98 protein-coding genes, 1 pseudogene and 1 riboswitch (2 of these 100 running past the window's edge) are annotated in these 114926 nt (G+C 73.5%); of the genes and pseudogenes, 55 read left to right on the plus strand and 44 right to left on the minus strand.

Annotated elements, in window-relative coordinates:
• Positions 1 to 948: the 3' portion of a lipopolysaccharide biosynthesis protein gene (locus FHX31_RS20175; protein WP_013285296.1), read on the plus strand. It extends 345 nt beyond the left edge of the window; 948 of the gene's 1293 nt are visible here — the last part of the coding sequence; its start codon lies beyond the left edge, outside the window; it ends in the stop codon at positions 946 to 948.
• On the opposite strand, the gene FHX31_RS20180 is transcribed toward FHX31_RS20175, so the two are convergent.
• Both FHX31_RS20180 and FHX31_RS20185 read right to left on the minus strand, forming a co-directional pair.
• On the minus strand, positions 902 to 1873 hold the full coding sequence (locus tag FHX31_RS20180; protein ID WP_184977000.1) for an NAD-dependent epimerase/dehydratase family protein: 972 nt from the start codon (positions 1871 to 1873) through the stop codon (positions 902 to 904). The genes FHX31_RS20175 and FHX31_RS20180 overlap by 47 nt on opposite strands.
• A gap of 21 nt (positions 1874 to 1894) precedes the next feature.
• Positions 1895 to 2860 (minus strand): NAD-dependent epimerase/dehydratase family protein, encoded by a 966-nt coding sequence (locus FHX31_RS20185; protein ID WP_145822715.1) that lies wholly within the window; start codon positions 2858 to 2860, stop codon positions 1895 to 1897.
• A 134-nt stretch (positions 2861 to 2994) separates the two neighbouring features.
• Between FHX31_RS20185 and FHX31_RS20190 the strand changes: the two genes are divergently transcribed.
• Positions 2995 to 4281 (plus strand): glycosyltransferase, encoded by a 1287-nt coding sequence (locus tag FHX31_RS20190; protein WP_184977001.1) that lies wholly within the window; start codon positions 2995 to 2997, stop codon positions 4279 to 4281.
• The gene (locus tag FHX31_RS20195) at positions 4278 to 4919 is read left to right on the plus strand and encodes a sugar transferase (RefSeq protein ID WP_071095874.1); all 642 of its coding nucleotides are present in this window, start codon (positions 4278 to 4280) and stop codon (positions 4917 to 4919) included. The genes FHX31_RS20190 and FHX31_RS20195 overlap by 4 nt, the downstream gene beginning before the upstream one ends.
• A gap of 44 nt (positions 4920 to 4963) precedes the next feature.
• Here FHX31_RS20195 and FHX31_RS20200 read toward each other — a convergent pair whose 3' ends face one another.
• Together FHX31_RS20200 and FHX31_RS20205 are read right to left on the minus strand one after the other, a co-directional pair.
• Complete coding sequence (locus tag FHX31_RS20200; RefSeq protein ID WP_013285291.1) at positions 4964 to 6022, minus strand: DegT/DnrJ/EryC1/StrS family aminotransferase; 1059 nt, start codon at positions 6020 to 6022, stop codon at positions 4964 to 4966.
• On the minus strand, positions 6019 to 6885 hold the full coding sequence (locus tag FHX31_RS20205) for a GNAT family N-acetyltransferase (protein WP_184977002.1): 867 nt from the start codon (positions 6883 to 6885) through the stop codon (positions 6019 to 6021). The genes FHX31_RS20200 and FHX31_RS20205 overlap by 4 nt, the downstream gene beginning before the upstream one ends.
• Positions 6886 to 7006: 121 nt before the next feature.
• On the opposite strand from FHX31_RS20205, the gene FHX31_RS20210 reads away from it, so the two are divergent.
• On the plus strand, positions 7007 to 7936 hold the full coding sequence (locus FHX31_RS20210; protein ID WP_184977003.1) for an NAD(+)/NADH kinase: 930 nt from the start codon (positions 7007 to 7009) through the stop codon (positions 7934 to 7936).
• A gap of 6 nt (positions 7937 to 7942) precedes the next feature.
• On the opposite strand, the gene pgm is transcribed toward FHX31_RS20210, so the two are convergent.
• Entirely contained in the window at positions 7943 to 9586 is a 1644-nt protein-coding gene (gene pgm / locus FHX31_RS20215; protein WP_184977004.1) for a phosphoglucomutase (alpha-D-glucose-1,6-bisphosphate-dependent), read from the minus strand.
• A gap of 34 nt (positions 9587 to 9620) precedes the next feature.
• Positions 9621 to 10853: a glucose-1-phosphate adenylyltransferase gene (gene glgC / locus FHX31_RS20220; RefSeq protein WP_013285287.1), complete on the minus strand. Its 1233-nt coding sequence runs from the start codon at positions 10851 to 10853 to the stop codon at positions 9621 to 9623.
• A 94-nt stretch (positions 10854 to 10947) separates the two neighbouring features.
• Here glgC and glgA point away from each other — a divergent pair, with 94 nt between their 5' ends.
• The 4 genes from glgA (at position 10948) to glgB (ending at position 17238) form a co-directional block, all read left to right on the plus strand.
• Complete coding sequence (glgA, locus tag FHX31_RS20225; RefSeq protein ID WP_402881288.1) at positions 10948 to 12141, plus strand: glycogen synthase; 1194 nt, start codon at positions 10948 to 10950, stop codon at positions 12139 to 12141.
• A 90-nt stretch (positions 12142 to 12231) separates the two neighbouring features.
• Positions 12232 to 13023 (plus strand): class I SAM-dependent methyltransferase, encoded by a 792-nt coding sequence (locus FHX31_RS20230; RefSeq protein WP_402881286.1) that lies wholly within the window; start codon positions 12232 to 12234, stop codon positions 13021 to 13023.
• Between the two features lie 4 nt (positions 13024 to 13027).
• Entirely contained in the window at positions 13028 to 15148 is a 2121-nt protein-coding gene (locus tag FHX31_RS20235; protein ID WP_013474744.1) for an alpha-1,4-glucan--maltose-1-phosphate maltosyltransferase, read from the plus strand.
• Positions 15136 to 17238 carry a 1,4-alpha-glucan branching protein GlgB gene (gene glgB, locus FHX31_RS20240; protein WP_071095893.1) on the plus strand — a complete coding sequence of 701 codons (2103 nt, stop codon included), beginning with the start codon at positions 15136 to 15138 and terminating at the stop codon, positions 17236 to 17238. Before FHX31_RS20235 ends, glgB begins: the two co-directional genes overlap by 13 nt.
• A gap of 344 nt (positions 17239 to 17582) precedes the next feature.
• On the opposite strand, the gene FHX31_RS20245 is transcribed toward glgB, so the two are convergent.
• Positions 17583 to 18659: an App1 family protein phosphatidate phosphatase gene (locus tag FHX31_RS20245; protein WP_013285282.1), complete on the minus strand. Its 1077-nt coding sequence runs from the start codon at positions 18657 to 18659 to the stop codon at positions 17583 to 17585.
• Positions 18660 to 18741: 82 nt separating this feature from the next.
• On the opposite strand from FHX31_RS20245, the gene FHX31_RS20250 reads away from it, so the two are divergent.
• The 4 genes from FHX31_RS20250 to FHX31_RS20265 all read left to right on the plus strand — a co-directional run bounded on the left by FHX31_RS20250 (position 18742) and on the right by FHX31_RS20265 (position 22955).
• Entirely contained in the window at positions 18742 to 20346 is a 1605-nt protein-coding gene (locus FHX31_RS20250; protein ID WP_114919917.1) for a hypothetical protein, read from the plus strand.
• Between the two features lie 16 nt (positions 20347 to 20362).
• The gene (yaaA, locus tag FHX31_RS20255) at positions 20363 to 21166 is read left to right on the plus strand and encodes a peroxide stress protein YaaA (protein WP_114921236.1); all 804 of its coding nucleotides are present in this window, start codon (positions 20363 to 20365) and stop codon (positions 21164 to 21166) included.
• Positions 21167 to 21272: 106 nt separating this feature from the next.
• Positions 21273 to 21917, plus strand: a complete 645-nt coding sequence (locus tag FHX31_RS20260) for a hypothetical protein (RefSeq protein WP_114919916.1) — start codon at positions 21273 to 21275, stop codon at positions 21915 to 21917.
• Positions 21918 to 22013: 96 nt separating this feature from the next.
• Entirely contained in the window at positions 22014 to 22955 is a 942-nt protein-coding gene (locus FHX31_RS20265; protein ID WP_013474739.1) for a TAXI family TRAP transporter solute-binding subunit, read from the plus strand.
• A gap of 6 nt (positions 22956 to 22961) precedes the next feature.
• Here FHX31_RS20265 and FHX31_RS20270 read toward each other — a convergent pair whose 3' ends face one another.
• On the minus strand, positions 22962 to 24350 hold the full coding sequence (locus FHX31_RS20270) for a sensor histidine kinase (RefSeq protein ID WP_030270477.1): 1389 nt from the start codon (positions 24348 to 24350) through the stop codon (positions 22962 to 22964).
• A 10-nt stretch (positions 24351 to 24360) separates the two neighbouring features.
• Positions 24361 to 25017, minus strand: a complete 657-nt coding sequence (locus FHX31_RS20275; protein ID WP_013285276.1) for a response regulator transcription factor — start codon at positions 25015 to 25017, stop codon at positions 24361 to 24363.
• A gap of 84 nt (positions 25018 to 25101) precedes the next feature.
• Here FHX31_RS20275 and FHX31_RS20280 point away from each other — a divergent pair, with 84 nt between their 5' ends.
• Positions 25102 to 25440: a DUF952 domain-containing protein gene (locus FHX31_RS20280; RefSeq protein ID WP_184977005.1), complete on the plus strand. Its 339-nt coding sequence runs from the start codon at positions 25102 to 25104 to the stop codon at positions 25438 to 25440.
• 67 nt (positions 25441 to 25507) lie between these two features.
• On the plus strand, positions 25508 to 26050 hold the full coding sequence (locus FHX31_RS20285) for an acyltransferase (RefSeq protein WP_013285274.1): 543 nt from the start codon (positions 25508 to 25510) through the stop codon (positions 26048 to 26050).
• 58 nt (positions 26051 to 26108) lie between these two features.
• On the opposite strand, the gene FHX31_RS20290 is transcribed toward FHX31_RS20285, so the two are convergent.
• The 4 genes from FHX31_RS20290 to FHX31_RS20305 all read right to left on the minus strand — a co-directional run bounded on the left by FHX31_RS20290 (position 26109) and on the right by FHX31_RS20305 (position 32479).
• Positions 26109 to 27857 carry a CDP-glycerol glycerophosphotransferase family protein gene (locus FHX31_RS20290; RefSeq protein ID WP_184977006.1) on the minus strand — a complete coding sequence of 583 codons (1749 nt, stop codon included), beginning with the start codon at positions 27855 to 27857 and terminating at the stop codon, positions 26109 to 26111.
• A gap of 201 nt (positions 27858 to 28058) precedes the next feature.
• Entirely contained in the window at positions 28059 to 29342 is a 1284-nt protein-coding gene (locus FHX31_RS20295; protein WP_013285272.1) for a nucleotide sugar dehydrogenase, read from the minus strand.
• A 3-nt stretch (positions 29343 to 29345) separates the two neighbouring features.
• The gene (locus tag FHX31_RS20300; RefSeq protein ID WP_013285271.1) at positions 29346 to 30914 is read right to left on the minus strand and encodes a glycosyltransferase family 2 protein; all 1569 of its coding nucleotides are present in this window, start codon (positions 30912 to 30914) and stop codon (positions 29346 to 29348) included.
• Positions 30911 to 32479, minus strand: coding sequence for a glycosyltransferase family 4 protein (locus tag FHX31_RS20305; RefSeq protein WP_013285270.1), 1569 nt, complete (start codon positions 32477 to 32479; stop codon positions 30911 to 30913). Before FHX31_RS20305 ends, FHX31_RS20300 begins: the two co-directional genes overlap by 4 nt.
• 281 nt (positions 32480 to 32760) lie before the next feature.
• On the opposite strand from FHX31_RS20305, the gene FHX31_RS20310 reads away from it, so the two are divergent.
• Positions 32761 to 33951 carry a glycosyltransferase family 39 protein gene (locus tag FHX31_RS20310; protein ID WP_184977007.1) on the plus strand — a complete coding sequence of 397 codons (1191 nt, stop codon included), beginning with the start codon at positions 32761 to 32763 and terminating at the stop codon, positions 33949 to 33951.
• Between the two features lie 4 nt (positions 33952 to 33955).
• Here the strand turns inward: FHX31_RS20310 and FHX31_RS20315 are convergent, their stop codons facing one another.
• Positions 33956 to 35866, minus strand: coding sequence for a DUF6311 domain-containing protein (locus FHX31_RS20315; protein ID WP_221488109.1), 1911 nt, complete (start codon positions 35864 to 35866; stop codon positions 33956 to 33958).
• A gap of 280 nt (positions 35867 to 36146) precedes the next feature.
• Between FHX31_RS20315 and FHX31_RS20320 the strand changes: the two genes are divergently transcribed.
• Entirely contained in the window at positions 36147 to 37589 is a 1443-nt protein-coding gene (locus FHX31_RS20320) for a glycosyltransferase family protein (protein WP_013474735.1), read from the plus strand.
• Positions 37586 to 39736 (plus strand): glycosyltransferase family protein, encoded by a 2151-nt coding sequence (locus FHX31_RS20325; protein ID WP_071095902.1) that lies wholly within the window; start codon positions 37586 to 37588, stop codon positions 39734 to 39736. Before FHX31_RS20320 ends, FHX31_RS20325 begins: the two co-directional genes overlap by 4 nt.
• Before the next feature lie 67 nt (positions 39737 to 39803).
• Here the strand turns inward: FHX31_RS20325 and FHX31_RS20330 are convergent, their stop codons facing one another.
• The 5 genes from FHX31_RS20330 to FHX31_RS20350 all read right to left on the minus strand — a co-directional run bounded on the left by FHX31_RS20330 (position 39804) and on the right by FHX31_RS20350 (position 46068).
• Positions 39804 to 41423, minus strand: coding sequence for a glycosyltransferase family 4 protein (locus tag FHX31_RS20330; RefSeq protein WP_184977836.1), 1620 nt, complete (start codon positions 41421 to 41423; stop codon positions 39804 to 39806).
• 50 nt (positions 41424 to 41473) lie between these two features.
• Positions 41474 to 43156: a glycosyltransferase family protein gene (locus FHX31_RS20335; RefSeq protein ID WP_184977009.1), complete on the minus strand. Its 1683-nt coding sequence runs from the start codon at positions 43154 to 43156 to the stop codon at positions 41474 to 41476.
• Positions 43153 to 44178 carry a Gfo/Idh/MocA family protein gene (locus tag FHX31_RS20340; protein WP_013285263.1) on the minus strand — a complete coding sequence of 342 codons (1026 nt, stop codon included), beginning with the start codon at positions 44176 to 44178 and terminating at the stop codon, positions 43153 to 43155. The genes FHX31_RS20335 and FHX31_RS20340 overlap by 4 nt, the downstream gene beginning before the upstream one ends.
• Positions 44175 to 45284 (minus strand): DegT/DnrJ/EryC1/StrS family aminotransferase, encoded by a 1110-nt coding sequence (locus FHX31_RS20345; RefSeq protein WP_013474731.1) that lies wholly within the window; start codon positions 45282 to 45284, stop codon positions 44175 to 44177. Before FHX31_RS20345 ends, FHX31_RS20340 begins: the two co-directional genes overlap by 4 nt.
• Before the next feature lie 151 nt (positions 45285 to 45435).
• Positions 45436 to 46068, minus strand: coding sequence for a TetR/AcrR family transcriptional regulator (locus FHX31_RS20350; RefSeq protein ID WP_184977010.1), 633 nt, complete (start codon positions 46066 to 46068; stop codon positions 45436 to 45438).
• A 155-nt stretch (positions 46069 to 46223) separates the two neighbouring features.
• On the opposite strand from FHX31_RS20350, the gene FHX31_RS20355 reads away from it, so the two are divergent.
• From FHX31_RS20355 to FHX31_RS20370, 4 genes are all read left to right on the plus strand, one after another.
• Positions 46224 to 47126: an ABC transporter permease gene (locus tag FHX31_RS20355; protein ID WP_013285260.1), complete on the plus strand. Its 903-nt coding sequence runs from the start codon at positions 46224 to 46226 to the stop codon at positions 47124 to 47126.
• Positions 47119 to 47919, plus strand: a complete 801-nt coding sequence (locus FHX31_RS20360; protein WP_013285259.1) for an ABC transporter ATP-binding protein — start codon at positions 47119 to 47121, stop codon at positions 47917 to 47919. Before FHX31_RS20355 ends, FHX31_RS20360 begins: the two co-directional genes overlap by 8 nt.
• Before the next feature lie 104 nt (positions 47920 to 48023).
• A complete protein-coding gene (locus tag FHX31_RS20365) occupies positions 48024 to 49526 on the plus strand; it encodes a bifunctional cytidylyltransferase/SDR family oxidoreductase (protein WP_013285258.1) in 1503 nt (500 codons plus the stop codon).
• A gap of 19 nt (positions 49527 to 49545) precedes the next feature.
• Complete coding sequence (locus FHX31_RS20370) at positions 49546 to 51222, plus strand: CDP-glycerol glycerophosphotransferase family protein (protein WP_184977011.1); 1677 nt, start codon at positions 49546 to 49548, stop codon at positions 51220 to 51222.
• 39 nt (positions 51223 to 51261) lie between these two features.
• Here the strand turns inward: FHX31_RS20370 and FHX31_RS20375 are convergent, their stop codons facing one another.
• The 5 genes from FHX31_RS20375 to FHX31_RS20395 all read right to left on the minus strand — a co-directional run bounded on the left by FHX31_RS20375 (position 51262) and on the right by FHX31_RS20395 (position 56436).
• On the minus strand, positions 51262 to 52008 hold the full coding sequence (locus FHX31_RS20375) for an alpha/beta fold hydrolase (RefSeq protein ID WP_184977012.1): 747 nt from the start codon (positions 52006 to 52008) through the stop codon (positions 51262 to 51264).
• Between the two features lie 384 nt (positions 52009 to 52392).
• Positions 52393 to 53235 (minus strand): C39 family peptidase, encoded by an 843-nt coding sequence (locus FHX31_RS20380; protein ID WP_123109595.1) that lies wholly within the window; start codon positions 53233 to 53235, stop codon positions 52393 to 52395.
• A gap of 204 nt (positions 53236 to 53439) precedes the next feature.
• Positions 53440 to 53582: riboswitch (cyclic di-AMP (ydaO/yuaA leader) on the minus strand.
• Between the two features lie 308 nt (positions 53583 to 53890).
• Complete coding sequence (locus FHX31_RS20385; protein ID WP_184977014.1) at positions 53891 to 54655, minus strand: hypothetical protein; 765 nt, start codon at positions 54653 to 54655, stop codon at positions 53891 to 53893.
• A gap of 135 nt (positions 54656 to 54790) precedes the next feature.
• Complete coding sequence (locus FHX31_RS20390) at positions 54791 to 55135, minus strand: hypothetical protein (protein WP_013285254.1); 345 nt, start codon at positions 55133 to 55135, stop codon at positions 54791 to 54793.
• An 80-nt stretch (positions 55136 to 55215) separates the two neighbouring features.
• Positions 55216 to 56436 (minus strand): acyltransferase family protein, encoded by a 1221-nt coding sequence (locus FHX31_RS20395; RefSeq protein WP_184977015.1) that lies wholly within the window; start codon positions 56434 to 56436, stop codon positions 55216 to 55218.
• A gap of 155 nt (positions 56437 to 56591) precedes the next feature.
• Here FHX31_RS20395 and FHX31_RS20400 point away from each other — a divergent pair, with 155 nt between their 5' ends.
• The 3 genes from FHX31_RS20400 to FHX31_RS20410 all read left to right on the plus strand — a co-directional run bounded on the left by FHX31_RS20400 (position 56592) and on the right by FHX31_RS20410 (position 60025).
• Positions 56592 to 57917 carry a polysaccharide pyruvyl transferase family protein gene (locus FHX31_RS20400; RefSeq protein ID WP_184977016.1) on the plus strand — a complete coding sequence of 442 codons (1326 nt, stop codon included), beginning with the start codon at positions 56592 to 56594 and terminating at the stop codon, positions 57915 to 57917.
• A gap of 40 nt (positions 57918 to 57957) precedes the next feature.
• Complete coding sequence (locus FHX31_RS20405) at positions 57958 to 58593, plus strand: alpha-ketoglutarate-dependent dioxygenase AlkB (RefSeq protein WP_013285251.1); 636 nt, start codon at positions 57958 to 57960, stop codon at positions 58591 to 58593.
• 94 nt (positions 58594 to 58687) lie between these two features.
• Positions 58688 to 60025 carry a uracil-xanthine permease family protein gene (locus FHX31_RS20410; RefSeq protein WP_123109591.1) on the plus strand — a complete coding sequence of 446 codons (1338 nt, stop codon included), beginning with the start codon at positions 58688 to 58690 and terminating at the stop codon, positions 60023 to 60025.
• 505 nt (positions 60026 to 60530) lie between these two features.
• On the opposite strand, the gene FHX31_RS20415 is transcribed toward FHX31_RS20410, so the two are convergent.
• A complete protein-coding gene (locus tag FHX31_RS20415) occupies positions 60531 to 63020 on the minus strand; it encodes a DNA gyrase/topoisomerase IV subunit A (RefSeq protein WP_184977017.1) in 2490 nt (829 codons plus the stop codon).
• A 32-nt stretch (positions 63021 to 63052) separates the two neighbouring features.
• Positions 63053 to 65110 (minus strand): DNA topoisomerase IV subunit B, encoded by a 2058-nt coding sequence (locus tag FHX31_RS20420; RefSeq protein ID WP_221488111.1) that lies wholly within the window; start codon positions 65108 to 65110, stop codon positions 63053 to 63055.
• 347 nt (positions 65111 to 65457) lie between these two features.
• Here FHX31_RS20420 and FHX31_RS20425 point away from each other — a divergent pair, with 347 nt between their 5' ends.
• Positions 65458 to 66714 carry an SGNH/GDSL hydrolase family protein gene (locus FHX31_RS20425; RefSeq protein ID WP_013474719.1) on the plus strand — a complete coding sequence of 419 codons (1257 nt, stop codon included), beginning with the start codon at positions 65458 to 65460 and terminating at the stop codon, positions 66712 to 66714.
• Positions 66715 to 66754: 40 nt separating this feature from the next.
• On the opposite strand, the gene FHX31_RS20430 is transcribed toward FHX31_RS20425, so the two are convergent.
• Both FHX31_RS20430 and FHX31_RS20435 read right to left on the minus strand, forming a co-directional pair.
• Positions 66755 to 67387 (minus strand): class I SAM-dependent methyltransferase, encoded by a 633-nt coding sequence (locus FHX31_RS20430; RefSeq protein ID WP_013474718.1) that lies wholly within the window; start codon positions 67385 to 67387, stop codon positions 66755 to 66757.
• A complete protein-coding gene (locus FHX31_RS20435) occupies positions 67387 to 67824 on the minus strand; it encodes an RrF2 family transcriptional regulator (protein ID WP_013474717.1) in 438 nt (145 codons plus the stop codon). The genes FHX31_RS20430 and FHX31_RS20435 overlap by 1 nt, the downstream gene beginning before the upstream one ends.
• Positions 67825 to 67979: 155 nt before the next feature.
• On the opposite strand from FHX31_RS20435, the gene FHX31_RS20440 reads away from it, so the two are divergent.
• The 4 genes from FHX31_RS20440 (at position 67980) to FHX31_RS20455 (ending at position 71469) form a co-directional block, all read left to right on the plus strand.
• Positions 67980 to 69191, plus strand: coding sequence for a globin domain-containing protein (locus FHX31_RS20440; RefSeq protein ID WP_047893805.1), 1212 nt, complete (start codon positions 67980 to 67982; stop codon positions 69189 to 69191).
• A 213-nt stretch (positions 69192 to 69404) separates the two neighbouring features.
• On the plus strand, positions 69405 to 70262 hold the full coding sequence (locus FHX31_RS20445; protein ID WP_013474715.1) for an alpha/beta hydrolase family protein: 858 nt from the start codon (positions 69405 to 69407) through the stop codon (positions 70260 to 70262).
• Positions 70263 to 70343: 81 nt separating this feature from the next.
• Positions 70344 to 70973, plus strand: coding sequence for a hypothetical protein (locus FHX31_RS20450; protein WP_013285242.1), 630 nt, complete (start codon positions 70344 to 70346; stop codon positions 70971 to 70973).
• Positions 70974 to 71085: 112 nt separating this feature from the next.
• Positions 71086 to 71469: a hypothetical protein gene (locus FHX31_RS20455; RefSeq protein ID WP_184977019.1), complete on the plus strand. Its 384-nt coding sequence runs from the start codon at positions 71086 to 71088 to the stop codon at positions 71467 to 71469.
• Positions 71470 to 71473: 4 nt separating this feature from the next.
• Here FHX31_RS20455 and FHX31_RS20460 read toward each other — a convergent pair whose 3' ends face one another.
• Together FHX31_RS20460 and FHX31_RS20465 are read right to left on the minus strand one after the other, a co-directional pair.
• Positions 71474 to 71683: a hypothetical protein gene (locus tag FHX31_RS20460; RefSeq protein ID WP_013285240.1), complete on the minus strand. Its 210-nt coding sequence runs from the start codon at positions 71681 to 71683 to the stop codon at positions 71474 to 71476.
• A gap of 36 nt (positions 71684 to 71719) precedes the next feature.
• A complete protein-coding gene (locus tag FHX31_RS20465) occupies positions 71720 to 72610 on the minus strand; it encodes a DUF72 domain-containing protein (protein WP_013285239.1) in 891 nt (296 codons plus the stop codon).
• 143 nt (positions 72611 to 72753) lie between these two features.
• On the opposite strand from FHX31_RS20465, the gene FHX31_RS20470 reads away from it, so the two are divergent.
• Together FHX31_RS20470 and FHX31_RS20475 are read left to right on the plus strand one after the other, a co-directional pair.
• Entirely contained in the window at positions 72754 to 73440 is a 687-nt protein-coding gene (locus FHX31_RS20470) for a hypothetical protein (RefSeq protein ID WP_013474712.1), read from the plus strand.
• 24 nt (positions 73441 to 73464) lie between these two features.
• Positions 73465 to 74202 (plus strand): Pr6Pr family membrane protein, encoded by a 738-nt coding sequence (locus FHX31_RS20475; protein ID WP_184977020.1) that lies wholly within the window; start codon positions 73465 to 73467, stop codon positions 74200 to 74202.
• A gap of 36 nt (positions 74203 to 74238) precedes the next feature.
• Here FHX31_RS20475 and FHX31_RS20480 read toward each other — a convergent pair whose 3' ends face one another.
• Both FHX31_RS20480 and FHX31_RS20485 read right to left on the minus strand, forming a co-directional pair.
• Positions 74239 to 76317, minus strand: a complete 2079-nt coding sequence (locus FHX31_RS20480) for an amylo-alpha-1,6-glucosidase (protein WP_091329110.1) — start codon at positions 76315 to 76317, stop codon at positions 74239 to 74241.
• Positions 76314 to 76691 (minus strand): SCP2 sterol-binding domain-containing protein, encoded by a 378-nt coding sequence (locus tag FHX31_RS20485; protein ID WP_091329111.1) that lies wholly within the window; start codon positions 76689 to 76691, stop codon positions 76314 to 76316. The genes FHX31_RS20480 and FHX31_RS20485 overlap by 4 nt, the downstream gene beginning before the upstream one ends.
• 133 nt (positions 76692 to 76824) lie before the next feature.
• On the opposite strand from FHX31_RS20485, the gene FHX31_RS20490 reads away from it, so the two are divergent.
• Positions 76825 to 77802 (plus strand): glycoside hydrolase family 88 protein, encoded by a 978-nt coding sequence (locus FHX31_RS20490; RefSeq protein ID WP_091329113.1) that lies wholly within the window; start codon positions 76825 to 76827, stop codon positions 77800 to 77802.
• Here the strand turns inward: FHX31_RS20490 and FHX31_RS20495 are convergent.
• Entirely contained in the window at positions 77789 to 78295 is a 507-nt protein-coding gene (locus tag FHX31_RS20495; RefSeq protein ID WP_030274816.1) for a mycothiol transferase, read from the minus strand. The genes FHX31_RS20490 and FHX31_RS20495 overlap by 14 nt on opposite strands.
• Positions 78296 to 78394: 99 nt before the next feature.
• Here FHX31_RS20495 and FHX31_RS20500 point away from each other — a divergent pair, with 99 nt between their 5' ends.
• Positions 78395 to 78910: a 2'-5' RNA ligase family protein gene (locus FHX31_RS20500; RefSeq protein WP_184977021.1), complete on the plus strand. Its 516-nt coding sequence runs from the start codon at positions 78395 to 78397 to the stop codon at positions 78908 to 78910.
• Between the two features lie 256 nt (positions 78911 to 79166).
• Here the strand turns inward: FHX31_RS20500 and FHX31_RS20505 are convergent, their stop codons facing one another.
• A complete protein-coding gene (locus FHX31_RS20505) occupies positions 79167 to 79628 on the minus strand; it encodes a GNAT family N-acetyltransferase (protein ID WP_262420996.1) in 462 nt (153 codons plus the stop codon).
• Between the two features lie 175 nt (positions 79629 to 79803).
• Here FHX31_RS20505 and FHX31_RS20510 point away from each other — a divergent pair, with 175 nt between their 5' ends.
• The 10 genes from FHX31_RS20510 to FHX31_RS20555 all read left to right on the plus strand — a co-directional run bounded on the left by FHX31_RS20510 (position 79804) and on the right by FHX31_RS20555 (position 91285).
• Complete coding sequence (locus FHX31_RS20510; RefSeq protein WP_047893813.1) at positions 79804 to 80913, plus strand: hypothetical protein; 1110 nt, start codon at positions 79804 to 79806, stop codon at positions 80911 to 80913.
• A gap of 23 nt (positions 80914 to 80936) precedes the next feature.
• On the plus strand, positions 80937 to 81764 hold the full coding sequence (locus FHX31_RS20515) for an MEDS domain-containing protein (protein ID WP_184977022.1): 828 nt from the start codon (positions 80937 to 80939) through the stop codon (positions 81762 to 81764).
• Complete coding sequence (locus tag FHX31_RS20520) at positions 81761 to 82723, plus strand: anti-sigma factor RsbA family regulatory protein (protein ID WP_184977023.1); 963 nt, start codon at positions 81761 to 81763, stop codon at positions 82721 to 82723. The genes FHX31_RS20515 and FHX31_RS20520 overlap by 4 nt, the downstream gene beginning before the upstream one ends.
• Before the next feature lie 136 nt (positions 82724 to 82859).
• On the plus strand, positions 82860 to 84329 hold the full coding sequence (locus tag FHX31_RS20525; RefSeq protein WP_184977024.1) for a hypothetical protein: 1470 nt from the start codon (positions 82860 to 82862) through the stop codon (positions 84327 to 84329).
• Between the two features lie 124 nt (positions 84330 to 84453).
• A complete protein-coding gene (locus FHX31_RS20530) occupies positions 84454 to 84828 on the plus strand; it encodes an SH3 domain-containing protein (RefSeq protein WP_013285226.1) in 375 nt (124 codons plus the stop codon).
• A gap of 43 nt (positions 84829 to 84871) precedes the next feature.
• Complete coding sequence (pip, locus tag FHX31_RS20535) at positions 84872 to 85822, plus strand: prolyl aminopeptidase (RefSeq protein WP_114919899.1); 951 nt, start codon at positions 84872 to 84874, stop codon at positions 85820 to 85822.
• 75 nt (positions 85823 to 85897) lie between these two features.
• Positions 85898 to 86722, plus strand: coding sequence for a metallophosphoesterase family protein (locus tag FHX31_RS20540; RefSeq protein WP_184977025.1), 825 nt, complete (start codon positions 85898 to 85900; stop codon positions 86720 to 86722).
• On the plus strand, positions 86719 to 87381 hold the full coding sequence (locus tag FHX31_RS20545) for a 4'-phosphopantetheinyl transferase family protein (protein ID WP_071095938.1): 663 nt from the start codon (positions 86719 to 86721) through the stop codon (positions 87379 to 87381). Before FHX31_RS20540 ends, FHX31_RS20545 begins: the two co-directional genes overlap by 4 nt.
• A 92-nt stretch (positions 87382 to 87473) precedes the next feature.
• Positions 87474 to 89735, plus strand: a complete 2262-nt coding sequence (locus FHX31_RS20550; protein ID WP_123109583.1) for a catalase — start codon at positions 87474 to 87476, stop codon at positions 89733 to 89735.
• 176 nt (positions 89736 to 89911) lie between these two features.
• On the plus strand, positions 89912 to 91285 hold the full coding sequence (locus FHX31_RS20555) for a glycosyl hydrolase family 18 protein (protein WP_184977026.1): 1374 nt from the start codon (positions 89912 to 89914) through the stop codon (positions 91283 to 91285).
• A 43-nt stretch (positions 91286 to 91328) separates the two neighbouring features.
• On the opposite strand, the gene FHX31_RS20560 is transcribed toward FHX31_RS20555, so the two are convergent.
• Both FHX31_RS20560 and FHX31_RS20565 read right to left on the minus strand, forming a co-directional pair.
• Entirely contained in the window at positions 91329 to 92306 is a 978-nt protein-coding gene (locus FHX31_RS20560) for a DUF2804 domain-containing protein (RefSeq protein WP_184977027.1), read from the minus strand.
• Between the two features lie 70 nt (positions 92307 to 92376).
• The gene (locus FHX31_RS20565) at positions 92377 to 93135 is read right to left on the minus strand and encodes a peptidylprolyl isomerase (protein ID WP_013474698.1); all 759 of its coding nucleotides are present in this window, start codon (positions 93133 to 93135) and stop codon (positions 92377 to 92379) included.
• A 226-nt stretch (positions 93136 to 93361) separates the two neighbouring features.
• Between FHX31_RS20565 and FHX31_RS20570 the strand changes: the two genes are divergently transcribed.
• The 4 genes from FHX31_RS20570 to FHX31_RS20585 all read left to right on the plus strand — a co-directional run bounded on the left by FHX31_RS20570 (position 93362) and on the right by FHX31_RS20585 (position 96325).
• On the plus strand, positions 93362 to 94516 hold the full coding sequence (locus FHX31_RS20570; protein WP_013474697.1) for an RNA ligase RtcB family protein: 1155 nt from the start codon (positions 93362 to 93364) through the stop codon (positions 94514 to 94516).
• On the plus strand, positions 94513 to 95118 hold the full coding sequence (prfH, locus tag FHX31_RS20575; protein WP_071095946.1) for a peptide chain release factor H: 606 nt from the start codon (positions 94513 to 94515) through the stop codon (positions 95116 to 95118). The genes FHX31_RS20570 and prfH overlap by 4 nt, the downstream gene beginning before the upstream one ends.
• Before the next feature lie 182 nt (positions 95119 to 95300).
• Complete coding sequence (locus FHX31_RS20580; protein WP_184977028.1) at positions 95301 to 95468, plus strand: hypothetical protein; 168 nt, start codon at positions 95301 to 95303, stop codon at positions 95466 to 95468.
• A 29-nt stretch (positions 95469 to 95497) separates the two neighbouring features.
• Complete coding sequence (locus FHX31_RS20585; RefSeq protein ID WP_201766736.1) at positions 95498 to 96325, plus strand: DUF72 domain-containing protein; 828 nt, start codon at positions 95498 to 95500, stop codon at positions 96323 to 96325.
• Positions 96326 to 96353: 28 nt separating this feature from the next.
• Here FHX31_RS20585 and FHX31_RS20590 read toward each other — a convergent pair whose 3' ends face one another.
• Positions 96354 to 97148, minus strand: a complete 795-nt coding sequence (locus FHX31_RS20590) for a DUF3152 domain-containing protein (protein WP_184977029.1) — start codon at positions 97146 to 97148, stop codon at positions 96354 to 96356.
• A 136-nt stretch (positions 97149 to 97284) separates the two neighbouring features.
• Between FHX31_RS20590 and FHX31_RS20595 the strand changes: the two genes are divergently transcribed.
• From FHX31_RS20595 to FHX31_RS20605, 3 genes are all read left to right on the plus strand, one after another.
• Positions 97285 to 97791 (plus strand): SigE family RNA polymerase sigma factor, encoded by a 507-nt coding sequence (locus tag FHX31_RS20595; protein ID WP_091329133.1) that lies wholly within the window; start codon positions 97285 to 97287, stop codon positions 97789 to 97791.
• Positions 97792 to 97796: 5 nt separating this feature from the next.
• Positions 97797 to 98516, plus strand: coding sequence for a hypothetical protein (locus FHX31_RS20600; RefSeq protein ID WP_221489132.1), 720 nt, complete (start codon positions 97797 to 97799; stop codon positions 98514 to 98516).
• A gap of 338 nt (positions 98517 to 98854) precedes the next feature.
• On the plus strand, positions 98855 to 99901 hold the full coding sequence (locus FHX31_RS20605) for a zinc-dependent alcohol dehydrogenase family protein (protein WP_184977030.1): 1047 nt from the start codon (positions 98855 to 98857) through the stop codon (positions 99899 to 99901).
• A gap of 63 nt (positions 99902 to 99964) precedes the next feature.
• Here the strand turns inward: FHX31_RS20605 and FHX31_RS20610 are convergent, their stop codons facing one another.
• Positions 99965 to 103195: an Ig-like domain-containing protein gene (locus tag FHX31_RS20610; RefSeq protein WP_184977031.1), complete on the minus strand. Its 3231-nt coding sequence runs from the start codon at positions 103193 to 103195 to the stop codon at positions 99965 to 99967.
• A gap of 255 nt (positions 103196 to 103450) precedes the next feature.
• Positions 103451 to 104020 carry a winged helix-turn-helix domain-containing protein gene (locus tag FHX31_RS20615; protein ID WP_013285208.1) on the minus strand — a complete coding sequence of 190 codons (570 nt, stop codon included), beginning with the start codon at positions 104018 to 104020 and terminating at the stop codon, positions 103451 to 103453.
• 259 nt (positions 104021 to 104279) lie between these two features.
• On the opposite strand from FHX31_RS20615, the gene FHX31_RS20620 reads away from it, so the two are divergent.
• On the plus strand, positions 104280 to 108677 hold the full coding sequence (locus FHX31_RS20620) for a S8 family serine peptidase (RefSeq protein ID WP_184977032.1): 4398 nt from the start codon (positions 104280 to 104282) through the stop codon (positions 108675 to 108677).
• A gap of 160 nt (positions 108678 to 108837) precedes the next feature.
• Here the strand turns inward: FHX31_RS20620 and FHX31_RS20625 are convergent, their stop codons facing one another.
• Positions 108838 to 109329, minus strand: a complete 492-nt coding sequence (locus FHX31_RS20625) for a winged helix-turn-helix domain-containing protein (protein ID WP_013285206.1) — start codon at positions 109327 to 109329, stop codon at positions 108838 to 108840.
• Positions 109330 to 109615: 286 nt separating this feature from the next.
• Here FHX31_RS20625 and FHX31_RS32785 point away from each other — a divergent pair.
• A pseudogene (locus FHX31_RS32785) lies at positions 109616 to 109804 on the plus strand (hypothetical protein); the annotation flags it as partial.
• Between the two features lie 30 nt (positions 109805 to 109834).
• Here FHX31_RS32785 and FHX31_RS20635 read toward each other — a convergent pair.
• Positions 109835 to 110869, minus strand: a complete 1035-nt coding sequence (locus tag FHX31_RS20635; protein ID WP_091329139.1) for a sigma-70 family RNA polymerase sigma factor — start codon at positions 110867 to 110869, stop codon at positions 109835 to 109837.
• 96 nt (positions 110870 to 110965) lie between these two features.
• Here FHX31_RS20635 and FHX31_RS20640 point away from each other — a divergent pair, with 96 nt between their 5' ends.
• The gene (locus FHX31_RS20640) at positions 110966 to 111793 is read left to right on the plus strand and encodes an alpha/beta fold hydrolase (RefSeq protein ID WP_013285204.1); all 828 of its coding nucleotides are present in this window, start codon (positions 110966 to 110968) and stop codon (positions 111791 to 111793) included.
• 68 nt (positions 111794 to 111861) lie between these two features.
• Positions 111862 to 112089, plus strand: a complete 228-nt coding sequence (locus FHX31_RS20645; RefSeq protein WP_030270782.1) for a hypothetical protein — start codon at positions 111862 to 111864, stop codon at positions 112087 to 112089.
• A gap of 48 nt (positions 112090 to 112137) precedes the next feature.
• Here FHX31_RS20645 and surE read toward each other — a convergent pair whose 3' ends face one another.
• From surE to FHX31_RS20660, 3 genes are read right to left on the minus strand one after another with little or no spacing between them, the layout of a single operon-like run.
• Positions 112138 to 112968, minus strand: coding sequence for a 5'/3'-nucleotidase SurE (surE, locus tag FHX31_RS20650; protein ID WP_071095956.1), 831 nt, complete (start codon positions 112966 to 112968; stop codon positions 112138 to 112140).
• On the minus strand, positions 112958 to 113899 hold the full coding sequence (locus FHX31_RS20655) for a 1-phosphofructokinase family hexose kinase (RefSeq protein ID WP_030270785.1): 942 nt from the start codon (positions 113897 to 113899) through the stop codon (positions 112958 to 112960). Before FHX31_RS20655 ends, surE begins: the two co-directional genes overlap by 11 nt.
• A gap of 42 nt (positions 113900 to 113941) precedes the next feature.
• A complete protein-coding gene (locus FHX31_RS20660; RefSeq protein ID WP_013285200.1) occupies positions 113942 to 114154 on the minus strand; it encodes a hypothetical protein in 213 nt (70 codons plus the stop codon).
• 165 nt (positions 114155 to 114319) lie between these two features.
• Between FHX31_RS20660 and FHX31_RS20665 the strand changes: the two genes are divergently transcribed.
• A protein-coding gene (locus FHX31_RS20665; RefSeq protein ID WP_091329141.1) for a hypothetical protein crosses the window boundary here: on the plus strand, positions 114320 to 114926 show its 5' portion. 98 nt of this gene lie beyond the right edge of the window; 607 of the gene's 705 nt are visible here — the first part of the coding sequence; it begins with the start codon at positions 114320 to 114322; the stop codon falls past the right edge of the window.

The raw sequence follows: 114926 nt of genomic DNA on the forward strand, positions 1-114926 counted from the left end.
GATGTACGGCTGCTCGCCGCGGTCGCGCTCGGCGGCGCCGCCAACATCGCGCTCGACCAGCTCACCGATCTCCGGTTCGCGGACGGGGACTTTCGCCGGGGCGCGGTGTGGAACATCGCCGCCACCACCGCCGGCCTGATCGGGATCGCCATCGCGGTCGTCGTCTCGGCGCAGGTGTGGCTCCTCCTGATGTGCCAGGCCACCGCGCTGCTCGCGGTGGCGGTGACGCAGTGGACGCTGGTACGCGGCCAAGGGCTGGCGCGGTTCGCACGGGCGCGACGGCGGGACGTCACCGGGCTGATCCGGATGGGCGCCCCGTCTCTGGGGTTCTCCCTCGGGACGAGCTTCCTCCAGCGGGCCGACCGCTACCTGCTCGGTGTCCTCGTCGGTCCCGGCGCGGTGGGCATCTACGCCCTGGCCGCGACGCTGAGCAGTGTGGTCGGCCTCCTTCCGGCCGCCATCGGACAGTTGTCGCAGCGGCAGGCCGCGCAGCGCGACGGCGATCCCTGGCCCGTCCGTGCGATCGGCTACACGCTGCTGGCAACGCTCGTCAGCGGCGCCGTCGTCGCGGCCGGCGGCTGGCTGTTGGTGGTGCCGGTCTTCGGCGCGGAGTTCGGGTCCGCCCGCCCGTTGATCGTGCCGCTCCTGCTCGCCGAGTTGTGCCTGGCGCCCTTCGGCATCGCAAGCCGAGCCCTGCTCGGCACCGGGGGCACGAAACAGGCCGCCGGGGTCGGTCTGCTCGCCGCCGTGGCGTCGGTCGCCTGCTACGGCCTCGCCATCTCCCGCTGGGGAACGATGGGCGCGGCGACCGCCTCGATCGCGCTGTATGCGCTGCTCTCCGTCGTCGTTCTGGTCGTCCTGCGCGTACGGCTCAACCGGCGGGCCCGCGTGGCGGCACCTCTCACCGCACCGGCGCCGACGGCGGAACTGGTGCCGGACGCGCGCTGACCGTCACGTCGTGGCGGGTGCCGGAGCCGGCCGTGACGTGGGAGCGGGCTGCCCACAGCGCGGCCAGGGACTCGCTCAGCGGGTATCTCGGCGCCCAGCCGAGAGCGTCGGTGATCCGGCTGATGTCGGCGCACATCCACGGCACCGCCGCGGACCGGTCCGCAGTCGGCGAGCGGAGCCCGTCGACGAAGCGTCCGGTGAACCCGGCATGGCGGGCCAGCATCTCGACTGCCTCCCGGGTGGCGACCGCCTGTCCGCTGCCCACGTTGTAGATCGACTCCGGCAGCCGTCGGGCGTTGAGCGCCGCCAGCACCGCCTCGGCCACGTCCCGGACGTCGACGAAGTCGCGGTAGGAGTCGTTGAGCCCCAGTTCGATCCGCCGGTCCCCCCGGGCCAACGCCGCCTGGAGCAGCTCGGCTGCCCGTCCCAGCACGTTGCCACTGGTCGAGCCGGGCCCGACGGGGTTGAAGACCCGCAGCACCACCGCGTCGACCCGGCCACTGGCGGCGGCCAGCCGCACGAGGTCGGTCGCGGCCAGCTGGCTGATCCCGTAGTCGCTCACCGGCCGGGCCGGGTCGGTCTCGGTCGCGACGGCGCCGTGCGGGACGACCCCGTACTCGGCCGCCGAGCCGATCCGGACCAGCCGCACGCCGGGCGAGACCTCGGCCACGCAGTCGATCAGCTTGGCGGTGATCAGAGTGTGCGACTCGACGAACTGCGCGCTCGTCCCGGCGATCCGGCCGGCGCAGTTGACCACCCCGTCGGGTCGTGCCCGGCGCAGGAACGCGGCGAGCCGCGACCGGTCCGCGGCGACGAGATCGCATTCCCGGCGACTGGGCGCGACGACGGTGAAGTGCTCCGCGAGGACCGCTTCGACCGCCCGGCCGAGGAAGCCGGACGCGCCGAACAGCAGGATCCTGGCCATGAGGCTCCGATCGGGTCGGGATCAGCCGGACGTGCCGGACCCGACGGGCTCGTCGACCCGAAGCGACCGGAACCACTCGACCGTAGCCCGCAGCCCTTCGGCGAAGGGCGTCGGCGACGCGGCCGGGAACAGCTCGCGCAGTCGCGTGTGGTCGGCCTGGGACTCGCGGACGTCACCGGGCCGCGCCGGCACGTGCACGACGTCCAGCGGCCGCCCCAGCACGGTCTCCAGTTCGGCGATGAGGTCGAGCAGGGAGATGCGCGCGCCGAACGCGAGGTTCACCACGTCCGGGGCCGCCACCTGCCGCAGCACGGCGTCCACGATCACCGAGGTCACGCTGCCCACGTAGGTGAAGTCCCGGGACTGCCGCCCGTCGCCGTGCACCTGCAACGGCCGGTTCTCCAGGGCGGCGGTGACGAACCGCGGGACCACCGCGGCGTACACGTGGTTCGCCGCCTGCCTCGGTCCGAAGACGTTGAAGAAGCGGAACGGCAGGACCGCCATGCCGTAGCAGTTGGCGAACGCGATCCCGTACGCCTCGGTGGCCAGCTTCGACACCGCGTACGGGCTGACCGGCATGGGCCGCAGGCCCTCCTGGCGTGGCAGTACCGGGTTGGCGCCGTACACCGAGGACGAGGAGGCCAGCACGCACTGCGGGACGCCGTTGCGGTGGGCGGCGTCGAGGACGGTCAGGGTGCCGGTGGCGTTCGCGTGGTGGCTGCGCAGCGGGTCGTCGATGGAGCGGGGCACCGAGCCGAGGGCTCCGAGGTGGACCACGCTGGAGGCGCCGACCATCGCGCGGTCGAGCAGCGCGGGGTCCAGGACGGTCCCGATCAGCAACTCCACCGGAAGCCCGCGCAGGTTCTCCACCGACCCGGTGGAGAGGTCGTCGACGACGACGATCTCGGCGACCCGGCCCGTTTCCGACAGGGCCCGCACCAGGTTGGAACCGATGAAACCGGCGCCCCCCGTGACGACGACTCTCACGTGCGCTCCTACCGCTCGCCGGTGCTCTCCGCAGGGCCAACGAGAGAATCCGACGTTGGTTACTAAACACCACAAAGCTCGTTGCCCTGGGTGGAGCGGCGAACGACGTCGCGCCGACTGTTGGAGGCGAACACGTGAGGCACGATCCCCGGTCCGGCGTCGCCGGCGACCCGCCCGGGCGCCGGTCATTGCGCGTCGCCGTCATCGTCAAGACGAACTACGGCGGGCTCTGGACCATCCCGCAGGCGTGCGCCCTGCGGGATCGCGGCCACGAGGTGGTGGTGATCTGCCCACCCGGCGGGCGCCTGAACGACCGCCTGGCCGAGGCCGGGATCCGGACGGTGGCGTCGCCGTTCTCGTTCCGCTTTCGGCCCAGCCTGAGCACGCTGTCCGAGCTGTGGCGGCTGCGCCGCCTCGTCCGCCGCCTACGCCCCCAGGTGCTCTACCACCACCTGTACGCGGCCACGCTGGGCGCGCGGCTCGCGACCGTCGGCCTGCCCCTGGCCCGGGTGCAGTTCGTCGCCGGCCCCGCCTTCCTGGAGTCACGGGCGGTCCGGATGGTCGAGCGGCTGCTCTGGCGCCTGGACCGCACGATCATCTGCGGCACCCGCTACACCTCCCGCCTCTACGGCGAGCTGGGCGTACCGGCGTCGCGTCGCCCGGCTGTCACCAGCGGACTCAACCTGGCCTGGGCGACCGCGGACCTGCCGGACGACACGGCGGCGACGCGGGCGGAGGCCCGGGCGAAGTGCCGCGCGGATCTCGGGCTGAGCCCGGACCAGTTCGTCGTGATCATGGTGGCGTACGTCTATCCCCCACGAAAGCTCGCCGCCCACCGGGACCGCGCGTTCAAGGGCCACGACGTCCTGCTCGCCGCGTGGCAGGAGATCCGGTCCCGGCACCCCGAGGCGGTGCTGATGCTCGTCGGTGGCGGCTCGGACCAGGCCGGCGAGGACCACCGGCAGGAGCTGATCCGCCGGTTCGGGGTCGCCGACGACCACTCCGTCCGCTGGATCGACACCGCCGACGACGTGCGGCCCTACTACCGGGCGGCGGACCTCAGCGTCAGCCCGTCACTGAGCGAGGGCCACGGCGCGCCGCCCGAGGCGGCGCTGCTGGACGTTCCCAGCATCGTCAGCGACGCCGGCGGGCTGCCGGAGACGGTGGACGAGAGCTGCGGGTGGGTGGTCCCCCGGGACGATCCGGCCGCCCTGGCGCAGGCCATCGAGCACGCGTACGCCGAGTTCCGGTCCGGGCGTCTCGCCGAGCGCGGCGTACGCGCCCGCGAACGGTCGCACCGGCACTTCGACAACCGGATCTCCGCGGTGCGGATGGCCGAGGTCATCGAGCACGCCGCGGGCGTCGGCGGACCACCCGGGGAGTACGCGCCGCCGGCCGCCGGGAAGGCGCACTCCCGGTGAGCCCCGCCCGGCGGACGATCGAGCTGCGGCTCAAGCGGCTCGTCGACATCACAGTGGCGCTCGTCGTGCTCGTGGTGACCGCGCCGGTGGTGGCCGTCGCGGCGCTGCTGGTCCTGGCCCAGTTCGGCAGCCCGGTCTTCTTCCGGCAGGAACGCACCGGCCGGTACGAGCGCCGCATCCGGGTCCTCAAGCTCAGGACGATGTCCGACGACCGCGACGCGGAGGGCCGGCTGCTGCCCGACGGGGTCCGCTGCCGGGGCGTCGGCCGGACGCTGCGGCGGCTGAGCATCGACGAGCTGCCGCAGATGGTCAACGTGCTCCGGGGCGACCTCAGCCTGGTCGGTCCCCGGCCGCTGCTGCTGCGCTACGACCCCTGGTACACCGACCGGGAGCGCAAGCGTTTCGAGGTCCGGCCGGGCATCACCGGGCTCGCGCAGGTCAACGGCCGCAACGACCTGGCCTGGACCGAGCGCCTGGAACTCGACGTCCGCTACGTTCTCGACTGGTCCCTCTGGCTCGACCTGCGCATCCTCGCGCGGACGGCGGGCAAGGTCCTGCGCGCCTCGGGCGTGGCGGTCGACCCGTCGGCGCAGATGCTCGACCTCGACCAGGAACGGCGCCTCACCGGCGTCCGCTGAGCCCGTCGGTGCCCCGCCCGCGCCGGGCGGGGCACCGACCGTATTCAGGCCGAGCCGGTGGGCACGCCGGACGGTCGCGGCGCCGAGGCGCCGCTCTGGGCCGGTGCCGCCGGACGTCCGGCAGGCGCGAGCGCGCCGCGCTCGGGGAGTGTGCCCAGCGCCCGCTGGAAGCTCGCGACCAGCGCCGGGTAGTCGGCCGGCGCGACGTCCTGGTGTACGGGGAAGTTGATGATCTGCCGGGACAGCCGTGCCATCGACGGATGGTCCCGCAACTGCGCGATGAGCGTGTGGTAGAGGCTGACCATGCCGAAGCCCTCGCGGTTCATCTCGGCATAGACATGGTCGCGGTTCTCCCGGCCGGTCCCGAGGATCCGCACCGGCAGCGTCTGCGGGGCGTCGTCCGGTGCCAGCTCGGGCCACATCAGCTCGAACGCGACGCCGAGTTCGGGCAGGTCGCGCAGCAGCGCGGTGAGGGCGCGGAAGTTCTCCTGCCGCCGCGCGGCGATGCCCAGCGTGTCGTGGTCGAGCACGTGCCGGGACAGGTCCGGCTCGGTCTCCCGCTGCCCGGTGAGCCGGCCCGGGTCGCGGTAGGTGATCATCCCGCCGCGTGCGCCGGGCATCGGCAGCATCTTGTGCAGGGAGTAGAGCGAGACCTCCCCGGTGCGGCCGGCCGGCCCGCCGAGCGCGTGGGTGAACCACGCGTGTGCGAGGTCTTCGAGCAGCAGCGCGCCGTGCCTGTCGGTCAGCTCCCGGATCCGGCCGATCGCCCGTTCGGTACGGCCGAAGTAGTGGATGACCACCACGACGTCGTAGGGACGCTCCGCGAGCCGTGCCTCCAGCGAGGACACGTCCACCGCGAGGTCCTCGGTCAGGTCGTAGAAGCCGGGGTCGAGCCCGAGTTCGGTCACCGGGTCGAAGACGCCGCTGCCCTCGTTGGCGGACCAGCCGATGAACGACGGCAGCAGGATGTCGCGCCGGTCGCCGCGCCAGACCTCGGGCTGGGCGAGCAGGTCGCGCATGCCCTCCCGGGCCGCCCGGTAGAACAGGCTCGGCGTGCGGAAGGCACCCGGGTCGGTGGCGGTCTTGGGGATCGTCTGCGTCACGGAAGCTCCAGTCTGGCGCGGATCTCGGTGGTGGACATCCTGAGCGAGCGGTTGACGGCCCGCAGCGGGCCGACCGCGCTGGGCGGCGCGTCCTCGCCGGGTGTCATGACCAGGACGCGGTCGATGCCGGGGAAGGCCCGGACCACGGCGGCGACCACCGCCGGCCGTCGCAGCGTCGCCGGGTCGAAGCACCGCAGCACCCCCGGGCTCGGCCGCCCCAGCACGTGGGTGGCGTCTCCGGCGACGACGGTGAGCTCACCGAAGCCGTACGTGTCGAGCCAGGCCCGGGCGGCGTGCAGCCCGTCGAAGCGGACGTCGGCGGCGGGCGCGACCCCACCGAGCGCGAGGTCGGCGACCCACCACGTGGTCGTGGAGTCGCCGGCGAACCCGAGCCGGTCGTAGAGCGCACGGGCCGGGGCGTTGTCGGCGAACACGTCCAGCCGCATCGACCGGAGGTCGGGGTGGGCGCGAGCGTAGGCGCGCAGCAGCTCCCGGGCGACGCCGCGGCCGCGGGCGGCCTCCACCACGCAGATGTAGGACAGGTGCGCCAGGCCCGGCTCGACCCGGGTCAGGTCGGCGAAGCCCAGCCGCCGGCCGTCCTGGTCATCGGCCACCAGGAAACACCGGCCGGGGAACGACTCCGGGTGTGCGAGCACGACCTCCCAGAACCGGCCGACGCCGGGCTGGGCCGAGGTCAGGTAGTCGTGCAGATGCCGCGCGAACGACGCCCGGCTGACCTCGGCCAGCCATTCCGCGTCCGCGACGGTGGCCGGGCGCACCCGGAGACCCGGCGCGTCCGCACGGGACGGCCCTCCCACGTCGGCGGCGGGGACGATCGACTGGACACCATACGGGACCGGCATGTTCACACCATAGTGGCCACTACCACCCCAAAGGGGGATTTCGGATCACGGCAGCCGGATCCCGGCGTGGTCCGGTTCCGGTAACCGCTGCCGTGCGCCGCCGGTGTGATGAGCTGTAGCGGTGGCGGGTGACGTGCTGGGTCTGGTGCTGCACCCCACCCGGGACGTCTCCGAGGTGGTGGGGATCGTCGCGGACTGGTCCGCCCGGCACCGGATCACCCTCGCAGTACGCGCCGAGGACCGCGCCCGCGTACCGGCAGCGGTGGAGGCGATCGCGGCGGACGAGCTGGCCGACCGCTGCGCCGCGCTGATCAGCATCGGTGGTGACGGCACCATGCTCGGCGCACTGCGGATGGCCGTCCGCGACCCGAAGCCGGTGCTCGGCGTGCACCTGGGCCGGGTCGGCTTCCTGGTCGAGGTGGAGCCGCCGGACCTGCCCCGGGCGCTGGAGCGGCTGGTGGAGCACGACTTCACCGTCGAGTCGCACGCCTGCCTGGCCTGCGACGTCTGCGGCGACGACGTGGTGGCGTTCAACGACATCGCCCTGGTCCGGCAGCCCGGCGCCGGCTTCGTCACGGCCACCCTCGCGGTGGACGGCCAGCGGTACGGCTACTACCGATGCGACGCGCTCGTGGTGAGCACGCCGACCGGCTCGACCGCGTACAGCTACGCCGCCGGCGGGCCGCTGATCTCACCGGCCACGGAGGCGATGGTGGTGACGCCGTCCGCGCCGATGGCCGGGATCTCCCGCTCGGTGCTGCTCTCCGCGCACGAGACGGTGCACCTGGAGCTGCGTGCGGACTCGGCGCCGGTCGCGGTGGAGATGGACGGCCTGCTGATCCGGCAGGCGGCGACCGAGGGTTCGGTGCACATCCGGTACGTCAAGGACGCCGGCCGGGTGGTCCGTCTCGACCCGCGCCGCTACCAGGAGCGCAACCAGCTCAAACTGAGCCTGCTGGACCTGCCGCTGCTGCCCGACCAGTTGCGGGAGCTGTTGCCGGACGGGTTGCGGGAGCAGCTCAGCCGCCGGGAGCTGCCCCCGCCCCGCTGAGCCGGTTCACGCGGTGGCGAGCACGCCGTCGACCAGCGCCTTGGCCTCCTCCTGGATCCGGGCCAGATGCTCCGGGCCCTGGAACGACTCGGCGTAGATCTTGTAGACGTCCTCGGTGCCGGACGGGCGGGCGGCGAACCAGCCCGACCCGGTGGTCACCTTGAGGCCGCCGATCGCGGCGCCGTTGCCGGGTGCGGTGGTGAGGATCGCGGCGATCGGCTCGCCGGCCAGCTCGGTGGCGGTGACCTGCTCCGGCGACAGCTTCGCCAGGACGGCCTTCTGCGTCCGGTCGGCCGGGGCGTCGATCCGGGCGTACGCGGGCGCGCCGAAGCGGTCGGCCAGCTCGGCCCAGTGCTCACTCGGCGTACGGCCGGTGGTGGCGATGATCTCGGCGGCGAGCAGGCAGAGCAGGATGCCGTCCTTGTCGGTGGTCCAGGTGCCGCCGTCGCGGCGCAGGAAGGACGCGCCGGCGCTCTCCTCGCCGCCGAAGCCGACGGTGCCGTCGAGCAGGCCGGGCACGAACCACTTGAACCCGACCGGCACCTCCAGCAGCGGACGGCCGAGGTCGGCCGCGACCCGGTCGATCATCGAGGAGGAGACGAGCGTCTTGCCCACCGCCGCGGCCGGGCCCCACTGCTCCCGGGTACGGAACAGGTGGCCGATCGCCACGGCCAGGTAGTGGTTGGGGTTCATCAGGCCGCCGTCGGGCGTGACGATGCCGTGCCGGTCGGCGTCGGCGTCGTTGCCGGTGGAGACCGCGTAGTCGTCCCGGGCGGCGATCAGTGAGGCCATCGCATTCGGCGAGGAGCAGTCCATCCGGATCTTGCCGTCGCCGTCGAGCGTCATGAACCGCCAGGTCGGGTCCACGAGCGGGTTGATCACGGTCAGGTCGAGGCGGAGTCGTTCGGCGATCTCGCCCCAGTACGCCACGCTCGCCCCGCCCATCGGGTCCGCGCCGATGCGCACCCCGGCGTCGCGGATCGCGTCGATGTCCAGCGCGGCGGGCAGGTCGTCCACGTACCGGGCGAGGAAGTCGTACTCCCCGGTGGTGGCGGCGGCGCGCGCCCGCGCGTACGGGATGCGTTTCACCTCCTTGAGCCCGGCGGCGAGGATGGCGTTCGCGCGGTCCTGGATCCACTTCGTGGCGTCGGTGTCGGCGGGCCCGCCGTGGGTGGGGTTGTACTTGAACCCGCCGTCGGACGGCGGATTGTGCGACGGGGTGATCACGATGCCGTCGGCGAGGCCGCTGGTGCGCCCCCGGTTGTGGGTGAGGATGGCGTGCGAGACGGCGGGGGTCGGGGTGTAGCCGTCGCGGCTGTCGCGCAGCACCGTCACGTCGTTGGCGGCGAGCACCTCCAGCGCGTCGGCCTCGGCGGGCGCGGAGAGCGCGTGGGTGTCCCGGCCGAGGAACAGCGGCCCGGAAAGGCCCTGCTCGCGCCGGTAGTCGCAGAGCGCCTGGGTGACGGCGAGGATGTGGTCGGAGTTGAACGCGTGGCGCAGGCTGGATCCGCGGTGCCCGGAGGTGCCGAAGGAGACCTGCTGCGCCGGGTCGTCCGGGTCCGGGTGCTCGGCGTAGTAGGCGGTGACCAGCCGGGGCACGTCGACCAGGTCGTCGGGCTGTGCGGGCTGGCCGGCACGGGGGTGGGCCACTGCGGGATCCTCCTCGGGGATGCGGCGGGAATGCTCAGGGCTCGACGCGCTGGCCCTTGCCGATGACGACGATGCCGTTGTCGGACACGGTGTAGCGCTGGCGGTCCTTCTCCAGGTCGACGCCGATCTCGGCGCCCTCCGGGACGTGGACGTTCTTGTCCAGGATCGCGCGCCGGACGACCGCGTGGCGGCCGATCTGGACACCCTCCATCAGCACGGCGCCGTCGACGTGCGCCCACGAGTGGACCTTCACCTTCGGCGCCACGATCGAGTTCTCCACCAGCGAGCCGGAGATCACCGAGCCGGGCGACACCATCGAGCTGACCGCGCGGCCCACGCGCTCGCCCCAGGCGTGCACGAACTTGGCCGGCGGGTACGGCGGCTGCTCGGTGTAGATGGGCCAGTCGAAGTTGTAGAGGTTGAACACCGGGTGCACGTTGATCAGGTCCATGTGCGCGTCGTAGAACGAGTCGAGCGTCCCCACGTCCCGCCAGTAGCCGCGGTCGCGGTCGGTGCTGCCGGGTACCTCGTTGTCCTTGAAGTCGTAGACGTTGGCCTCGCCGCGCTCGACGAGCATCGGGATGATGCTGCCGCCCATGTCGTGCTTGCTGGTCTTGTCCGCCGCGTCGCGCTCGACCGCCTCGCACAGCGCCTTGGTGGTGAACACGTAGTTGCCCATCGAGGCGTAGATCTCGTCCGGCGCGTCGGGCAGCCCTACCGCGTCGGTGGGCTTCTCCCGGAACGCGCGGATGCGCTTGCCGTCCTCGCCGACCTCGATCACGCCGAACTGGTCGGCCGTCGACAGCGGCTGCCGGATTCCGGCCACCGTGACCCCGGCGCCGGAGGCGATGTGGTCGTCGACCATCTGCCGGGGGTCCATCCGGTAGATGTGGTCCGCGCCGAAGACGATCACGTAGTCGGGCTGCTCGTCGTTGATCAGGTTGAAGCTCTGGTAGATCGCGTCGGCCGAGCCGGCGAACCACCACGGGCCGCGGCGCTGCTGCGCGGGCACCGGCGTGACGTAGTTGCCCAGCAGCGTCGACATCCGCCAGGTCTTGGTGATGTGGCGGTCCAGCGAGTGGGACTTGTACTGGGTCAGCACGACGATCTTGAGGAAGCCGGCGTTCGCCAGGTTGGACAGGACGAAGTCGACCATGCGGTACATCCCGCCGAAGGGGACGGCGGGCTTCGCCCGGTCGGTGGTCAGGGGCATCAGGCGCTTGCCCTCCCCGCCGGCCAGGACGATCGCGAGCACCTTGGCAGCCATGCTCAGACGCTAACGACCCGGAACCGACTTCACCACTCGGACGCCCACACTTGCGCACCGCGTGGGACACCCGGCTCTGCACTAGGGTGCGGGCATGGCACCGATGCGCGTCGACCTGCTCACCCGCGAGTACCCGCCGGAGGTCTACGGCGGCGCCGGGGTGCACGTGGAATACCTCGCCCGTGAGCTGCGCCGGCTCGCCGACGTGCGGGTGCACTGCTTCGGCGCGCCCCGCGACGAGCAGGGTGTCATCGCGTACGCCGAACCGGCCGCGCTCGCCGGCGCGAACGCCGCGCTGCGCGTCATGGGCGTCGACCTGGAGATGGCCGCCGGGACGGCCGGCACCGACGTGGTGCACAGCCACACCTGGTACGCCAACCTGGCCGGGCACACCGCGAAGCTGCTGCACGGGGTGCCGCACGTGGTCACCGCGCACAGCCTGGAGCCGCTGCGCCCGTGGAAGGCCGAGCAGCTCGGCGGCGGGTACGCGCTCTCCTCCTGGTGCGAGCGGACCGCGTTCGAGGCGGCCGACGCGATCATCGCGGTGAGCGCGGGCATGCGGCGCGACGTGCTCACCGCGTACCCGGCGGTGAACCCCGACCGGGTACGCGTGGTCTACAACGGCATCGACACCGCGCAGTACGCCCCGGACCCGGGCACCGACGTGCTCGACCGGCTCGGCATCGACCCGGCCCGGCCCAGCGTGGTCTACGTCGGGCGGATCACCCGGCAGAAGGGCCTGCCGTACCTGCTGCGGGCGGCCCGGGAACTGCCCGCCGACACCCAGCTGGTGCTGCTCGCCGGCGCGCCGGACACCCCGGAGATCGCCGCCGAGGTGGAGGGTCTCGTGGCGGAGCTGCGGGCCACCCGGTCCGGGGTGATCTGGGTGGCGGCGATGCTGCCCAAGCACGAGGTGATCCAGGTGCTCACCCACGCCACGGTCTTCGCCTGCCCGTCCGTCTACGAGCCGATGGGCATCGTCAACCTGGAGGCGATGGCCTGCGAGACCGCCGTGGTGGCGACCGCCACCGGCGGCATCCCCGAGGTGGTGGCCGACGGCGAGACCGGGCTGCTGGTGCCGATCGAGCAGGCCGGCGACGGCTCCGGCACCCCGCTGGACCCGGAGCGCTTCGTGGCCGACCTGGCCGCGCGCATGAACGAGCTGCTGGGAGACCCGGAGCGGATCGCGGCGTTCGGGGCGGCGGGGCGGCGGCGGGCGGTGGAGCACTTCTCCTGGGACGCGATCGCCCGCCAGACGATCGAGGTGTACCGCTCGGTGGGCGTGTAAGGAAGGGCACCTTCTTAACGCCTCCGGTAGAGGAAGGGCCCCTTCTTAACAGCCCGCCCGGTCGCGGTCGGCGGCGGATACAGTCCCCGGATGCCGGATGCGATCTTCGCCCATCCTCGGCTCGCGCCGGTCTACGACGCATTCGACGGCGACCGGGACGACCTGGACGCGTACCTCGCGATCGCCGACGAGCTGGACGCGCGCGTGGTGCTCGACCTCGGCTGCGGCACCGGGAACCTGGCCCTGCTGCTCGCCCCGCACGGCCGTACCGTCGTGGGGGTCGACCCGGCCGGGGCGTCCCTCGCCGTCGCCCGGTCGAAGGACCGCGAAGGCCGCGTGCGCTGGGTGCACGGCGACGCCACGACGCTGCCACCGCTGCGCGCCGACCTGGCCGTGATGACCGGCAACGTGGCTCAGGTCTTCCGCACCGACGACGACTGGGCGCGAACGCTGCGGGGCGTGCACGGCGCGCTGCGGCCGGGCGGGCACCTCGTGTTCGAGACGCGGCGTCCCGAGCGCCGCGCGTGGGAGGAGTGGGCGGCGGACACCGCGCCGGTGACCCGGGACGTGCCGGGCGTCGGGCCGGTGGAACGACGTCTCGAGGTCACCGCTGTGGACCTGCCGTTCGTGACCTTCCGGTTCACGTACCGGTTCCCGGCCGACGGCGCCGTCCTCACGTCGGACTCGACGCTGCGGTTCCGCGACCGGGACGAGGTCGAGGCGAGCCTGGCGGCTGCCGGCTACCGGGTGCTCGACGTGCGGGACGCGCCCGACCGCCCCGGCCGGGAGTTCGTCTTCGTCGCACGCCGCGCCGACGAGCCGCGCGGAGAGGGTGCATCCGGGTCGCAGCCGAGCGCGAGAGGATCTCGCGCAGTAGGTTGAGCGGGTGACTGGACGGTTCCCGATCGAAGACGTCTCCCCCGTCGTCTCCTGCGGTCGCTACCCGGCCAAGGCAGTGGTCGGCGAGGTCGTACCGGTGTCGGCGCGGGCCTACCGCGAGGGCCACGACGCGCTCGGGTGCAACGTGGTCTGGCTCGGCCCGGACGGCGCGGCCCGCCCGTTCACCCGGATGCGCCCGGGTGAACCCGGCCAGGACCGATGGCACGCCACCATCCGCCCGGACGCGGTGGGCCTGTGGCGCTTCGCCGTGGAGGCGTTCGGAGACCCGTACCTCACGTGGCAGAACGCGGTCACCAAGAAGCTCGCCGCCGGCCAGGGCGCGGCCGAGCTGGCGAACGATCTGGCCGAGGGCGTACGGGTGCTCACCGCCGCGCTCGACCTGGTGCCGAGGGCCGACCGTGATCGCGTACGCGAAGCCGTGCGGGCGCTGGCCGACGACGACCTGGACCTGCCGCGGCGGGTGAGCGCGGCGCTGGACCTGGCCGACCTGCTGTGGGAGCACCCGGTGCGCGAGCTGGTCACCACCGGCGAGGAGCGCACGCTGTGGGTGGACCGGCCGCGGGCGCTCTTCTCCGCCTGGTACGAGTTCTTCCCCCGCTCCGAGGGCGCGGTCCCGGCCACTGTCGACGCGCCCGCGCGTTCGGGCACGTTCGCCACCGCGATGGAACGGCTGCCTGGTGTCGCGGCGATGGGTTTCGACGTGCTCTACCTGCCGCCGATCCACCCGATCGGCCGGGTCAACCGCAAGGGCCGCAACAACGCGCTCACCGCCGGGCCGGACGACGTGGGCTCGCCGTGGGCGATCGGCGCGGCCGAGGGCGGCCACGACGCCATCCACCCCGATCTGGGTACGCCTGAGGACTTCCGCGACTTCGTCGCGGCCGCCGCCGAGCAGGGACTGGAGGTGGCGATGGACCTGGCGTTGCAGTGCGCGCCGGATCACCCGTGGGTCACCGAGCACCCGGAGTGGTTCACCACCCGGGCCGACGGCAGCATCGCGTACGCGGAGAACCCGCCGAAGAAGTACCAGGACATCTATCCGCTGAACTTCGACAACGACCCGGAGGGCATCCGGGCCGAGGTGCTGCGGGTGGTGCTGCACTGGGTCGGCGAGGGCATCCGGATCTTCCGTGTCGACAACCCGCACACCAAGCCGTTCGACTTCTGGCACTGGCTGATCGCCGAGGTCAAGAAGGTCGACCCGGACGTGCTGTTCCTGGCCGAGGCGTTCACCCGGCCGGCGATCATGCACGGGCTCGGCAAGATCGGCTTCACCCAGTCGTACACCTATTTCACCTGGCGCACGACGGCGGCCGAGATGCGGGAGTACTGCGAGGAGCTGGTCGCCTCGGTCGACTGGATGCGGCCGAACTTCTGGCCGAACACGCCTGACATCCTGCACTCGTCGTTGCAGCACGGCGGCCCGCCGATGTTCAAGATCCGGGCGGTGCTGGCGGCGCTGCTGTCCCCCTCGTGGGGCATGTACGCGGGATTCGAGCTGTTCGAGCACGTCGCGCGGCCGGGCGCCGAGGAGTACCTGGACAACGAGAAGTACGAGCTGCGGCCCCGGGACTGGGACGCCGCGCTGGCGCAGGGCCGGTCGCTGGCGCCGTTCGTCACCACCCTGAACCGGGTACGCCGGGACAACCCCGCCCTGCACCGGCTGCGCAACCTGCGGTTCCACGACATCGACAACCCGGCGCTGCTGTGCTGGTCGAAGCACGACCCGGAGACCGGCAACACGGTGATCGTGGTCTGCTCGTTCGACTCACGCGAGGTGCAGTGGGGCAACACCACGCTCGACATGCCGGCGCTCGGCCTGGACTGGCACGAGCGGTTCACCGTGCGCGACGAGCTGACCGGCGCCGAGTACGACTGGGGGCAGCGCAACGCGGTACGCCTCGACCCGTACCTGCAACCGGCGCACGTGCTCACCGTGCGCCGCCCGGCCGCACCCGAGCCCCCGCAGCCGGCCGCGCCGACCGCTGCCGAGCCGGAGCAGCCGGCCGCGCCCGACCTGACAGTGGAAGACGTGCCCGCCGACCTCTCCGGCGGCACCGCCCCGACCGCACCGGCCGACAAGGACGACGCCCGATGGACCAGCTGATCGCCGGCGAGGTACACGACCCGCACGCCGTGCTCGGCGCGCACCCGGCCGACGGGAGCACCACGATCCGGACGCTGCGCCGGGGCGCGGGCGAGGTGGCGGTGCTCGCCGACGGCGAACGGCACCCGATGAAGCGGGTCCACGACGCCGGTGTCTTCGAGGCTGTCCTCCCCGGTGAGGTGCTCGACTACCGGGTCGAGGTGGACGGCACGACGCACGACGACCCGTACCGTTATCCGCCCACGCTCGGCGACCTCGACCTGCACCTGATCGGCGAGGGGCGGCACGAGCGGCTCTGGGCGGCGCTCGGCGCCCGGGTGTTCGACGAGGGCGTCGCGTTCACCGTCTGGGCGCCGAACGCACGGGCCGTGCGGCTGATCGGCGACGTCACCGGCTGGGCGCCGGACGACGGGTGGCCGATGCGCTCGCTCGGCTCCAGCGGCGTGTGGGAGATCTTCGTGCCGGGCATGCCGGTGGGCAGCCGCTACAAGTACCGCGTCCTCGGCGCGGACGGCCGGTGGCGGGACAAGGCCGACCCGATGGCCGCGCGCACCGAGGTGCCGCCGGCCACCGCGTCGGTGGTGCACGAGTCACGGTACGAGTGGGGCGACGCGGACTGGCTCGCGCGCCGGTCCCGGCAGGCGCCGCACCAGGAGCCGATGAGCGTGTACGAGGTGCACCTGGGCTCCTGGCGACCCGGCCTCGGCTACCGGGAGCTGGCCGAGCAGCTCACCGCGTACGTGCTGGAGATGGGCTTCACCCACGTGGAGTTCCTGCCGGTGATGGAGCACCCGTTCGGCGGCTCGTGGGGCTACCAGGTCACCGGCTACTACGCGCCGACGGCCCGGTTCGGCGACCCGGACGACTTCCGCCACCTGGTGGACCGGCTGCACGCCGCCGGCATCGGCGTGCTCCTGGACTGGGTGCCGGCGCACTTCCCGAAGGACGAGTGGGCCCTCGCCCGTTTCGACGGCACCCCGCTGTACGAGCACCCCGACCCGCGTCGCGGCGAGCACCCCGACTGGGGCACGTACGTCTTCGACTTCGGCCGCAACGAGGTGCGCAACTTCCTGGTCGCCAACGCGCTGTACTGGCTCGACGAGTTCCACATCGACGGGCTGCGGGTGGACGCGGTCGCCTCGATGCTCTACCTGGACTATTCCCGGCAGGACGGGCAGTGGGCGCCGAACGTGCACGGCGGCCGGGAGAACCTGGAGGCCATCGCGTTCCTCCAGGAGGTCAACGCCACCGTCTACCGGCACCACCCGGGCGTACTGATGATCGCCGAGGAGTCCACCGCCTGGCCCGGCGTCACCCGGCCCACCTCGGAGGGCGGGCTCGGGTTCGGGTTCAAGTGGAACATGGGCTGGATGCACGACACCCTGCTCTACACCTCGAAGGACCCGATCTACCGGCAGCACCACCACCATCAGCTCACGTTCTCGCTGGCGTACGCGTGGAGCGAGAACTACGTGCTGCCGATCAGCCACGACGAGGTGGTGCACGGCAAGGGCTCGCTCGCCGGCAAGATGCCCGGCGACACCTGGCAGCGGCTGGCCACCGTGCGGGCGCTGCTGGCGTACATGTGGGCGCACCCGGGCAAGCAGTTGCTCTTCATGGGCTGCGAGCTGGCCGACGACAGGGAGTGGAGCGAGGAGCGCGGCCTCGACTGGTACCTGACCCACGATCCGGCCCGCGCGGGCGTGCAGCGGCTGGTCGCCGACCTGAACCGGGTCTACCGGGAGAGCCCGGCCCTCTGGGCGCAGGACACCGACCCGGCCGGCTTCCGCTGGATCGCCGGGGACGACGTGGCCAACAACGCGGTGTCGTTCATCCGGATCGCCCCGGACGGGCAGACGCTCGTGTGCGTGGCGAACTTCTCCGCGCTGCCGCTGGAGGACTACCGGATCGGCCTGCCGGCCGGCGGGACGTGGACCGAGGCGCTGAACACCGACGCCCACCACTACGGCGGGTCGGGGGTGGGCAACCTGGGCGAGGTGCACGCCGAGAACGTGCCGTGGCACGGCCTGCCCGCGTCGGTCGCCCTGCGCGTGCCGCCGCTGGGCGTCCTCTGGCTCCGCCCGGCCTGACGGCACAGCCCAGCCGGCCGGGCGGCCCACGGCGGCGGCAGGCCACCCCGGACGGCGGCCAACCCCCGGACGGCGGCCAACCCCCGGACGGCGGGCCAAGGGGACGCACGGGTCACGGGGAAGGCGGCCAACCGGGCCGAGCGGCCGTCTGAAGGTTTCGTCTTGAGCCCGTTATGACTCAGAGGCATATTTATGCCTCTGAGTCATATCCGTATCAGAGAGTCGCTTCCCGGTCAGCACTACGTTCTGTGATATCTCGGCGTCGGAATGACCGCGATCTGGCGGTCGCTCTCCACACCCAGGCTGTCGGCGCGTGACCGCCCGTCGCCGGGCGGCCGCAGGAGTCAGACCAGGTCGGCTTCGCGGAGGAGCTTCCAGAGGCCGGCGCCGTCGGGGGCGCTCAGCCACTTCTGGCCGATCGGGCCCGACGACGACCGCCCTGCGGGCGCGGGGAGGCTACCGGCCAGCACCGACTGGGTCGGGGACAGTCGCCGGATCGCCACCCCCGCGACGTTGTCCGGGTGCGCGGCGGCGAACTCCCGGTAGATCTCCGGGTCGTGCTGCCCGTCGTCGCCGATCAGCAGCCACCGCACCTCGGGGAACTCCCGGGACAGCCGGGCCAGCGTGGCCCGCTTGTGCTCCCGGCCGCTGCGGAACCACCTGTCGGCGGTCGGTCCCCAGTCGGTGAGCAGCAGCGGCCCGGCCGGGTAGAGGTGCCGGGACAGGAACCGGGTGAGCGTCGGCGCGACGTTCCACGCGCCGGTGGACAGGTAGAAGACCGGCGCGCCCGGGTGGGCGGTGGCCAGCCGCTCGTACAGCACGGCCATGCCCGGCACGGCGGTGCGGGCGTGCTCGTCGAGCACGAACGTGTTCCACGCGGCCAGCAGCGGCCGGGGCAGCGCGGTCACCATGACGGTGTCGTCGATGTCGGAGAGGATGCCGAAGCGGACGGCCGGGTCGAGGATGCGTACCAGCGCCTCCACCGGTTCGGCGTCGGCGACGCTGAGGCGTACGCAGCCCCAGCCGGGGGTGAAGTCGGCCTCGATCACGGTGTCGACGAAGCCGCTGCGGTCGGCGGTCACCTCCTGGCGCACGCCGTCGGCCTCGATGGTCACCGTGATGTGCTTGGCGGGCAGCGTGGCGAAGCTGCGCCAGCCCCGCACCTTGTCCAGCCGGCCCCGCCGCCGCGTGTCCGGGCGGCCCAGCAGCACCCGGCAGAGCACGCGCGCCCAGCCCGGGGCGCCGTAGCCCGCGTACGCGATGATGTTGGGCTGCCACCCGGTGCGCCGCAACCGGCGCTCCACCAGGCCGTGCACGGCGTCCTCGAAGCGCGCGGCGCGGTGCAGTTGCGGGACGGCCAGCTGGTCCGGTGGTGTGGGCGGCACACGGCAACAGTGCCACAACCGGACCGGCCGGGCCACGCGAGTGATCCACGCCGATCCGCCCCGGCGCCGGGCGCCGCCGTGACAGACTGCGGTCGGGACGACGACGGGGGCGTTGGTCGTGTCGACGACGAAGCGGAACCCGGTACGACCGCGTCCGGACGCGCCGGCGCTGGTGGCGCTGCTGCTCGGCGCCGCGGGGGTCGGCTACCGGCTGGTGCTGACGCTGCTCACGGTGCCCGCGTCGAACAGCGACGAGGCCACGTTCGGCCTGGCCGCGCTGCACATCGCCGCCGGTGGTGAGCGGCCGGTCTTCCTCTACGGCCAGCGCTACATGGGCGTGCTGGAGTCGTACCTGGCCGCGCCGCTCGTCGGCTGGGCCGGGCCGAGCTGGCCGGTGCTGCGGCTGCCGCTGCTCGCGCTCTTCGCGATCTTCCTGTGGCTGGCGTACCGGCTGACCCGTCGCCTGTTCTCCCCCTGGCTCGCGGTCGCCGTGGTGGGCCTGCTGGCGCTCGGCTCGGAGCGCGTGGTCCGCGACCAGCTCACAGTGGTCGGCGGCCGCCCGGAGGTGAAGCCGGCGGTGCTGGCGATGCTGCTGATCGCGGTGGCCCTCGGCGGCCGGCGGATCCGGCACCACTGGCTGGCCACCGGCGCGTTCGGGCTGCTCGCCGGGCTGGCGCTGTGGTCGGACTGGCTGATCGCGCCGTATCTGCTGGTCGCGGCGGTGGTGCTCGCGGTGGCGGTGCCCCGGGATCTGATCGGCTGGCCGGGCGTGCTGCTGGTCGCGGGCTTCCTGGCCGGGATCGCCCCGGTGGTCAAGGACAACCTCGTCGCGCCGCCCGGGCAGGACTCGCTGTCGGTGTTCCGCGAGATCAGCACCAAGGAGGGCGTCGCGCCGTCGCTGGCCGAACGCCTGCGCGGCGGACTGCTGGAGGGGGTGCCGCTGGCATCCGGCCTGTGCCCGATGGACGGCTGCGCGCGCTGGGCGCAGTGGTTCGGCGTGCTCTACCCGGTGCTGCTGGTGGCCGCCGCCGCGCTCGGGCTACGCGCGTACCGCCGGGCCGCCGACCACGCCGCGCGGGTCGGGGCCGTGGCGATCCTCGCCCTGGTCGCGGGCGCGGTGCTGACACTTCTGGCGTACGTGCGCAGCCCGCTCGCCGCGACCGACCCGCTCGGCAACGCCCGCTACCTGTCGGTGCTCCAGATCTCGCTGCCGGCCGTGCTGTGGCCGCTCTGGCTGGCCGCCGCGCACGCCCTGCGGGCCACCACCGGGTGGACGGCCCGGCTCGGCGGCACCGCGGCGGCGGTGGTACTGGCCGGGCTGACCGCCGCCACCGTTGCCGGGACCGTGGCGTTCCTGGCCGGCGTGCCGGGTGTACGGGACGAGGAACGCACCGCCCGCCGCCTCGCCGACACGGTGCGGGACGCCGGGTTGCACGAGGTGTACGGGGACTACTGGACCTGCAACCGGCTGATCTTCAACACCGGAGAGACCGTTGCCTGCGGCGTGCTCGACGGGGCGCTGACGCCCGGGCAGAACCGCTATCCGGCGTACTGGCAGCGGGTGGCGCGCGCGGAACGGCCCGGGTACGTGGTGGCGGTCGGCTCCCCGGCCGAGCGCACACTGCGGCGGCTGCTGGGTGACCGCGCCGACGCGGCGATGGTGGCCGAGGTGGGCGGCAGTCGCGTGTACCACCCCGACCGTGCCGTACGGCCGTGGCGCTGACCCCGGCCCGTACGCTGTGCCGGTGCTCATCCTGCTGCCCCCGTCGGAGGGAAAGGCCGAGGCCGGCACCGGCCGCCGGCTGGACCTGTCCCGGCTGTCCCTGACCGAGCTGAACCCGGCCCGGGAGGCGGTCCTGACCGCGCTCGTCGACCTGTGTGCCGGGCCGGACGAGACGGCGGCCCGGACCGCGCTGGGCCTCACCGAGGGGCAGCTCGGCGAGCTGCGGCGCAACGCCCGGCTGCGGGAGGCGGCGACCGCCCCGGCCGGACGCCTCTACACCGGCGTGCTCTACGAGGCGCTCGGCCTGGACACGCTGCCCCCCGACGCGCAGCGGGCGGCCCGCCGCCAGGTGCTGATCAGCTCCGGCCTGTGGGGCGCGGTACGCCTCGCCGACCGGATCCCGCCGTACCGCTGCCCGATCGGAGCGCGGCTGCCGGGGCTCGGCGCGCTGACGACGTACTGGCGGGCGGCGCTCGGCCCGGTACTGGAACCCGCCGCCGGGCGCGGCCCGGTGCTGGACCTGCGCTCCGGCGCGTACGCGGCCACCTGGACACCGCGCGGCGCGCTCGCCGAACGCACGGTGACGGTACGGGTGCTGCACGAACGGATCGTGGACGGCACGCCGGCCCGGTCGGTGGTGAGCCACTTCAACAAGGCCACGAAGGGCCGGCTGGTGCGGGATCTGCTGCTCGCCGACGCCCGGCCGCGTACCGCCGACGCGCTGGTGGGGGCGCTGCGGGAGCTGAAGTACACGGTCGAGGAGGCGCCCCGGGCGGCCGGGCGGCCCCGGCAGGTCGACCTGGTGGTCACCGAGCTCTGAGCCGCGGGCTTCCCGCAAATTTTGCTCAAGGCTCGGGCGCAGCGGTTCCCGGTCCGGCGCTCGGCAGCGACGGTAGAGGTACCCCGACGACCGAGGAGCCGCGCCGATGCTCACCACGCTGCTCGACCGCCCGCGCCCGTCGCCGCCGCTGGACTGGCTGACCCTGACCGACGCCTTCGAGGTCGCCTGCATGGTGCGCTGCACGCCGCCGCCGGCCGCCGACGTACGCCGCCTCGACAGCGGACCCCACCGCGGCGGCATCGCCGAGTTCAACCGCGAGGACGCGGCGCAACGGATGCGGCAGCTGCTGGGACGCCTCGACGTGCCGGTCGAGCACGAGCTGACCACCGGTGGCCTGCGCCGCCGCTACGAGCTGCACCGGCTGTCGGTGCCGCCGCAGCACCGGGCGGCGTACGCGAATCTGCTGACCACGGGCTGGCGGCAGGGCCGCCGGGAGCTGCTCGGCGGGCCGTTCCCGGGCGCCTCGGCGCCGCGGCGGCTGTGGCGGCCCCGGCTGGCCGCGGCGGCCTGGCGGGCGGCGCTGCTCGCGGGCGGCCGGCACGTCCGCCGGCACTGCCTCGGCATCCGGCTCGCCGACCGGGACCTGGCGGCGGTGCTGGTACGCGGCGCGGCGCTGCTGGACGTGCCGGCGGCGCTGCGGCCCGGCTCGGGCTGTTTCCTCGTGGTGGTACCCAACGGCGAGCACCGGGAGCGGATCACCGAGAGCGCGGAGCTGGCCCCGGCGAGCTGACCGGCCCGGCCCGAGACTGCCGCACGCCGGGCCTGCGGTGGTGCGTGCGCCGCGTGGGCTTGCGCCACGGCGGGTGCACGGCGCAGAGTGCAGCCCGTGAGCCGACACTGGCCTGTGCGCGCCGCCGCCCCGCTCGCGCTGGTGCTCCTGCTCGTCGCCGGGCTCACCGGGTGCCGGGACGAGCCGTCCGAGCCGACCCGCATCCGCATCGCCACCGGCAGCCCGACCGCCGTCTACCACGCCTTCGGCCAGTCGCTCGCGGCGCTGCTCAACCGGGAGCTGCCCGGCGTACGGGCCGAGGTGGTGGTCACCGCCGCCTCGGCGCAGAACGTCCGGCTGGTCGGCGCCGGGGAGGCCGAGCTGGGCTTCACCCAGGCCGACGTGCTGCCGCCGCGCGAGCCCGAGCATCCGTCGGTGCTCGCGGTGGCCCGGGTCTACGACGACCTGCTGCACCTGGTGACCCGCGCCGGCGGGCCGATCCGCACGCTCGGCGACCTGCGCGGCCGGCGGGTGTCGGTGGGCGCCGACGGCTCCGGCACGGAGATCACCGCCACCCGTCTGCTGGCGGTGGCCCAGCTCGGTGGCGACCGGGTACGCCAGGAACACCTGGGGCTGGACGACTCGGTGGCGGCCCTGCGCGAGGGGCGGATCGACGCGTTCTTCTTCTCCGGCGGGCTACCCGTGCGCGGCGTCGCCGACCTGGCCCAGCGGACCTCGCTGCGGATCGTGGACCTGGGCGACTGGACCGAGCCGCTGCGCCGGGCGTACGGGCAGGTCTACGTGACCCGGGACGTGCCGCGCTCGGTGTACCGGGCCGCCCCGGTCAGCACGGTGGCGAACCCGAACTACCTGATCGTCCGCGCCGACCTGCCCGCCGCGCTGGTGCGGGAGGTGACCCGGCTGCTGATGGACCGCCGGGAGGAACTGGCCGCCGCGCACCCGGCGGCGGGACGGATGAGTCCCCGGTCGGCGATCGTCACCACCCCGCTGCCGCTGCATCCGGGCGCGGCGCAGTGGTATCGCGCCGCGAAGCCCTGACGCGGGTCAGCACCGAACCGGCGCGTCGGCGGGCGCCGGGAACCACAGCTCGGCGACCAGGCCCCGGGGCTCGCCCTGGCGCATGGTGAGCCGGCCGTCGGAGGCGTCCACGAGCACCGCCGCGATGGTCAGCCCGAGGCCCACGCCGTCCACGTTCTGCGCGTCCGGCGCCCGCCAGAACCGCTCGGTGGCCTGGTCGAGCTGACTGGTGGTCATGCCCGGGCCGGTGTCGCCGACGGTCAGCACCGTCCCGCCGTCGGCGGCCCGTACGGTCACTGTCACCTCTCCCCCGGCGCCGCTGAACTTCACCGCGTTGTCGATCAGGGCGTCCAGCGCCTGGTCGATGGCGGTCGGCACGGTCCGGGCGTACGCCGGCGCGTCCTCGGCGTCGAGGCGGAGCGTGACCTCGCGGTGCCGGGCCAGCGGCAGCCAGGCGGCCACCCGGGAGGCGGCGGTGGCGGTGGCGTCCACAGTCACCCGCTCGTTCTCCTCCCGCTCGGCGCGGGCCAGCGTGAGCAGCGCGTCGAGCACCGTCGCGAGCCGGTCGGTCTCCTCCAGCGCCAGCCGGTGCTCGGCGCGCCCGTCCGGGTCGGTGAGGCTGGGGCCCAGTTCCTCCACCCGCAGCCGCAGCGCGGTGAGCGGGTTGCGGAGCTGGTGGCTGGCGTGCGCGACGAAGGCGCGTTGCCGGTCCATCACGTCGGAGACCGCGTCGGCCATGTCGTTGAAGCTGGTCGCCAACCGGCGCAGTTCGGGCGGCCCGAGTCCGGCGCGGACCCGCGCGGCGCGGCGGCCCTCGGCGATCTCGTGGGTCACCGCGTCCAGCTCGGTGACCGGGCGCAGCACCCAGCCGGCCAGCCCGAACGCGGTCGAGACGCAGGCCAGCACCGCCAGCAGGCCGATGCCCGCGAGCAGCAGCCACCACACGGTGACGGTGCGGCGCACGCCGTCCGCCGGGCTGGTCGTGACCACGGCGCCGAGCACCTCGCCGCCGTCGTTGATCGGCACGGCCGTCACCACCGGCCCGCCGACCCACGGCCAGACCGACTCCGGGCCGCTGAACTGCTGCCCGGACAGGGCGGTGTCGAGCGCCGCGCGGGTGCCCGCGCCCGGCTCCCACCCGGACGAGGCCACCACGGTACGGCGGTCCCGGTCCACCACGGCCGCGCCGATGCCGTAGAGCGCGTCGTAGGCGGCCAGTTCTCCGTCCAGCGGGCCGGGGCTGCCGCCCCGCAACGCCGGCCCGGCCAGCGAGGCGAAACGGGTGGCGTCGGCGAGGCGGTCGGCGCGGACCCGGTCGGTCTCCCGGGTCGCGAGCGTGGCCGCCAGCGGCGTCTCCAGGGCGATCAGGACCAGCACCATCAGCAGCAGGTAGCTGATCACCAGCCGGCGGCGCACGAACCGGCCCTCACGCCTCGCGGAGCCGGTAGCCGACCCCGCGTACGGTCTCCACCAGCGTCGGGTCGCCGAGCTTGCCGCGCAGCGACCCGACGTGCACCTCCACGGTGTGCCGGTCGGCCCAGGTGGTGCCCCACACATCGAGCAGGATCCGCTCGCGCGGCACCGCCACCCCGGGCTGGCGGGCCAGGGACAGCAGGATGTCGAACTCCTTGCGGGTGAGCGAGACGTCCCGGCCGGCCACCGTCACCGTCCGGCCGCCCACGTCGATGCGGACCGTACCGGCCTCGATCAGGTTGCGCTGCGGCGCGGTGTGCGCGGCCCGGCGCAGCACCGCCTCGATCCGCGCCTGCAGCTCCACCATCGAGAACGGCTTCACCACGTAGTCGTCGGCGCCCAGCCGCAGCCCCAGCACCCGGTCGCGTTCCTCACCGCGCGCGGTCACCGCGATGATGCCGAGCCGGCTGCTGCGCCGCCGCAGCTCGCGGCACAGGTCGGTGCCGTCGCCGTCGGGCAGCCCCAGGTCGAGCAGCACCAGGTCGCAGGGGGCGGCGGAGAGCGCGGCGGCCACCGTCGCGGCGTGTTCCACCTGGTAGCCGCGCCGGGTCAGCGCGGACGACAACGCCGCGGCGACCCGGCGGTCGTCCTCGACCAGGAGGATCCGCACCCGTTCCTCCCTCGACTCGACGTGTTGCCCTGCGAATGGTGGCAGACGCGCCGCCGGGACGCGAGGCCGCTCTAGGCTGCTGCCGTGATCTACAAGATTCTCACCGACGACGAGTGGACGCGGGCGCGGGCGGACGGGCGGTTCGCCGGCACCGCGATGGACCGGCAGGACGGCTACGTCCACCTGTCCGCCGCCGACCAGGTGGTGGAGACCGCGCGGAGGTACTTCGCCGGGGTCACCGGCCTGACCGTGCTCGCGGTGGACGAGGCCCGGCTCGGCGACGCGCTGCGCTGGGAGGAGTCCCGCGGCGGCGCGCTGTTCCCGCACCTGTACGGGGCGTTGCCGGTGGACGCGGTGGTCGCCGCGCACCCCCTGCCGGCCGACCGGCCCGCCGCCGACGCGGTGGCCGAACTGCTCGGGTGAGCGCTCGTTATGCTGCGTCGAGCCCGCCCGACGGCGCGACGCGCCCTGGCATGTGATGCGAGTTGAGATGACTGACAGCAACGACCGGTCCGCCTCCGTCTTCGTCCACCCGACGGCCGACGTGGAGTCCGGCGCCCAGGTCGGCGACGGCACCAAGGTCTGGCACCTGGCGCACATCCGGTCCAGCGCCCAGGTCGGCGCCGGCTGCGTGATCGGCCGCAACGTCTACGTCGATGCGGGCGTCACCGTCGGCGACCTGGTGAAGATCCAGAACAACGTCTCGGTCTACCAGGGCGTGACCATCGAGGACGAGGTGTTCGTGGGCCCGTGCGCGGTGTTCACCAACGACTTCCGCCCGCGCGCCCAGAATCCGGACTGGACGATCACCCCGACGCTCGTCCGCCGGGGCGCGTCGATCGGCGCGAACGCCACGCTCGTGTGCGGCATCGAGGTGGGCGAGTACGCGATGATCGCCGCCGGCTCGGTGGTGACCCGCGACGTCAAGCCGTACCAGCTGGTGGCCGGCAACCCGGCCCGCCCGAAGGGCTGGGTCGACGCCAAGGGCGAGGTCATCTCCCGCGACGTCGACAACCCGCCGCACCAGGGCTGACCGGACGAGACAGGGGCGACGACCGGCGCGGTCGTCGCCCCTGCTCCGTCGGTACGCCTCAGCCGCAGAGCCGGCCGATCTCGTCCCGGAACCGGTCCATCGGGTTCGACCCGGCCGGGCCGAGCAGGTACTCCTTCAGCTCCCGCCGCGTCCCGGTCATCGGGTCGTCCCCGGCCCGGGTCACGTCGAGGATCTTCGTCAGCTCGCCGCAGTCCGCCGAGAGCAGGTACGCCGCCCGAGCGGTCGGGAACTGCCGCCGGAACTCGTCCTCGGGCAGGCCGGCCGGATTCGCCACCACGTACGGGCGCTCGCTCTGCACGAAGTCGGAGACCACGCTGGACACGTCGCTGACCAGCAGGTCGGTGACGTTGAAGCAGTCGAACAGCCCCGGCGTCCGGCCGGTGACCACCAGGTGCGCGGTGCCGTCCAGCGAGGACGGATCGGTCTCGCCGCCGGCGGCCTTGATCCGGGACACGATCCGCTCGTGCACGGCGCGGGCCTTCGGCGAGCGCGTGCCGGTCAGCGGGTGCGGCTTGTAGATCACCCGCACGTCCCCGGCTGCGAGCAGGCCGGACACGATCCGCTCACCCATCAGCACGAGCGACGTGTGGTACGGGTCGTCGTCGAGCCAGCCCTCCCAGGTCGGCGCGTACAGCACCGTGAAGCGGTGGTCGGCGGCGCCCGAGCCGAACGTGTGCACCCCGGCGAGCTGCGGGCGGCCGACCTCCACGATGTCGCGGTCCAGCACGCCGACGTCGGCCCGGGCGTACCGTTCCCGCCCGGCCGGCCCGGCCACCCAGACCTCGTCGTACACCTTGCTGTACGGGTTGACGCTCGCCTGCTTGTCGCTGTCGCCGTGGCCGACGAAGACGTGCTTCACGCCCGGCTCCCGCAGCAGGTGGATGTTGGCACCGACGTTCGCGGCGTACAGCGCCACGCGCAGCGACCCCAGGTCCAGGTTCATGAAGTCGACGCCGGCCGGCACGCAGATCACCGGCAGCCGGGTGTCGGCGAGCTGCTCGAACGCGTCCGCGGCGCGCAGCAGCACGACGGCGCGACGGCCGGTCGCCTCCACCGGCGCGAGCCACATGTTGGCCTGGTAGACGTCCTTGGCCGGGCCGGCGAAGTAGAGCGCCACCTCGGGCCGTTCCCGGGCCATCCAGTCGTGCACGGCGGGCAGCACGCCAGGGGCCTTGCCCCGGCCGCGCAGCGCGGTGAGCGCCAGCACCGCGGCGGTGACCAGGCCGGCGGCGAGCGTGACCAGGGCGGTGAGCACCACCGGGGCGACCCGGTCGAGTGCGGCGGCCACCACTGCCGCGGGCACCAGCAGCACGTTCAGCAGCGGCATGCGCAGCCCGGCCAGCAGCCGCGCCCAGGCCGGCGGCACCGGAACCCGCCGCAGCGCGCCGAGGTCGATGTTGCGGGTGTACGCCGGTGGGTCGACCCGGCCGTCGATCACCTTGGTCACCGCGTTGGTGGCGACGGCCACGGTCCACAGCGCGGCGGGCAGCAGCAGGACGGCGACGGTGCCGGCCACGCCGGGACGCACCGCGGCGACCACGAGCAGGACCACCGACAGGTCCCGCACCAGCCGCCGGAATGTCTCGCCCAGACCGGCCTTGTCGAGCAGCGTGGCGGTCTCGGTGTGCCGCCCGGCCAGGGCCAGCTCACCGGCGACGGCGACCACCGCGGCCACCGCGTACGGGACCACCAGGCCGAGGACTCCGGCGAGGACCATGACCGCGTAGCCGAGGAGCGTCGCGCCGACCGCGGCGAGACCCTGCTGGCTGCGTACTCTGCTGAACAACGACACGCTCCCTGTCTGCCCCACCGATGTCGGTGCGGGTCGATTTCCGACGGCTGCGACCCTAAACGGATCACATGACACAAGTATTGCCGGGGTGTCCGGCAGGTGAACTCCACACGGCGTGATCCCGGCTCATCCCGGCGGCGGCACGCGACGGGCCCCGGCCGTTCGAGACGGCCGGGGCCCGCGGAGTCGGTGGGGTCAGCCCCCGATGACCACCCGGCGCACGCCGGTCCAGCGCGCCGGGTCGGTGACCCGGCGGCCGTCGACCAGCACCGTCACGCCCGGCAGGTCGGCCGGGGCGAGGGTGCGGTACTCGGCGTGGTCGGCCTGGATCACCGCGGCGCCGACCGGCTCGCCGTCGTACCCGGGCAGGCCGTGCGCGACCAGCTCCTCGTTCGTGTACATCGGGTCCGAGACGTACGGCACCGCACCCCGCCGGCGCAGCGCGTCCACGGTCGGGAAGACACCGGAGAACGCGGTCTCCTTGACGCCACCCCGGTAGGCGGCGCCCAGCACCAGCACGCCCACGCCGGTCAGATCGCCGTACGCGGCGGCGAGCAGGTCGACCGCGTACTCCGGCATGGCCGCGTTGGCCTCGCGGGCCGAGCGGACCACGGTGGCGGCCGGGTCGTTCCACAGGTACATCCGCGGGTAGATCGGGATGCAGTGGCCGCCGACCGCGATGCCCGGCGAGTGGATGTGGCTGTACGGCTGCGTGTTGCACGCCTCGATGACCTTGGTGACGTCCACGCCGACGGTGTCGGCGAAGCGGGCGAACTGGTTCGCCAGGCCGATGTTCACGTCCCGGTAGGTCGTCTCGGCGAGCTTGGCCAGCTCGGACGCCTCGGCGGAGCCGAGGTCCCAGACGCCGTTCGGCCGGTCCAGGTCGGGGCGCTCGTCGAAGTCGAGCACCGCCTCGTAGAACCGCACGCCGTGCGCGGCCGACGCCTCGTCGATGCCGCCGACCAGCTTCGGGTAGCGGCGCAGGTCGGCGAAGACCCGCCCGGTGAGCACCCGCTCGGGGCTGAACACCAGGTGGAAGTCGGTGCCGGCGGTCAGGCCGGAGCCCTCGGCGAGCATCGACGCCCACCGGTTACGGGTGGTGCCGACCGGCAGCGTGGTCTCGTAGCTGACCAGCGTGCCCGGCTTCAACCCACGGGCGATGGCCCGGGTGGCGTCGTCCATCCAGCCGAAGTCCGGCACGCCCTCGGCGTCCACGAACAGCGGCACGACCACGACGACCGCCTCCGACTCGGCGACCGCGGCGGCGGTGTCGGTGGTGGCCGACAGCAGGCCGGCGGCCACCGTCTCCTTGAGCTTGACGTCCAGGTCGGCCTCACCCGGGAAGGGCACGGCACCGTCGTTGACCAGCTGGACGACCCGCTCGGAGACGTCGGCGCCGATCACCCGGTGCCCCTTGGACGCGAACTGCACGGCCAGCGGCAGACCGATCTTGCCGAGCGCGACGACGCAGATGTTCATGAACTACTTTCCTCCAGAGGGCCAGATTCGGCGCAGGCGGGCAAGGAACCGACCGGGGGTCACCGGCGTGATCGCGACGATCACCTGGCCCTTGTGGTTCGTGGTGGGTGTGACGAGGTGCCAGCGGACACCGCGCCGGGCCACCAGCCGGGGTGCGGCGACGGGGCGGTCGGTGCGCAACGGCGCCGAGCCCGTCCCGCCCAGGGCGGAGACCTCGGCGCGTACGATACGACGCTCGCCTGTCCCCGCGACGACCGCCAGCAACCGGTCCACCGCGAAGTCCGTTCGTACGACGGTACCGCTGCCGGAGGACTCGGCCGACGTGACACCCGTCAGATCGCCCACACTGACCCGCAGCGCCTCCGCGCTCAGCTCGGCCAGCTCGGCCCGGCGGCTGCGGGCGGTGACCACCAGGGCCCGCGCCCCGGCGGCGTCGCGTCCCCAGGCCAGCCCGGTCGCGGTCAGCTTGGCCAGTATCGCGGCGGCCCGCTCGGTGACGTCGTACCAGTCGTCCGGGTAGCCGAACGCCGGGTCGCGGAAGCCGACGTGGTCGGCGTACCAGCGGTCGCCGTCGACGACCACCTCGGGCAGTGACCGGTCGGACTGCTGGCCGATGAGCGTGCACAGCGCGTCCAGGTCGCCGTCGCGCGCCACCGCCACCCGCAGCCGCTCCTCGGGCGCCATCCGGGCGGTCACCCCGTCGGTCAGGTACGCCTCGGCGAGCTTGCGGATCCGGTCGTGGACGTGCCGCTGCACGTCCGGGGCGAGGGCGAGGAACTCCGCGCGGAGCAGCTTCGCCACCTCCCAGGTGAAGTGGCGCACCAGCACTGCGTCCCGCCGCGGGCCGGGCTCGATCAGGCCGGCGACGAACCCGACGAGTTCCTCGGCGCAGCGCAGCCGCTCCTCGAACCGGCTGGCGTACGTGATGTTCTGGGCGTTGTCCCGCTTGACCGCGTAGTAGAACTCGTAGTCGCCGAGGACCGACACCTTCTTCGCCCGGACGCACGCCTCCAGCGTGAACGGCTGGTCGCTGCCCATCCGCATGTCCGTACGGAACCGCAGGCCGTGCCGCTCGATCAGGTCCCGGCGGAACAGCTTGGTGTTCGACAACGACCAGGGCAGGTCGCTGTCGAACAGGTCGAGCCGCTCCCGGGTGGTGGCGTAGACGGCCTGGTGCACGTAGCGCTTGTTGGTGCCGACCATCCGGCCGAGCACCACGTCGGAGTCCCACCGGTCGGCGGCGTCGACGAGGCGCTCCAGCGCCTCCGGGCCGAGGTGGTCGTCCGAGCCGATGAAGAAGACGTACCGGCCGCGGGCGTGGTCGAGCGCCAGGTTGCTCGGCGCCGCCGGGCCGCCGGAGTTGGCCTGGTGCAGCACCCGGACCGTGCCCGGGTACCGCTCGGCGTAGCGGTCCAGTTCCGCGCCGCTGCCGTCGGTGGAGCCGTCGTCGACGGCGACGACCTCCAGCCGGTCCCGGCCGATGCTCTGCCCGACGAGCGAGTCGAGGCAGGCGGTCAGGTACGGCATGGTGTTGTAGACGGCGACCACCACCGTCACGTCCGGCCCGTTCACGCGCCCACCTCCACCTGTGCCGGCTCCACCGGGGCGTGCGCCGGCGGCGTCGGCCGGGGCGGCGCGTCGGGCAGCAGCCGGGAGTAGACCTCGTCGAGAACCCGCGCCTGCGCCTCCCAGGTCCAGCCGGCCAGCAGGCCCGGCCGGTCGTACGCGGCGCGGTACCGCTGCGGGTCGGCGAGCACCGCGGTGACCGCGCGGACGAAGTCGGCCACGTCCTCGGCGCGGAACACCTCGCCCTGACCGGTCTCCCGGACAGTCTCGGCCATGGTGCGCACGTCGGAGACGACCAGTGGCAGACGGGCGTGTGAATACTCGAAGAACTTGGTGATCAGCGCGATCTCGTGGTTCGGCCAGTGCTGGATCGGGATGACGCCGACCTGCGCGCCGCCGAGATACCGGACCACCTGGTGGTGCGGCACGTACGGCAGCACGTGCACCCGGTCCGCCACGTCCAGCTCACCGGCCCGGGTGACCAGGCCCCTGACGTACGCCGAGTCGGGCTTGTTGACCACGAACGCGACGTGCGCGCCGGGCAGCCGGGGCAGCGCCTCGACCATCACGCCGAGGCCGCGCTTGGCGGCGGCCACCCCGCTGTAGACCAGCAGCGGCTCGTCCGGCCCGAGCCCGCAGCGGGCGCGGATGTCCGGCGCCGGCCCGGCCGGATCCGCGGGCAACTCGTCCACCGCGGGTGCGTTGAGCACGACCGCCGGCCGTTCGGCCAGCCCGTGCTCGGTGCGCAGCAGGTCGGCCAGACCACCGGAGACGGTCATGGTGGCGTCGGCGTACGGCACGTACTCCCGCTCGTGCGCCACGTTGCCGGGCAGCCAGCGGGCGTTGTCGCGCCACGGCTGCACGCCGGGAAGATATTCGTGGGCGTCCCAGAGCAGCGCGATCCGGCGGCCCTTCGCGGCGGCCCGGACCTTCGCGCGGGCGCCGACGCCGAGCATCCGGAAGTCGTTGGCGTGGATCAGGTCCGGCGCCAGCTCGTCGACCACCGGGCCGTAGGCCAGCTCGTAGTCCCACAGGCCCGGTTCCAGGCGCCGCCACGCGCCGTCGCCGCGCAGCTTGCGCCAGAACAGCGTGTACGCGCGGTCCCAGGGGCCGTCCAGCTTGCGGCCCTTGCGGGCCCGGGTGAGCTGACGGTTGCGGAAACCGACCCACTTGCGGGTCAGGCCGGACAGCTTCTCCTCGGCGCGCAGCGCGGCCCAGGGCAGCCCGCCCGGCCGGCCCGCGCCGGACTCGCGGGCAGCGACGGTGAGCGCCGCCCGGCGGACCGCCAGGTCCGCGCGCCATGCCTTCACCGCCTGGGTACGCTGCGCCGCGATGCCGCTGGGCGGATAGGCGAGCGGGTGCCGCAGCCAGGCCCGGCGGAACTCGTGCCGGCGGCGGGCCAGCGGCTCGGGCATCGGCACGAGGCGTACCTCGGCGGCGCCGAGGCGCCAGCTCTGCGGGCTGCCGACCGGCGCCCGGCCGAGCAGCACGACGTCCCAGCCGGCATCGGCGGCGGAGCGGGCCGCCTTCTGCACCCGGGAGTCACCGATGACCCCGTTGTCCACCAGCATCACGACCCGTCCCCGGGTGCCCGCCGCTGCGGTCGTGCCGTCAGATCCCATTCCTGCCCGTTTCGTCGTCGCCAGCACCGCGCCCGCGGACCCGAGCGAGTCTACGACAGCGGATCGGGCTCGAACGCCCGCCGCCGCCGGTGCCCCACGACCTGGTGTGACGGTTGCTACCCTCCATCCTGTTCAACGACCGGCGCCCGCTCCGGGTCGTTCGCCGGGTCGCCGGCCGCGCCACGCGGGGCCTCCGGACAATCGCAGCTCAGCGCGAACGGGACCGCACAATGGACGTGGTGACCACCGAGGAACCCAGCCGGCCCGCACCAGCCCCGCCGACCGGCCCGGCCACAGCCGACCGCGTCCGGCCCGGCTACGTCCGGCGGCTGCGCGACGCCGCCCGGGACGCGGCGCCCGCGCTGGCGTTGTACGCGGTGATCCGGCTGATCGGCGTGCTCGTCGTCTACCTGTGGGCCCGCAACATCGACGTCTCCCCGGTCAAGCGGCTCACCCGGGCCGACGGCAACTGGTACCTCGGGATCGTCCAGCACGGCTACGACGGGTACGAGAAGACCCAGAGCAACATGGCGTTCTTCCCGCTCTACCCGGGCCTGACCGCGGCCCTGGAGCGGCTCTCCCCGTTCAGCCCGCGCGAGTCGGCGCTGGTCGTGGCGTGGCTGGCCGCGCTGGCCGCCGCCTGGGGCCTGTACGCCATCGGCAAGCACCTGCACGACAGGCGTACCGGCATCCTGCTCGCCGCGCTCTGGGGCGCCGTGCCGCACGCCGTCGTGGAGTCGATGGGCTACAGCGAGAGCTTGTTCACCGCGCTGGCCGCCTGGACGCTGTACGCGTTGCTGCGCCGGCACTGGGTGACCGCCGGTGTGGTGTGCCTGTTCGCCGGCCTGACCCGGCCCACCGCCTCGTCGCTGATCCCGGTGGTGGGGCTGGCCGCGCTGCTGGCGGTCGTCAGGCGGCGCGACGGCTGGCGGCCCTGGGCGGCGCTGCTGCTCGCCCCGGCCGGGTGGCTGGGCTACCTGGCCTGGGTCGGCACCCGGACCGGCCGGCCGGACGGCTGGTTCCACATCCAGTCCGCCGGGTGGGGCACCACCTTCGACTTCGGCGTCTACACCGTCGACCGGGGCCAGCAGGCGCTGGTGCAGGTGGCCGCATTGCCGCTGCTGGTGGTCACCGTGGTGGCGCTGCTGTCGATCATGTTCTTCGCGTTGAGCGCGATCGACCGGCAGCCGTGGCAGTTGCTGCTCTACAGCGGCCTGATGCTCGTCACCACGCTCGGCGCGGCCGGTTACTACCACTCCAAGGCGCGGTTCCTGCTGCCGGCGTTCCCGCTGCTGCTGCCGGCCGCCGTGGGCCTGGCCCGGGCCGGATGGGCCCGGGCCGGCACGGTGCTGGTCACGCTCGTGGCGCTCTCCGCCTACTTCGGCGGCTATCTGCTGCTGATCTGGACGAAGTCGCCGTGACCGGTCAGCGGGTGAACGGCCGGACGTCCCACACCCAGACGTCCTCGACCCGCTCCCCCGGGCCGTAGAGCGCGTCCAGCACGGTCTTCAGGTCGTCGTGGCGGCGGGCGCCGCGGTCGGGCAGCACCACGGCGTCGGCCTTCCAGTAGCGGACGTCGGCGCGCGCCTGGTCGACGTCGGCCTGGCCGACCGTGGTGTCCCGCTCGCCGAGCGAGACGGCGGTGAGCAGCTTCGCCGTGGGCTGCGGGTCGACGCCCCAGCGGCCGGTGTTGTCGGTGGCGGAGACCGGCGCGAGGAAGTAGCCCTCGGGGACGGCGAAGCCGGCCACCGCGGCAGAACTCCAGTACAGCGACGTCATGCCGTTCACCGGGACCGGGACGAGCGTGCGGCCGGGCGCCACGTGGTCGCGCCAGGTGCCGGCGGTGACGAAGTCCGGCACCGGGGTGCGGCCCTTCGCGTCCAGCGGCATCGGCAGGATCGGCAGTAGCGCGGCGGCCACCGCCACGGCCCCGACGCGGGCGGCCAGCCGGCCGGCCGGTTCGGTGCGGCGGGCGGCGAGCCGGTCCCCGGCGACCGCCAGCAGCACACCGAGCGCCACCGTGGTGATCAGCGCGAACCGGGACACCACCACGGAGTCGAACACGGGCAGGTTCTGCACCAGGGCGAACGGCGCGGGGACGTCGGTGCGACGGGTGCCGACCGTCCAGGTGGTGCCGATGGAGAACAGCGCCGAGACAAGGCCGACAGCCCCGAGGACCCGGACCGCGGTCTCCCGGCGCAGCCACCAGAGCACCCCGGCCGCGAGCACCACCAGGGACCAGCCGTAGAAGCTGGCCTGCTCAGTGGTGTTCGGCGCCCAGCCGATCGCGCTGGTCGGGCCACCGGCGATCGACTTGGTGGCGAACTCGACGAACGAGCCGAGCTTGAGGGCGTAGATGTCCGGGGTGCCGGGGTGGCCGACCCGGTGCTGCGGGCCGGCGAACTGCATCCACAACGGGTACGCCGCCGCCGCGGACACGAGCACGGCGGTGATCGCCAGACCGGACAGCAGCGGACGCAGCCGGCGTACCGCGTCGCGGGGCCGGAAGACGAGGTAGGCCAGGACCAGCATCAGGCAGCCGAGCGCGGTCAGGAAGAGGATCTCCAGGCTGATGAAGAACTGGGCCACCACCAGCCCGCCCAGGATCAGGCCGTCGCGGATCACCCGCTCGCCGCGGGACAGCGCGATCACCCGCCAGACGATGAACGGCACCAGCCACTGCGCGGTGATGTGCGGGTGGCCGTTGCTGTGCGAGATCAGCGCCGGCGCGAAGGCGCAGAACAGTCCGCCGACGAACGCGGCCGCACGGGAGTCGACCACGTGCCGGGACAGCACGTGGTACCAGGCGTACCCGGTACCGGCCAGGTTCAGCGTGATGAACAGCAGATAGGAGAAGGACGCGCCGAAGAGCAGCGTGACCGGGGTGAGCACCAGGCCGGGCAGCTGCATCCCGACGTTCGTCATCAGGTTCACGCCGGCCGGGGCGTTCTGGAGCGTGGTGAAGAACGGGTTCTCCAGGTTGGTGACCGCGTGCGCCGCGTACGCCAGCATCCACTCGTTGAAGCCCTGGTCGTTCGGGCGGCTGCCGAGCAGCCGGCCGTCGTAGTCGCGCCAGCCGCGGGCGGTGACCCAGAACGCTCCGGCGAGGTAGACCAGGGCCACCAGCGCGTCGACCCGCCGCCACCGGCCGCCGCGCCGCTTTTCGGCCGCGGTGTCCGGCTCCGGCTGCTCCGGCTGCTCCGGCTGTTCCGGGGCCGCGGTCGTCGTCGGGCGCGGGGTGGACGACCCCGGATCGGACGAGTCGTCGGCCGCGGACCCGTCGCCGCCGGTGGGGGCGGGCTCACGGTCGCGGGTGTCGGGCGCAGGCGCGGTCATGGCGTAGGAGTCTACGAAAGCGGAGGCCGCGGTCGAGGACCGGCCGAGACGGCGTGTCCGGCCGGCCGGGACCGCCGGTGACGGGACCGCGGTGATCCGGGGCACGGCGCACCCGCCGGCCGCCGGGCGGCGGCAGGTCCGGCGCGCGAAACGGCGTTATTGTAGTGTCCGCACGCGCTCCGGCGGTCGTTACGCGGCCACCGGCACAGCAGGTACCGCGTCCGGCCGAGCCGTCCAGGCCGCGACACGGCATCTCCCCACCTCCCCAGGATCGGAATCGATGAACAACGGGCGAACTCTCTGGGACTCGTTGAAACTCCCCCGGCCGCGACGGTCCGGGTCCCGGCCGCACATGGTCTACCTCGCGATCGGCTTCCCACCGGCGGCCAAGAGCTGCGCCTACCGCATGCGGGAGACCGCGAACCAGTTCGCCGCCGCGGGCTGGGACGTGACCGCTGTCACCATCGCGGACGAGGCCTGGGAACGGGAGTACGGGCTCGACCACACCCTCTCCCAGGGTGTGGATCCCAGCGTGCGCGTGGTGAAGCTGCCGCTGTTCCGGGACGACCTCGAGACCGACATCCGCACGTTCACCGAGCAGCGTGCCCTGGCGCACAAGGACTACCTGGCCGACCTGCGCAAGCAGAACCTCAAGGTCTTTCCCGAGCCGGTCTTCGGCGGCTGGCGTCCGGCGCTGGAGAAGGCCCTGCTCCGGATCCACCGGGAGCGGCACGTCGACCTGCTGGTGACCACCTGCGCGCCGTACGTCAACCTGTCCGCGACCTGGAAGCTGTGGGAGACGCACCGGGTGCCGTACGTGGTGGACTTCCGCGACGGCTGGTCGGTCGACGTGATCAACAACGGTGAGGCGTTCACCCGGGAGTCGGTCTCCGGCCAGTGGGAGATCAAGCTGCTCACCAACGCCGTCGCCATCTGGAACGTCAACGAGCCGATCTCCCGCTGGTACCGCGAGCGCTATCCGGAACTGGCGCACAAGATGCGGGTCGTGCGCAACGGCTACGACGCGGCGAGCATCCCGGCCCAGGTCCGCCCCGCCCCGCCGGACCGGCCGCTGACCTTCGGCTACCTCGGCGCGCTGAACCTTCCCGTCCCGCTGCTGAGCGCCGTGCTCGAGGGCTGGCGCACGGCACGCGCCGAGGACCCGGCGCTGGCCGACGCCCGCTTCGAGGTGCGGGGCCACATCGGCGCCGCCTGGGCGCGCGGCGACAACGCGCACGCGGAGCTGCTCAGGGCCGCCGCCGTCGACGGCGTGCTGGTCGGCGGCTCGGTGCCCAAGGCCGAGGTGGTCGACCTCTACTCCCGCTGGGACGCGGTGGTGCTGATGGTGACCGGCGGCCGGTACATGACCTCCGGCAAGGTGTACGAGTACATGGCGACCGGCCTGCCGGTGGTCTCCGCCCACGAGGCCGACCACGACGCCTCCACGGTGCTGTCCACCTATCCACTCTGGACCGGCGCGGTCGGGCTGGACCCGGCCGAGCTGACCGGCGCCTTCCGGCGGGCCGCCGCGATGGCCCGTACCGCCGACGCGGCCGAGCGGGAGAAGGCCCGCGCCGAGGCGCGGCAGTACGCCCGCGAGGAGCAGCTCATCCCCGCCGTCCGGGAGGTGACCGAGCTGGTGCTGGGCACCGGCGGTCCGGCCGGCACCCCACAGCCCTCCCCCGCCGGCGCGCGCGTCCTGGCCCGAGAAGGTAGGTCATGATCGAGGTCCTGATGGTTATGGGCACCGTCCCCGGACGGGTGGCGGTCCTGACCGACGCGCTTCAGCAGTTCCGTGACAGGGGCGTCACCGTACGGGTGGCCACCACCTTCGACCCGGTGGAGAAGATCCCGGCGGCGACCGAGCTGGCCGAGGTGCACCTGCTGCCCACCGCCACCGAGCTGGGCCCCCGCTTCGGCCGGGCGGTCAAGCGGGCGGCCCCGGCCCGGCGCCCGTGGCTGCGCGCCCAGCGCGACCCGTGGGTACGCCGGCACGCCAAGCGGGCCGACGTCCTGGTCGCGCTCGACGCGCAGGCCCTGCACACCGTCTGGCAGCTCGCGCAGCGCTACCGGCGGGCCGACGCCGTCTACGGCATCGCCCCGGCGCTGCGGGCGGTGGAGAAGCGGTCCGCCGACCCGGCGCGCTACCGCCGTCCCCGGCTGAACACCGTCGGCCCGGCCCCGACCGTGCTGGCGAGCGCCACCCGCAACCAGACCGTCGACCTGGCGAAGCGGGTGTTCGAGATGAGCACCGGCAAGCGGGCCATGAAGCTCAGCCCGGTGCGCTGGTTCTGGCAGGGCGCCGTCACGGCGCCCGGCCTGCCGGAGCGGCACCGCGGCAAGATCGCCCGGCGGGTCACCGGCAACATGCTCAAGACCGGGCACGGCGCCAGCGCGAAGCGGCTGGCGCTGGCGGCGCAGGGCCGGCTGAAGAGCCCGGCGACCAAGGGGCAGCTCCTCGGCCCGATCGTGGACGCGGAACTGAGCCAGGGCAAGGTGCCCGAGCACCTGATGACAGTGGTGCGAGGTCAGCTCAAGCTCGCCGACGGCTTCCTCAAGAAGCGCAACCCGGGCAAGGCCGCGCCGCACGTGCTGCGCGCGTTCAACCTGATGTTTCACCGGATCGTGCAGTTCGACGGCACCACCTCGCCGCTGGCCGAGGACCCGGAGAAGTTCCTCGCGCCGCTGCACGACAGCGAGGCCGGCCGGGCGATGGCGACGCCGCGCGGGCGGCAGAGCCCGGCGGCGTTCCCGCCCGCCGGCCGGCCGCACCGGATGCTCTTCTTCACCGGGCTGAACGACAACTTCCTCGGGCCGATCCTGGAGCGCTACGAGGCGATGCCCGGGGTGGAGGTCCGCCGGCTGAACCTGATGGAGGAGTCGATCCTCCCGGTGCTCAGCAACGGCCGCACCAACGTGACGCTCCACATGCTCGCCGGCGCCTCCAAGCGGGCCGGGGAGGTCCAGGAGGCGTGGGGCCCCCACCTGGAGTGGGCGGACACGGTCTTCGTGGACTGGTGCAACCTCGGCGCCGCGATGCTGACGATGATCGACCCGGGCACCACCCGGGTGATCGTCCGCCTGCACAGCTTCGAGGCGTTCAGCTGGTGGCCGCACCTGACCGACTGGTCGCGTGTGGACGACGTGGTCTTCGTCTCCGAGCACCTGCGCGACCTGGCGCTGGCCGCGGTGCCGCGGCTGCGCGCGCCGCAGGGCCCGCGGACCCACATGATCAGCAACGCGATGGACCTGCACCGGTACGTGGCGCCGAAGGTCTCCGCCGACAGCCGGTTCACGCTCGGGCTGGTCGGGTTGAGTTCCCTGGCGAAGGACCCGCGCTGGGCCCTGGCGGTGCTGCGGGAGCTGCGCCGGCACGACGAGCGGTACCGTCTCAAGCTGGTCGGCGACGACCTCAACCCGGAGCTCAGCCCGGCGATCACGGCCTACGTCCGGGAACTCGACGCCGAGCTGGCCGAGCTGGAGCCGTCCGGCGCGGTGGTGCGGACCGGCCGTACCGAGGACGTCCCCGGTGCGCTCACCGACGTCGGGGTCATCCTCAGCACCTCGCTGCGGGAGAGCTTCCACTGTGCGCTCGTCGAGGGCGCGGCCAGCGGCGCGGTGCCCGTGGTGCGCGACTGGCCGTTCTTCGCCGGCCGCCCGCACAGCGCCCGGAGCCTGTTCCCGAGCGACTGGGTGGTGGGTACGCCGCAGGAGGCCGCCGAGCGGATCCTGGCCCTCACCGCCACCGAGGAGACCTGGCGTGAGGCGGGCCGGGCCGCGGCGTCGCACGTGCTGAGCACCTGGGACTGGTCGGTGACGCAGAAGGACTTCGACCGGCTGCTGCTGGAGCCGCCGGCCACGTCCGGCTGACCGGCGTACACGTGATTCGGCCGGCTCCCCGTGACGGGGAGCCGGCCGAATCGTTCTGTGCCGGGGGTCAGCGCGAGGTGGCCGCGTACTCCCGCTCGTCGCCGGGACGCCGGGACGCCGGAGGACGCGCCCCGCTCGCGGCGGGCGTGCCCAGCAGCGAGCCGTACACCTCGTCGAGGATCCGGGCCTGGGCCTCCCAGGTCCAGCCCTCCAGCAGGCCGGGCTTGTCGTAGGCGGCCCGGTAGCGCTCCGGGTCGGCGAGCACGGCCCGGACGGCCCGGACGTAGTCGGCCCGGTCCTCGGCGGTGAACACCTCACCCTGCCCGGTGGCCCGCGCGGTCTGCGCCATGGTCTTCACGTCGCTGACCACGATCGGCAGCCGGGCGTGCGAGTACTCCAGGAACTTCGTGATCAGCGCCAGCTCGTGGTTGGGCTTGTGGTGGATCGGGATGACCCCGGCGTCCGCGCCGGACAGGAACGGCACCACCTGCCAGTGCGCCACGTACGGCAGCAGGTGGACACGGTCCGCGACGCCGAGTTCGGCGGCCCGCTCCCGCAGCGCCTCGGAGAACTGGTTGTCGCCGTTCGGGTTCATGGTCACGAACGCGACGTGCACGTCGGGCAGCTCCGGCAGCGCCTCCACCATGATCTGGCAGCCCCGGCTCGGGTTCACCGCGCCGGAGTAGACGAGCACCGGCGTACGGCTGTCCACGCCGCACAGCGCCCGCAGGTCCGGCACGTCGCCGTCGGCCTCGGCCGGCGGCGCCATCGGCGCGTTGAGCACCACGGCCGGCCGGTCGGGCAGGTTGTGGGTCTCCTGGAGCAGGTCGGCGAGCGTGTCGGAGACGGTCACCACCGCGTCCGGATAGGCGGCGTACTCAGCCGTGTAGGCGATCTGGGCCGGCAGCCAGCGCGGGTTGTCGGCCCGGCCGGTGATGCCGCCGACGAACTCGTGGGCGTCCCAGACCAGCTTGGTCCGCCGGCCGGCGGCCCGGGCCCGCAGCGTCGCCCGCGCGCCGATGCCGAGCATCCGGAAGTCGTTGGCGTGGATGATGTCCGGCTTGAGTTCGTCGAGCGTCTTGCGGAAGGCCAGTTCGAAGTCCCACAGGCCCGGGTCCAGCCGGCGCCAGGCGCGGTCGCCCAGCAGCCCCTGCCAGAACCGCACGGGCAGGCGGCTGAACAGCGCCTCCGGGTCGGTCTGCGCCTTGCGCAGCCGACGGGTCTCGCCGCTGCGGAACCGTACCCAGCGGGCGAACGCGGTGGCGGCGGCGCGGGACGGCAGCTGGGCCGCCCGTCCCACGGCGGCCGGAAGCCCGCCGCCCAGCGCCTGGGCGCGGACGCGGCGCTCGTACAGATCGGCCTGCCAGGCCTTGATCTCCTGGACCCGGTACGCGGCCTTGGTGGTGGACGCGTACGCCAGCGGCCGGCGCAGCGACCGGCTGTACTCCCGGGGCAGCCGGTGCAGCGGCTTGGGTACCCGCAGCAGCCGCACCTCGGCGCCGCCGATGCGCCAGGTGTCCACGTCGGAGCGGGCGTTGCGGATGCCGAGGAGGAAGACCTCCCAGCCGGCGTCGGCGGCCGAGCGCGCTGCCTTCTGCACCCGGGAGTCGCCGTGGACGCCGTTGTCGACCAGCATCACCACCCGGCCCCGGGTCGGTCGGGCATCGCTGTTAGCGCCAGCTTGCATCGGGTGCTTCTCCTCGTTGACGGTGCGGGCGTGGGTGGTGGTCGGGCGGGTCACCGGAGGAAGGCGTCGAAGACCTCGGCGGTGCGCCGCCCGTCGTGGTGGTCACGGACGTAACGGGTGCCCTCCGCGGCCAGGGCGACCGCGGCGGGCCGGTCGTCGAGCAGCGACTCGATGGTCTTGACGAGGGTGCCGGGGGTGGCGTTGGCGATCGGCGGCTGGACCCCGGCGGCCCGGTGCAGCCCCTCGCTGAGGTACGCCACCACGACCCGGCCGGCGGCCATCCCCTCGCAGGAGAAGGTGCCGTAGCTGCCCATCACCAACTGGTCGACCACGATGTCGCACTCCTGCACCTGGCGCCGCATCTCGTGGTGCGGCAGCCCTTCCACCAGGCGCAGTTCGATGATCCGTCGATCGTGCAGCTCCTGCAACCGGGGCAGTAGCCGGTCGGTGCCCTTGGTCCACCGCTTCGACGGCGCGTGCAGCACCACCGGCCGGGCGCGTTCCAGCACCGGGCGGTCGCAGGCCCAGGCGTCCACGTCGACGATCAGCGGCGCCCACGTGGCGGACGGCACGTCGTCCAGCAGGTCGGGGGTGGTCACGAAGAACGGCAGGCCGCTCTCCTCGGCGGTGCGCCGGTTCCGCTCGGCGACTGTGGTGAGCTGCCCGATCAGGTCCTCCGGGGCGTCCCGGAACGCGGACTCGGCGTGCCGCTCCAGGTGCGCGCCCGGATGGCGGATCTCGCTGCCGTGCGCCAGCAGCGCGACCTTGAGCCGGGCCCGGCGCAACGCGGGCAGGTCCGCGGCGATGTCGTCGCCGTTGGCCCGGCCGAGCACCGGACGGAACGCGTCCACGATCAGGTGGGTGTACCAGCCGAGCACCCGCTCGGCCCGCGCGATCTGCACGTCGAGCCGGTGCTCGCCGGGGTAGTTCAGGTAGCGGTCGGCCGGGTAGCGGTAGGTGGCCGGTGGCTTGGCCATCACCAGTTCCACGCCGACGTCGGCGCGGGCGGTGGTGATCGCCACCGCCAGGGCGGAGAGCTGCCCGGCGTAGTTCGCCGTGCCCAGCCCCAGCCGGATCGGCCCGGCGCCGAGCGGACGCCACGGGCCGGGCGTGCCGGCCTCGATCGGCGCGACCGGCGGCTCCTGCGCGGGAGATGCCTCGTCGCCGCCGCGCTGCCGGGCCCGTTCCACCGCCTTGGTGAACGAGGGCAGCGAGCCGGGCGCGAAGAATTCGCCGCCGCCGTGCCGGGCCAGGTGCTCGCGCGTCACCCGGCTGTCGGCGGCGACCACCCGCAGCCCGGCGGCGAGGAAGGTGTCCAGCAGGTCGAGACCGGCGTCCGGGTCGAACCCGAACACCGCCACGTCCGCCGGGGCGAGGAACGCGGCCGTCACCGTACGCGGGCGCGGCACCACGTGGACCCGGCGGCGCGCCTTGCCGGCGCGGCGGGTCAGGTCCTGGGCCGGCGCCCGCTCCGCCTCGTCGCAGACCAGCGCCAGGTGGAACTCGGGCAGCCGGACGAGCGCGCGCAGCACGCCGTCCAGCGCCCGGTCGCCGGTGATCCCGCCGGCGTGCACCAGCAGCGGCGTGCCGGCGGGGAGTTCACACAGTTCGCGTACCGAAGGGGTCTGCCAGGGCCGCGCGCCGGCGGCGGCCCGGCGGAGCGCGATGCGCCACCGCCGGGGAATCCGCCGCCGTACCGCGGAGACCGTCCGCCGCACCGGCGCCGGGCTCATCGCAGTGCCGGCTCCGCGTCGCTGCCGCTGGCCGCGACGGACACGACCTTGCCGTCGGCGGACGACTCCAGCAGGGCGGCCGCGACCTGCACGGTACGCAGACCCTGCCGCAGCGTGACGATGTCGCTCTGCTTGCCCTCGACCGCGTCCCGGAAGCGCTCGTGCTCGACCAGCAGCGGCTCCCGCTTCGGGATCGCGTAGCGGACCATGTCGCCCTCGGCCACGCCGCGGAACGCGCGCAGCGCCTCCCACTCGGTGTCGATGGCGGCGTTGGCGTAGAAGGTCAGGTCGGCGGTGAGCGTGTCGGCCACGAAGCAGCCCTTGTCACCGGTGACCACAGTCGACCGCTCCTTGAGCGGGCTGAGCCAGTTCACCAGGTGGTTGACCATCGTGCCGTCGGCGAGCTGGCCGACCACGGCGACCATGTCCTCGTGCAGCCGGCCGCTGCGCGAGACGGTGCGGGCGGCGACCGAGCTGTACTGCTGGCCGGTCACCCAGGCGGTCAGGTCGATGTCGTGGGTGGCCAGGTCCATCACCACGCCGACGTCGGCGATCCGGTGCGGGAACGGGCCCTGGCGCCGGGTCACGACCTGGAACACCTCGCCCAGCTCGCCCGCCTCCAGGCGGGTGCGCAGGCTCTGCAGTGCCGGGTTGTAGCGCTCGATGTGCCCGACGCCGGCGACCAGGCCGGCGTTCTCGAACGCCTCGACCAGCCGAGTGGCGGCGTCGACGGACTGGGCGAGCGGCTTCTCGATGAGCGCGCAGACGCCGTTGGCGGCCAGCTCCATGCCGATCGGCTCGTGCAGCGCCGTCGGGCAGGCCACCACCGCGTAGTCGACGCCGAGGGCGAGCAGGTCGCTCAGCTCGGGTACGACGGGCGCGCGCAGCGTGCCGGTCACGTCGCCGGCCGGGTCGACCACGCCGACCAGCTCGACGCCGTCCAGGTTGGACAGCACGCGGGCGTGGTTGCGGCCCATCGCGCCGAGGCCGATCAGGCCGGCCCGCAGCTTCCGTCCGCTCATCGGGCACCCCCGGCCAGGTTCGCGCCCTCGGCGATCCGCTCCAGGTCGGCAGGGCTCAGCGACGGGTGCACAGGCAGCGAGACCACCTCGGCGGCGGCCCGCTCGGTCTCCGGCAGGTCCCACGCGCCCGGCTTGCCGTCGGCGTCGAGGTACGGCTTGAGCCGGTGGATCGGGGTCGGGTAGTAGACCGCGTTGCCGATGCCCAGCTCGGTGAGGCGGGCCTGGGCGGCGTCCCGGTCGGCCCGCACCCGCACGGTGTACTGGTGGTAGACGTGCTTGGCGCCGTCGGCGACGGGCGGGGTGACCATGCCGGTGATCGCCGAGTCGAGGAACTTGGCGTTGGCGCGGCGCTGCTCGGTCCACTCGGCGAGCTGGGTGAGCTGCACCCGGCCGATGGCGGCGGCCACGTCGGTCATCCGCATGTTGGCGCCGACGATCTCGTTGGCGTACCGCTGCTCCATGCCCTGGTTGCGCAGCAGCCGCAGGGTCCGGGCGAGGTCCGCGTCGGCGGTGGTGATCATGCCGCCCTCGAGGGAGTGCATGTTCTTCGTCGGGTAGAAGCTGAAGCAGCCGGCGGTGCCGAACGCGCCGACCGGGGTGCCGTTCAGCTCGGCGCCGTGCGCCTGCGCGGCGTCCTCGACCACTGCGAGGCCGTGCTGCTGCGCGATCGCCATGATCCGGTCCATCGCGGCCGGGTGGCCGTAGAGGTGCACCGGCATGATCGCGACCGTCTTCGGCGTGATCGCCGCGGCGACCGCCTCCGGGTCGACGCAGAAGCTGCCCGGCTCGATGTCCACGAAGACCGGCTCGGCGCCGACCAGCCGGACCGCGTTGCCGCTGGCGGCGAAGGAGAAGGACGGGACGATGATCTCGTCACCCGGGCCGAAGCCGAGCGCCATCAGCGTCAGCTGGAGCGCGGAGGTGCCGGAGTTGACGGCGACGCAGTGCCGGCCGCCGACCAGGTCGCCGAACTCCTCCTCGAACGCGGCGACCTCGGGGCCCTGCACGACCCGGCCGCTCCGCAGCACCCGGACGGCCGCCTCGATCTCGGCTTCGCCGATGATCGGCCGTGCGGGGGGAATGAACTCTGGATGCGGCCCGACCATGGGGCTTCCTCCTGTCGACGCGTGGTTCATGAGAGACATTTCGGGGGATGGTACCGGTCTGTCGGGAAAACCAACGGGTTGCACTGATTGTCCGACCGGATGTGACCTTCTGTTCATGATCGACGACGGCCCTCCGGGGGCGGCCCGGGGTTCAGACTTCCACCTCGTCGCGTACAGGCCCCACGCATGCTACCCGCAGAGCGGCGACGATCGCGGCCGCCATCCGGGGCACCTCGGTGAGCTCCAGCGGGGCCCGGGAGATCGCCATCCGCCAGTAGACCGGGCCGACGATGAGATCGACGGCGGCGCGCCGGTCGGTGTCCGCGGACAGCTCACCGCGCTCGACCGCCCGGCCGATCAGGATCCGGCCGATGGCCTGCTGGTAGTCGTCCAGGGCGGCCTGCAGCTTCTCCGCGATCTGCGGGTTGCGGGCCGCCTCGGCCAGCAGGTCCGGGATGATCTGCGCGGCCAGCCGGTGACGCAACGCACGCGCCATCACGTGCAGCAGGATCTCCAGGTCACCGAGGAGGCTGCCGGTGTCCAGCAGCGGGATGTTCCGCCCCGCCACCGCCGAGACCATGTCCAGCACCAGGTCGAGCTTGGAACGCCAGCGGCGGTAGATGGCGGTCTTGCTCACACCGGCCCGGCGGGCCACCGCCTCGATGGAGAGGCGACCGTAGCCCACCTCGGCCAACTCCTGCATCACGGCGGCGCGGATGGCACTGGTGATCTCCCCGCGCAGCACCGCCGCGCCGGCCGGGGCACGCCTCTTCTCGGTCGTCACGTGGAACAATGTAGCGCAACGACGGTACGGTTGCGTCCCGACGTTCGGTGGACTACCTTCCATGCAGCAGCGAGGCGGCTCCTCCCCGCCCGGCCACGCTGGATCTCATTCACCGCACTGCTCCCCATCAGCACGAAAGATCGGAGCGCCTGAACATGGCCAACACCGCGGTGGCCGACCCCGAATCCGGACTGACCCGGGCCCAGCTGGCCCAGCGGTACGGGCTACGGGTGGCCGGGGAACGACCCGCCCTGGGCGAGTACGCCCGCAGGTTGTGGGCGTACCGGCACTTCATGACCGCGTACTCGCGGGCGAAGGTCGCCTCCTCGCTGAGCAACACCCAGCTCGGTCAGCTCTGGCAGGTGCTGACACCGCTCACCAACGCGGCGGTCTACTTCCTGATCTTCGGCGTGATCCTGGCCCAGCACCGGAACGTGCCGAACTTCATCGCGTACCTGTGCACCGGCATCTTCATCTTCATCTTCACCCAGACCGCGGCGTCCAACGGCACCAGCGCGATCACCGGAAACCTGGGCCTGATCCGGGCGCTCCAGTTCCCGCGGGCCGCGCTGCCGATCACCGTGACGCTGGTCCAGCTCCAGCAGCTGCTCATGTCGATGGTGGTGCTGGCCGCGATCGTGCTGCTGACCGGCGAGCCGATCACCTTCCGCTGGGTGCTGATCGTCCCCATGCTGCTGCTCCAGACGATCTTCAACGTCGGGCTGAGCATGGTGATGGCCCGACTCGGCTCCAAGGCCACCGACCTCAAGCAGGTCATGCCGTTCGTGATGCGCACCTGGCTGTACGCCTCGGGCGTGCTCTACCCGGTGGCGCTCATCCGCGAGCACCTGCCGAACTGGGCGGCGAACATCCTGGAGTGGAACCCGCCGCTGGTCTTCATCGAGCTGGCCCGCTACGCGCTGCTCGACTCGCACCAGCCGAACCTGATCAGCTCCCCGCTGAAGCTGTGGGCGATGGGCCTGTTCTGGGCGGTCGTGATGGGCATCGGCGGGTTCGTCTACTTCTGGCGCGGAGAGAAGGAGTACGGCCGTGGCTGAGCAGACCCTGCCGCTGAACGCCGGCCCGGTGACCGACTCGGGTCGCGTCCCCACGGTGGTGGTGGACGACGTGCACGTGATCTACCGGATCCACAAGGGCGCGAGCGGCGGCACCACCCCGGTCTCCGCGCTCAAGCGGATCGTCTCCCGCACCAAGGCGCCGAACATCCGCGAGGTGCACGCGGTCAAGGGCGTGAGCTTCACCGCGTACGAGGGTGAGGCGATCGGCCTGATCGGCAGCAACGGCTCCGGCAAGTCCACGCTGCTGCGCGCCATCGCCGGGCTGCTCCCGCCGGCCCGCGGCGCCGTCTACACCAAGGGCCAGCCGTCGCTGCTCGGCGTGAACGCCGCGCTGCTGAACGACCTGTCCGGCGAGCGCAACGTGGTGCTCGGCTGCCTGGCCATGGGCATGCCGCCGGAGGAGGTCAAGCGGATCGCCCCGGAGATCATCGAGTTCTCCGGGATCAACGAGCGCGGCGACTTCGCCTCGCTGCCGATGCGCACCTACTCCTCCGGCATGGGCGCGCGGCTGCGCTTCGCGATCTCCTCGGCGAAGAAGCACGACGTGCTGCTCATCGACGAGGCACTAGCCACCGGCGACCGCAAGTTCCGGGTCCGCAGCGAGCAGCGGGTCCGCGAGCTGCGCGACAGCGCCGGCACCGTCTTCCTGGTCAGCCACTCGATCGGCTCGATCCGGGACACCTGCGAGCGGACCATCTGGCTGGAGAGCGGCGTCCTGAAGATGGACGGCCCCACCAAGGAGGTCTGCGACGCGTACGAGAACCAGAAGTAGCGCCCTGGAGCGCACCGCATCGGGTTCCGCCCGGAGCGGTGCGCTCCGGCGTACGCGTTAAGGTTTTCGGATCCATCCCCTTTCACCCAGAGTGAGGTACGGCAATGACGCAGGACCACACCACCGCACCGGACGCCGCGCCGGCGAGCCCGGCACCCTGGCGCCCCGCGCGTACGGTGGCCGTGATCCTGGCCGGGGGGACCGGCACGCGCCTCGGGCTGGGCATCCCGAAGCAGCTCCTCAAGATCGCCGGTAAGCCGATCATCGAGCACACCCTCGCCGTCTTCGAGGCCGCGCCGGAGATCGACGAGATCATCGTGCTGATGGCCACCGGTCACGTCGACGACGCGCGGCGCATCGTCGCCGACGCCGGCTTCCGCAAGGTCACCAAGGTGATCGAGGGCGGCGAGACCCGCAACGACACCACCCGGATCGCGCTCGACGCGGTCGGCGAGGGCGACGTCAACATCCTCTTCCACGACGCGGTCCGCCCGCTGGTCAGCGCCCGGATCGTGCGCGAGTGCGTCAACGCGCTCTGGACGTACTCGGCCGTCGACGTGGCCATCCCGTCCGCCGACACGATCATCCAGGTCGACGCGGACGACTGCATCACCGACATCCCGGTGCGCTCCCGGCTGCGCCGCGGCCAGACCCCGCAGGCGTTCCGCTCCGGCACCATCCGCGAGGCGTACCGCCGCGCCGAGGGCGACCCCGACTTCGCCGCCACCGACGACTGCGGCGTGGTGCTGCGCTACCTGCCCGGCACGCCGATCAAGGTGATCGACGGCTCGGACGAGAACATCAAGGTCACCCACCCGGTCGACGTGCACCTGGCCGACAAGCTGTTCCAGCTCGCCGCCGCGCAGGCGCCCCGGCTGACCGACCACCGCAGCTACGCCGAGGAGCTGACCGGCCGGACCATCGTGGTCTTCGGCGGCAGCTACGGCATCGGCCACGACCTGGCCGAACTGGCCCGCGGCTACGGCGCCCAGGTCTTCCCGTTCAGCCGCTCCACCACCGGCACGCACGTCGAGCGCGCCGAGGACGTGGCCGCCGCGCTGAAGACCGCGTTCGAGGCCACCGGCCGGATCGACCACGTGGTGGTCACCGCCGGCATCCTGGAGAAGGGCGCGCTGGCCGAGATGGACTCCGAGACGATGGACCGTCTCCTGCACGTCAACTTCGTCGGGCCGGTCACCATCGCGCGCCAGTCCCTGCCGTACCTCCAGCAGACAAAGGGCCAGTTGCTGCTCTACACGTCCAGCTCCTACACCCGGGGCCGGGCCCGCTACGCGCTCTACTCGGCCACCAAGGCCGCGCTGGTCAACCTGACCCAGGCGCTCGCCGACGAGTGGGCCGAGTTCGGCGTACGGGTCAACTGCGTCAACCCGGAACGCACCGCCACCCCGATGCGGACGCGGGCGTTCGGCGAGGAGCCGGAGCACACGCTGCTCTCCTCCGAGGCGGTCGCGCAGGCGTCCCTGGACGTGCTGATCTCCGACCTGACCGGCCAGGTGGTCGACGTGCGCCGGTCCCCCGGCGAGCAGGTGGCCGCCGTACCGGCGCAGCCGGGCCCGCACCGGTCCGAACTGTCCGCCGACGCCTGAACCCGACGGGACGTACCAGATGCGTGGTGACCTGGTCCGCAAGCTGCTCGCCCGGGGGCTGACCACCGGGCTGGCGGTGCTGGCCTTCCTCGTCGTGGCGCTCACCGGCGCCACCGGCTGGGGCCTGGCCCTGGCGGTCGCGGCGCTGGCCGCCACCGCCTGGGAGCGCCGGGTCCGGCCGTCCGCCGACGGTCTCGCCGAGACGGTGCTCGTCGCCGCCGGCATCCTGGTCGGCTACGCCCGGCGCCTCGACGACGGCTTCGACCCGGCGCTCGCCGCCACCGCGCTGGTCCTGCTCGGCCTGGTGCTGCTGGTCGGCCCGCTGCGGCAGGCCGGCGCACTGGAGATCCGGGCGGCGAACCTCCCGGTCCGCACGTGGACACCCGTGGTCGCCGCCCGGCTCGGCGACGCGCTGCTGGTGCTGCTCGCCGTGGTGGCGCTCGCCGCCGCCCTGACGCTGCCCGCCTGGACGGCGCTGGTCGCCGCGCTGCTCGTCGGCGCCGGATGCGGGGCGGTCGCGCTGGACCTCGCCCGGCGCCGGTTCCGGCCGCCCGCCGGAGGCGGCCCGGTCGGCCGGGCACTGCGCCGCCACCAGCCCGAGTTCGTGCTGCACTTCTCCGCGCCACCCGGCTCGGAGTACCAGGTCACCATGTGGCTGCCGTACCTGGAACGGATCGGCCGCCCGTTCGTGGTGGTGCTGCGCGAGCCGGAGCTCCTGCCCGCGGTGGACGCCGCCACCCGCGCGCCGGTGGTCCTCTGCCCAACCCTGAAGGCGCTCGACGAGGCGCTGGTGCCCAGCCTGCGGGTCGCGTTCTACGTCAACCACGGCGCGAAGAACGCCCACCTGATCCGGTTCAACCAGCTCACCCACGTGCAGCTGCACCACGGCGACAGCGACAAGGCCCCCAGCGCCAACCCGGTCTCGGCCATCTTCGACAAGATCTTCGTGGCCGGGCAGGCCGCGATCGACAGGTACGCCCGCGCCGGCGTGGAGATCCCCGCCGACAAGTTCGTCGTGGTCGGCCGGCCCCAGGTCGAGGCGATCGAGGTACGCCGGGAGCCGGTCACCTCGGCGGCGCACCCCACGGTCCTCTACACCCCGACCTGGACCGGGCACCACGCCGACGCGAACTACTGCTCGCTGCCGGTGGCCGAGACGCTGATCCGCCGGTTGATCGACAGGGGCGCCGCGGTGATCCTGCGCGCCCACCCGTACACCGGCAAGAACCCGGCCTCGGCCCGCCAGTTCGCCCGGCTCACCGAACTGCTCGCCGCGGACCGGGCGAAGACCGGCCGGCCGCACCTGTGGGGCGCCGCCGCGGCCCGCGAGCTGACGCTCACCGAGTGCGTCAACCGCGCCGACGCGCTGGTCTCCGACGTGTCAGGGGTCATCTCCGACTGGCTCTACTCCGGCAAGCCGTACGCGGTCACCGACACCGGCGCCGACGGCGAGCACTTCGTCGAGCGGTTCCCGCTCGCGGCGTCCGGCTACGTGCTGCGGCGTGACATGTCCAACGTGGACGAGGTGCTCACCGACCTGCTCGACGCCGACCCGAAGGCGGCACAGCGCTGGACGGCGCGGACCCGCTACCTGGGCGACTTCCCCGCCGACGCCTACGCCGAGGCGTTCCTGTCCGCCGCCCGCCGGGAGCTGGAACCCGACTGGGCGGTCCCGGGGCCGCGCGCGGCCGGCTAGAAACGCGAGCCGGCCCGTCGCGGGCCGGCTCGCCCCCGCTCAGAGGTACGGGTCGAGCAGGGCGAGCACCGCCGCCGGGTCCTCGACGTGCGCGTTGTGGCCCAGCCCGGGCAGCGTGGCCACCGGCACGCCCAGTTCCTTGAGCTGCGCGTCGGTCACCATCGGGTCCAGCTCGCCCCGGGCCAGCAGCACCGGCACATCGGTGGCGGCCAGCAGCACCGGCAGCCGGGGCTCCCCGACCGCGAACGCCGCCGGGTCCATGGCGAGCCGCCAGCGGCCGTCCTCCCGCCGCAGCCCCGCCTCCACCACCGGATGGTCCGGGGCGAACAGCCCGGCGAGCCCGGACACGCGCAGGTAGCGGCGGGCCGCCTCGTCACGGGTGGCGAACCAGGTGACCGGCCGGGCGGCCAGTTCCGCCGACTTCGCCAGCTCGGCCGGGGACCAGACCGCCTTGATGCCGAGCCCCACCACCGCGTCGACCGGAAGCCCTCGCTGCCGGGCCGCGAGCGCCAGCGCCACCACCCCGCCGAGCGAGTGCCCGAGCAGCACCAGCCGGTCCTCGGGGCCGAGCCGGACCGGGCCGAGCCCGTCGACCACGCGCTGGGCCAGGGCCTCGAACGAGTAGCCGTCGAGCGGCGGCGACCAGCCGTGACCCGCCAGGTCGGGGGCGAGCCAGCGGCCGGGCCAGCGGCGTTCCAGCAGCGGCGCCCAGGGCAGCCACACCTCGCCTGTGGCACCCATGCCGTGCAGGAGAATCAGGTGCCGCTTCCCCGTCGCATCGCCCATTGGCGCAGTCTGCCACCGCCCGCCCCGGACACGCGAGACCGAACCCGCCGACCCGCCCCACCCTCGCCCCGGCTCGCCCACACCCCGCCCCCGGTCCGCCCTCGCCCCCGCGCGCGGCCCTCGCCCCGCGCCGTCCTCGCCCCTGGCGCCCCCTCGCCCCGGCTCCGGCCGCCCACACTCCCCCCACCGTCGATCTTGGAGTTGTGGCACCTTCCATAGCGGGCGAGCCAGACAAACTGGGCGCCACAAGTCCAAGATCGGCGCGCCAAGGCGGCGTGAGGGCCGCGCCAGGGCCGGGCGGGGCGGGGACGGGGGCGAGGGAGGGCGGGACAGGGAAGGCCGGCACCCCGGGGTGGGGTGCCGGCCTTCGGGTGTGCGGGACGGTCAGGCGGAGTAGCCGCGGCTGGCGATCCAGTGCGCCAGGTCGATCGTGGTGATCCAGTACGAGGGCAGCGACGGGTCGGCCGAGTCGGCGATCCGTACGGTCCGGCCGTCGTCCTTGTAGCCGACCACCGCGACGTAGTGGCCACCAGGGAACGAGTGCCAGCCGCCGTTGGTGTCGGTGGCCGTACCGGCGACGTTCGCGACGACCCCGCGGCCGTTGCTGATCGCCTCGACCACGTCGGCCTGGAGGCGGTCCATCTGGGCCGGGGTGGCCGAGCCGGGAATCATGCGGGTCCGGTACGGGTTGCCCTTGACCTGCTGGTTGAGCACACGGGTGGTGTCCTCGGCCGAGTTGGTGCCCATCTCGGTGGTGCCGAGGGGGCCGGCGAGCGCGTCCTGGCTGCGCTCGATGCCGGCGGCGCTGAGCGCGTTGCGCACGGCGGCCGGGCCGCAGTAGAAGTAGTTGATCTGCGCCTGGTAGTCGTAGTCGAGCGACTTGCTCGACGGCGGCTTCGGCTTGGCCTTGGGCGTGGTGTCCGGGTCGGCAGCGGCCTTCGCGGACGGGGAGGCGCTCGGCGACGCGCTGGGCGTGGCGGAGGCGCTGGGCGATGCCTGCGGTACGGCGATGCGGGCCTCGCTGCGGCTGGCGGGCTGCTCGCCGAGGCGGGCGGCGCCGAGGTCGGCGACCGCGGCGGTGTTCTCCTGGACCGGGGCGTCGTCACCGGCGGTGGCGACGGTGCCGGCGCCGGCGGCCAGCACGAGCGCGGCGGCCGATCCGGCGATGATCTGGTACGGGCGTTCGGTGACGATCCGTCGCAGCTGACGCTTCAGGTGGTGCTTCACGAAATCCTCCACGGGGCGTGAGCGGCACACGCCGGCCCGGCACGCGGAGGAACTCACACGTGCTGGCGGGGCCGGATGGCCGGGGGATCGGGAACGCCCGTGATGCCGGGCGCCCAGAGGGCGGTTGCCGGTCGCGCGTCAGGCGCGCGCGGGCACCGCTTCGCCGTGGAGGCGGGGGGACGATCGAGGGGTGGGCACGCGGGGTACTCCTTCCGTGGCCGCCGACCGGGTTAGCTGACGGATTCGGGCGGGAAGTACGCCCTACCGCGGGCCGTGGGCTCGCGGATTCACCCCGATGGTGCTCATGGGTCCCCGGTTCGTGGAACACGATTAGGCGGGTCGGTGCGGCGTCGCCGTCGGCGATCGATTACCGCATCGGACGCGCCGACACTACCGGTGGGTATGCCCCCTGCCAAGCGCTCCCACCTGCGTAAACGTGATCCGTGGTAACGGATTTCGGAACACCCGGTTACTGACTTCACTCAATGGGACAAGCAGTTTCGACGGCGCCCGGTGGCGGAAAGCGGACAGACGGCGACCACCCGGCCGGCAATCGCGATACTCGATGACCCGTTCTGCGCCCGGCGCCCGTTTCGGTGAACCGGGTGACCGGGCTCACCACGTTCCGGGTAACGATTCGGTCGAGACGGCCGTCTCAGCCGACCCGGGCCGGGCGCCAGCGGGCGTTACGGACCGTCGCGGGCACCGGCTGGGCGCTCGCCATCGCGCTCCGGTACGCCGGGGCGGGCCGCAGCGCCACGGTGGCCGCGTACGCCTCGGCGGCGAGTGTCCGGGCGGCCTCGGCGGCCAGTTCCGCGTCCCGCCAGGCCGCCCGCTCCCGCGCGGCGGCGCTCTCCCATCCGGCCCGGCGCCCGTCCCTGACGGTGCGGGCCAGCACGATCTCCTGCTCGGCCGGGTGCCGGCGCGGATCCCACCCGTTGCGGCGCGCCAGCACGTCGGCGAGCTGACGGGCGGTCAGGTCGCCCCGCCAGTGCGCCGTCATGGCGGCGTGGCGCAGCCAGCGCTCACGGGCCGCGTACTCCGCAGGGGTTCGTGGCGTGCGGGGCGCGGCCAGCGCGGCGGCGCCGGCGAGGCGGCGGGCGGCGGCGTCCGCCTCGTCGTACGCGGTCCAGGCCCGGTCCGCCTCGTCCTGCGCGGCCAGCCACTGCTCCCGGCGGCGACGGGCCGTCTGGGCAGCCCCGGCGGCGGCAACCGCCACCTCCTCGGCGTACCGGATCAGGTCGTCGCGGCGGGCGGCGTCGGCGTCGGGCGGCTCGGGTGCGGTCTCCGGCGCGGGGTTGCGTTCGGGCCGGGCGACGAGCGCGGCGAGCAGGCCCAAGGCGAGCAGCAGGAGGAAGGACCAGATGGCGGCGGCCTCGGGCACGGAGGTGAGGAAGTGGTACAGAGCGGTCTGCGACATGGTCGGCACCTCACGGGAAGGACCTGGCGGGAGGACCCGCACGACCTCGCCGGGGCGGGCCGGTGAAGAGCCGCCGGGGCGGGTGCGGGGATGACGTGCGGTGGGTGCGGAGAACGGGCGCGGCCCGTGAGCGGGTCAGCGGGCGGGCGGTGCCCGCGGGCCGGCCGGTGCGACGGCCCGTCCGGCCGGGACCGGCTCCACGACGGCCGGGGCGGCCGCCCGGGGCGCGGGCGCCGGAACCCCGGCGGGAGCGGCCTGCCGCTCGGCCACGCGGTCGGCCTCCGGCCGCGTCGCGGTCGAGGCGCCGGTGACCGTGTACGTCGAGGCGGCGACCGCCGGAGCCGGGGCGGCAGCGGCGACACCGGCCGGCAGCGTGGCGGCGCCGAACGAACAGGCGACGACCACGGCGAGACTGGCGAGCATCCGGGCGGTCCAGCGCGCCACCCACCACACGGGGCAGGTGAGCGCGATCGGAAGCACGGGTACAAATTACCGCCGATCCCCCACGAACGCACCGCCGCACGGCGTGTCGCGGATCGACCGGCGGACGTGTGCGCGTGTCAGTCCGGGCGACGCCGCCCGGCGTACTCGATGTCCTCGGCCGGACCGGTGACGGGCCTCACGCCGCCGTCGGCGGCGGCCGGGCTGGTGGCGGCCTCGGCGGGCTCGCGCGGAGCCGGCACGGCCGGTGCGCGCGACGCCGCGCGGGCCCGGCGGGACGGGCCGAGCAGGCGCATCATCGGTGTCTCCACCCAACGGTGCAGCGCGGCGGCCAGCGCGAGCGTGACCACCAGGAAGCCGAGCACCGCGACCGGGCCGCGCCAGCCGGGCAGCCCGGTCCCCCAGTGCCCGGTCAGCCGCAGCACTGTGACCATGACGAGCACGTGCACCAGGTAGAAGGCGAACGAGACCTCACCGAGCCAGACCATCGCCCGGGACCGCCAGGGGGTGGGGCGGCCGCGCACGTCGGCGTCCGCCGCGGCGGCGATGACCAGGAGGTACGCGACAGCGAGCAGCGCCGCCCAGAACTCGGCCGGGATCCACAGCGCGGCGACCACCCAGGTGGCGACGAAGATCCCGGTGGCGGCGGCGAGGTTCGGTCCGCGCCAGCGGTGCCGGCGCATCAGCTCGGCAGCGGCCACGCCCATCCAGAACTCCAGCGACCGGGTCACCGGGAAGATCTGGGTGAACCACCACCGCTGCTCCTCCGGCACGAGCTGCTGGCCGGGCCACAGCGCCAGGATGAGCAGTGGTGCCGCGACCAGCACGGTCCGCAGCACGCCGGTACGGGCCCGGCGCAGCCACGGCACCACGAGCGGCAGGCACAGGTAGAAGGCCAGCTCGCAGGAGAGCGACCAGCTCACGTTGTTGACGCTGTAGAAGTAGCCGCCCAGCGGGATCCACGCCTGGACCAGGAAGAAGTTGGCGATCGCGGCCCACGGCACGACCGGGTCGGCGAACCAGGCCGCTACGGCCAGCGCCGCGACGAACGTCACCACGTGGTTCGGGTAGATCTTGGCGAACCGGCGGCGCAGGAACGTCCACGCGCGCTCCCCGTCCCGGTACGACCAGACCAGCACGAACCCGCTGAGGATGAAGAAGAACTCGACGCCGGACAGGCCCAGGCTGAACGCCTTGTCGACCAGGGGCTTCAGGTGCGGCTCGGCGATGATCCCCATGGTCCCGGCGTGGAAGCCGAAGACCAGCAGCGCGGCCATCCACCGCAATCCGGTCAGCGACGGCAGTCGCGGGGCACGGGTGACGGTCGGCGCGCTGGTCATTCCGGGCACCCTACCCCGGGGAACCGGGACGTTCCCGGCGAGCCGACGTCCGCTCGGCTCCGCTCGGGCGGCGGATAGGATTTCCGTTCTGCACGCGCGGGCACCCACCCGGCTCCCGCCCGCACGCCGTGCCGTACGGAAGGTGAGCGAACCGGATGCACCAGCGGATCCTGCTCCGCGCCCGCAAGGGCCCGTTCGACGTCCTCACGCCCGAGGAGACGTTCGCCGGCAACTGGATCGGGGACAACAGCGGCAACCTGGTCTTCAGCCACGCCGCGCACAAGCTGCTCGCCACCTCCACGGCCGAGATCACACCGACACGCACCCCGGCCGACCCGCGTCTCGCCGACGAGATCAACGAGCGGCACGACGTGTTCGTCGTACCGCTGGCGAACGCGTTCCGGCGCAGCTTCGTGCACCGCCTGACGCCGCTGACCCGGCTGATCGAACGGCTGAAGATCCCGGTGGTGGTGCTCGGCGTCGGCGTGCAGACGAACGTCGACGGCGACCGCGAGTACCTGCGGCCGATCGACGAGCCGGTCCGCGCGTTCTGCAAGGCCGTGCTGGACCGGTCGCACAGCATCGGCGTACGCGGCGAGGTGACCGAGAGCTACCTCAACGCGCTGGGCTTCTCCGACGTGGAGCAGATCGGCTGCCCGTCGATGTTCCTGCACGGCGACACGTTCCAGCTGGAGAAGAGCCGCCCGGAGCTGACCGCCGACTCGAAGGTCGCACTGACCATCTCCCCGTACGTCCGCTCGATGGCCGCGGTGGTCCGCCACCACCAGGAGCGCTACCCGAACCTCTGCTACGTGCCGCAGGACCTGCGCACGCTCGGCACCCTGCTCTACGGCGACGCGCCCGAGCACCGGGGCCAGAGCAGCGACATCCCGCTGCACACCTCGCACCCGCTGTTCGCCGAGGACAAGGTGCGCATGTTCGTCGACCCGTGGACCTGGATGTCGCACCTGTCCGGGTACGACTTCGCGTTCGGCACCCGCATCCACGGCACCATCACCGCGCTCGTGGCGGGCACGCCCGGCTACCTGTTCGCGCACGACTCGCGCACCCTGGAACTGGCCCGCTACTTCGGCATCCCGCACCGGATCATGCGGGACGTGCCGGCCGACGTCGACGCCGCCGACCTCTACGCGGAGGCCGACTACACAGCGCTCAACGACGGCCACAAGGCCCGCTTCGAGACCATCACCGCGTTCCTGCGCAAGCACGACCTCGGCACCTCGTTCGCCGACGGCGACAGCGCCGCGCGCTTCGACAGGCAGGTCGGCGAGACGGTGTTCCCGCCGGCCGTCCGGCCCGCCGCCGCCACCACGCCGGCCGAACTGCTGACCCGCATCGAACGGCTGCGCGACGAGAACGCCACGCTCACCGCCACCATCGACGCGCTGCGCTCGCAGCAGCTCCGGGAGCGGATCAAGCAGGCCGTCCCGGGCAAGGTCCGCCGGATGCTGCGGCGCTGATCGTCGTACGCCTGTTCGAGAGCGGGGTACGATCGGCTGCGTGTCCGACGCGTACCAGCCCTCGATGCTCGACCTGGCCGAGCAGGGCCCGACCCTGGGCCCGCTCGCCGGGGCGCTGCGCCGGCACGAACTGAGCCGGGGCGCCTGGGTCGATCACCTGCCCGGCTGGGTGCGCGGCTCCGACGAGGTGCTCGACACGCTGCGCCACGACGTGCCGTGGCGGGCCGAACGCCGGACCATGTACGACACCGAGGTCGACGTGCCCCGGCTGCTCTGCTGGTACGCCGCCGGCCGGCCGCTGCCGCACCCGGTGCTCACCGCGGCCCGGGACGCGCTCACCCGGCACTACGCGCCCGAACTGGGCGAGCCGTTCGTCACCGCCGGCATGTGCCTCTACCGCGACGGGCGCGACAGCGTGGCCTGGCACGGCGACACCCTGGGCCGCTCCGCGCACACCGACACCATGGTGGCGATCGTCTCGTTCGGCTCCCCGCGCGCGCTGCTGCTGCGCCCGCGCGGCGGAGGCGGCGGCAGCCTGCGGTTCCCGCTCGGCCACGGCGACCTCGTGGTCATGGGCGGCTCCTGCCAGCGCACCTGGGAACACGCGGTGCCGAAGACCACCCGGCCGGTCGGCCCCCGGGTCAGCGTCCAGTTCCGTCCCACAGGCGTCGCCTGAGCCGGGGCGGGACCACGTCCCGCCAGGGCACGTGCTAGAAACAACTCCCAGGGTCGATCACGCCCCCGTCACCCGATGACGCGAAGGGCGACCGATGACCCAGTCCCCCACCTCCCGCTGGTCCCCGTGGACCCTGCACGGCGACGGCCGCCAGGTACGCCCCGGCGACGTGGTCGCACCCGACGAACGGCTCTCCTGGCCGCGCACCATCGGCGTGGGCGTGCAGCACGTGGTCGCCATGTTCGGCGCCACCTTCACCGTCCCGCTGATCACCGGCTTCCCGCCCGCCACCACGCTGCTGTTCTCCGGGCTCGGCACGCTGCTGTTCCTGCTGATCACCGGCAACCGGCTGCCCTCGTATCTCGGCTCGTCGTTCGCGTTCATCGCGCCGGTCCTGGCGGCGAAGACCGACGGCGGCATCGGCGCGGCCCTCGGCGGCATCGTGGTCGCGGGCGTGGCGCTGGCGATCGTCGGCGTGGTGGTGCAGGTGGCCGGCTCCCGCTGGATCGACGCGCTGATGCCGCCTGTGGTCACCGGCGCGATCGTCATGCTGATCGGCCTCAACCTCGCGCCGGTCGCGTGGGACGGCGACGGCTCCGGCACCGGCGTGAAGGCGCAGCCGCTGATCGCCGTGGTCACGCTCGTCGCGATCCTGCTCACCACTGTGCTGTTCCGCGGCTTCGTGGCGCGGCTGTCGATCCTCGTCGGCGTGGTGGTCGGCTGGGTGCTCGCCGCGCTCACCGGCAACCTCGACCAGCAGGCCGTCAGCAGCCTGCGCCAGGCGGCCTGGGTCGGTCTCCCCGAGTTCCACACGCCGAGCTTCGACGCGCGTGCCGTCGTGCTGGTCATCCCGGTGATCCTGGTGCTGATCGCGGAGAACGCCGGGCACGTCAAGGCGGTAGCCGCGATGACCGGCCGCAACCTGGACCGCGACATGGGCCGGGCGCTGCTCGGCGACGGTGTCGCCACTGTGCTGGCCGGGTCCGGCGGCGGTTCCGGCACCACCACGTACGCGGAGAACATCGGCGTGATGGCGGCGACCCGTGTCTACTCCACCGCTGCGTACTGGATCGCCGGCGCCACGGCGATCCTGCTCGGGCTCTGCCCGAAGTTCGGCGCGCTGATCCTCACCGTCCCGGCCGGGGTGCTGGGTGGCGCCACCACCGCCCTGTACGGCCTGATCGCCATCCTGGGCGCCCGGATCTGGATCGAGAGCCGGGTCGACTTCCACGACCCGATCAACCTGTTCACCGCCGCGGTGGCGGTGATCATCGGCGCCGCCAACTACACGCTGACGGCCGGCGACCTGTCGTTCAACGGCATCGCGCTGGGCACTGCTGCCGCCCTGGTCATCTACCACGGCATGCGCCTGATCGCCCGCCTGCGCGGCACGACCCCCGAGTCCCGCCAGTCCCCCGAACCCGAACTCTGACCCGCCCCACCGCCGCCCCACCCTCGCCCCGTCGATCATGAAGTTAGCGGCACAGTTTGCCCGATTCACGCCCGCCAACTTCATGGTCAACAGGCGGTGGGGGGCGATCAGGTCACCCGGAGGGCCCGACCGCGTCGATCATGAGGTTAGCGGCACTCGGTGTCCGTTTTGTCGCCGCTAACCTCATGATCGACCGTGCAGAGTGGGGGCGAGTGCCCAGACGCCCGGAACTCGCCAGCCGCCCAGGGCGCCCAGTGCGGCAGGAGCGCCCGCTGCGGTGATCAAGGAGTTTGTGGTCGGCGCGGGGCGTGAAAAGGCCGCTAACTCCTTGATCAACCGGGTTGGGTGGGGCCGGGAGGGGCGCAGCGGGGAGGACGGGTCGGGTGGCCGGAGAGCTGGGGCGGCCAGGGCCACGCCGCCGGGCCGGGTGCGGGCGGAGGCAGGGGACGAGCGGCGGCGACTGAGCGGTTGGGGCGGGTGGGCCGGGCCGCCCGCCCCAACCCCGTCAGTCGCGGTCGATGTGGTGGCCCACCACGGTCGGGCCGAGCATCACGGCGAAACCGGAGCCGTCTCGGCGCGGGTCCGCAGGCGGCAGGTCCACCGGGTCGCCGGTGGCCGTCGCGCCCACCGGCCGCGGGCCGATCCAGGCCACCGACAGCTCCAGCTCGCCCTTGAGGAACCGCTGCGCGCGTACGCCGCCGGTCGCCCTTCCCTTCGCCGGGTACGCCTTGAACGGCGTCACCTTCACCGTGGCTCCGGTCGACGTGACCACCATCGGCTCACCGTGCTTCGAGTCGTCGGTGCGGATCGCGCCGAAGAAGACCGCCCGCGCGCCGGCCGGCAGGTTGATGCCGGCCATGCCGCCGCCCTTGAGCCCCTGCGGGCGTACGACGGATGCGGCGAAGCGCAGCAGCGACGCCTCGGACGAGACGAACGCCAGCGTCTCGGCGCCGTCGGTCAGCCAGGTCGCGCCGATGACCTCGTCGCCGTCACGCAGCGAGATCACCTCGAACTCGTCGGAGCGGACCGGCCAGTCCGGGGCGCACACCTTCACCACGCCCGCCCGGGTGCCGAGCGCCAGGCCGGGCGACCCCTGCGCGGACGGGCCCAGCGGCGCGAGCCCGACCACCGTCTCGCCCGGCTCCAGCGGCACCAGTTCCGCCGCCGACATGCCGCCGCGCAGCGACACCGTGCCGGACTGCTCCGGCAGCACCGGCAACGGCAACACGTCGATCTTGAACGCGCGGCCGGCGCTGGTCACCAGCAGCACCCGCCCGCGGGCGGTGGAGTGCACGATCGCGCGTACCGCGTCGTGCTTGACCCGGCCGCTGCGCCGGCGCGCCTCGGCGGCCTCCTCCGACTCGGCCGCGGTCCGCGCCACCAGCCCGGTGGCGGAGAGGATCACCTGGCACGGGTCGTCGGCGACCTCCAGCGGACCGGCGGGCACCGAGGCGGCCAGCACCTCCTTGAGGTCGCCGTCGACGAGCGTGGTGCGTCGCGGCGCGCCGAACTGCTTGACCACGGCGGCCAGTTCGTCGGAGACCACCTTCCGAAGCACCTTCTCGTCGTCCAGGATCTTCGACAGCTCGGCGATCTCGTCGCGCAGCTTCTCCTGCTCGGCCTCCAGTTCCAGCCGGTCGTACTTGGTCAGCCGGCGCAGCGGAGTGTCCAGGATGTAGGTCGCCTGGATCTCGGAGAGCTTGAACCGCTGCATCAGGCCGTCCTTGGCGGCCTGGGCGTCCTCGCTGGCACGGATCAGCTTGACCACCCGGTCGATGTCGAGCAGGGCGATCAGCAGGCCGTCGACCAGGTGCAGGCGCTCCTCCCGCTTGCGCTTGCGGTACGAGCTGCGCCGGGTCACCACCTCGTAGCGGTGGGCCAGGAACACGTCGAGCAGTTCCTTGAGCCCGAGCGTGCGCGGCTGGCCGTCGACGAGCACCAGGTTGTTCACGCCGAAGGACTGCTCCAGCGGGGTGAGCCGGTAGAGGTCGGCCAGCAGCGCCTGCGGGTTGACGCCGACCTTGCACTCCACCACCAGGCGGGTGCCGTTCTCCCGGTCGGTGAGGTCCTTGACGTCGGCGATCCCGGTCAGCCGCTTGGTCTTGTTCACCTCGTTGGTGATGGCCGCGATGACCTTCTCGGCGCCCACGCCGTACGGCAGTTCGGTCACGGTGATGGCCTGCCGGCCGCGGCTGCCCTCCAGCGGGCCGATCTCCACCCGGCCGCGCATGCGCACCACGCCGCGCCCGGTCTCGTACGCGCGGCGTACCTCGTCCAGGCCGAGCAGCAGCCCGCCGGTCGGCAGGTCGGGGCCGGGCACGAACTCCATGAGCTTGTCGAGTGTGGCGTCCGGGTGGTTGATCAGCCACCGGGCGGCCTGGACCACCTCGCCGAGGTTGTGCGGGATCATGTTCGTCGCCATGCCGACCGCGATGCCGGACGCGCCGTTGACCAGCAGGTTCGGGAACGCCGCCGGCAGCACCGTGGGCTGGGTCAGCGAGCCGTCGTAGTTCGGCTCGACGTCGACTGTGTCCTCACCCAGCTCGCCGGTGAGCAGCATCGCCTCCCGGGACATCCGGGCCTCGGTGTAGCGGGCCGCGGCCGGGCCGTCGTCCGGGCTGCCGAAGTTGCCGTGCCCGTCGATGAGCGGGACGTTGAGGGAGAAGTCCTGCGCCAGCCGCACCATCGCGTCGTAGATCGCGGTGTCGCCGTGCGGGTGGTATTTACCCATCACGTCGCCGACGATCCGGGCGCTCTTGACGTGGCCGCGGTCCGGCCGGTGGCCCTGCTCGTGCATCGACCAGAGGATGCGCCGGTGCACCGGCTTGAGCCCGTCGCGCGCGTCGGGCAGGGCGCGGGAGTGGATGACCGAGAACGCGTACTCCAGGTAGGAGTCCGAGACCTCGGTGACCAGCGGGTTGTCGAAGACGCGGGCGCCGGCCTGGTCGAAGGCGGCCAGGTCCGCCTTCGCGCGGTCGTCCTTGCGGCGTGCCATGGTGCGGTTTCCTTCCGAGACGAACCCGTTGGTCAGGCGTCGATGGCGTCGCGGTCGACCCGGTCGGCGGAGTCGATCAGCCAGTTGCGGCGGGGCTCGACCTTCTCCCCCATGAGCAGTTCGAGGATCCGCTCGGCGGCCTCGACGTCGTCGAGCGTGATCCGGCGGACCGCCCGGGTGGCCGGGTTCATGGTTGTCTCCCACAGCTCGTCGGCGTCCATCTCACCGAGGCCCTTGAAGCGCGGGATGGGCGTGACGATCTGCTTGCCGGCCTTCTCCAGCTTGCGGACCGTCGCCTCCATCTCGGCCTGGGTGTAGGTGTAGACGGTCTGCGGGTTGCGCCCCTTCGTGGTGATCTTGTGCAGGGGCGGCATCGCCGCGTAGAGCCGACCGGCCTCGATCAGCGGCCGCATGTAGCGGGCGAACAGCGTGATCAGCAGGGTACGGATGTGCGCGCCGTCGACGTCCGCGTCGGCCATGATGAGCACCCGGCCGTACCGCAGGGCGGACAGGTCGAACGTGCGGCCGGAGCCGGCGCCGAGCACCTGCACGATCGCGGCGCACTCGGCGTTGTCCAGCACCTGCTGGAGGTTGGCCTTCTGCACGTTGAGGATCTTGCCGCGGATCGGCAGCAGCGCCTGGTATTCGGAGGAGCGGGCCATGCGGCTCGTCCCGAGCGCGCTGTCGCCCTCCACGATGAACAGCTCGCTGCGCTCCACGCCGGTGGCGCGGCAGTCGACGAGCTTGGCCGGCATGGCCGCGCCCTCCAGCGCGGTCTTGCGGCGGGCGGCGTCCTTCTGCTGCTTCTGGGTGAGCCGGACGCGGGCCGCGTCGACGATCTTCTGAAGCACCGTACGGGCCTCGGCCTTGGTCCGGCGGTCCTCCAGCCAGCTCTTGAGGTGCGCCTCGACCAGACCCTGGAGCACCTTGGTGATGCCGGCGGTGGACAGCTCGTCCTTGGTCTGCGAGGTGAACTGCGGTTCGGGGATGCGCACGTGCACCACGGCGGTCATGCCCTCCAGGACGTCGTCCAGGGTGGGCGCGTCCTCCTTGGGCTTGAGCAGGCCGCGGGCGTTGCGGGCGGCGTCGGCGAGGGTACGGGCCAGCGCCCGCTCGAAGCCCTTGCGGTGGGTGCCGCCGTGGGCGTTGCGAATGGTGTTGGTGAAGCACTCGACGGTGCGCTCGTAGCCGGTGCCCCAGCGGAACGCCACCTCGACCTCGGCGCGGCGCTGCACGTTGGACTGCATGACGCCGTTGGCGTCGGCGGCGTTCTCCCGGTAGGTGCCCTCGCCGGTGACCAGCAGCGTGCCGGAGACCGGCCGGTCGCCGGCCGGGGCGAGGAACTCCACCATGTCGGTGAGGCCGTCGGGGAAGTGGAAGCTCTCCTCGACGCTCTGCTCGCCGGTCTCGTCGCGCAGCCGGTAGGCCACGCCGGGGACGAGGAACGCGGTGTTGCGCAGCTTGAGCCGGACCGCCTCGGTGTCGAGCGCGGCACCGGTCTCGAAGTAGCGCGGGTCGTGCCACCAGCGGATCGAGGTGCCGGTGCGCTGGCCGCGCTTCATCGCGCCGACGATCTGGAGGCCGGGGCCGGGGGTGAACGGCGCGTCCGGCCCGTCGCCGTCGAAGACGCCCGGCACGCCGTGGCGGAACGACATGGCGTGGACCTTGCCGCCGCGCCGGACGGTGACGTCGAAGCGCCGGGACAGCGCGTTGACCGCTGACGCGCCGACGCCGTGCAGGCCGCCGGAGGTCTTGTAGCCGGAGCCGCCGAACTTGCCGCCCGCGTGCAGGCGGGTCAGCACCAGCTCGACGCCGGAGATGCCGGACTTGGCGTGCACGTCGGTGGGGATGCCCCGGCCGTCGTCGTCGACCTGGACCGAGCCGTCGGCGTGCAGGATCACGTCGACCTTGGTGGCGTGACCGGCGACACCCTCGTCGGTCGAGTTGTCGAGGATCTCGTTGACGAGGTGACCCACGCCACGGCTGTCGGTCGAGCCGATGTACATGCCCGGGCGCTTGCGGACGGCGTCGAGGCCCTCCAGATGCGTCAGGTCGTCGGCCCCGTAGAGGGTCTCAGGCTGTGCGGTCAACTGGTCGTACTCCCAGGTCTCGGCGGTGTGGTGCCGTTCACCGTGTGATCCCCCCACGATGATCGCCGGGCGCGGCGCGCCGGAGCGAGCCTAGCCGGGTGCCCTGACAGGTCGGCGGCACCGGGGCGGTGCGTTGCGCGATCGGCCTGCCGGCCGGGTCCGCGCCGGGGCCGCGTACGGCGGCCGGCGGGACGGGCCGGGGCTCCAGGCGGCACAACGACCCGGGCACCGGATGTCTTCCCCGATGCGGGGCCACTGATGTCGAACCATTGACGTCCGTCACACGTGCGTGATCTGATCGCCCCCCTGAAGAATCTTTCACATTTCGATGTCTTGGGAGGTCGGGCATGTCCGTGTTCCGTCGTTCCGTGCTCGCGGCGGCGTTGGCGCTCGCCACGGTGGCGTTACCCGCCGCCGCGGCGCCCGCCCGGCCCGCAGCCGCCGCACTGCCCACCGCCGCGGTGGCGCTGGGAGACAGCTTCATCAGCGGTGAGGGCGCCGGGGCGTACGCGCCGGTCGTGGACGTCAACGGGGTGGCCCAGGGCTTCCCCGGCTGGTCCGCCGCCAACGCCAACGCCTACTTCTGCCACCGCTCCCCGAACGCCTCGCTGTTCCAGGCCGACCTGCCCGGCATCTCCGCGCGGTTCAACCTGGCCTGCTCGGGCGGCCAGCCGTACGACATCGCCAGCGCCTCGGCCACCCGGACCAAGGGGCGGCAGGTGGCCGCCCAGCTCGACCAGCTCCGGTCGGTGGCGCGGACCCACGACATCGACCTGGTGCTCGTCGGCCTCGGCTCGAACAACAGCTCGTTCACCTTCGGCAGCGTGGCGGAGAAGTGCGCCAACCGGTTCATCGCCGACGCGTGGACCGGCTGGTGGGAGTTCTGGGCATACCTGGGCGGGCCGGTGGAGCAGAAGCCGTGCACCGACGCCGACCTGGGCACGGCCGCGCAGTTCGCCGCCGCCACCGCGGAGACCACCACGGCGCTGCGGCAACTGCTCACCACGCTGGACCAGATCGACGCCGACGGGCAGCACCGGGTGGTGTTCCAGGACTACACCAACCCGCTGCCGTTCGAGCTGAACCAGACCTACTGGACCGAGGACAGCCGCGACGACACCCGGGACAAGTTCCGCGCGCTGGGCGCCGAGCGGTACGCGGCCGGCTGCCCGATCCACCGGGCCAGCCTGGCGCCCGGCCACCGCTTCTCGCAGGGGCTCGGCACGCTCGTCAGCTCGGTACGCGGCACGCTCGCCGGCGAGTTCCCGCAGGACGACCTGGTCTACCTGAACGTGCAGCGCGCGTTCGACGGCGCCCGGCTCTGCGAGTCGACCGGCAGCCCGGGCAATGCCCTGGCCACGCCGATCCGGCTGATGGACGGCCCGAGCGGCACGTTCGTCACCAGCCTCTCCGGATACGACAAGCTCGACATCCAGCGGATCGCCAACGCCTGCGGCACGTACTTCCAGACCTGCCAGGAGTCGTGGCACCCGAACGCCGCCGGACACAAGGTGCTCGGCCGGTGCCTGGCCGGGGCGGCGGCGACCGGCGTCCGTACCGTCTCCTGCGTCCGCGCCCCGGACGGCACGGTGAGCGTGAGCTGAGCGCGCCGGACCGGGCCGGAAGAACCGGCCCGGTCCGGCGTCAGGCCCGGATCGCGGTGCCGAGGACGTGCGGCGAGGCCGGGGCCGGCAGCCCGGTCGGCGGGAAGCGGAAGCGGTCCAGCGCGGTCACCTCGAACCCGGCGGCCCGGATCGCGGCCACCGTGTCCCGGGCGGTGTGGCAGCCGGCGCAGAACAGCGGCCAGAGCGTGGCGTCGGCCAGGCGCTGGGCCCGGCGCAGGCCGGGCGTCTGCGCCACCACGTGTTCGTAGAAGCGCAGTTCGCCGCCGGGCCGCAGCACCCGGCGTGCCTCGCCCAGCGCGACCGCCTGGTCCGGCACCGAGCAGAGCACGAGCGACAGCACCACCGCGTCGGCGGCGCCGTCGGCGACCGGCAGCGTCTCGGCGAGACCGGCGACGACCGTCACAGGTATCCGGGCTCCGGGTGCGGCGGCGCGGGCCAGGGCACGCAGGCGTGGCTCCGGCTCGACGGCGACCACGCCGGTCACCCCCGGTGGGTAGTGCGCGAGGTTGCGCCCGTTGCCCGCGCCGACCTCGACCACCCGGCCGCGCAGCCCGGCGACCAGGCGGGCGCGGTGCTCGGCCATCCCGGCCTGGTCCATCGCGACGCTGGCGCGGGCGAAGAGCCGGGAGAAGATCGGATGGGAGACGGCCATCAGCGGCCTGCCGGTGGCGCGCCGAGGCTGAGCAGGAGCGGGCCGGCGGATCCGTCGACCAGGTCGCCGAGGCGTACCCCGTCGAGCACGGCGAGGAAGGCGGCCTGCGCGCGGCGCAGCTCACCGCGCAGCCGGCACTCCGCGACCAGCGGGCAGACCGGTTGCGCGCAGTCGACCACCTCGCCGTCGCCCTCGAAGGCGCGGACCACCCGCCCGACGGTGATGTCCCCGGCGTGTTCGGCGAAGGCCACGCCGCCGGAGCGGCCCCGGATGGTCACCAGGACGCCGATGCGTTGCAGCCGCTGCACCACCTTGGCGACGTGGCTGCGGGGCAGTTCGAGCCGGGTGGCGAGTTCGTCGACTGTGGCCCGGACCGGGGACGCGGCGGTCAGCATGGCGATCCGCAACGCCATGTCGGTCGACCGGTTCAGCCTCACGCACCGACCCTAGCCACTCGGCGCCGTCCGGGACACCAGCAGATTCACGGTGACCCTTGCCACCCCGGCACCGGGACCTTCGGCCCTGAAAGAGGAATCGTTGATTCCTGTTTCGTGGAGATCGACCTGTTCGAGCCCCGGAAGGAGATTCGGTCGTGCTCTCGGAATCCTCAGCTGCGGTCGTGACCGCCACCCTGCCCGTCGTGCAGGCGCACGGCGAGGCCATCACCGGCCGCTTCTACCAGCGGATGTTCGACGCCCACCCGGACCTGCTGGACCTGTTCAACCGGGGCAACCAGGCCACCGGAGCGCAGAAGGCCGCGCTCGCCTCGGCGGTGGTCGCGTACGCGGCGCACCTGACCGGCGACACCGGCATGCCGTGGGGACCGGTCCTGGATCGGATCGCGCACAAGCACGCCTCGCTCGGCATCACCGCCACCCAGTACCCGATCGTCGGCCGGCACCTGCTCGCCGCGGTCGGCGAGGTGCTCGGCGACGCGGTCACGCCGGAGGTGGCCGCCGCCTGGGACGAGGTCTACTGGCTGCTGGCCTGCGAGTTGATCGCCCGCGAGGCGCGGCTGTACGCCGGCGCCGGCGTGCCCGAGGGCGGTCCGGTGTGGCAGGACTGGCGGGTGACCGGCCGGGCCCGGGAGAGCGCCGACGTCGTCTCGCTCACCCTCGCGCCGGCCGGCGGCGGCGCCGCGCCCGGCTTCACCCCCGGCCGGTACGTCTCGGTCGCCGTCGACCTGGACGGCGGCCGGGGACAGCAGATCCGCCAGTACAGCCTCTCCGGCCGCCCGGGCGCCGACACGTGGCGGATCACGGTGAAGCGCGTACGTGGCGAGGGCGGCGCGCCCGACGGCATGGTCTCCGGCCACCTGCACGACCGGGTCGCGGTCGGCGACACGCTACGGCTGAGCCCCGCGTTCGGCGAGGTCGACGCCACCGGCGGCGACGGGCCGCTGCTGCTGATCAGCGCCGGCATCGGCCTCACCCCGGCGATGGCGGCGCTGGCCCACCTGGCCGACCGGAACCCCGGACGCCAGGTGACGCTGGCGCACGCCGACCGGGACGCCGAGGCACACGCGCTGCGCGCGGAACTCCCCGTGCTCCAGCAGCGGCTGCCGAACCTGGCCGTCCACCTCTGGTATCTCGACGCCGCCGGGGCCGACCTGCCCGGCCTGAAGGCTGAGGTGTCCGCCGGGCTGATCGACCCGGACCGGCTCCCGCTGCCCGCCGGGGCGGCCGCGCACCTGTGCGGTCCGATCGCGTTCATGAACCTGGTCCGGGGCAACCTGCTGCGCCGGGGTGTGCCGGCCGAGCGGATCGCCTACGAGGTGTTCGGTCCCGGGATGCTGCCGGGCTGACGCCCCGCCGCGAGACAGGACCTCCGCGGACCCGATTCTCCGGCACGAGGGCGCCCGTCCAGCGCCCGGAGCCTCCACGGCGGAGGCGACGGGCCCGCGGAGAAGTCGGCGATCTCCTGGGTGGGGGCGGAACCCGAGGGCAGGGGCGCGGGGCGAACGGGTCCGGCCACCCCTTGCTACCCACCGGTAGGTTCGGGCCGTACCCTGATCCGGGTGAGCGGGGACTACACCCAGGAGTTCGTGGACGTCGACGGCGCGCGCATCGGCGTGCAGGTCTACCCGGAGCCGGCCGGTCCGCCCGGCGCGCCGGTGGTGCTGATCTGGCCGGCCATGGGCGTACGCGCCCGCTACTACCGGCCGTTCGCCGCTGCGCTGCGCGACGCCGGGCTCGCGGTGATCGTGGCCGACCTGCGCGGCACCGGCGAGAGCACCCCTGCGCCGTCGCGCGCCTGCCGCTACGGCTACCAGGAGATGGCCACCGACGTCGGCGCCGTGCTCGACGCGCTCAAGCCCCGGCTGGACGGCCGTACCCGGCTGCTGCTCGGGCACTCCCTCGGCGGTCAGGTGGCGGTGCTGCACCAGGCGCTGCACGACGACGACCGGGTGGACGGGCTGGCCCTGGTGGCGGTGGGGCTGCCGTGGTGGCGGCGGTACCCGGGCCTGCGCGGGTGGGGCGTGCTGCCGTACACCCAGGCGATCGCGGCCACGGCCCGGCTGCTCGGCGTCTGGCCGGGCTGGGGCTTCGGCGGCCGGCAGGCCGCCGGCGTCATCCGGGACTGGGCGCACACGGCCCGCACCGGCCGCTTCCCCGCACTGGACGGGGTGGACACGGAGGCCGCCGTGCGGCGGATCCGCACACCTGTGCTGGCGGTGAGCGTCGACGACGACCAGTACACGCCGCACGAGACGCTCGACCACCTCTGCGAGAAGCTGACCGCGGCGCCGGTGACGCGGCACCGCTACACGGTCGCCGAGGCGGGCGCGCCGCTCGACCACTTCACCTGGGTACGCGCGGCGGCGCCCCTGGCCGACCGGATCGCCGCGTTCGCCGGCACGCTCCCCCGCCGCTGAGCCCTCCTCCCCGCCACGCCGGGCGTGAGTCGCCCGATCGTGGGTATGCCGCACCGCCCGAACACGGCGGAGGGGGATCTGATGTCAGAACGGCACACCACGCTGCGCTCGATGCACGACCTGGGCCTGGCGGCCTGGTTCGGCGGTTCCCTGATGGGGGCGCTCGGCGTCAACGGCGCGGCGGCACGGATCAACGACACGACCGAGCGGCTGCCGGTGGCCTCGGCCGGGTGGGCGCGGTGGACACCGGTCAACGCGGCGGCGATCGGCGCGCACCTGGCCGGCGCGGTCGGTGAACTGGTCACCGAGAGCCCGCGGATGGCCCGCCAGGCGGGCGTGGGGAAGATGAGCGCGGTGAAGACCGCGCTGACAGTCGGCGCGCTGGCGGTGACCGGCTACAGCCGGCTGGTCGGCATGCGGCTGGAGAAGGCCGGCGGCCCGCCGGTCGAGGGGACCACCGAACCCAACCACCACACCCCGGCGAACGTCGCGGCCAGCCAGCGGCAGATGAAGCTGCTCCAGTGGGCGGTCCCGGCGCTGACCGGCGCGCTCGTCGTGGTGTCGGCGTACATGGGCGAGCAGCAGAAACCGGGCCAGGTGTTCCGGGGCATGCTCGACCGCGCGGGCGGGCTGATGTCCGCGCCGAAGAACATCGGCAAGGTGGCCGCCGTGGGCGCGGCCGGACGTCATCTGGTCGGGGCGGCCCGTTGACCACCGCGCGGCCGGCGACCCACATCGGGGTGGGTCACCGGCCGCGCGGTGCCCCGGGACCAGACCGTCCGTCGACGGGCGGCACGGACATCAGCAGCCAGGCGAGGTGACCATGACCAGCAGGGACCGGCCGGGTACGGGTGACGGGCGCGGACCGGAGTCGGCCGCGCCGTGGGGCACCACCGACGGCTTCGACGCCGACCCGCCGTGGGGCGCCGGTGACAGCGACCCGATGGACGAGGGCAGCGAGGAGACCGCCGTACCCGAGGGGCGGCTCGGCGAGCGCCGGGCGGCCGGCGCCGGGCCGGGCGGACCGGAGGCGGGCCGGCACGGGTTCGGATCCGTCGAGCCGACCCGGACGCCCGAGGCCGGGCCGGGCGCGCCGCCGGATCCGGCGCCGTCGGGACGGACGTTCCCGGACGACAGGGCGGACGGCGACCTCGGCGACAACGCGCTGGAGGAGGCGACCGGGATGCGCCCGGAGACGCGTCCCTAGGCCGTCAGGAGCCGGTGCCGTCCTCGCCCGGACCACCCGGCGCCGACGGCTCGTTGTCCGGCACCGGTGACTCGGCCACCGGGTGCCCGGTGTCGTCGACCAGGCCCGGCGCCATGCTGCCGCCGTGCGCCTCCTCTGCCTCCCGGGTCGCTCGCGGGTCTCGCTCGTCCTCGCCGCGCCGCTTCTCCACCGATCCCCCTTCGCTGTCGTCCATGCCCCCGGCGGTACCCGGACGACGGCTGAGGAAACGTCAGGCGCGCGCGGCGGCGGGCGCGACGCCGAGCAGGCCGGCCAGGCGGGCGGCGTCGCGCTGGGCCTGGTCGCCGCAGCAGTTGTTCATCAGCACGTGCAGTTCGGCGCACTGGTCGGCCAGTTCGCGCAGCAGCACCGACCAGTGCCGCAGCTCCCGCTCGCCGTAGGCGTAGCGGAACCGCTCCTGCTTGTCGCCGCTCTCCCAGGCGGTGCTGTGCCCGTGGAACCTGATCACGGCCAGGTCGGTGGTGGCGACCAGGATCGGCGGCACCGAGGAGACGTGCCCCTGCGGCATGTCCACACAGGCGTACCCGAGGTCGTGTTCACGCAGGAACGTGACGGTGTCGGCCATCGCGTCCCCGTCGAACCAGGACGAGTGCCGCAGCTCGACGGTGACCGGCCAGGGGCGGCAGCGCCGCGCGGCGTCCAGGATCCGCCGCCGGGCCGCCTCGCCGCGGGCCAGCCACGGCGGGAACTGCAACAGCACGGCACCGAGCCGGTCGGCCGCCGCGAGCGGCGCCAGCGCCGCGTGGAACCGGTCCCACAACTCGTCGTACGCCCCGGCGGGCAGGTCACGCCAGCGGATCCGGTTCGGGCCGCCGGCCGGACGCAGGTCGCGGGGCAGCGCGTCGACCGGCGTGTGGTGGCCGGTGAACAGCCGGAACGCCTTGACGTCGAAGGTGAAACCGTCCGGGGTGGCGGCCGCCCAGCCCGCCGTCGTCTCCGGCGCCGGCACGGCGTAGTACGACGTGTCCACCTCGACCAGTCCGAACCGCTCGGCGTACCAGCCGAGCCGGCCGGCGGGGGTGTTGACCCCGCGCGGATACCAGCCGGAGCGGACCAGCATCTGGTCGGCCCAGGAGGACGTGCCCACCTTGATGACACCCATGTAATTCAGTTCACCGCGAGTGCGGGACATCGGCAACCGGAGATGCCCCGGGGCCGTGACCGGCGCCGGGTGACCGACCTCACCGGCTCCTCGGCGCGCCGGAGTGTGACGCCCGGCCGGGTGGCGGCGCTGAGGGTGACGAGATGGACGCATCCGGCCTGGACCAGGAAACCGTCGAGCGGCTGCTCGTCGGCCGCTCCGGCGACAAGCCGACCGCTCCGCCGGGACTGGCCGCCGTGCTGGACGCGGTCCGCGCCGCGCCCGGCACGGGCGAGCTCGACGGCGAGGCGGCAGCGGTAGCGGCGTTCCGGGCCGCCCGGTGGATGCGCCGTCGCCGCAGTGCCCGGTTCGGCGTACGGGTGGCAGTGGCCGCACTGGCCGCGTCCCTGACCGGCGGCGTCGCGCTCGCCGCGACCGGGAACCTGCCGCGCGCCGCACGTCCGGCAGCGCCGCCGGTCGTCACCGCGCCCCCTGCGCCGTCGGCCCGGCCGAGCCCGCCGGCCGGCTCACCGGCGCCCCGGACACCACACCCGTCCTCGCCGCCCGGCCTGTGCGTCGCGTACCGGGCCGTCGCCGAGCCGGAGCGGGGACGGGCCCTGGCCACACCCGCCTTCAGCGGCCTCGTCGCCGCCGCCGGGGGTCACGACCGCGTGCCGGACTACTGCGCCGGGCTGCTGGGCGACGATCCGCCGGGAAAGGCCGGCGGGCGAGGCGGCGGCAGGTCCGCGCACCCGGTCCACCCGTCCGGCGGGCCGCCGGGCGTGGACGACCTCCCGCCCGGGCACGTCGGCCGGCCGTCCGGCACCCCGCCCGGGCGGCGTCCCGGCTGACGACCGGCTGGTAACTTGCCCCCCGTGACCCCCCGGCGTCGCCTACCGGCGATCCTCCTCCGCCTCGCAGTGGTGCTCGCCGTGCTGGCCGGCATCGTCCTCACCGCGCTCGGCCCGGCCACGGTGACCGGCCTGCTGCCGTACTTCACCATCCAGAGCAACGTGGCGGTCGGCGTCCTCGCCGGGTACGCCGCCTGGTGCGCGCTGCGCGACCGGCCGGAGCCACCGAGCGTCCTCAAGGGGGCTGTGACCCTCTACATCACCATCACCGGCACGGTCTACCACCTGGTGCTGGCCAACCCGGCCAGCCCGTTCGCGATGGCCCAGCCGGACCGGCAACCGGGCGAGTGGTGGGGCAACCAGTTCCTGCACACTGTGGTGCCGCTGCTGGCGGTCGCCGACTGGGCGCTGTTCGACAGGCGCGGCCGGCTGCGCCCCCGGTACGCCGCCTGGTGGCTGGTGTTCCCGCTCGGATACCTCGGGTTCGCGCTGGTACGCGGCCTGATCGTGGACAGGTACCCGTACCCGTTCATCGACGCGGACGAGCTGGGCTACGACGGGGTGGCGGTCAGCGCGGTCGGGTTCGCCGCGGTGTTCTGGCTGCTGGGCCTGCTGTTCGTGGGCGTGGACCGGCTGCTCGCCCGGGCCGGGCGTGCCGATGCGGCGGAGGAGCCACCCGCGGCCGGGCCGGTGGAGCCGACGACGGCAGCCGAGCCGGGCGCCTCGACGGCAGCCCAGCGGGAGACCACCGGCTCGGCCTGAGCGGCGGCCGGTCAGGCGGCCGGTCAGGCGGCCCGGTCAGGCGGCCCGGTGGGCCGGCCGGCCCGCGCGCATCCGCCGGCCCGAGCCGCGTTCCCGGCCGTACGAGTCGGCTCTTCCCCACCGGCCCGGCACGTCGAGCAGCTCGATCCGCCCGAACCCGCTCGGGACGGCCGGGTTCACCAGCAGGTTCTCCCCGCACGGACGCAACCCCAGCATCGTCGCCAGCAGCATCAGCAGCCCACCGGAGGCCCACGACTGCGGTCGCCCGGCCTCCGGCAACTGGACCGGGTACTTGGTCAGCGCGCGGGGGTAGCCGGCGATCGCCTCCGGGACCGATCCGCCGAGCGTCTCCGCCATCGCGAACACGCCCGCGGCGATGTCGGCCGCCTCCTCGTCGAAGCCGTACCGCCGCAGGCCCGCCGCGACGATCGCGTTGTCCCAGGGCCAGACCGCGCCGAGGTGCGGGCCGACCGGGTTGTACGGCATCTGCCCCTGCGCGTAGGTGCGCACGCCCCAGCCGGAGAACAGGTCCGGCCCGCGCAGGTGCCCGGCCAGCGCGTCGGCCCGGTCCGGCTCCACGATGCCGCTCCACAGCAGGTGCCCCAGGTGCGAGGTGAGCGCGTCGACCGGCTCGCCGTCCGGGGTGAGCGCCAGCGCGTAGTAGCCCCGCTGCGGCAGCCAGAAGTCATTGTTGAACCGCTCCCGCAGACGCGCCGCGTCGGCCTCCAGGCGCTCGGCGTAGCCCGGGTCGTCCCAGAACTCCCGGGCCAGGCGGGCGCCCCGGATCCGCGCGTCGTACGCGTACCCCTGGAGCTCGCACGTGGCGCGCGGGTACGGCGGCTCCACCCCGTCCCGGTCGACGATCGCCGCAGGTGTGTTCCGCCAGGTCTGGTTGGCCACCCCGTTCACCGTGTTGCGTGGCCGGTAGCGCAGGTAGCCGTCGCCGCACTGGTCGCCGTACCGGGTCAGCCAGTCCAGCGCCATCCGGGCCGGGTGCCGCAACTCGTTGACCAGGTCGGTGTCACCGGTCCAGCGCTCGTACTCGTCGAGCAGGATCACGAACAGCGGCGTGGTGTCTGCCGCCCCGTAGTAGATCGCGGTGGGGTGCTCCTCGAACGCGGCCGCCTCGCCGTATCGCAACTCAGCGACGATCTTGCCGGGCTCCTCGTCGTGGTAGTCGTCGAGCCGGCCGCCCTGCACCATCGCCAGCATGTGCAGCGTGCCCGGGGTCAGCTCGGGCGTGAACGGCAGCGTCTGGAGGCAGGTCATCAGCGCGTCCCGCCCGTACAGCGCCATCGCCCAGGGCATCCCGCCGACCGGCACCCGGTCGGTGTAGGCCAGCGGCATGTACCGCAGGGCGGCCAGGTCGGTCAGGGCCTGCCGGTACACGGCGGTCAGCGCGGACCGGTCGGAGACCAGTTGCGGCGCCCGGTCGAACCACCGTTCGAGGCCGTCCCGCATGTCCTGGCGGACGTGCTGCCTGTGGGACTCGATGTCGGCCCGCAGGTCCCGCCCGCCCGCGCCTTGGATGATCATGGCGACGTGCAGGTCGACGTGCCACTCGCCCTGCGGCTCGACACGGATCCGGAAGGTCATCCCGCGCGCGTCCACCTCGCCCGGGACGGTGCTGGAGACGCACGTCTCCCGGGCGAACCGCCCGCGCTCGTACCGGATCCGCAGCCGCTGCTGCTCCGGTTCGGGGATGACCGTCGGGTGACGCGGGCCGGGACGCAGGATCTCGGAGGTGTCGGCGAAGTCGCCGGCCATCTCCATCCGCACCGTGTACTCGGCGGGTTCGGCCGAGTGGTTCAGCACCGTGAGGCTCTCGTGGTATGCCTCGTCGATCGAGCGGTGCCGGATCACCGAGACGTCGGCGTCCACGTAGTGGCTGGCCGCGCCCGGCACCAGCACGAAACGGGTCTCGAAGTAGGTCAGGTCGTCGCGGGACAGCGCGTGCAGCCGCTCGCCGTCGATCGTGAGCACCCAGTGGGACAGGAACCGGGTGTCGAAGGAGAACAGGCCGATCGGGGCGCACGGGTCGCGTTCCATGTCCCCCTGCGCGTCGCTCAACGCGAACGCGTTGCCCGCGAGGACGTGGACCAGTTCCTCCCTCATCGGGCCGCCGCCCGCTCACCGGCCACGTCGCGGGGATCCCGGGCGTCCGGCGGGCCGGGGAAGATCCGGCGCAGCGTCATCAGCAGCTTCAGCTCGCCGCGCGCGGCGAGGTCGTTGCGCAGCAGCGCGGCGGCCGGGTGCAGGCGCCCCGCCGCCATCCGGTCGAACACCTCCCGGTTCGCGCCGACCACCAGGTCCGCCTCCTCGGCCAGGCGGTCCACCCGGACGTCCTGCCGGTCGATGGTCAGGTACCAGTGCTCGGTGCAGCCCTCGACGCGCAGATCCAGACGGATGGTGCCAGAGGTGGTCTCGGGCAGCTCCGGGTGCCGGCCGGCGGTCCCCCGGGTCAGATGTTCCACGGCCGAGACGCTCATCGGGCCTCCTCGTCGGTGGTCGCGGGCGCCCGCCTGCCGGCGCCGCTCGTCCCGCAGCGTCCCCGCGTCGCGGGTGAGGCGAACTCACCCGGTCCGGGTGAGGCGCGGCGGAGCGGCGGGTATCCCTGGGCCCATGCCGACAACCGGGGACGCCACCGCCGACCGGGTACTGCTCGCGCTGCTGACCATGCAGCGTGAGTCCTGGGAGCAGGGGATCCTCGGTCAGGCACTGCTCGACCTGGGCCTGGACGAGGCCGCGGTGCTGGTCGCCGACGCCGCGGTGACCCGGCAGCGGCCAGACGGGCGGCTCGGAGAGCCGGCCGGCTCGGTGGGCGCGGTGAACGGCGCCGCGTGCGGTGAGGTGGTCCGGCACGCCTCGCGCCGCACCGGCGACCGGCGGTACGGCGTGGCGCTGGACGCCCAGCTCGACTGGCTGACCCGCCGGGCACCGAGGGCCGCCGACGGCACGCTGTTCCACCTGCTCGACGGCCGCCAGGTCTGGGCGGACACGATCTACATGGTGGTACCGCTGCTGGCGCTCACCGGCCGGACCGAGGCGGCCGCCGCCCAGGTCGCGGGGCACCGGCGACGGCTGTACGACGCGCGCACCGGCCTGTACGCCGCCCGCTGGGACGAGGACCGGGGCGAACCGGACCGGCCCGGCCCCTGGGGCACCGGCAACGGCTGGGTGGTCGCCGGAATCGCCCGCGCGCTGCGGCTCGCGCCGGACTGGCCGGGTGACCTCCGCGCCGAGCTGGCCGGGCACGCCGAGGAGGTGCTGACCGCCTGCCTCGCGTACCGCGGCGCGGACGGCCTCTTCCCCGACGTGCTGGACGAGCCGGACGCGTTCCGCGAGGCCAACACCGCCCAGCTGCTCGGGTACGCGGCCCTCACCGGAGTGGCCGACGGGTGGCTGGCCCGGTCGTGGTTCGAGGCGGGCGCGGACCTGCTCGCGGCCGCCGCCCGGCGGATCGACGCGTACGGCCGGGTGACGGGCGTCAGCGGGGCGCCGGACTTCGAGCGCCCCGGCACCTCACCCGAGGCGCAGGCGTGTCACCTGCTCGGGCACGCCGCGCTGCGCCGAGCCGGTGCGTCGCTCAGCGCAGGATGAGCCCCCGCACGTACGCGGCCTGACCGGCGTGCTGGAAGTCGTCGTCGAGCACGCTCACCAGCCGCACCCCGAGCGTCACAGGCGGATCCCAGTTCTCGTCCACCACCCGGTCCAGGTCGGCCGCGCTCAGCCCGCGCAGGTACGCCAGGCTCCGGTCCACCACCGCCCGGTGGTAGTCCAGCAGCACGCCGCCGTTCTCGGGGCGTACCGCGGCGATCTGCTCCGGGCCGTGCCCGAAGCCGGTGTCGGCGGGGTCCGGCGGCAGGCCGCACCGCCCCGCCCAGTCGCCGGTGGCCCAGAGCTGCGGCTCCCCCATCACGTCGGCGACATGGTCGTCCTGGATCCGCGTCAGGTGCCAGACCAGCCAGCCGACCGGGTTCGCCCCGTCGGCCGGCGCCTGCCGCAGCTGGGCCGCGTCGAGCCCGTCGAGCGCCCCGGCGACCAGATCCGGCAACCGCCCGTACGCCTCGGTCAGCACGTCCGTCACGTCCACGCGCGCCTCACTCCCCTGTCCTGTCGTGCGTACCCTCGGGCAGTACCGCCCAGCGTGCCCGGCAAACCTCGGCGCGGGCCCCGCCTCTAGGGTGATCGTGTGGTCGCGGCGCTGGAGCTGTATCTGGACACCGACGCCACCCGGCGGCTCCGGGTGCTGTGGGACCTGCTGGAGTCCGACGGGGTGCCGAGCATGCGTTCCCTGCTGGCGCAGCGGCACCGCCCGCACGTCTCGCTGGCTGTCGCGCCCCGCCTGGACCCGCAGCGCGTCGCCGAGGCGCTCGCCGGAACCGTGGTGGCCGCGCCGCTGCGGCTGGAGTTCCAGCACGCCGGGCAGTTCCTCGGGCGGGTGCTCTGGCTCGGGCCGGCGCCGACGCCCGAGCTGCTGGCGCACCACGCCGCGGTGCACGAACGGCTGGCGCGGGCCGGCGTCGAGGTGGTCGAGCACTACCGGCCGGGCCGCTGGGTGCCGCACTGCGCGCTGTCCATGCGGGTGCCGAACCCGCTGATGGGCGCGGCGGTGCGCCGCTGCCTGGAGGTGCTGCCGCTGACCGCGACGGTGGTCGGCGCGGCGGTGGCCGACCACGCCCGCGACATCTCCCACCCCCTGCCCTAGGTCCTCCCCCACCAAGATCCACCCCACCTCGGGGAGGTGGCCGCATCAGACCCCCTCCGATAGCCCCACCTCGCCGAACCGGTGTCGATCCATCCACAGCCGTGATCCACACCACCTCCCCGAAGTGGTGCCATCCCGCTCCATGATCAACACCAGGTCGGGGAAGTGGTGGCATCAGACCATCGCCGATGCAGCCACCTCCCCGACCTGGTGTCGATCATGGTCGGGCGGTGAGCTGGCGCCAAGGGAAGGGGGGTCACTGCCGAGGGGCGAGGTCGAGGAGGAAGGTCGGGTAGTCCGGCTGCGGGCACCTGTCGCCCCGGTGGCCGAGCCGCTCGTAGAACGGCGCCGCCCGCTCGTGGTGGGCCTGCCACTCCAGGTGCCGCGCCCGCCCGGCGGCCCACCGGCGGACCGCGTCGAACAACGACCTGCCCACCCCGTCGCGGCGGCGGTCCGCCCGGACGTACAGGTCGTGCAGGCGTACGGTGCGGTGCGCGTCACCGGAACGCAGGTGCGGCCCGTGGTCCTGGGCGGCGGCGTACCCGGCCAGCCCGCCCGCGTCGGTGGCGCCGAGCAGCGCCCAGCAGGGGTCGGCCAGCAGCGCGGCGAACCGCAGCCGGTGGGCCTCCGGCGGGTCGTCGCCCACGCCCATGTCCCGCAGCATCGGCCACAGGTGCGGCCAGTCCGGCACGCGCAGGTCCCGCACGATGATCGGCATCGGTCCAGGATGCGGGCGGGACAGCGCGGCGGCGACCGGGTTTCGCGCCATCTGCGGCCACCCTGACGATCGGGGCCGAACCGACGCAAGCTGGTAAAAGCGCAGGTCAGAGCCATTCTGGCCACCCGAAGACGTGCGGCCGGAGCGGCAGCGAAGCACGTCGAAGGAGAGCCTCATGGCCGCACCCGTCGTCCGTTCCGTCACCGCCGACCAGACCGTCCTGCTGCCCGGGCAGTCGACCACCGTCCGGGTCGACGCCTATCACCCCGACTCGCGCCTGCTGACGCTCGCCGGCCGGGTCAGCGACCCCACCGGCGTCACCTGGGACAGCCCGGTCCGGGTGGACCTGAGCGTCCCGCTGACCATCCAGCTCGCCGGCGCCTCGCCGGGGGTGACCGTCACACCGAGCGGCGCCGAACCGGGCCGCTTCACAGTCACCGTGCTGGCCGGCCGGGGCACGGTGACGCTGACCGCGACGGCGCGTGACGGCGCCGGCCGCACCGGCACGGGCACCACCACGCTGACCGTGCCGCTGCTGGTCGGGATGAGCGCCGAGAAGGGCGCCCGGACGCAGCGCGCGGTGGCCGACTATCCGGGCATCCGCTACATGCGCGACTTCGGCACGGACGGCCCGGACGCGGACGCGCTGCCGGAACTGCCCCCGCTGAACGCCGGCAAGTTCGCCGACGCGCCCTCGGCCGTCATGCACGTCAGCTGGAAGGACGACGTCGAGCAGCTGGCCGGCTGGCTCGACGGCGTGAACCGCCCGATCTATCTGACCTGGTACCACGAGCCGATGGGCGACGTGGCCCCGGCCACGTATCGGGCGACGGCGAGCCGGGTGACGCAGATCCTGGCGGCGCACCGCAACCGGCGGTGGGTGCTCGGGCACGGCCCGATCGTGACCCGCTACTGGCTGGACGAGGGGCGTGGCAACCCGGCCGACTGGGGTTACCCGGGCATGACCCACTACGGCGTGGACTGCTACTCCCGGGACACCGCCGCGTACTGGCCCGCCTCCCGGATGTTCGGCGTGGCCTTCGGCAAGGTACGCGCCGCGTACCCGGGCATCCGGCTGCTGGTGCCCGAGTACGGGCTGAGCCGTACCGCCGCGGACACCACCGGCGCGGGCCGGGCACGGACGATCCGCGAGCACGTCACGTGGCTGCGGCAGCAGACCGACGTCGACGCGATCGCGTACTGGAACAACTGGGCCGAGTTCGAGCTGGGCGACCCGCCGCCCGAGGCCACGGCCTGGCGCGATCTCCAGGTGGGCGGGGCATAGACTGGGTCCATGAGGCGGAGTCGGTGACCAGCGGGGGCGTGACGTACCCGGGCTACACCCATGGCTGCCTCGCCTACGACGACCCGGCCACGCTGCGCGCGCTGGCGGTCGAGCAGGTAAGCGCCGGTCTCGCCGCCGGTGAGCAGGTATGGGTGGTCTGTCCGGAGGATCGCGCCACAGTCACCGGCTGGCTGGCCTCGGTCCCCGGGGTCGACGCCGCGCGCCGGCGGGACGCGCTACGGCTGGTTCCCGTCGGCGAGGCGTACCGGCACGACGAGATCGTCGACCCCGACCGGCAGGTCCGGGCGTACGTGCGGGCCACCACCGAGGCGCTGACCGCCGGGCACACCGGCCTGCGGGTGCTGGCCGAGGCGACGGGCCTGGTCCGCACTCCCGCCCAGCGGGACGCGTTCGCCCGCTACGAGCACCGGATCGACCACTGGATGCGGCACCGTCCGATGTCGGCGGTCTGTGCCTACGACCGCCGGCAGCTGGACGACGCGGCGATCGCCGAGCTGGCCTGCCTGCACTCGGTGACGAACGCGGACGTGCTGTTCCGGCTGCACGCCGGCGACGGCGACTCGGTGGTGGCGCTGGCCGGCGAGCTGGACCCGTCCAACCACCGGGACTTCGCCGCCGCGCTGGAGCGGGCCGACCCGCGGCCGGTGGCGGGCCGGGTCGTGTTCGACGCCGCCGAGCTGCGTTTCGTCGACCACCGCAGCCTGCTGCACCTGCGCGACCACGCCCGCCGGCACGACGCCGTCGCGGTGCTGCGCACCCCGAGCCGCGCCCCGGCCCGGCTCGTCGACCTGCTCGGCCTGTCGGAGGTACGGGTGGAGGTCGTCCGATGAGGAGCGGCGCGGCCTTCGGCCATGTGGGCTACTTCCACGAGGCGTTCGTCTACGACTCCGAGGAAGAGCTGCTGGCGGTGGCGCTGCCGTTCCTGCTGGACGGGATCGCGGCCGGCGAGCCGACGGCGGTGAACCTGGACGAGCGCAACGCCGAGCTGGTGCGCCGGGCGCTGCCCACCGGCGCCGAGGTCACGTTCCTGCCAGTCGGTGACGTCTACGCCCGTCCCAGCGTCGCGCTGCGTTCCTACCGGGAGCTGCTCGCGTCGTACGTGGCGGCGGGGGCGGCGCAGATCCGGATGGTCGGCGAGCTGCCGCCGGTGCTGCTCGGCGCGACCTGGGACTGGTGGGCGCGCTACGAGTCGGCGATCAACCACGCCTACGACGACTTCCCGCTGTGGGGCATCTGCGCCTACGACCGGCGGGGCACGCCCGCGCACGTGCTCGCCGACGTGGCGCGTACCCACCCGCTGGTGGCACGGACGGACGGCGGGCACGAGACGGCCGGTCTCTACACCGAGCCGACGAGTTACCTGACCGAGTTCCGTCCGGCACCGGCGGACCCGGTGCAGCGGACCGCGCCGCTGGTCGAGCTGGTCGACCCGACGCCGGCCCGCGCCCGCGCGGAGGTGCGCGCCGCCGACCGTGGCCTGCTGCCGCCCGACGGCCTGGACGGCCTGGTGATCGCGGTCAGCGAGGTGGTGAGCAATGCGCTGCGCCACGGTGAGCCGCCGGTGTGCCTGCGGTTGTGGCGCGCGCCGGACCGGATCGTGGTGACCGTCCACGATCGGGGGACCGGCCCGAAGGACCCGTTCGCCGGGCTGCTGCCGGCGGGCGACGGTTCCGACGGTGGTCTGGGCCTGTGGATCAGCCACCAGAGTTGCGACCACGTGACGTACCACAGGGACGCGACCGGCTTCACCATCCGCCTGACGGCGGGGAACCCGCACTTCCCGGTCTGACCGTGCCGCCGGTCGGCGGGCAGGAGGGCGGGGCGGGGCGAGCCTCGCGCGCGGACGCGGTACCGTAGCGCCTCATCGTGCCCTGCGGGGCGGTCATCCGCCGGCCTGGCGCTGGCGAACCGACGGAGGATGGCGAATGTCCAACGGTGCCGAGCCGTTCGCACCCCACGACGACCTGTCCGGGCGGCCCCGGTTCGATCCCGCGTTGCGCGGCTACGACAAACGTCAGGTGGACCGGTACGTCGAGCAGATCGACGCCGAGGTGAGCGCGCTGACCGCCGCGCGGGACCGGGCGTACGCGCAGGTGCGCGACCTGACCGCGCAGGTGCAGCGGGTGCAGGCCGAGGCGGTGGAGCTGCGCGACCGTCCGACGGCTGTGGACCGGGCGTCCTTCCGCGACCTCGGCCCGATGGTCGACCAGATCCTGGACCTGGCCGAGAAGCAGGCCGGCCAGATCACCGACGTGGCCACCCGGCGCGCGGAGGAGGTCCAGGGGCAGGCGGAGAAGCTGCTCGCCGCCGCGCAGGAGCAGGCCGCCCGGGAGCGGCGGGAGCTGGACGAGGAGCTGTCCGCCCGCCGGGCCGAGCAGGAGCGGGTGGACGAGGAGCGGCGGGCCGCCGCGCAGGCGGAGCTGACCGCGGTGCGGGAGCTGGCGGAGAAGCTGCGCGTCGAGGGTCAGGCCGCGCACGACCGGGCCCAGCAGGAGGCGAAGCGGATCACCGAGCAGAGCGTGCAGCAGGTCGAGCAGGCGCGCTCGGCGTCCGAGGCGCTGGTGAAGGCCGCGCGGACGCAGATCCAGCAGGAGGTCCAGGCCAACCGCAGCAAGGCCCAGCAGGATCTGGCCCAGTGGCAGGCCACGATGGCCAAGGAACTGGACGAGCGGCGGGCCGCCGCCGAGCAGGAGCTGGCCGACCGGGCCGCCGCCGCGGAGAAGGACATCGCCTCGCTGGTCGCCGAGGCGCAGCAGTACGCCACCGAGGTCCGCGAGCGGGCCGACGAGGAGACGGCGGCGCACCAGGAGCAGCTCGCCGGCGTGCAGCGGGAGATCCAGCAGCGGCAGGAGACGCTGACCGGGCTCAAGGCGGAGCTGGAGAGCGTCTCCCGGCAGCTGGAGGACACCCGCCGGGAGATCGCCACCATCGAGCGGACCGGCGCGGAGGTGGAGGAGCGGCTGGTCGGCGTACGCCGGGAGCTGGCCGCGGAGACCAAGCGGCTGGACGAGGCGCGGCGCGCCGCGGACCTGGCCGAGCAGCACGCCAAGGAGACCCGGGCCCGGGTGCAGCGGGAGGCCAAGCGGGTCGCCGATCTGGCCGCGGCGGCGGTCATGGCGGCCGCCGCGGGCGGCGGGGAGACAGCTGAGTACCCGCAGGTGGCGGCGCGCCCGCCGATCACCGTGCCGGCCGAGGTGACGCCCCGGGCGGTGGACGGGCGGACCGAGCCGGACGCGATCGAGCCGGACCGGTCGGAGCCGCCGGTCGTGGAGCCGTTCGTCGAGCGGCTGGACGGGCCGAGCTTCGACGCGTTCGCGGTCCGCACGCCGGCTCCGCGGGGTGTGCCCGAGGCGGAGACCACGGGTACGGACAACGGCGTACCGGCCACCGCCTGAGCGTTCGGCGCCGCCGGTCCGGGCCGGGCCGGCGGCGCCGCATCTTGCCCATCGACCTTGCTATATGCAAATATTTGGATCGATCTGCTGGTGCATCTCGATCTTTATTCGGGGGTTGACGGGTATGCGGAAGATTTCCTCCATCGGTGCCGCCGTCGTCCTGACCGTCGCCTCGGCGGGCGCCGTGGTGGCCGGTACGGCCGGACCGGCGAGCGCCGGGTGCAGCCACTCGCACTCCAACGTGGACGGCAAGTTCGGCCAGCTGTTCAACGCCACGAACGTCAACATCCGCACCGGCCCGCACACCACCTGCGCCTCCCTGGGCTACGGGCAGCTCAGTCACACGGTCGACTTCCACTGCTTCGCCAGCGGTGACCGGGTCACCGCGAACGGCAAGACCACCTACACGTGGACGTACCTGCGGGACGTCACCACAGGCGTCTCCGGCTGGGTCGCCGACGCGCTGCTGGACAACCTCGGCGGCAACGTCGCCTGCTGAGCGGGACCACCCGGCACGCCCACGCCGGGCAGAATGACAGGGCATGACCGGCCTGCACCCGCCCGTCGAGCCGTACGCCACCCACCGGATCCCGGTCGGTGACGGCCACGTCCTCCACGTGGAGGAGGTCGGGCGGCCGGACGGCGTACCCGTGGTGTTCCTGCACGGTGGGCCCGGCGGCGGCCTGGTGCCGGTGGCCCGCCGGTTCTTCGACCCCGACCGTCACCGGGCCGTGCTGTTCGACCAGCGCGGCGCCGGTCGCAGCACCCCGCACGGCGAGGTGCGCGCCAACACCACCTGGCATCTGGTGGCCGATCTGGAGACCATCCGGCAGCGGCTGGGCATCGACTCGTGGCTGGTGTTCGGCGGGTCGTGGGGCACCACGCTCGGCCTGGCGTACGCGCAGGCGCACCCGGATCGGGTGACCGGGCTGGTCCTGCGCGGCGTGCTGCTGCTGCGGCGCAGCGAGCGGGACTGGTTCTACCAGGGCGGGCTGCGCCACCTCCAGCCCGAGGAGTGGGAGCGGTTCGTGGCGCCGATCCCGCCCGGCGAACGCGACGACGTGCTGGCCGCGTACCACAGGCGGTTGCACGGCCCGGACGAGGCGCGGGCCCGGGAGTACGCGCGGGCCTGGGGGCGGTGGGAGGCGGTCAACTCGTCGCTGCGGCCCGACCCGGAGCTGCTCGCCCACTTCACCGCCGACGACCAGGCGCTGCCCGTGGCCCGGATCCTGTCGCACTACGCGGTGCACGGCGGCTTCCTCTCCGAGGGCCAGTTGCTCGACGGCGTGGACCGGATCCGGCACCTGCCCGCCGTGATCGTCAACGGCCGCTACGACCTGTGCTGCCCGCCGGTGTCCGCGTACGACCTGGCCCGCCGGTGGCCGGAGGCGACGCTGCGGATCGTGCCGGACGCCGGGCACTCCGCCGCCGAGCCGGGTGTGACCCGGGAGGTGCTGCGCGCGCTCGACGAGGTGACCGCGAGGGTCGGCTGACCGGGCCGGTCGGACCCCCGACAGCCCGGCGGGCGAGCCTGGTCATCCGGGGGCGCCGCTGGCAAGATCGGCCGGGTGACGGGTGCGCTGTACGCGGTCAGTGACCTCCACGTGTCGTACGCGGAGAACCGCGCCGTGGTGGACGGCCTGCGGCCGGAGACGGCGGACGACTGGCTGATCGTGGCCGGTGACGTCGGCGAGGTCTTCGCCGACGTGGAGCGGACGCTGCGGCTGCTGCGCGACCGGTTCGCGCGGGTGGTGTGGGCGCCCGGCAACCACGAGCTGTGGACCCACCCCAACGACCCGGTGACGCTGCGCGGGGTGGCCCGTTACGACGCGCTGGTCGCGATGTGCCGCGAGCTGGGCGTACTGACCCCGGAGGACGACTACCCGGTGTGGCGGGGCGAAGGCGGGCCGGTCACCGTGGCGCCGCTGTTCCTGCTCTACGACTACTCGTTCCGCGCGCCCGGCACCAGCACCAAGGAGGAGTCGCTGCGCGCGGCGTACGACGCCGGTGTGGTGTGCACCGACGAGATGATGCTGCACCCCGACCCGTACCCGGACCGGGAGTCCTGGTGCGCGGCGCGGCTGGAGGTGACGCGTCGGCGGCTGGAGGCCACCGACCCGGCGCTGCCGACAGTGCTGGTCACCCACTGGCCGCTGGTGCGGCAGCCCACCGAGGTGCTCTGGTTCCCGGAGTTCGCCCAGTGGTGCGGCACCGACCGGACGGCCGACTGGCACGTGCGCCACCGCGCCGCCGTCGCGGTCTACGGCCACCTGCACATCCCCCGCACCACGCACTACGACGGGGTGCGCTTCGAGGAGGTGTCGCTGGGCTACCCGCGCGAGTGGCGGCGCCGCGGCGGCGAGCCGGCGCCCATGAAACGGATCCTCGGATGATCGGAACGCTGCTGCCGGCCGGGGCGCTGGCCGTCGAGGCGTTCGCCGACGTGCCGGACGAGACGCCGTACCCGGGCGAGGAGGACCTGGTGGCGCGCGCGGTGGCCGCGCGCCGCCAGGAGTTCGTCACCGCCCGCCGCTGCGCGCGGGAGGCGCTGGCCCGCCTCGGGTACGCCCCGGCGCCGATCCGTCCCGGCCCCCGCCGGGAGCCGGTCTGGCCGGACGGCGTGGTGGGCAGCATCACGCACTGCACCGGCTACCGGGCGGCGGCGGTGGCCCCGGCCGGGGCGCTGGCCGGGCTCGGCATCGACGCGGAGCCGCACGAGCCGCTGCCCGACGGCGTGGCGGGGATCGTCCTCACCGCGGGTGAGCCGGAGCGGCTGGCCGCGCTGCGTGACGCCGACCCGGCGACGCACTGGGACCGGCTGCTGTTCAGCGCCAAGGAGTCGGTCTACAAGGCGTGGTACCCGCTGACCGGGCGCTGGCTCGGGTTCGAGGAGGCGGAACTGACGTTCGACCGGGCCGGCCGGTTCACCGCCCGGATCCTGGTCGACGGCACCCGCATCGACGGCGGCCCGCCGCTGGACGTCCTGGACGGCCGCTGGCTGGTCGGCGGCGGGCTGCTGCTCACCGCCGTGGCCGTGCCGCGCCGGTCCTGACCGGCGTTACCGCGATTGTTCCGGTTTGCCCGCCCTGACCTGGGGTACGGCCGAAGGGGCCTGGACATTTCGCTGTAGGAGGACAGGTCCTGATGGAATCCAGCAAGCCCACCCAGATCGTCAAGGGTGTCGTCGAAGCCGCCGTCGAGAAGGTCGGCGACGCGCTGACTCCGGACGTGCCGGGCGCTCCCGGCAGCGCGCCGCCACCGCTGGAGGAGCCGACCACGCCGCACGGGCCGCTGCCGCCCAAGGACGAGCAGGGCGCGCCGGACACCCGGACCCCGACCGGCGCCGAGACCGGCGTGCCGAAGATCGCCAAGGGGCAGCAGGGCGCGTACCTCACCACCGCCAACGGCGCCCGGCTGCGCGACACCGACCACTCGCTGAAGGCCGGTCCGCGCGGCCCGGTCCTGCTCCAGGACCACCACCTGCGGGAGAAGATCACCCACTTCGACCACGAGCGGATCCCGGAGCGGGTGGTGCACGCCCGGGGCGCGGGCGCGCACGGCACGTTCGTCGCGTACGGCACCGCCGAGGAGGTGACCCGGGCCGGGTTCCTGAAGAAGGGTCGCGAGACGCCGGTCTTCGTCCGCTTCTCCACGGTGCTGGGCTCGCGCGGGTCGGCCGACACGGTCCGCGACACCCGCGGTTTCGCCACCAAGTTCTACACCGACGAGGGCACGTTCGACCTGGTCGCCAACAACATCCCGGTGTTCTTCATCCAGGACGCGATCAAGTTCCCGGACGTCATCCACGCCGGCAAGCCGCACCCGGACCGGGAGATCCCGCAGGCGCAGAGCGCACACGACACGTTCTGGGACTTCGTCTCGCTGCACACCGAGGCGCAGCACCACACCATCTGGAACATGTCCGACCGGGGCATCCCGCGGTCCTACCGGACCATGGAGGGCTTCGGCGTGCACACGTTCCGCATGGTCGACGAGGCCGGTGCGACGGTGCTGGTCAAGTTCCACTGGAAGCCGAAGCTGGGCGTGCACTCGCTGACCTGGGAGGAGGCGCAGCTCATCGGCGGTATCGACCCGGACTACCACCGCCGCGACCTGTACGACGCGATCGAGGCCGGCGCGTACCCGGAGTGGGAGCTGGGCATCCAGGTCTTCCCGGACACGCCGGAGGAGACGTTCGCCGGGATCGACCTGCTCGACCCGACGAAGATCGTGCCGGAGGAGCTGGCGCCGGTGCAGCCGATCGGCAAGCTCACCCTCAACAAGACGCCGCGCAACTTCTTCGCCGAGACCGAGCAGGTGGCGTTCCACGTCGGGCACCTGCCGCCCGGCATCGACGTGACGAACGACCCGCTGTTGCAGGGCCGCCTCTTCTCGTACGTGGACACGCAGCTCACCCGCCTCGGCGGGCCGAACTTCACCCAGATCCCGATCAACCGGCCGCACGCCGACGTCAACGACATGCTGCGTGACGGCTTCCACCAGCACGCGGTGCACGCGGGCGTGGCGCCGTACCGGCCGAACTCGCTCGACGGCGGCAACCCGTTCCCGGCCGGCGACCGCGAGCACGCGTTCGTGGACACGCCGGTGACTGTGGCCGAGGCGCCGAAGGTGCGGGCCGCGCCCGCCTCCTTCGACGACCACTACAGCCAGGTGCGCCTGTTCTGGCAGAGCATGTCGCCGGTGGAGAAGGAGCACATCATCCGGGCGTACACGTTCGAGCTGGGCAAGTGCTACCACCAGGCGATCAAGGAGCGGCAGCTCCAGTGCCTGGCGAACGTCGACCCGGTGCTGTGCGAGCAGGTGGCGATCGGTCTGGGCCTGCCCGTGCCGCAGCCCACGGTGCCGCCGGCGGAGGTGCAGCCCAGCCCGGCGCTGTCCCAGGTGGGCCGGGAGTGGCCGGCCGACGGCCGGATGGTCGGCATCGTGGTCGACGCCCAGGCCGACCTGGGCGACGTGCACGAGGTACGCCGGGAGGTGTTCGCCGCCGGCATGGTGCCGCTGCTGATCGCCGCGCACGGCGGCACCGTCGACGGGCTGCCGGTGCAGCGCACGTTCGCCACCGGCCGCTCGGTCGAGTTCGACGCGGTGCTGCTGGCCGGCGCCCCGGCCCCGGCGCCGGACGCGCTGCCGGCCCGCGACGCCAAGGCCGGCGCGCCGGGCTCCCCGACCGTCGACCCGCGGGTGCTGCTGCTGGTCGAGGAGGCGTGGCGGCACGCCAAGGTGATCGGCGCCTGGGGCGCGGGCGCCGAGGTGCTGCACCAGGCCGGTGTCACAGGCACGCCGGGCGTGGTGACCGGTGGTTCCGGCACCGAGGTGCTCGGCGAGGTGCAGCGGCTGATGGCGGCGCACCGGGTCTGGGAGAGGTTCCCGGCCTCGGTCGCCTGATCCCGAGTCGCGCGTGGGGCGGTCCCGGACGGGGCCGCCCCACGCTGTGCGTACGCCACCGCTCACCGGCCGTCACTCATCGACGGTCGTCGTTGACGCCTTAGTTAATACTCTTTAATATTTGGGCCACCTCGAGGAAGACCCCCATCCGCCCCCGTCCCCCGGGAAGGCCCTCGATGCCCAGACCTCACCTCCGGCGGCGCCTCGCCGCCGGTGCGCTCGCGCTGGCCACCACCACCGCGACGCTCACCCTCGCCCCGACCGCCGCCGAGGCGGTGGTCCTCCCGAACAACTTCAAGAGCGTCGGCTACATGCCGTCCTGGAGCGGCAACGTCAACACCGTCCAGTACGGCAAGCTCACCCACATCAACTACGCGTTCGTGCTCCCCAACGGCGACGGCAGCCTGCGCCCGGTGGAGAACCCGGGCAAGCTGTCCTCACTCGTGTCGCTCGGGCACGCCAGCAACGTCAAGGTCTCCATCGCCGTCGGCGGCTGGAACGACGGCGACGACTCCGCGTTCGAGGCGCTCGCCGCCAACTCCGGCACGCGCACCGCGTTCGTCAACAACCTGATCGCCTTCGTCAACCAGTACAACCTCGACGGCGTCGACATGGACTGGGAGTACCCCGACCCGGGCGCCTCGGCGAACAACTACACGCTGCTCATGCAGCAGCTCGGCAGCGCCCTGCACAGCCGGGGCAAGCTGCTCACCGCCGCCGTGGTCTCCGAGGGCTACTACGTCGACGGGGTGCCCACAGCCGTCTTCGGCTCGGTGGACTGGCTGAACATCATGGCGTACGACGGCGGCAGCCCGCACGCCGGCTACGACTGGTCGATCGCCAGCGTCAACAGGTGGAAGTCGCGCGGCCTGCCCGCCGCCAAGGCGGTGCTCGGCGTGCCCTTCTACAGCCGGCCCGGCTACTACACCTACTCGGCGCTGGTCGGCATGGACCCGGCCAACGCCAACCGGGACTGCACCACAGCCGGCGGCGCCCAGCAGTGCTACAACGGCGTACCGACAGTGAAGCGCAAGACGCAGTGGGCCCTGGCGAACGCGGGCGGGATGATGAACTGGGAGCTGTCGCAGGACACCACCGGTTCGACCTCGCTGGTCAGCGCGATCTACGACACCGTCACCGGCGGTGGCACGCCGCCGCCGTCCGGGCGTACCGGGCCGATCACCGGCATCGGCGGCGCCTGCGTGGACGTGGCGGCCGCGAGCACCGCGAACGGCACCGCGATCCAGCTGTACGGCTGCAACGGCACCGCCGCGCAGAGCTGGACCGTCGCCGGTGACGGCACGCTGCGGGCGCTGGGCAAGTGCCTGGACGTGACGAGCGCCGGCACCGCGAACGGCACCAGGATCCAGCTCTGGGACTGCAACGGCACCGGCGCTCAGACCTGGCAGGCCCAGAGCAACGGCACGCTGCGCAACCCGGCGTCGGGCCGGTGCCTGGACGCCACCGGCAACAGCTCCGCCAACGGCACCCGGCTGCAGATCTGGGACTGCTTCGGCGGCGCCAACCAGGTCTGGCGGCTGCCGGCCTGATCGGGCTTCCCCGCCGGGCGGCCCGGCCCGGCGGGGACCGGCCTCACCAGCGGTTACGGGCCTCCTCGGCCCAGCCGACCAGGCCGTCCAGATCCACGCGCCCGCCGTCGTCGGTCGCCGCCCAGCCGGTGAAGTTCCCGAAGCACTGGTGCGTCTCCCCGGCCAGCACGAGCAGGTTGGTCCGCGCCACCCGCTCGTGGAACGGGTGGAACGTGACGTCCACCCGGTCGCCGGTGATCCGCCACGGCCGCAGCCAGTCGGTGCGGTCGTACGCCCAGGTCAGGTCGGCGCCGATCTTGTGCAGCCGCCCGTCGACGAAGACCGCGTTCTCGGTCGAGCCGGTGCCGTCGGTCCACTTGCCGCCGAGCTGGATCGCCCGGCCCGGTCCGCTGCCGGCCGCCCAGTTCCACCGCACCGCGTACCGCCACTTGCCGCGGCCGTGGTCGAGCGCCGCGTACGACCCCTCCCCCACCGGGTACGCCGTGCCGTCCACTGTGATCGTGCCGTGCACCGGCCGGCCGATGTCCTTGACCGTGTACTGGAACCGGCGGGTGCTCCACGGCACCACCACGCCGAGAGACTCGTGGCCGGGCGGCAGCGGCACGGTCAGGTCCACCTCGACACCTGGCGCGCTCGCCCGCACCGTACTGCCGTCCGGGCCCTGCTCCACAGCGATGGTCAGCTTCCCGCCCCGGGCGCGGACCGGTCCGGTGCCGCTCACCGGCGGCAGCACCGTGCCCCGGGCGAACGGCACCACAGCCTCCGCCGTCGTCTCCCGCCCGGTACGCCGGTCGAGCAGGTAGAGGCTCTGCACCCCGGCGTAGTCGAGCGACGACGCGACCAGGCCGAGGATGTGCGTCGGCGTGACCACGCCCCAGTGCTCCCACCGTTTGGCCCGGCCCCAGCCGCGCAGGTTCGCCCGGTGCAGCGGCCGGCGGCTCCAGCCGACCGCGTCCGGGTTCAGCCGCCCGTCCGGCCGGCACAGGTCGACCGGCTCGGTGATCTCCCGCTCATGCGTCATCGCCGCAGGCTACCGACGGCGGCACGGGCCCGGCGGGCGGCCTGGACGGCCGTCCCGCCGGGCCGTCGCGTCAGCGGCCCTGCTTGGCGCGGCAGATCTCCACCGGCACCGCCGGGGCGCCGTCGACCGGAGCCGGGTCCTCGGGGGTGGGCGCGATGCCGCCGGCCGAGATCCGGTCCAGCGTGGCCAGCCCGGCCGCGTCGACCTGGCCGAACACGGTGTAGTTGGGACGCAGCGCCGAGTCGGCCTGCACCAGGAAGAACTGGCTGCCGTTGGTGTCCGGGCCGGCGTTGGCCATGGCGAGCGTGCCGCGCGCGTACAGGCGGCGTACGCCCGTCGGGTCGGTCGGCGCGGGCGGCAGGTCGGTGGGCAGCTCGTCGCGGTAGCGGTAGCCCGGGCCGCCCTCGCCCGTCCCGGACGGGTCGCCGCACTGGAGGACCGTGAGCGTCGGGTACGCGGTGAGCCGGTGGCAGGGCGTCCGGTCGTAGAAGCGCTTCCGGACCAGGTGCAGGAAGCTCTGCACGGTGCACGGCGCCTGCTCGCGGTCCAGCGTCAGCCCGATCGGCCCCTGGTTGGTGCGCAGCGTGACCCGCACGGTGCCCCGGTCCGGCGTACGGCGCGGGTCCGGCGGCAGCGGCACCGGACGGGCGGCCGGCTCGTCCGGCGTGGGCGTGTACGCGCACGGCCCCTTCGTGGGCGCCGGGTCGGCGGCGGGTGCCGCGGTCGCGGCGACACCTGCGGCGGCGACGATCGTCGCGGCGGCCACGCTCACCCCGGCGAGGCGGGCCAGCAGGGGTAATGCGGCGTGCGTTCGGGTTTCGCTCGACACGGTGGTCCTCCCTGGACTCGTGGTACCAGAACGACCGGAGTCTATGGACCGGGTCACCCGATGTCGACGCGGGCGCTCCGGCGGGTCGAAAGTCGGTTGCCGCCCCGGGGCCGCCTCCGCGAGGCTGAGCGGCATGACGTTCTGACGGATCGCATCCCCGCCCGCAGGCCCTCCGCGCCGCCTGCCGTCCGCCGTCCTCCGCGTTCTCCTCCAGAAACGAGCGTCTGTGTCCGCGTACCCCTCCGGGCGGGCCGTCGTGCCCGCCACCGTCTCCGTCTTCTCCTCCCCCGGCAGCTGGATCGAGTCCGCCGCGCTCGACCAGTGCCGTCAGGTCGCCGCCCTGGACGGCATGGCGCACGTCGCCGCCATGCCCGACCTGCACCCCGGCAAGGGCGCGCCGATCGGCGCCGCGATGTCCTCGACCGTGCTCTACCCGTTCCTCGTCGGCTCCGACATCGGGTGCGGCATCGCGGTCTTCCCGATCGCGCTGCGCCGGGTCGTACCCGAGCGGCTCGCGGCCCGGTTCCCCGACCTGGACCGGGCGCTCGACCCCGACCGGGACGCCGACGACCCGGCCTGGTCGGTGCTGGACGGCGACGTGCCGGCCGGTCACCTCGACGGCCTCGGCACCGTCGGACGAGGCAACCACTTCGTCGAACTGGCCCGCGTCGGGCCGATCCTCGCGGCGGAGCACGCCGCGCGGCTCGGACTGGACGCCGGTGACCTGGTGCTCGTGGTGCACTCCGGGTCGCGCGGGCTGGGCGAACGGATCCTGCGCGAGCACACCGAGACGCACGGCGCCGGTCCCGCGCCCGACCCGGACGCCTACCTGGCCCGGCACGACGCGGCAGTGCGGTGGGGGTCGCTCAACCGGCGGCTGCTGGCCGCGCGGGTCGCGTACGCGCTCGGCGCCGAACCCACCGAGCCGGTCGTCGACCAGTGCCACAACCTGGTCGAGATCCGCGACGGACGCTACCTGCACCGCAAGGGCGCGGCGCCGGGCGACGGCCGGGACGTGCTGATCGCCGGCACCCGCGGCACGCCTTCCTATCTCGTGGCGGCGCACGCCGGGCCGGACGCCGGCTACTCGGTGGCGCACGGCGCCGGGCGCAAGATGTCCCGCGCCGACGCGCTGCGCCGGGGCCGGGCCAAGCACACCGTCGAGGAGCTGCGCCGTACGCCGGTCGGCTCGATCGTGGTGTGCGGCGACCGGCAACTGCTGTTCGAGGAGGCGCCCACCGCGTACAAGCGCATCGAGCAGGTCATCGGCGACCTGGTGGCGCACGACCTCGCCACACCGGTCACCACCACGGTTCCGCTGGTCACCTACAAGACGCCGGACGTGGGCCGCCGCGACGAGCGCCGGAAGGGCCGCCGGTGACCGAGCTGCTGCTGTCCGCCGGACGCGGACCGGCCGAGTGCGCGTGGGCGCTGGCCCGGCTGCTGTCCCGCCTGGAGGGCGAGGCGGTCCGGCGGGGCCTGCGTACCGAACGGGTCGAGACGGTGCCCGGCGACCGGGCCGGCACCTACCGGTCGGTGCTGGTCCGGATCACCGGCGCCGGGGCGGAGGCGTTCGCGGCCGGGTGGACCGGCACGCTCTGCTGGCAGGCGCCCAGCCCGTACCGGACGGGCCACGGCCGGAAGAACTGGTACGTCACCGCGCGGACGTGCCGGACCGACGTGGTGGTCACGCCGTTCCACGAGGCCGACGTCGAGTTCGTGCCGTGCCGCACCGGCGGGCCGGGCGGCCAGCACCGCAACAAGGCGAGCACCGCCGTCCGGGCCACGCACCGCCCGTCCGGCCGGACCGTGGTGGTGGACACCGAACGGCACCTGCACCTCAACCGCCGGATCGCGGTCGAGCTGCTGCGGCAGCGGATCGCCGCCGACGACGAGGCGGCCCGGCGCGCGGGCGTCGACGCCCGCTGGCGGGTCCACGACGAGCTCGTGCGCGGTGATCCGGTACGGGTGGAACGCCCCTGACACGGCCCGGTCCGCCGCGCGTAAGGGCCCCGGCTACCGTGGGCGCGGCGGACGGGCAGCCCGGCCCGCCGGCGTACGGCGCGAGGAGGACTGATGCGGCGGAGAAGGAGCGGCCAGTACAGCGCGTACTCCGCCGACTCCAGGCAGGTCACCGACGGCGCCTGCGACATGGACCGCGTCCGGTGAACCCGCTCGTGCAGCGCTTCCGCGCCGTGGTCGCGATGTGGATCCTCGTCGGCTGGGGCGGGTTCCTGCTGGCCGGTTTCCTCGGCCTGGCTCTGCTGACCCAGACGGGTCCGTTCGCGGCCGCGGCGCTGCGCGGCGCCTCGACGAGCTGGCCCTACCGGTGACCGGGATGCGCCTGCACGTGGGCTGTGCCATGTGGACGCACAAGTCCTGGTCCGGCCGCTTCCTGCCGCACCCGCTGCCCGCACACGAGCGGCTGCGCGCGTACGCCGGGTGGTGCGACGCCGTGGAGGGCAACACCACGTTCTACGCCACCCCGGCCCGGGAGACGGTGGCGTCCTGGGCCGACCAGACCGCGCCGGGCTTCCGCTTCCTGCCGAAGCTGCCGAAGGTGGTCACCCACGAGCGCCGGCTCACCGGCGGCGAGGCCGAACTGCGGGCGTTCCTGCACGCGATGGAGCCGCTCGGCCCCCGGGCCGACGCGCTCTGGATCCAGCTGCCCGGCTCGTTCGGCCCCGGTGACGTGCCCGACCTCGACCGGTTCCTGCGCACGCTGCCCACCACCCACAGGTACGCCGTCGAGGTCCGCCACCCCGCCTTCTTCACCGAGCCCGGTGCGGTACGTGCGCTGGAGGCGACGCTGCACCGGGCCGGCGCGGAGTGGATCCCGTTCGACACCACAGCGTTCTTCCGGACGCCGCCGACGAGCGACGCCGAGCGGGAGGCGTGGACGCGCAAGCCGCGCCTGCCGCTGCGTACCCGGGCGCTGACCGACCGGCCGATCGTGCGCTACCTGGGCCGCGACGACCCGGCCCGCACGGTCGAGGGCTGGCAGCCGTGGCTGGACGTGGTCACCGGCTGGCTGCGGGAGGGCCGCTCGCCGACCGTGTTCGTGCACACGCCGGACAACGCCGACGCGCCCGAGCTGGCCCGCCGCTTCCACGACCAGGTCCGCGAGCGGGTGCCCGGGCTCGCGCCGCTGCCCGAGCCGGAGCCGGTCGGCCCGGCCACGCTGTTCTGAGCGCCGGGTGGGATCGCCGCCAGCCCGCTCAGCCTGCCCGGCCGCCCTCGGGCGGGGGCAGGCGGTCGTCGTACGCGCCGGACCGTCCCGCGTACCGCTCCCCGCGCAGGAACGGCAGCGGGTTCGGGGTGCAGCCGTGCAGGCCGAGCGTCTGCTGCTGCATCACCGGCGCCGGACGTCCCCGCCCCGGGCAGCGCTCGTGCCCGTGACCCAGACGGTGGCCGACCTCGTGGTTGACCACGTACCGGCGGTACGCCGCGAGGTCGCTGCCGTAGGCGGGCGCGCCGCGCACCCAGCGGGCCACGTTGACCACCACCCGGTCCCCGTTACGGCAGGACGTGTACCGGTCCGGCCCGTCCCCGCACAGGTCGTCGCGCGTACCGGGAGTGGCGAGGTAGACGGTGAAGTCGGCGGGCCCGCGGGCACCGACGCGGCGCAGGGCGATCCGTCCGTCGGTCGTCCAGCCACCCGGGCCGGTGAGGATGCCGGTGACCTGCGCCGCGAAATCGGCCGGTGGCAGACCGGTGATGTCGCGCTCCACCGCCACCCGGTAGCGCAGCAGCCGGCCCGTACCCGCGTGGGTGGCCGGCTCGGCGGCGGCGAACCACCACTCGTCGCCGCCGTCGGCGGGATAGCCGATCCCCGCCGGACGGGACCGGACGGGCGCCGCCGCCGACGCGGACGGCACGGCGGCGGACGGCCCGGCCGGTCCGGACGGCGCGACTGCGGGCTGATCGGCCACGGCCGGTGTGCAGCCGGCCAGCGAGACCGCCAGCGCGATCACGGCGGCGCCGCCGCGTGTCCGGTCCACGGTCCTGGTCATCTCGTCTCCCCTCGGCGCCCGGTCGTGGGCACGGGGATGAGGACGGGTGACCTGTCGCGGAAGTTGGTCCGGCGGGGACTCAACCTTTTCCGCGTCCCGCACGTCCCTACCGGGGTGAGAGGTGCAGAGGACCGGCATGGCCCGGGGTGACGCGGAGTTCGTCGAGTTCGCGCGGGCGTCCTCGGCGCGGCTGACGCATGCCGCGTTCCTCATGACCGGCAACCACCACCACCACGCCGAGGACGCCGCCCAGACCGCGCTGGTGCGCACGTACGCGTCCTGGTCCCGGATCCGCAACGGCGACCCGTACGGCTACGCCCGGTCGGTGCTGGTGAACCACCTCGTCGACACCTGGCGGCGGCCGATCCGCGAGTACCCGAGCGACGACCTGCCGGAACGGCGCGGCGGCGACATGGCCGAGGAGGTGGCGACCCGGCGGTGGCTGGTCACCGCGCTCGGCACGCTCACCGCCCGTGAACGCGCCGTCGTCGTCCTGCGCCACTACTTCGACCTGCCGGAGGCCCAGGTGGCCCGCGAACTCGACGTGTCCGTCGGCACCGTCAAGAGCACCTCGTCGCGGGCGCTGGAGAAGCTGCGTACCGCCGGTCTGTCCGCGCCGCGACCGCAGGAGACGTGCCGGTGACCGAGATGGACGAGCTGCGCCGGGTGATGCGGGCGACCGAGCGGGCCGACGGCCTGGACATCGCGGACATCATGCGCCGGGGACGCCGGCTGCGCCGCCGCCGGCGGATCGGCGCGGGGGTCGCGGCGGCGGTGGCGACGGTCGCGGTGGCCGTCGGGGTCGGCGCCGTGGCGACGCGGCCCGGCCCGCCGGACCTCCCGGCCGGGGAGCCGGTCGCCACCGCGTCCGCCGACACTCCCCCGCCCACGCCGACCGCCGCGCCGGCCCCGACCGAGGCGCCACCGCGACCGCTCGGGACGGTCGTGGACAGCGGCATCCGGTACGGCGCCGACGAGCGCGTGTTCTTCATGGTCCCGGTCGACGTGCCGCAACTGCCGCGCGTGACGATCGGCCTGGTCGCCGGCCGCCGCGCGCCGGACGGCCGCCTGACGTCGGACTTCCTGGTGAACGACGTGTCCGGCAGCGACCGCCGGCCGGGGTTCCACGAGATCGGGTACGACCAGCAGCGGGTGCCCGCCGACGCGTCGATCCCCACGTTCGGCTACTTCGTCGGCCCGGCGGCCCGCATCGTCGGGACCGTCGACGGCCGGCAGGTCGAGGCGAGGCTGGTCCGCTGGAGCGAGGACCCGGAGGTGGTGATCTTCTGGTTCGACCCGACGACCCTCACCCCGGGAACCCCCCTGGACGGCATCACCGCCCACACCGCCCAGGGCCGCCGCCTGTAGCCCGGCCCCTCTCCCCTTCTCCCGTCTCTCCCCCGGATGATCAAGGAGTTTGCGGCCCGAAACCGCCCCGGCGAGGACACAAACTCCTTGATCACCGGCGCCAGGAGGCCGAGCCACGTAGATCTTGGGTGTGGGGAGGCCTGACGCGTCGGAGAGGAGCGGGTGGGGCGGGGACCGGTTGTCGGCGGTGATCATGCGCTTTCTGCCCGGTCAGACGGGGCATTTCCGACATCCGCAAGGCCGCAAGGCCGCAAGATCGCGGGGAGCGGGTGGGGGCGGGAGGGCGGGAGGGCGGGGGCGGGGCGGGAGGTGGGACGGGTGGGTGTGAGGATCGGGGCATGCGTGCGGTGGTGTTCGAGCAGTTCGGGGTACGGCCGGAGGTCCGGGAGGTGGACGACCCGGCGCCGGCGCCGGACGGGGTGGTCGTCCGGGTCGGCGCGACCGGCCTGTGCCGCAGCGACTGGCACGGCTGGCAGGGCCACGACCCGGACATCCGCCTGCCGCACGTGCCGGGGCACGAGTTCGCCGGTGTCGTCGTGGCCGCAGGCGCGGACGTACGCGGCTGGCGGCCCGGCGACCGGGTGACAGCGCCGTTCGTCTGCGCGTGCGGGCGGTGCCCGTCCTGCCTGGCCGGCGACCAGCAGGTCTGCGAGCGGCAGACCCAGCCGGGCTTCACCGGGTGGGGCTCGTTCGCCGACCTGGTCGCGGTACGGCACGCCGACGTCAACCTGGTCCGGCTGCCGGACGAGCTGGACGAGGCGGCCGCCGCCGCGCTCGGCTGCCGGTTCGCCACCGCGTTCCGGGCCGTCGTCGCGCAGGGCCGGGTCGCGGCGGGCGAGTGGGTGGCCGTGCACGGCTGCGGCGGCGTCGGCCTGTCCGCGGTCATGGTGGCGGCGGCGAGCGGGGCGCGGGTGGTGGCGGTGGACGTGTCGTCCGGCGCGCTGGAGCTGGCCCGGCGCAGCGGCGCAGCGGTCTGCGTGGACGCGAGCGCGCTCGGCGGTTCCGCCGAGGTGGCCGCCGCGATCCGGGAGGCCACCGGCGGGGGCGCCCACCTGTCGCTGGACGCGCTCGGCAGTCACGCCACCTGCGTGGCGTCGATCGAGGGCCTGCGCCGGCGCGGCCGGCACGTGCAGGTCGGGCTGCTGCCCGCCGCGCAGGGCCGGCCCGCGCTGCCGATGGACCTGGTGATCGCGTACGAGCTGGAGCTGCGCGGCAGCCACGGCATGCCGGCGCACGCGTACCCGGAGATGCTGCGGCTGGTCACCGCCGGGGTGCTGCGCCCGGCCGAGCTGGTCACCCGCACCATCGACCTCGACGCCGCGCCTGACGCGCTGGCCACGATGGACCGGCCGGCCACCGCCGGGATGTGCCTGATCCGGCCCTGAGACGGGCACGGGCCGGCCCGGCGCCGGGAGACCCGGCGCGGACCGGCCCGCGAGGCCGTCCGGTCAGTCGGTGACGGTCACCGTGACGGTACGGGGCGGCTGCTGGTACTGCCCCCGGTTGTCCATGCCGCGGATCGTCACCGTGTACGTGCCGGCCGGGATCACCGGCGACGTGTACGCGAAGTTCGACCCCGGCGAGCCCGGGCTGGTGAGGAACGTGCCGATCCACGGCCAGCTGGTCGGCGCGCCCGCCCGGCCGAACGTGCCGGCCGAGTTCATGCCCTGACCGGCGCTGTTGCCGATCTGCACCTCGACCTTCTGCATCCCGCCGTCGTCGACGGCCCGGCCGGTGATGACGATCCGGCCACCGGTGTACGCCTGACCCTCGACCGGCGTGATGCTCGGCTCCAGCGTCGGGTCGGTGTCACCGGGGTAGACCAGGTAGCGGGCGGTGGCGCCGCTGGTCGAGTTGTCCTGCTGACCGGCGGTGTCCACGGCCCACGCCTCCACGCTGTACGTGCCGCGCGTGGGCAGGTCGATCGAGAGCGTGAACACGGTGCTGGTCGCGCCGGACGCGGCGAGCGTCGCGTCGACTGTGGCGAACGCGGCGGCCATGGTGCCGTTGGGCTGCACGTACCGGCCGGTGTCCAGGTCGCGCAGCGCGATCCGGACCGCCCGCACGCCCTTGTCGTCGGTCGCCGTGCCGGTCAGGTCCAGGTGCAGCTGGTCGACGTCCTGGTTGGTGCCGGTGAAGCTGAGCAGCCCGTTCGGGAAGGCGTCGCCGGGCACCTGGGCGGTGACTGCGAGCCGGCCCATGTTGGTGCTGGACGTGGTCAGGCCGAGCTTGTCGGTCGCCCGTACCCGGAAGTCGTAGACGCCCGGGGTGAGCGGCACCGTGGTGAACGACCAGTCGAACGTCGCGGCGTCGAGGTTGGTCGGGGAGATCCGGTGGTAGCCGGCGACCGAGTCGGCGCCCCACGTGCCGTCGCTGGCGAGCGCCTCGCGGGTGGTGTTGTTGCGCAGGTAGATCTCGACCGACTTCAGGGCGTCGTCGTCGCTCGCCGTACCGGCGAACGTGACAGCGCCACCGGGCGCGACGGTGAACGGCGCCGGGTTGCCCGGCGGGGTCATCGCCACCGGCGAGGTGATCGCCACTGTCGGCGGTACGCCGTTGGCCGAGACGGTCCAGTCGCGGGTGTCGCCGCGCAGGTCGCTCTGCCCGGTCGTGTCGACGGCGGTGGCGGTCATCTTCCACTGTCCCTCGACCGGCAGCGTGACCTCGTACTGCCAGGTGGTGGACGTCGCGCCGATCACGTCCGGCTCGCCGCGGAAGGTGTTGTAGACGGCGGCGACGGTGCCGTCGTCCTGGAGGTACCGGTTGTCGGGCGTGCGGAACGAGTAGATGAGCGAGTTGACGCCCTTGTCGTCGGTGGCGGTGCCGGAGGCCACGAAGGTCTGCGTGGCGAGCAGGCCGGCCGACGGCGAGCTGATCCGGGTCGACGGCGGCAGGTCGTCGAAGCGGAACGTCTCGATCTTCTTGACCGCCTTGGTGGTGTCGCCGGCCCCCTTGCGGTCGAACGTCTTCGCCTGCAACTGGTAGACGCCGGCCGGCAGCGTCACCGGCAGGCTCCACGTGGTGGAGGTGGCGTTCGGCGCGGCGACAGTCGTGTTGATCGCCTTGAACGCGCCCCAGGTGGTCAGGTCGGCCTGGAGGTACTTGCCGCTGTTGCGGTCCTGGATCTCCAGCTGGACCCGCGCCACGCCGGCCGGGGCGAGCGCCTGGCCGCTGATCGTGAACGACTCGCCGGCCGGCTTCACCGCGCCCTCGATCGGCGTCGTGACGGTGGTGTCCAGCGCCGCGGGCGCGGGCTGCTTGGAGAGGTCGAAGAAGGCGACCCGGCCGGTGGTCTTGCCGCCCTTGACGTTGCCGTCACCGCCGACGAGCAGGCCGCGCGAGGTGGCGAGCATCGCCTTCTCGCCCTCGTACGAGTTGGAGCCGGGGTTCCACTCCAGCGCGGTGCCGGTGAGCGGGTCCAGCGCGCCGAGGTGGTCGCGGCGGACCACCTGGTCGCCGAGGCCGTAGCCGCTGAGCCCCTGGCCGGTGCCGTATCCGACGTTGTCCAGGCCGGGCCACGGCACGTTCGACGTGGGCGACTCCTGCCAGCTGAAGTGGCCGCCGACGTAGACGGCGGTGTCGGTGATCGCGACCGAGTAGATGCTGTCGAAGTGCCGGGAGATCCAGAGCGGCTCGACGTTGTCGTTTCCGGTCAGCGGGTACGCGATGGCGGTGTCGTTGATCGGCGGCCGGTCGCCGCCGGAGCCGCTGGTGACCACGAAGTACGAGTCGTCCGGCGCGATGTCACCGGCGAAGACGCGCTGGATGCCGCCGACGAAGGAGAGGTTGTCCTCCCACAGCCGGGTGCGCCACGGCAGCAGCGCCTTGGTGGCCGTACCGATGAGCGCCACGCCGTAGCGGTCCTGGCCGGCGATCTGGCGGCCGGTGTGCACGACCAGCAGCTTGCTGCGGTCGTGGGTGAGCTTGAGCTGCTGCACGGTGAGCATGCCGCCGACGCCGATGCCGCCGGTGACCGGCAGGTTGAAGCCGGTGTCGACGGCGCCGGTGGTGGGGTTGAGCGCGGCCAGGCCGCTGCGGCTGACGCCGTTGACGGTGGCGAACTGGCCGCCGACGTAGACGGCGTTGGCGCTGACGGCCAGCGCGGTGGCCCGCGCGTTCGCGGTGGCGGTGAACGCGGCGACCGGTGCGCCGGTGGTCGGGTTCAGCCGGGCGATCTTGCGCTTGGTGACGCCGTTGACGGTGTTGAACGCGCCGGCGATGTAGAGCGACTTGCCGTCCGGCGACGCCTCCACCGCGGCGACCGCGCCGTCGATGACCGGCTTGAACCCGGTGTCCACCTTGCCGGTGTCCAGGTTGTACGACGCCAGGGACCGCTGCGTGATCGCGGACCCGCCGACGTTCGCGATCGAGGTGAACGTGCCGGCGATGAAGACGCGGTTGCCGATCACTTCGATGTCGACGATCTCGCCGTTGGTGATCCGCGGCGTGTCGGTGCGGGGGGTGGTCGGCATCAGCCGGGTGTCCCCGGGGGTGACCAGCGCACGGGTCGCCGTGGTGCGCGCGGCGCCGAGTGCGGCGCTGCTTCCCGTCGCCTGTGCGCCGGTGTGGCCGGCCACGCCGGCGTCCCGCACGGTGACGGTGGCGGCGAGCGCCGGCACTCCCGCCACCACGACCGCGCCGGCGACGACGACCGTCACCGCGCGAAGCCAAACTCGCATCGAGACAACTCTCCCTGTCCGCCGGGACGGCCCCCTCGGGTGATTCCCGAGTCCCCTCCGTCCGCGTGCCGGACGCCACCGTAGGAGGCAAAGACTTCTCGCGATACGTGCCGCACCGGTAATCGACCGGTCGCCATCAATTCCGGCCACACCGGCAGGGCGCCTCCACCGATCGGGTCACCGGCTGTCACCGTCCGGCCGTGCGCGCCGTCCGGTCCGCAACGTGCGGCCTTGCACAGCGGACCCAGGGGTGGGTCAGTCGCCCCGTACCCGGGGGTGGCGGTGGTCGGTCAGCCGCAGGCCGACGCCGCGTACCGCCGCGATGGTGACGCCGGTGCCCAGTTCGTCGAGCTTACGGCGCAACCGCTTGACCAGGGACTGCACGTCGGCCCGGCCGTGCGTCGGCGCGTCGTGCCAGACCGCGTGGTGCAGCTCGGCGTAGCTCCACACCCGTACCGGCTCGACGGTCAGGCAGGTCAGCAGGTCGCGTTCCAGCCGGGTCAGGGCGGTCTCCCGGTTGCCCCACCGGGCGGTCGACCGGGCCGCGTCGATCACCAGCGCGCCGTCCGGCGCGGGCTTGTCCCGGGGTACGGGCGCAGCCGGCGCGACGGCCGGGGCAGGTGCGTGCGCCGAGGCCGGCGCATCCGTGATCAACTCGCGCAGCTCGTCCAGATCGGCGACCATCAGAAGGGGCGCGACGCCGTCCAGCAGCTCGGTCAGCCGCAGCCGTTCGGCCGGGGACGACGTCACCCCGATGACGAGCGAGAAGGGGCGCTCCGACGGGTCGGTGCCGGAGTTCGCCGCGTTCGTGCCGTCAGTCGTCACCGCGCCCCACCGTGACAAAAACTGTCAACAGGCCGCCCGATCCGGGAGCCTGTTGGTGACATGTTGCTCACGTACGGTCATTGATCGTTCCTTACTGTCGATCATAGTGTCCACTCAGGCGTCCGGCGCAGACCCGCACGGCGCCTAGGGGGCCTGGGGGGTTCTTTTCACACCGGTGTAGCAGTCGGGAGAGCACGTCTCCTGGCCCTTCTGCCATGGCTCGATCATCAGCGGGTCATCGGAGGAGGAGGCAGCACCGATGCTGAGACGTCCACACAGATGGGGCCCGGCCCGGCGGCTGGTGAGCGCGGGCGCCGCCCTGGTGCTCGCCGCCACCGCGCTGGCCGCGACCGGCACTGCGGCACAGGCCGAGACGGGCGCGGGCGCGGCGGCCGGCGACAAGATCCGTCCCGAGCTCACCCGCCAGCTCCAGGGCAAGAGCGAGGGCGACTTCTGGATCCACTTCGGCGCCAAGGCGGACCTGAGCAAGGCCGCCTCGATCAAGGACTGGAACGAGCGCGGCGCCGCCGTCGCGGCGGCGCTGAAGAAGACAGCCGCCGACAGCCAGTCGAAGATCCGCGCCGAGCTGGACCGCTCGGGCACGAAGTACCAGACCTTCTGGGCGACGAACGCCATCAAGGTCACCGACGGCTCGCTGACCATGGCGCAGAACTTCGCCGCCCACTCCGAGGTGGACGGCCTGTACGCGCCGGTGGAGTACAAGCTGCCGGAGACCACCCCCGGCACCGACGAGAAGTCGGCGAACGCCCTGGAGTGGGGCATCGCCAACATCAACGCCGACGACGTCTGGTCCCAGTACGGCGTCAAGGGCGCCGGGATCACGGTGGCGAGCATCGACAGCGGCGTCCAGTTCAACCACCCGGCGCTGGTGAACGCCTACCGGGGCAACAACGGTGACGGCACCTTCGACCACGACTACAACTGGTTCGACGCCGCAGGCGAGTGCGCCACCGCGCCGTGCGACTCCGACGGCCACGGCACGCACACCATGGGCACCATGGCCGGCGCCGACGGGGCCAACCAGATCGGTGTCGCCCCCGAGGTCAAGTGGATCGCCGCGAACGGGTGCTGCCCGTCCGACGCCGCGCTGATCTCCTCCGGCCAGTGGATGCTGGAGCCCACCGACCTCAACGGGCAGAACCCGGACGCCAGCAAGCGGCCGAACATCATCAACAACTCGTGGGGCACCACGGCGCCGTCGAACGAGCCGTTCATGGAGGACGTCACGAACGCGTGGACCGCCTCCGGCATCTTCGGCGTCTGGTCCAACGGCAACAACGGCCCGTCCTGCCAGACCAGCGGCTCACCGGGCAGCCTGGCGAGCAACTACTCGGCCGGCGCGTACGACGTCAACAACAACATCGCCAGCTTCTCGTCCCGGGGTACCGGGCAGAACGGCGAGATCAAGCCGAACATCTCGGCGCCTGGTGTGAACGTGCGCTCCAGCGTGCCGACCAACTCGTACGCCAGCATCAGCGGCACCTCGATGGCGGCGCCGCACCTGGCCGGCGCGATCGCGCTGCTCTGGTCGGCGGCGCCCACGCTGGTCGGCGACATCACGGCGACCCGCGCGCTGCTCAACGACACGGCGATCGACAAGGGCGACTCGCAGTGCGGCGGCACCACCGACGACAACAACGTCTACGGTGAGGGCCGCCTGGACGCGCTCGCGCTGCTCGCCGCCGCCCCCATCGGCGACAACGGCACGCTGGCCGGCAAGGTCACCGACGCCGCCACCGGGGCCGGGATCGCCGGCGCGACTGTCACCCTGTCCGGGGCGGCCGATCGCACGCTGACCACCGGCGCGGACGGGACGTACTCCTCGCTCCTGCCGGCCGGCGACTACCAGGTGGTCGTCTCGGCGTTCGGGTACGCGACCCGCACCCTGCCGGCGACGATCACCGCGAACACGACGACCACGCTCGACGTGGCGCTCACCGCGGTCGCGAGCGTCACGGTCAGCGGGCAGGTCACCGACGGGTCCGGACACGGCTGGCCGCTGTACGCGAAGGTGAGCGTCGAGGGCACGCCGATCTCCGACTACACGACGCCGACGACCGGCCGCTTCAGCCTGTCGCTGCCGTCCGGGGCGACGTACCGGCTCAAGGTCGAGCCGCAGTACGCCGGCTACCTGACCACCACCAAGGAGGTCACCGTCGGCACGGGCAACGTGACCGCCAACATCGCGGTGCAGGCGAACCCGGAGGCGTGCACCACCGCCCCCGGCTACACCGTCAGCTCCGACGGCGAGTACGAGACGTTCGACGGCACCGGTGTCCCGGACGGCTGGACCGTGGTGGACAACGCCGGCACCGGCCAGGTCTGGGAGTTCACCGACGCCGGTGAGCGCGGCAACCTGACCGGCGGCAGCGGCAACTTCGCCATCATCGACAGCGACAACTACGGCAGCGGCGGGCGGCAGGACACGTCGCTGGTCAGCCCGGTGGTCGACCTGACCGGCGTGACCGCGCCGGTGATCCGGTTCAACCAGGACTACAACTGGCTCAACAGCGACCGCGCGGACGTGGACCTGAGCCTCGACGGCGGCACCACGTGGAGCAACGTGCTCCGGCAGGCGGCCGACGTCCGCGGCCCGCGGGTGACCGAGGTGCCGATCCCGCAGGCGGCCGGCCAGTCGCAGGTGCAGGTGCGCTTCCACTACTACGAGGCGAGCTGGGAATGGTGGTGGCAGGTCGACAACGTCCTCATCGGCAGCAAGCTCGTCTGCAAGCCGGTCAAGGGCGGCCTGGTGCTCGGCCACGTCCGCGACAAGAACGACAACAGCTACGTCAACGGCGCCACGGTGACCAGCAAGGACCGCCCGGCGGAGAAGGCCACCACAGTCGCCACGCCTGATGACACCGAGCTGCCCGACGGCTTCTACTGGATGTTCTCGTCGCTGACCGGGACGCACCCGTTCACCGCCGGTGCCGGCAACTACGTGAGCCAGACCAAGCAGGTGGCGGTCGAGGAGGACTGGGCCACAGCGGCCAACTTCCAGCTCGCCGCCGGCCGGCTGTCGGTGAAGCCGACCTCGATCACCGGCACGGTCCGGATGCCCAGCGGGAAGGTCAGCAAGACGTTCACCGTCACGAACACCGGCGGGGCCCCGGTCACCGCCGAGTTCAGTGAGCGCGACGGCGGGTTCGTGCTGCAACGGGCCGACGGCACCCGGCTGTCCGAGCAGGCGCTGCTCGGCTCCACCGGCGCACCGGTCCAGCGGCTGACCGCCGCCACGTCGTTCGCGGCCCGCTCGTCGGGCAAGTCGTCGAACGCGATCGCCGCCGCCGCACCGCAGGCGGACCCCTGGACCACCATCCCGGGCTACCCGGCGAACGTGATGGACAACCGGGTCGTCAACGTCGACGGCACCGTCTACTCCATCGCCGGTGGCGACGGCACCGCGTCGAGCGCCAAGAACTACCGGTACGACCCGATCACCCAGGCGTGGACCGGCATCGCCGACCTGCCCGGGGCACGTAACGCCATGACGGTCGGCGTGCTCGACGGCAAGATCATCGCCACCGGTGGCTGGGGCGCCGCCGGACCGGACGCCGCCACCTTCTCGTACGACCCGGCGGCGAACACCTGGACCCGCAAGGCCGACAACCCGGCGCCGCGCGCGGCGGCCGGCCAGGCGGTCGCGGGCGGCAAGCTGTACGCGATCGGCGGCTGCACCACAGCGAGCTGCACGCCGATGGCCAACTCGGTGGTCCGGTACGACCCGGGCGCCGACGCCTGGGAGACGCTGCCGGCGTACCCGAAGTCGGTGGCGTTCCTGTCCTGCGGCGGGATCGACGGCACCGTCTACTGCACCGGTGGCAACGACGGCACCACGTCGCAGAAGGTCGGCTACGCCTTCGACCCGGCCGCGGGCGCCTGGACCGCCATCCCGGACGCGCCGGCCGACAGCTGGGCCTCCTCGTACGCGGTGGCGAACGGCAAGCTGCTGGTCGTCGGCGGGTCGCAGGGCGGCGCCATCACCAACGCCGGCTTCGCGTTCGACCCGGCGACCAACTCGTGGGCCAACCTGCCCAACGCCAACGCCCCCCGCTACCGGGGTGGCGCGGCCTGCGGGTTCTACAAGATCGGCGGTTCGTCGGGCGGCTTCACGGCCACCAAGGACAGCGAGGTCCTGCCCGGCTTCGGCGAGTGCGCCGAGGGCGCGGCCGACGTGAGCTGGCTGACCGTCGACAAGTCGAAGGTCACGCTGGCACCGGGTGAGAAGGTCACCGTCACGGTCGGCATGGCCGCGAACGTCGACCAGCCCGGCACGTACTCGGCCTCCGTGGTGATCAAGGAGAACACCCCGTACACGGTGGAGCCGGTGGCGGTGACGATGATCGCGCAGCCGCCGACCACCTGGGGCAAGCTGTCCGGCACGGTCTCCGGCAAGAGCTGCCAGGGCGCCACCGCGCCGCTGGCGGGCGTGACCGTGCAGGTCGACTCCTGGGCGAACTCGTACACCTTCACCACCGACGCCCAGGGCCGGTACGCCTACTGGATGGACCGGCGCAACAACCCGCTGACGCTGATCGTCGCGAAGGACGGCTGGAAGCCCCAGACGCGCCAGACGAGGATCAACAGCAGCACGCCCACGGTTGAGGACTTCACCCTCTCCCCCACCCGCTGCTGACCCCAGCGGCTGACGAGGACGGCCCGCCCGGCACACCCGCCGGGCGGGCCGCCCCCTTTCCCCGGCGATCTTGCACTCGCGGCCCCGGCAAGGCAGACAAAAGCCCCACCCGAGGGGCCGTAACTGCAAGATCGACGGCGAAACCGGGCGGGGTCAAGGGTTACGGGGTGAGGCGGAAGCCTACGCCTCGGACGGCGTGGATCATGGCGGGGGCGTCCAGGCGGCCCAGCTTGCGGCGGAGGCGGCGTACCACGGAGTGCATGTCCGACCCCCGCCCGAGGTGGTCGTTGCCCCAGACGGCGCGGTGCAGCCGCGCGTACGTCCACACCTGGCCGGGCGTACCGGTGAGGCAGACGAGCAGGTCGTGCTCCAGTGGCGTCAACCCGATCTCCCGCTCCCGCCAGCGCAGCACCCGCCGGTCGGAGTCGACGGCCAGTTCCCGCCCGGGTGGCTCGGCCGGCGCCTCGTCACTCGCGGGCGGGTGCGGCGCCGGGGCCAGCGCGGGCCGGCGTACCAGGTCGAGGAAGCGGCGGGCCTGATGGGCGCTGGACACGATCAGGAACGACTCGGTGCCGCCGAGCAGTTGGGCGAGCTGCCGGCGCTCGGCCGACGAGGACGCGATGCCGATGACCAAGGACGGGAGCCCTGTCATCCGTTCCCACCTTTCCGGCAGGCCGAACCACAACGCCGGGCGGTCGCCAGGCACGACGATGCGGAGGCACCTGGCTTGCGGAGTTCGACCCGAGGGGTGCGGGAGCTGCGGTTTCGTGAGGCTTCGGGGTGAACTACCGGGATCATATAGCCGAGCACCGATGATTGGTATAGCAGTTAACGTCGATGTAACTGCCAGCAACAAGGTGTTCGAGGCAAGTTGCGCCGGCGCACGCGTACCGATGAGAGCCGGGGCGTACGGCGGTCCAATGCGTGTGATCACCCACATGCTCTGCCTGGCCGACGGGACGCCGACCCGCGCGGACATCGCGGCCCGCTGCGCCGAACTGGCCGAGGCGCTGCGTGGCCGCGACCGGGGCGTGGTGGTGTGCGACGTGTCCGCGGTGACCGCGCCCGACCTGGTCACGGTCGAGGTGCTGGCACGGATCCGCCTGACCGCGCGGCGGTTCGGCTGGCGGCTGGAGGTACGCGGCGCGGGCGACGACCTACGCGAGCTCGCGGGCCTGCTCGGGCTGGCCGGTGCCCTCCTCGAGCCGGTCCGGCAGCCCGAACAGCGGGAACAGGCGCTCGACGTCGAGGAAGTTGTTGAGCGACGTGATCCGGCCGCCGGAGACGCCGATCACGATCAGCGCCCAGGGCACGTGGCCTGAGCCGTCGGGGTCGCGCCGGTAGTGCCCGAACGCCGGCATCCCGTTGGCGGCGGTCGGCACCAGGCGGGAGCCGCGGCAGCCGCTGCCGGTGCCGGCCATCCACGCCGCGATGTGCTCGGGACCGCGCAGCCACAGCGGCAGCGGCGGCATCGACAGCGTCGCGTCCTCGTGCAGCAGCGCGGTGAGCGCCGCCAGGTCGTACGCCTCGAAGGCCCGCACGTAACGGGCGAGCAGCGCCTGCTGCTCGCTGTCGAGCGGCCGGCGCACCTCGGCCTCGGTGTCGGCCGAGGCGAGCGTGGCGCGCGCCCGTTGCAGCGCGCTGTTGACGCTCGCCACCGACGTGTCGAGCAGGTCGGCGACCTCCTGGGCCGACCAGGCCAGCACCTCGCGCAGGATCAGCACGGCCCGCTGCTTCGGCGGCAGGTGCTGCAACGCCGCGACGAACGCCAGCCGGACCGACTCCCGGCCGGCGACCACCTCGGCCGGATCGGCGACCTCGGGCAGCACCCGGTCGTCGGGCGCCGGGCCGAGCCAGATCTGCTCCGGGCGCGGCTCGCCGGGGTGGGTGGCGGTGCCGACGCCGGCCGGACCGAGGTCCATCGGCCGGATCCGGCGCTGCGCGCTGGTGGACATGGTGAGGCAGACGTTCGTCGCGATCCGGTAGAGCCAGGTCCGCAGCGCGGACCGCCCCTCGAACTTGTCGAAATTACGCCAGGCCCGGACGAACGTGTCCTGCACCGCGTCCTCGGCCTCGAAGGCCGAACCCAGCATCCGGTAGCAGTAGCCGGTCAGCTCCGACCGGTACGCCTCGAGTTGCGCCTCGACGGGGACGCTCGCCACCTCGCTCACCCCGCCGAAACTAGCCCACATGCTGCGTCAATGCGAGCACGTTCGAGCCCGCACCGATGAGTCGGTGCCGCCCGGCCGGTCTGACAGCCGTCAGGTCACCACGTCCGAGGAGCACCGATGACCACAGCGCAGCGCGACGAGACCCACGCCCCGGGGCGGTACGCCGACGTCAACGGCGTCCACCTCTACCACGAGACGCACGGCGAGGGCCGGCCGATGATCCTGCTGCACGGCGGCCTCTGCTCGGGCGAGATGTTCGCCCCGATCCTGCCCGCGCTCACCGCGAGGCACCGGGTGATCCTGGTGGACCTCCAGGGGCACGGCCGCACCGCCGACGTGGACCGGCCGCTCGACATGGCGCTGATGGCCGACGACGTGGCCGCGCTGATCGACCACCTCGGGCTGGACCGGCCGGACGTGGTCGGCTTCTCCCTCGGCGGCGGTGTCGCCCTGCACACCGGTTTCCGGCACCCGGAGAAGGTCGGCCGCCTGGTCGCCGCGTCCGCGCACATCCGCCGCGACGCCGTCTACCCGGAGCTGCTGGCGCAGCAGGGCCAGGTCGGCGCCGCGGCGGCCGAGTACATGAAGGACACCCCGATGTACGAGCTGTACCAGCGGGTCGCGCCCCGTCCGGAGGACTTCCCCCGGCTGCTCGACAAGATCGGTGAGGCGATGCGGAAGGACTTCGACCTCACCGAGCAGGTCCGTGCCCTGCGGGTGCCGACGCTCGTGGTGGCCGCCGACGCCGACATGGCCCCGCCGAGCCACTTCGTCGAGGTGTTCGGGCTGCTCGACGGCGGCCGGCGCGACGGCGGCTGGACGGGCGAGGGCCGCCCGGCGGGCGGGCACGCGCTGGCGATCCTGCCCGGCCTGACCCACTACGACATCGACCAGTCGCCGCTGTTCGCCGCGGTCACCCTGGACTTCCTCGACCGGGGCCGCTGACCCGCGCGCGTGTGCCGCGTCCCGTACCGGGGTACCGCTTGCACAGGAGCACCGGTGAGGAGGACGAGATGACCGACCCCAGGTACGCACCGATCGGGCTGGCCGCCGCCGGACGGCTGGTCCCCGACGACGGACAGGCCGACGGCGGTGAGGTCGTCGGCGCCGACGACGCGGCTGCCGACGCCGCCCGGGCCGGCGCCGACGTGGACCTGTCCCGGGCCGACCGGGACAGCGACGGCACCCCGGTGGGTGCCGCCGACGCCGAGGCCGACCGCCGCCGCGCGGCCGGCGAGTGACGCTCTCCGCCCCGCCACCCGTGCGACGGTGGCGGGGCGGAGCCGTCCTCAGCCGTCGACCGGCAGCTCCACGTCGGGCAGGTGTCCGAGCGCCCGGATCGCGGTGACCGCCGCGTACCCGTCGGCCAGCCAGGCGATGTCGGTGCCGGGGACCGCGCGGACCGCGTTCGCCTCCACAGCCGTACGCACGAACCCCTCACCGCGCTCGGCGACGGACACCTGCACCTGACCGAACGGGGCGAGTGTCGCCTGGCGCAGCCCGGCCACCTGATCGGCCGGCCGGTCCGGCACGTTGAGGTTGAGCACGGTGCCCGGATCCGCCCCGGCCAGCCACGGCAGCAGCGTCGCGGCCAGGTCGGCGGCTGTCGACCAGTGGCGGGACTCGTCGTCCACGCTGTCCAGCACCGCGATCGCCGCGCCACCGCTGCCGGCGCTCGCCGCCGCCGGAGTGAGCACGTCGAGCGACACGGCGAGCGCGCGGATGCCGTTGTTGCCGGCGGTCAGCGCCGCGCCGACGGTGCCGGAGTGCAGGACCGCGTGGCCCGCGTTGGCGCCCCGGTTGATGCCGGACAGCAGCAGATCCGGCACCGGCCCGAACACACCCAGGCCGGCCAGCACCGCGATGTACGCCGGGGAGGCCGCCACCGCGTACGCGGGCACACCCGGCAGCCCGTCCAGCTCGGTCTCGCGGAACACCAGCCGCCCGTCGTCGGTCACCGCCGACAGCGCCGCGCTCATCCCGCTCGCCTCGGCCTCCGGCGCCGCGACCACCACGTCCATCCCGCGTTCGTACGCCGACCGGGCCAGCGCGCGGATGCCGGGGGCGTGCACACCGTCGTCGTTGGTCACCAGCACCCGTGGCGGCCGGTCAGTCGTCATCGTCGCCGCCGTCCAGCGGGGTCAGCCGCACCCGGCCGGCCAGTTCGCGGACCGCCTCGGCCCGGCCCGTGCCCAGCCCGTGCCGGGTCACGTTCAGCGCGCCCGCGGCGGCGCCGATGTGCAGCGCCTCCCGCATGTCCCCGCCCCGGGCCAGCACCGCGGCGACCCCGGCGGTCATCGAGTCACCGGCGCCCCGGTGGTCGGCCAGCTCCAGCGGCGGGGCGTGCACCAGCAGCGGCTCGCCGTCCTCCGGCAGCGCCAGCGCGGGCTCCCCCGCGCGGCTGATCAGCACCGTCCGCGCGCCCCGCTCCTGGCACCGGCGGCCGGCGTCGCGCAGCGCCTCGACGCTGTCGTCCTTGGCCAGGCCGTCGTCGAGCAGCTCCTCGTGGCTGACCTTCAGCACGCTCACGCCGCCGTCGAGCACCGCCTCCAGGTACGGCCCGGACAGGTCGGCCACCACCTTGCCGCCGTTGGCGCCCAGGTCGGCGGCGAGCCGGCGGTAGATGTCCGGGTCCACCACCTGCGGGTCGGCCGGCCCGCTGAGCACGCTGACCGGCGCGCGCAGCCCTTCGGTGAGCGTCACCGTGTACAGCTCGTCGATGTCGTGCCGCACCATCGGCGCCCCCGGGTGCTCGGCGATCTCGGTCCGCTCGCCGTCGCGCCGGTCGTGCACGTACCAGCCGGTGCCGGACTCCCGCCGCACCGTCCGGACCGTGACGTCCTCGTCGTCGAGCAGCTTGCGGACCGCGTCGCCCACCTCGCCGCCGAGACCCACGCACATGGTCACCGGTACGCCGAGCGCCGCGATCATCCGGGTCTGCCACACCCCCTGCCCGCCGGGGTGCAGGTGCAGCTCGGGTACGTCGCCCTGCTGCTCGATCGTCACCGTCAACAGCGGGGCCGGGGCGAACACCATCACCTTCTGCTCCATCCGCCAGTGTTGCCCGCTGACCGGCCCCGGTAATCCCCCAGGTCAGCGCGTACGCGCGGCGGTGCGCCGACGCCGCAGGTACGGCAGCGCGAACAGGTAGAGGCCGCTGATCAGGAGCAGGGCGAGCGGGAGCAGCGGCACGTAGGAGACCCACACGATCGGGTCCTTCTGGGCCAGCGCCACGAAGGTGATCACGACGGTCACGGTGAAGGCGACGGAGAACCAGCGGTGCAGCTGACGGATGCGCGTGTCCATGGACGGTGACCTCTCGCCGGTGGCCTCCCCGGCGGGGAGGCCCGTGCCGGAAACGCTAGGTCCGGGCGCCCGCCCGAGGCTTCTCGATTCCTGACCGGTCCGCGGGACGGTTTGCCGGGCAGCCCTACCCTGCCGACAACAGCAGCCGATGCCACGGGGGCAGGCATGCAGATCATCGAACACAGCGTCCTCGGCACCCGGTCCGCCGTGCTCCGTCTACGCCGTCCCGGCAGCCGGTTGGAGTTCCTGGTGTTCCCGATGCTCCACGTGGCGAGCCCGGCGTTCTACGCGGCGGTCACGAAGCGGCTCCGGGAATGCGACCTGCTCGTCGTCGAGGGCGTCAGCGGCCGGTCCGCGGTCGGCTCGGCGTTGACACTCACCTACCGGGCCATGCCGGCCAACCGGCGCTCCGGCCTGGTGACAGACCCCATCCCGTACGCGTCTCTCGGCGTCGAGGTGCTCAACCCGGACGTGTCGGCGGCGGAGTTCGCCCAGGGCTGGCGGGCGATGCCGCTGCGGTACCGCCTCCAGATGTGGCTGGTGATCCCGTTCGTGATGGTGATGCAGTTCTTCGGCGGCACCCGGCGGCTGCTCTCGCCCGAGATCGAGATGAGCGACCTGCCGTCGGCCACCGACGAGCGGTACGCCGACCACGAGTTCACCGAGCACGCCGAGCGCGCGTTCGGCGGCGAACGCGACGAGCGGCTGCTCGCCGCGTTGTCCGAGCTGATCGGTACCCGGTCGGCGGAACGCATCGACGTGGCTGTCGTGT

The sequence above is a fragment of the Micromonospora sp. CNZ286 genome (assembly GCF_014207755.1).

Excerpts from the sequence above, each read along its gene's own strand:
- FHX31_RS20340 (WP_013285263.1), bottom strand. The coding sequence starts at position 44,178 with ATGAGCGGACGGAAGCTGCGGGCCGGCCTGATCGGCCTCGGCGCGATG.
- FHX31_RS20610 (WP_184977031.1), bottom strand. The coding sequence starts at position 103,195 with ATGCGAGTTTGGCTTCGCGCGGTGACGGTCGTCGTCGCCGGCGCGGTC.
- FHX31_RS20370 (WP_184977011.1), top strand. The coding sequence starts at position 49,546 with ATGCGTGGTGACCTGGTCCGCAAGCTGCTCGCCCGGGGGCTGACCACC.
- FHX31_RS20320 (WP_013474735.1), top strand. The coding sequence starts at position 36,147 with ATGAACAACGGGCGAACTCTCTGGGACTCGTTGAAACTCCCCCGGCCG.
- FHX31_RS20330 (WP_184977836.1), bottom strand. The coding sequence starts at position 41,423 with ATGCAAGCTGGCGCTAACAGCGATGCCCGACCGACCCGGGGCCGGGTG.
- FHX31_RS20530 (WP_013285226.1), top strand. The coding sequence starts at position 84,454 with ATGCGGAAGATTTCCTCCATCGGTGCCGCCGTCGTCCTGACCGTCGCC.
- FHX31_RS20305 (WP_013285270.1), bottom strand. The coding sequence starts at position 32,479 with ATGCTGGTGGACAACGGGGTCATCGGTGACTCCCGGGTGCAGAAGGCG.
- FHX31_RS20205 (WP_184977002.1), bottom strand. The coding sequence starts at position 6,885 with ATGCCGGTCCCGTATGGTGTCCAGTCGATCGTCCCCGCCGCCGACGTG.
- FHX31_RS20375 (WP_184977012.1), bottom strand. The coding sequence starts at position 52,008 with ATGGGCGATGCGACGGGGAAGCGGCACCTGATTCTCCTGCACGGCATG.
- FHX31_RS20460 (WP_013285240.1), bottom strand. The coding sequence starts at position 71,683 with ATGGACGACAGCGAAGGGGGATCGGTGGAGAAGCGGCGCGGCGAGGAC.
- FHX31_RS20395 (WP_184977015.1), bottom strand. The coding sequence starts at position 56,436 with ATGACCAGCGCGCCGACCGTCACCCGTGCCCCGCGACTGCCGTCGCTG.
- FHX31_RS20385 (WP_184977014.1), bottom strand. The coding sequence starts at position 54,655 with ATGTCGCAGACCGCTCTGTACCACTTCCTCACCTCCGTGCCCGAGGCC.
- FHX31_RS20410 (WP_123109591.1), top strand. The coding sequence starts at position 58,688 with ATGACCCAGTCCCCCACCTCCCGCTGGTCCCCGTGGACCCTGCACGGC.
- FHX31_RS20505 (WP_262420996.1), bottom strand. The coding sequence starts at position 79,628 with ATGCCGATCATCGTGCGGGACCTGCGCGTGCCGGACTGGCCGCACCTG.
- FHX31_RS20645 (WP_030270782.1), top strand. The coding sequence starts at position 111,862 with ATGACCGACCCCAGGTACGCACCGATCGGGCTGGCCGCCGCCGGACGG.
- FHX31_RS20450 (WP_013285242.1), top strand. The coding sequence starts at position 70,344 with ATGTCAGAACGGCACACCACGCTGCGCTCGATGCACGACCTGGGCCTG.
- FHX31_RS20230 (WP_402881286.1), top strand. The coding sequence starts at position 12,232 with ATGCCGGATGCGATCTTCGCCCATCCTCGGCTCGCGCCGGTCTACGAC.
- FHX31_RS20180 (WP_184977000.1), bottom strand. The coding sequence starts at position 1,873 with ATGGCCAGGATCCTGCTGTTCGGCGCGTCCGGCTTCCTCGGCCGGGCG.
- FHX31_RS20520 (WP_184977023.1), top strand. The coding sequence starts at position 81,761 with ATGAGGAGCGGCGCGGCCTTCGGCCATGTGGGCTACTTCCACGAGGCG.
- FHX31_RS20480 (WP_091329110.1), bottom strand. The coding sequence starts at position 76,317 with ATGAGGGAGGAACTGGTCCACGTCCTCGCGGGCAACGCGTTCGCGTTG.
- FHX31_RS20295 (WP_013285272.1), bottom strand. The coding sequence starts at position 29,342 with ATGAACATCTGCGTCGTCGCGCTCGGCAAGATCGGTCTGCCGCTGGCC.
- FHX31_RS20335 (WP_184977009.1), bottom strand. The coding sequence starts at position 43,156 with ATGAGCCCGGCGCCGGTGCGGCGGACGGTCTCCGCGGTACGGCGGCGG.
- FHX31_RS20315 (WP_221488109.1), bottom strand. The coding sequence starts at position 35,866 with ATGACCGCGCCTGCGCCCGACACCCGCGACCGTGAGCCCGCCCCCACC.
- FHX31_RS20325 (WP_071095902.1), top strand. The coding sequence starts at position 37,586 with ATGATCGAGGTCCTGATGGTTATGGGCACCGTCCCCGGACGGGTGGCG.
- FHX31_RS20590 (WP_184977029.1), bottom strand. The coding sequence starts at position 97,148 with ATGACCAGGACCGTGGACCGGACACGCGGCGGCGCCGCCGTGATCGCG.
- FHX31_RS20355 (WP_013285260.1), top strand. The coding sequence starts at position 46,224 with ATGGCCAACACCGCGGTGGCCGACCCCGAATCCGGACTGACCCGGGCC.
- FHX31_RS20260 (WP_114919916.1), top strand. The coding sequence starts at position 21,273 with ATGCTCACCACGCTGCTCGACCGCCCGCGCCCGTCGCCGCCGCTGGAC.
- FHX31_RS20595 (WP_091329133.1), top strand. The coding sequence starts at position 97,285 with ATGGCCCGGGGTGACGCGGAGTTCGTCGAGTTCGCGCGGGCGTCCTCG.
- FHX31_RS20605 (WP_184977030.1), top strand. The coding sequence starts at position 98,855 with ATGCGTGCGGTGGTGTTCGAGCAGTTCGGGGTACGGCCGGAGGTCCGG.
- FHX31_RS20430 (WP_013474718.1), bottom strand. The coding sequence starts at position 67,387 with ATGGCCGTCTCCCATCCGATCTTCTCCCGGCTCTTCGCCCGCGCCAGC.
- FHX31_RS20490 (WP_091329113.1), top strand. The coding sequence starts at position 76,825 with ATGCCGACAACCGGGGACGCCACCGCCGACCGGGTACTGCTCGCGCTG.
- FHX31_RS20485 (WP_091329111.1), bottom strand. The coding sequence starts at position 76,691 with ATGAGCGTCTCGGCCGTGGAACATCTGACCCGGGGGACCGCCGGCCGG.
- FHX31_RS20425 (WP_013474719.1), top strand. The coding sequence starts at position 65,458 with ATGTCCGTGTTCCGTCGTTCCGTGCTCGCGGCGGCGTTGGCGCTCGCC.
- FHX31_RS20400 (WP_184977016.1), top strand. The coding sequence starts at position 56,592 with ATGCACCAGCGGATCCTGCTCCGCGCCCGCAAGGGCCCGTTCGACGTC.
- FHX31_RS20555 (WP_184977026.1), top strand. The coding sequence starts at position 89,912 with ATGCCCAGACCTCACCTCCGGCGGCGCCTCGCCGCCGGTGCGCTCGCG.
- FHX31_RS20345 (WP_013474731.1), bottom strand. The coding sequence starts at position 45,284 with ATGGTCGGGCCGCATCCAGAGTTCATTCCCCCCGCACGGCCGATCATC.
- FHX31_RS20465 (WP_013285239.1), bottom strand. The coding sequence starts at position 72,610 with ATGGGTGTCATCAAGGTGGGCACGTCCTCCTGGGCCGACCAGATGCTG.
- FHX31_RS20620 (WP_184977032.1), top strand. The coding sequence starts at position 104,280 with ATGCTGAGACGTCCACACAGATGGGGCCCGGCCCGGCGGCTGGTGAGC.
- FHX31_RS20655 (WP_030270785.1), bottom strand. The coding sequence starts at position 113,899 with ATGGAGCAGAAGGTGATGGTGTTCGCCCCGGCCCCGCTGTTGACGGTG.
- FHX31_RS20635 (WP_091329139.1), bottom strand. The coding sequence starts at position 110,869 with ATGTGGGCTAGTTTCGGCGGGGTGAGCGAGGTGGCGAGCGTCCCCGTC.
- FHX31_RS20600 (WP_221489132.1), top strand. The coding sequence starts at position 97,797 with ATGGACGAGCTGCGCCGGGTGATGCGGGCGACCGAGCGGGCCGACGGC.
- FHX31_RS20365 (WP_013285258.1), top strand. The coding sequence starts at position 48,024 with ATGACGCAGGACCACACCACCGCACCGGACGCCGCGCCGGCGAGCCCG.
- FHX31_RS20545 (WP_071095938.1), top strand. The coding sequence starts at position 86,719 with ATGATCGGAACGCTGCTGCCGGCCGGGGCGCTGGCCGTCGAGGCGTTC.
- FHX31_RS20660 (WP_013285200.1), bottom strand. The coding sequence starts at position 114,154 with ATGGACACGCGCATCCGTCAGCTGCACCGCTGGTTCTCCGTCGCCTTC.
- FHX31_RS20525 (WP_184977024.1), top strand. The coding sequence starts at position 82,860 with ATGTCCAACGGTGCCGAGCCGTTCGCACCCCACGACGACCTGTCCGGG.
- FHX31_RS20550 (WP_123109583.1), top strand. The coding sequence starts at position 87,474 with ATGGAATCCAGCAAGCCCACCCAGATCGTCAAGGGTGTCGTCGAAGCC.
- FHX31_RS20585 (WP_201766736.1), top strand. The coding sequence starts at position 95,498 with ATGTGGACGCACAAGTCCTGGTCCGGCCGCTTCCTGCCGCACCCGCTG.
- FHX31_RS20560 (WP_184977027.1), bottom strand. The coding sequence starts at position 92,306 with ATGACGCATGAGCGGGAGATCACCGAGCCGGTCGACCTGTGCCGGCCG.
- glgA (WP_402881288.1), top strand. The coding sequence starts at position 10,948 with ATGGCACCGATGCGCGTCGACCTGCTCACCCGCGAGTACCCGCCGGAG.
- pip (WP_114919899.1), top strand. The coding sequence starts at position 84,872 with ATGACCGGCCTGCACCCGCCCGTCGAGCCGTACGCCACCCACCGGATC.
- FHX31_RS20455 (WP_184977019.1), top strand. The coding sequence starts at position 71,086 with ATGACCAGCAGGGACCGGCCGGGTACGGGTGACGGGCGCGGACCGGAG.
- glgC (WP_013285287.1), bottom strand. The coding sequence starts at position 10,853 with ATGGCTGCCAAGGTGCTCGCGATCGTCCTGGCCGGCGGGGAGGGCAAG.
- FHX31_RS20285 (WP_013285274.1), top strand. The coding sequence starts at position 25,508 with ATGACTGACAGCAACGACCGGTCCGCCTCCGTCTTCGTCCACCCGACG.
- FHX31_RS20415 (WP_184977017.1), bottom strand. The coding sequence starts at position 63,020 with ATGGCACGCCGCAAGGACGACCGCGCGAAGGCGGACCTGGCCGCCTTC.
- FHX31_RS20640 (WP_013285204.1), top strand. The coding sequence starts at position 110,966 with ATGACCACAGCGCAGCGCGACGAGACCCACGCCCCGGGGCGGTACGCC.
- surE (WP_071095956.1), bottom strand. The coding sequence starts at position 112,968 with ATGACGACTGACCGGCCGCCACGGGTGCTGGTGACCAACGACGACGGT.
- FHX31_RS20310 (WP_184977007.1), top strand. The coding sequence starts at position 32,761 with ATGGACGTGGTGACCACCGAGGAACCCAGCCGGCCCGCACCAGCCCCG.
- FHX31_RS20625 (WP_013285206.1), bottom strand. The coding sequence starts at position 109,329 with ATGACAGGGCTCCCGTCCTTGGTCATCGGCATCGCGTCCTCGTCGGCC.
- FHX31_RS20510 (WP_047893813.1), top strand. The coding sequence starts at position 79,804 with ATGGCCGCACCCGTCGTCCGTTCCGTCACCGCCGACCAGACCGTCCTG.
- FHX31_RS20470 (WP_013474712.1), top strand. The coding sequence starts at position 72,754 with ATGGACGCATCCGGCCTGGACCAGGAAACCGTCGAGCGGCTGCTCGTC.
- glgB (WP_071095893.1), top strand. The coding sequence starts at position 15,136 with ATGGACCAGCTGATCGCCGGCGAGGTACACGACCCGCACGCCGTGCTC.